At 68.5% G+C, this 115,343-nt stretch carries 82 protein-coding genes, 1 tRNA gene and 2 pseudogenes (2 of these 85 cut by a window edge); 40 read left to right on the top strand and 45 right to left on the bottom strand.

Annotation, left to right across the window (positions count from 1 at the left end; all coding sequences use genetic code 11):
* A protein-coding gene (locus tag D473_RS0109585; protein ID WP_026126790.1) for an acyl-CoA thioesterase crosses the window boundary here: on the top strand, nt 1-95 show its 3' end. The gene continues 343 nt to the left of window position 1, outside the view; only the last 95 of its 438 coding nucleotides appear in the window; its start codon lies off the left edge, out of view; the stop codon is at nt 93-95.
* A 25-nt stretch (nt 96-120) separates the two neighbouring features.
* Here the strand turns inward: D473_RS0109585 and D473_RS0109580 are convergent, their stop codons facing one another.
* Both D473_RS0109580 and ettA read right to left on the bottom strand, forming a co-directional pair.
* Nucleotides 121-645 (bottom strand): globin, encoded by a 525-nt coding sequence (locus D473_RS0109580; protein WP_017608859.1) that lies wholly within the window; start codon nt 643-645, stop codon nt 121-123.
* A gap of 146 nt (nt 646-791) precedes the next feature.
* A complete protein-coding gene (ettA, locus tag D473_RS0109575) occupies nt 792-2,456 on the bottom strand; it encodes an energy-dependent translational throttle protein EttA (RefSeq protein WP_017608858.1) in 1,665 nt (554 codons plus the stop codon).
* Nucleotides 2,457-3,116: 660 nt separating this feature from the next.
* Here ettA and D473_RS0109570 point away from each other — a divergent pair.
* Nucleotides 3,117-3,446 (top strand): hypothetical protein, encoded by a 330-nt coding sequence (locus D473_RS0109570; RefSeq protein WP_152436804.1) that lies wholly within the window; start codon nt 3,117-3,119, stop codon nt 3,444-3,446.
* Between the two features lie 75 nt (nt 3,447-3,521).
* Here D473_RS0109570 and D473_RS0109565 read toward each other — a convergent pair whose 3' ends face one another.
* The 6 genes from D473_RS0109565 to cobT form a co-directional block, all read right to left on the bottom strand.
* Nucleotides 3,522-4,694 carry a DUF4192 domain-containing protein gene (locus D473_RS0109565; protein WP_017608856.1) on the bottom strand — a complete coding sequence of 391 codons (1,173 nt, stop codon included), beginning with the start codon at nt 4,692-4,694 and terminating at the stop codon, nt 3,522-3,524.
* A 77-nt stretch (nt 4,695-4,771) separates the two neighbouring features.
* Entirely contained in the window at nt 4,772-6,160 is a 1,389-nt protein-coding gene (locus tag D473_RS0109560) for a GGDEF domain-containing protein (RefSeq protein WP_017608855.1), read from the bottom strand.
* 541 nt (nt 6,161-6,701) lie between these two features.
* The gene (locus D473_RS0109555; protein ID WP_017608854.1) at nt 6,702-9,284 is read right to left on the bottom strand and encodes a GTPase; all 2,583 of its coding nucleotides are present in this window, start codon (nt 9,282-9,284) and stop codon (nt 6,702-6,704) included.
* Nucleotides 9,281-11,173: a GTPase gene (locus D473_RS0109550; protein WP_017608853.1), complete on the bottom strand. Its 1,893-nt coding sequence runs from the start codon at nt 11,171-11,173 to the stop codon at nt 9,281-9,283. Before D473_RS0109550 ends, D473_RS0109555 begins: the two co-directional genes overlap by 4 nt.
* A gap of 72 nt (nt 11,174-11,245) precedes the next feature.
* Nucleotides 11,246-12,493, bottom strand: coding sequence for a uroporphyrinogen-III C-methyltransferase (gene cobA / locus D473_RS0109545; RefSeq protein ID WP_017608852.1), 1,248 nt, complete (start codon nt 12,491-12,493; stop codon nt 11,246-11,248).
* A 250-nt stretch (nt 12,494-12,743) separates the two neighbouring features.
* Nucleotides 12,744-16,037: a nicotinate-nucleotide--dimethylbenzimidazole phosphoribosyltransferase gene (cobT, locus tag D473_RS0109540; protein ID WP_017608851.1), complete on the bottom strand. Its 3,294-nt coding sequence runs from the start codon at nt 16,035-16,037 to the stop codon at nt 12,744-12,746.
* A gap of 265 nt (nt 16,038-16,302) precedes the next feature.
* On the opposite strand from cobT, the gene D473_RS0109535 reads away from it, so the two are divergent.
* Nucleotides 16,303-16,884 carry a GNAT family N-acetyltransferase gene (locus tag D473_RS0109535; RefSeq protein ID WP_026126788.1) on the top strand — a complete coding sequence of 194 codons (582 nt, stop codon included), beginning with the start codon at nt 16,303-16,305 and terminating at the stop codon, nt 16,882-16,884.
* Here D473_RS0109535 and D473_RS24535 read toward each other — a convergent pair.
* A complete protein-coding gene (locus D473_RS24535) occupies nt 16,851-17,174 on the bottom strand; it encodes a DUF6504 family protein (RefSeq protein ID WP_017608849.1) in 324 nt (107 codons plus the stop codon). The genes D473_RS0109535 and D473_RS24535 overlap by 34 nt on opposite strands.
* Before the next feature lie 265 nt (nt 17,175-17,439).
* Here D473_RS24535 and D473_RS0109525 point away from each other — a divergent pair, with 265 nt between their 5' ends.
* Nucleotides 17,440-18,420, top strand: a complete 981-nt coding sequence (locus tag D473_RS0109525; protein ID WP_017608848.1) for a hypothetical protein — start codon at nt 17,440-17,442, stop codon at nt 18,418-18,420.
* A gap of 107 nt (nt 18,421-18,527) precedes the next feature.
* Entirely contained in the window at nt 18,528-20,720 is a 2,193-nt protein-coding gene (locus D473_RS0109520; RefSeq protein ID WP_033353048.1) for a serine/threonine-protein kinase, read from the top strand.
* Between the two features lie 76 nt (nt 20,721-20,796).
* Here the strand turns inward: D473_RS0109520 and D473_RS0109515 are convergent, their stop codons facing one another.
* The 3 genes from D473_RS0109515 to D473_RS0109505 form a co-directional block, all read right to left on the bottom strand.
* Complete coding sequence (locus D473_RS0109515) at nt 20,797-21,888, bottom strand: SPFH domain-containing protein (RefSeq protein ID WP_017608846.1); 1,092 nt, start codon at nt 21,886-21,888, stop codon at nt 20,797-20,799.
* A gap of 42 nt (nt 21,889-21,930) precedes the next feature.
* Nucleotides 21,931-22,422, bottom strand: coding sequence for an NfeD family protein (locus tag D473_RS0109510; protein ID WP_017608845.1), 492 nt, complete (start codon nt 22,420-22,422; stop codon nt 21,931-21,933).
* Between the two features lie 182 nt (nt 22,423-22,604).
* Nucleotides 22,605-25,550: a penicillin acylase family protein gene (locus D473_RS0109505; RefSeq protein ID WP_017608844.1), complete on the bottom strand. Its 2,946-nt coding sequence runs from the start codon at nt 25,548-25,550 to the stop codon at nt 22,605-22,607.
* 313 nt (nt 25,551-25,863) lie between these two features.
* Here D473_RS0109505 and D473_RS0109500 point away from each other — a divergent pair, with 313 nt between their 5' ends.
* Both D473_RS0109500 and D473_RS0109495 read left to right on the top strand, forming a co-directional pair.
* On the top strand, nt 25,864-26,337 hold the full coding sequence (locus D473_RS0109500) for a hypothetical protein (protein ID WP_017608843.1): 474 nt from the start codon (nt 25,864-25,866) through the stop codon (nt 26,335-26,337).
* Between the two features lie 655 nt (nt 26,338-26,992).
* Nucleotides 26,993-27,065, top strand: a tRNA-Arg gene (locus D473_RS0109495).
* 1,076 nt (nt 27,066-28,141) lie between these two features.
* Here the strand turns inward: D473_RS0109495 and D473_RS0109480 are convergent.
* Nucleotides 28,142-30,049 (bottom strand): hypothetical protein, encoded by a 1,908-nt coding sequence (locus D473_RS0109480; RefSeq protein ID WP_017608842.1) that lies wholly within the window; start codon nt 30,047-30,049, stop codon nt 28,142-28,144.
* Between the two features lie 92 nt (nt 30,050-30,141).
* Entirely contained in the window at nt 30,142-30,564 is a 423-nt protein-coding gene (locus tag D473_RS0109475; protein WP_017608841.1) for a hypothetical protein, read from the bottom strand.
* A 509-nt stretch (nt 30,565-31,073) separates the two neighbouring features.
* On the opposite strand from D473_RS0109475, the gene D473_RS24530 reads away from it, so the two are divergent.
* The gene (locus D473_RS24530; protein WP_161626415.1) at nt 31,074-31,652 is read left to right on the top strand and encodes an IS3 family transposase; all 579 of its coding nucleotides are present in this window, start codon (nt 31,074-31,076) and stop codon (nt 31,650-31,652) included.
* A 378-nt stretch (nt 31,653-32,030) separates the two neighbouring features.
* Here D473_RS24530 and D473_RS24525 read toward each other — a convergent pair whose 3' ends face one another.
* Both D473_RS24525 and D473_RS28675 read right to left on the bottom strand, forming a co-directional pair.
* The gene (locus D473_RS24525) at nt 32,031-33,026 is read right to left on the bottom strand and encodes a hypothetical protein (RefSeq protein ID WP_017608839.1); all 996 of its coding nucleotides are present in this window, start codon (nt 33,024-33,026) and stop codon (nt 32,031-32,033) included.
* A 246-nt stretch (nt 33,027-33,272) separates the two neighbouring features.
* Nucleotides 33,273-33,476, bottom strand: a pseudogene (locus D473_RS28675) (helix-turn-helix domain-containing protein); the annotation flags it as partial.
* A 279-nt stretch (nt 33,477-33,755) separates the two neighbouring features.
* On the opposite strand from D473_RS28675, the gene D473_RS0109460 reads away from it, so the two are divergent.
* From D473_RS0109460 to D473_RS28070, 6 genes and pseudogenes are all read left to right on the top strand, one after another.
* Nucleotides 33,756-34,214, top strand: a complete 459-nt coding sequence (locus tag D473_RS0109460; RefSeq protein WP_017608838.1) for a roadblock/LC7 domain-containing protein — start codon at nt 33,756-33,758, stop codon at nt 34,212-34,214.
* Nucleotides 34,211-35,059: a hypothetical protein gene (locus D473_RS0109455; protein WP_017608837.1), complete on the top strand. Its 849-nt coding sequence runs from the start codon at nt 34,211-34,213 to the stop codon at nt 35,057-35,059. Before D473_RS0109460 ends, D473_RS0109455 begins: the two co-directional genes overlap by 4 nt.
* A gap of 339 nt (nt 35,060-35,398) precedes the next feature.
* Nucleotides 35,399-36,721: a styrene monooxygenase/indole monooxygenase family protein gene (locus D473_RS0109450; RefSeq protein WP_017608836.1), complete on the top strand. Its 1,323-nt coding sequence runs from the start codon at nt 35,399-35,401 to the stop codon at nt 36,719-36,721.
* A 46-nt stretch (nt 36,722-36,767) separates the two neighbouring features.
* Entirely contained in the window at nt 36,768-37,430 is a 663-nt protein-coding gene (locus tag D473_RS0109445; RefSeq protein ID WP_017608835.1) for a class I SAM-dependent methyltransferase, read from the top strand.
* Nucleotides 37,427-40,342, top strand: coding sequence for a type I polyketide synthase (locus D473_RS0109440; RefSeq protein WP_017608834.1), 2,916 nt, complete (start codon nt 37,427-37,429; stop codon nt 40,340-40,342). The genes D473_RS0109445 and D473_RS0109440 overlap by 4 nt, the downstream gene beginning before the upstream one ends.
* 230 nt (nt 40,343-40,572) lie before the next feature.
* Nucleotides 40,573-41,196 (top strand): annotated as a pseudogene (locus tag D473_RS28070) (AAA family ATPase); the annotation flags it as partial.
* 667 nt (nt 41,197-41,863) lie between these two features.
* On the opposite strand, the gene D473_RS0109430 reads toward D473_RS28070, so the two are convergent.
* Nucleotides 41,864-43,084, bottom strand: coding sequence for a M20 metallopeptidase family protein (locus D473_RS0109430; protein WP_338044140.1), 1,221 nt, complete (start codon nt 43,082-43,084; stop codon nt 41,864-41,866).
* Complete coding sequence (locus D473_RS24510) at nt 43,084-43,620, bottom strand: helix-turn-helix transcriptional regulator (protein WP_017608829.1); 537 nt, start codon at nt 43,618-43,620, stop codon at nt 43,084-43,086. Before D473_RS24510 ends, D473_RS0109430 begins: the two co-directional genes overlap by 1 nt.
* A gap of 319 nt (nt 43,621-43,939) precedes the next feature.
* Here D473_RS24510 and D473_RS0109420 point away from each other — a divergent pair, with 319 nt between their 5' ends.
* From D473_RS0109420 to D473_RS0109390, 7 genes are all read left to right on the top strand, one after another.
* Entirely contained in the window at nt 43,940-46,180 is a 2,241-nt protein-coding gene (locus D473_RS0109420) for an NB-ARC domain-containing protein (protein ID WP_026126785.1), read from the top strand.
* A gap of 908 nt (nt 46,181-47,088) precedes the next feature.
* Nucleotides 47,089-47,871, top strand: coding sequence for a Rossmann-fold NAD(P)-binding domain-containing protein (locus tag D473_RS0109415; RefSeq protein ID WP_017608826.1), 783 nt, complete (start codon nt 47,089-47,091; stop codon nt 47,869-47,871).
* Nucleotides 47,872-47,880: 9 nt separating this feature from the next.
* Nucleotides 47,881-48,864, top strand: coding sequence for a TOMM precursor leader peptide-binding protein (locus D473_RS0109410; protein ID WP_017608825.1), 984 nt, complete (start codon nt 47,881-47,883; stop codon nt 48,862-48,864).
* Entirely contained in the window at nt 48,861-50,228 is a 1,368-nt protein-coding gene (locus D473_RS0109405) for a YcaO-like family protein (protein ID WP_017608824.1), read from the top strand. Before D473_RS0109410 ends, D473_RS0109405 begins: the two co-directional genes overlap by 4 nt.
* A gap of 10 nt (nt 50,229-50,238) precedes the next feature.
* Nucleotides 50,239-51,060, top strand: coding sequence for a SagB/ThcOx family dehydrogenase (locus D473_RS0109400; protein ID WP_017608823.1), 822 nt, complete (start codon nt 50,239-50,241; stop codon nt 51,058-51,060).
* Nucleotides 51,057-51,692, top strand: a complete 636-nt coding sequence (locus D473_RS0109395) for a CPBP family glutamic-type intramembrane protease (protein ID WP_017608822.1) — start codon at nt 51,057-51,059, stop codon at nt 51,690-51,692. Before D473_RS0109400 ends, D473_RS0109395 begins: the two co-directional genes overlap by 4 nt.
* Before the next feature lie 74 nt (nt 51,693-51,766).
* Complete coding sequence (locus D473_RS0109390) at nt 51,767-52,900, top strand: acyl-CoA dehydrogenase family protein (protein WP_017608821.1); 1,134 nt, start codon at nt 51,767-51,769, stop codon at nt 52,898-52,900.
* A gap of 309 nt (nt 52,901-53,209) precedes the next feature.
* Here D473_RS0109390 and D473_RS0109380 read toward each other — a convergent pair whose 3' ends face one another.
* The 15 genes from D473_RS0109380 to D473_RS0109310 all read right to left on the bottom strand — a co-directional run bounded on the left by D473_RS0109380 (nt 53,210) and on the right by D473_RS0109310 (nt 68,245).
* Nucleotides 53,210-54,658 carry a SulP family inorganic anion transporter gene (locus D473_RS0109380; protein ID WP_017608819.1) on the bottom strand — a complete coding sequence of 483 codons (1,449 nt, stop codon included), beginning with the start codon at nt 54,656-54,658 and terminating at the stop codon, nt 53,210-53,212.
* A 327-nt stretch (nt 54,659-54,985) separates the two neighbouring features.
* Nucleotides 54,986-55,405 (bottom strand): MerR family transcriptional regulator, encoded by a 420-nt coding sequence (locus D473_RS0109375; RefSeq protein WP_017608818.1) that lies wholly within the window; start codon nt 55,403-55,405, stop codon nt 54,986-54,988.
* Between the two features lie 524 nt (nt 55,406-55,929).
* The gene (locus tag D473_RS0109370; protein ID WP_241474745.1) at nt 55,930-56,463 is read right to left on the bottom strand and encodes a flavin reductase family protein; all 534 of its coding nucleotides are present in this window, start codon (nt 56,461-56,463) and stop codon (nt 55,930-55,932) included.
* A 177-nt stretch (nt 56,464-56,640) separates the two neighbouring features.
* Nucleotides 56,641-57,372 carry a phytanoyl-CoA dioxygenase family protein gene (locus D473_RS0109365; RefSeq protein WP_017608816.1) on the bottom strand — a complete coding sequence of 244 codons (732 nt, stop codon included), beginning with the start codon at nt 57,370-57,372 and terminating at the stop codon, nt 56,641-56,643.
* Between the two features lie 18 nt (nt 57,373-57,390).
* The gene (locus tag D473_RS0109360) at nt 57,391-58,878 is read right to left on the bottom strand and encodes a class I adenylate-forming enzyme family protein (RefSeq protein ID WP_083917949.1); all 1,488 of its coding nucleotides are present in this window, start codon (nt 58,876-58,878) and stop codon (nt 57,391-57,393) included.
* Nucleotide 58,879: 1 nt separating this feature from the next.
* Nucleotides 58,880-59,791 (bottom strand): beta-ketoacyl-[acyl-carrier-protein] synthase family protein, encoded by a 912-nt coding sequence (locus D473_RS0109355; RefSeq protein WP_017608814.1) that lies wholly within the window; start codon nt 59,789-59,791, stop codon nt 58,880-58,882.
* A complete protein-coding gene (locus D473_RS0109350) occupies nt 59,788-60,858 on the bottom strand; it encodes a DUF2332 domain-containing protein (protein ID WP_017608813.1) in 1,071 nt (356 codons plus the stop codon). Before D473_RS0109350 ends, D473_RS0109355 begins: the two co-directional genes overlap by 4 nt.
* Nucleotides 60,855-61,100, bottom strand: coding sequence for an acyl carrier protein (locus D473_RS0109345; RefSeq protein WP_152436803.1), 246 nt, complete (start codon nt 61,098-61,100; stop codon nt 60,855-60,857). The genes D473_RS0109350 and D473_RS0109345 overlap by 4 nt, the downstream gene beginning before the upstream one ends.
* A gap of 10 nt (nt 61,101-61,110) precedes the next feature.
* A complete protein-coding gene (locus D473_RS0109340; protein ID WP_017608811.1) occupies nt 61,111-61,731 on the bottom strand; it encodes an alpha/beta hydrolase in 621 nt (206 codons plus the stop codon).
* Nucleotides 61,724-63,439 (bottom strand): asparagine synthetase B family protein, encoded by a 1,716-nt coding sequence (locus tag D473_RS0109335; RefSeq protein ID WP_152436802.1) that lies wholly within the window; start codon nt 63,437-63,439, stop codon nt 61,724-61,726. Before D473_RS0109335 ends, D473_RS0109340 begins: the two co-directional genes overlap by 8 nt.
* A gap of 38 nt (nt 63,440-63,477) precedes the next feature.
* Complete coding sequence (locus tag D473_RS0109330) at nt 63,478-64,881, bottom strand: homocitrate synthase/isopropylmalate synthase family protein (protein ID WP_017608809.1); 1,404 nt, start codon at nt 64,879-64,881, stop codon at nt 63,478-63,480.
* Nucleotides 64,874-65,755, bottom strand: coding sequence for a TauD/TfdA family dioxygenase (locus D473_RS24505; RefSeq protein ID WP_275040645.1), 882 nt, complete (start codon nt 65,753-65,755; stop codon nt 64,874-64,876). The genes D473_RS0109330 and D473_RS24505 overlap by 8 nt, the downstream gene beginning before the upstream one ends.
* Before the next feature lie 194 nt (nt 65,756-65,949).
* Nucleotides 65,950-66,771, bottom strand: coding sequence for a class-II aminoacyl-tRNA synthetase family protein (locus D473_RS24500; protein ID WP_017608807.1), 822 nt, complete (start codon nt 66,769-66,771; stop codon nt 65,950-65,952).
* Nucleotides 66,768-67,949: an acyl-CoA dehydrogenase family protein gene (locus D473_RS0109315; RefSeq protein ID WP_017608806.1), complete on the bottom strand. Its 1,182-nt coding sequence runs from the start codon at nt 67,947-67,949 to the stop codon at nt 66,768-66,770. The genes D473_RS24500 and D473_RS0109315 overlap by 4 nt, the downstream gene beginning before the upstream one ends.
* Nucleotides 67,946-68,245 carry an acyl carrier protein gene (locus D473_RS0109310; RefSeq protein WP_083917958.1) on the bottom strand — a complete coding sequence of 100 codons (300 nt, stop codon included), beginning with the start codon at nt 68,243-68,245 and terminating at the stop codon, nt 67,946-67,948. The genes D473_RS0109315 and D473_RS0109310 overlap by 4 nt, the downstream gene beginning before the upstream one ends.
* Before the next feature lie 449 nt (nt 68,246-68,694).
* On the opposite strand from D473_RS0109310, the gene D473_RS0109305 reads away from it, so the two are divergent.
* The 7 genes from D473_RS0109305 (at nt 68,695) to D473_RS0109275 (ending at nt 81,738) form a co-directional block, all read left to right on the top strand.
* Nucleotides 68,695-68,907 carry an MbtH family protein gene (locus D473_RS0109305; protein ID WP_017608804.1) on the top strand — a complete coding sequence of 71 codons (213 nt, stop codon included), beginning with the start codon at nt 68,695-68,697 and terminating at the stop codon, nt 68,905-68,907.
* Nucleotides 68,810-72,655: a non-ribosomal peptide synthetase gene (locus D473_RS28385; protein WP_083917946.1), complete on the top strand. Its 3,846-nt coding sequence runs from the start codon at nt 68,810-68,812 to the stop codon at nt 72,653-72,655. The genes D473_RS0109305 and D473_RS28385 overlap by 98 nt, the downstream gene beginning before the upstream one ends.
* A complete protein-coding gene (locus tag D473_RS28380; RefSeq protein ID WP_026126781.1) occupies nt 72,652-74,469 on the top strand; it encodes a non-ribosomal peptide synthetase in 1,818 nt (605 codons plus the stop codon). The genes D473_RS28385 and D473_RS28380 overlap by 4 nt, the downstream gene beginning before the upstream one ends.
* Nucleotides 74,420-79,123, top strand: a complete 4,704-nt coding sequence (locus tag D473_RS28375; protein WP_026126780.1) for an amino acid adenylation domain-containing protein — start codon at nt 74,420-74,422, stop codon at nt 79,121-79,123. Before D473_RS28380 ends, D473_RS28375 begins: the two co-directional genes overlap by 50 nt.
* A gap of 52 nt (nt 79,124-79,175) precedes the next feature.
* Nucleotides 79,176-80,126, top strand: a complete 951-nt coding sequence (locus tag D473_RS0109285) for an ABC transporter ATP-binding protein (RefSeq protein WP_017608801.1) — start codon at nt 79,176-79,178, stop codon at nt 80,124-80,126.
* Between the two features lie 74 nt (nt 80,127-80,200).
* Nucleotides 80,201-80,926, top strand: coding sequence for an ABC transporter permease (locus tag D473_RS0109280; RefSeq protein WP_017608800.1), 726 nt, complete (start codon nt 80,201-80,203; stop codon nt 80,924-80,926).
* A 14-nt stretch (nt 80,927-80,940) separates the two neighbouring features.
* The gene (locus D473_RS0109275; RefSeq protein ID WP_017608799.1) at nt 80,941-81,738 is read left to right on the top strand and encodes an ABC transporter permease; all 798 of its coding nucleotides are present in this window, start codon (nt 80,941-80,943) and stop codon (nt 81,736-81,738) included.
* A gap of 47 nt (nt 81,739-81,785) precedes the next feature.
* Here the strand turns inward: D473_RS0109275 and D473_RS0109270 are convergent, their stop codons facing one another.
* The gene (locus D473_RS0109270; protein WP_017608798.1) at nt 81,786-83,264 is read right to left on the bottom strand and encodes an FAD-binding oxidoreductase; all 1,479 of its coding nucleotides are present in this window, start codon (nt 83,262-83,264) and stop codon (nt 81,786-81,788) included.
* A gap of 575 nt (nt 83,265-83,839) precedes the next feature.
* The gene (locus D473_RS0109265; protein WP_083917943.1) at nt 83,840-85,045 is read right to left on the bottom strand and encodes an ATP-grasp domain-containing protein; all 1,206 of its coding nucleotides are present in this window, start codon (nt 85,043-85,045) and stop codon (nt 83,840-83,842) included.
* Nucleotides 85,046-85,412: 367 nt separating this feature from the next.
* On the opposite strand from D473_RS0109265, the gene D473_RS0109260 reads away from it, so the two are divergent.
* Nucleotides 85,413-88,787, top strand: a complete 3,375-nt coding sequence (locus D473_RS0109260) for a pyruvate carboxylase (protein WP_017608796.1) — start codon at nt 85,413-85,415, stop codon at nt 88,785-88,787.
* 1,072 nt (nt 88,788-89,859) lie between these two features.
* A complete protein-coding gene (locus D473_RS0109250; protein WP_017608794.1) occupies nt 89,860-91,779 on the top strand; it encodes a BCCT family transporter in 1,920 nt (639 codons plus the stop codon).
* Between the two features lie 25 nt (nt 91,780-91,804).
* On the opposite strand, the gene D473_RS0109245 is transcribed toward D473_RS0109250, so the two are convergent.
* Nucleotides 91,805-92,638: a formylglycine-generating enzyme family protein gene (locus tag D473_RS0109245; RefSeq protein ID WP_017608793.1), complete on the bottom strand. Its 834-nt coding sequence runs from the start codon at nt 92,636-92,638 to the stop codon at nt 91,805-91,807.
* Between the two features lie 110 nt (nt 92,639-92,748).
* Between D473_RS0109245 and betC the strand changes: the two genes are divergently transcribed.
* The 3 genes from betC (at nt 92,749) to D473_RS0109230 (ending at nt 95,956) form a co-directional block, all read left to right on the top strand.
* Nucleotides 92,749-94,287, top strand: a complete 1,539-nt coding sequence (betC, locus tag D473_RS0109240; RefSeq protein WP_017608792.1) for a choline-sulfatase — start codon at nt 92,749-92,751, stop codon at nt 94,285-94,287.
* Between the two features lie 261 nt (nt 94,288-94,548).
* A complete protein-coding gene (locus D473_RS0109235) occupies nt 94,549-95,142 on the top strand; it encodes a hypothetical protein (RefSeq protein WP_241474743.1) in 594 nt (197 codons plus the stop codon).
* A 244-nt stretch (nt 95,143-95,386) separates the two neighbouring features.
* Entirely contained in the window at nt 95,387-95,956 is a 570-nt protein-coding gene (locus tag D473_RS0109230) for a hypothetical protein (protein ID WP_017608790.1), read from the top strand.
* A gap of 200 nt (nt 95,957-96,156) precedes the next feature.
* On the opposite strand, the gene D473_RS0109225 is transcribed toward D473_RS0109230, so the two are convergent.
* Together D473_RS0109225 and D473_RS0109220 are read right to left on the bottom strand one after the other, a co-directional pair.
* Nucleotides 96,157-97,209: a pirin family protein gene (locus tag D473_RS0109225; RefSeq protein ID WP_017608789.1), complete on the bottom strand. Its 1,053-nt coding sequence runs from the start codon at nt 97,207-97,209 to the stop codon at nt 96,157-96,159.
* Between the two features lie 109 nt (nt 97,210-97,318).
* Nucleotides 97,319-97,993: a GntR family transcriptional regulator gene (locus D473_RS0109220; protein WP_017608788.1), complete on the bottom strand. Its 675-nt coding sequence runs from the start codon at nt 97,991-97,993 to the stop codon at nt 97,319-97,321.
* 108 nt (nt 97,994-98,101) lie between these two features.
* Here D473_RS0109220 and D473_RS0109215 point away from each other — a divergent pair, with 108 nt between their 5' ends.
* The 3 genes from D473_RS0109215 to D473_RS0109205 all read left to right on the top strand — a co-directional run bounded on the left by D473_RS0109215 (nt 98,102) and on the right by D473_RS0109205 (nt 103,659).
* The gene (locus D473_RS0109215) at nt 98,102-99,268 is read left to right on the top strand and encodes a mandelate racemase/muconate lactonizing enzyme family protein (RefSeq protein ID WP_017608787.1); all 1,167 of its coding nucleotides are present in this window, start codon (nt 98,102-98,104) and stop codon (nt 99,266-99,268) included.
* Nucleotides 99,269-99,539: 271 nt separating this feature from the next.
* The gene (locus D473_RS0109210) at nt 99,540-101,243 is read left to right on the top strand and encodes an SLC13 family permease (RefSeq protein ID WP_026126778.1); all 1,704 of its coding nucleotides are present in this window, start codon (nt 99,540-99,542) and stop codon (nt 101,241-101,243) included.
* Nucleotides 101,244-101,763: 520 nt separating this feature from the next.
* Nucleotides 101,764-103,659 (top strand): ABC transporter ATP-binding protein, encoded by a 1,896-nt coding sequence (locus D473_RS0109205; RefSeq protein WP_152436798.1) that lies wholly within the window; start codon nt 101,764-101,766, stop codon nt 103,657-103,659.
* A gap of 74 nt (nt 103,660-103,733) precedes the next feature.
* On the opposite strand, the gene D473_RS0109200 is transcribed toward D473_RS0109205, so the two are convergent.
* The 4 genes from D473_RS0109200 to D473_RS26475 form a co-directional block, all read right to left on the bottom strand.
* A complete protein-coding gene (locus D473_RS0109200; RefSeq protein ID WP_241474742.1) occupies nt 103,734-106,019 on the bottom strand; it encodes a phosphodiester glycosidase family protein in 2,286 nt (761 codons plus the stop codon).
* A gap of 196 nt (nt 106,020-106,215) precedes the next feature.
* Complete coding sequence (locus D473_RS0109195) at nt 106,216-106,413, bottom strand: hypothetical protein (protein ID WP_241474748.1); 198 nt, start codon at nt 106,411-106,413, stop codon at nt 106,216-106,218.
* 5 nt (nt 106,414-106,418) lie between these two features.
* Entirely contained in the window at nt 106,419-106,787 is a 369-nt protein-coding gene (locus D473_RS0109190; protein ID WP_017608782.1) for a hypothetical protein, read from the bottom strand.
* The gene (locus D473_RS26475; protein WP_083917942.1) at nt 106,784-107,002 is read right to left on the bottom strand and encodes a hypothetical protein; all 219 of its coding nucleotides are present in this window, start codon (nt 107,000-107,002) and stop codon (nt 106,784-106,786) included. Before D473_RS26475 ends, D473_RS0109190 begins: the two co-directional genes overlap by 4 nt.
* Before the next feature lie 232 nt (nt 107,003-107,234).
* On the opposite strand from D473_RS26475, the gene D473_RS0109185 reads away from it, so the two are divergent.
* A complete protein-coding gene (locus D473_RS0109185) occupies nt 107,235-108,083 on the top strand; it encodes a DUF5753 domain-containing protein (RefSeq protein ID WP_026126776.1) in 849 nt (282 codons plus the stop codon).
* Between the two features lie 9 nt (nt 108,084-108,092).
* On the top strand, nt 108,093-108,287 hold the full coding sequence (locus D473_RS0109180; RefSeq protein WP_017608780.1) for a DUF397 domain-containing protein: 195 nt from the start codon (nt 108,093-108,095) through the stop codon (nt 108,285-108,287).
* A 157-nt stretch (nt 108,288-108,444) separates the two neighbouring features.
* Here the strand turns inward: D473_RS0109180 and D473_RS0109175 are convergent, their stop codons facing one another.
* Together D473_RS0109175 and D473_RS0109170 are read right to left on the bottom strand one after the other, a co-directional pair.
* Nucleotides 108,445-109,389, bottom strand: coding sequence for an NAD-dependent epimerase/dehydratase family protein (locus D473_RS0109175; protein ID WP_017608779.1), 945 nt, complete (start codon nt 109,387-109,389; stop codon nt 108,445-108,447).
* Nucleotides 109,390-109,528: 139 nt separating this feature from the next.
* Nucleotides 109,529-110,122, bottom strand: coding sequence for a TetR/AcrR family transcriptional regulator (locus D473_RS0109170; RefSeq protein WP_026126775.1), 594 nt, complete (start codon nt 110,120-110,122; stop codon nt 109,529-109,531).
* Nucleotides 110,123-110,251: 129 nt separating this feature from the next.
* Here D473_RS0109170 and D473_RS0109165 point away from each other — a divergent pair, with 129 nt between their 5' ends.
* Nucleotides 110,252-111,124, top strand: a complete 873-nt coding sequence (locus D473_RS0109165) for an alpha/beta fold hydrolase (RefSeq protein ID WP_017608777.1) — start codon at nt 110,252-110,254, stop codon at nt 111,122-111,124.
* Between the two features lie 1,598 nt (nt 111,125-112,722).
* On the opposite strand, the gene D473_RS0109160 is transcribed toward D473_RS0109165, so the two are convergent.
* A complete protein-coding gene (locus D473_RS0109160; RefSeq protein WP_026126774.1) occupies nt 112,723-113,574 on the bottom strand; it encodes an FkbM family methyltransferase in 852 nt (283 codons plus the stop codon).
* Nucleotides 113,575-113,914: 340 nt separating this feature from the next.
* Here D473_RS0109160 and D473_RS0109155 point away from each other — a divergent pair, with 340 nt between their 5' ends.
* Nucleotides 113,915-115,343, top strand: the 5' portion of a protein-coding gene (locus tag D473_RS0109155) for a stealth conserved region 3 domain-containing protein (protein WP_017608775.1). It continues 317 nt past the right edge of the window; the window shows 1,429 of its 1,746 coding nt (coding positions 1-1,429); its start codon is at nt 113,915-113,917; its stop codon lies beyond the right edge, outside the window.

Raw genomic sequence — 115,343 nt, 5'->3', positions numbered from 1 at the left:
GTGCCCGCACCGTGCTCGTCGGTTTCGACGTGCAGGCGCAGCGCGCCCGGCGGCTCGACGCCACCGAGCGCGCTTTCCTCGCAGACTACGCCTGAACCCGGCGGGCCGGTCCGGGACCGCTCACTTCAGGGAGATCGTGACGGCCTCACCGTCGTCATCGTCGTCGCTGTTGTCGGAGGAGACCGACACCGAGGCCGGGTTCGACACCCGGGGCTCCACCGTCTCCTCGGGCACGTTCACCATGCTGTGCGCGGCCATGACCATGTACTCCCACAACTGGCGCTCCAGCGGCTCGGGCAGCTCCACCGAGTCCACGGCCGCGCGCATGTGCTCGAGCCACAGGTCGCGCTCATGCGTACCGATGCGGAAGGGGGCGTGGCGCATACGCAGGCGCGGGTGGCCGCGCTGCTCGTTGTAGGTGCGCGGCCCGCCCCAGTACTGGATGAGGAACAGGCGCAGCCGTTCCTCGGCCGGGCCCAGATCCTCTTCCGGATACATGGCCCGCAGCTCCTCGTCCTGGGCCACACCCTCGTAGAAACGGCCCACCAGGCGGGTGAAGAACTCCTCCCCGCCCACGGCCTCGTAGAACGTCATGCGTACCGGCTCGTCTCCCTGGCTCTGCTGGTCATCACGCGCGGAAGTCATCGCCCCAGGCTATGCGACACCCTCTCGGCACAAGTGGGACGGAGCCCGCTCGACGGCCCCGGACCCGCACACACGTCGGGGGCCCGACCCGATCGGCCGGACCCCCGTACGCTCAGCCGGAGACCCACTGGTCGCTCAGGCGGCCGTCAGCCGCGCGTGAGCTTGCGGTGCGTGACCGCGTGCGGACGCGCGGCCTCCGGCCCCAGGCGCTCGACCTTGTTCTTCTCATAGGACTCGAAGTTGCCCTCGAACCAGAACCAGTTCGCGTCGCCCTCCCAAGCCAGGATGTGGGTGGCCACACGGTCCAGGAACCAGCGGTCGTGGGAAGTGATCACGGCGCAGCCCGGGAAGTCCAGGAGCGCGTTCTCCAGCGAACCCAGGGTCTCCACGTCCAGGTCGTTGGTGGGCTCGTCCAGCAGCAGCAGGTTGCCGCCCTGCTTGAGGGTCAGCGCCAGGTTCACGCGGTTGCGCTCACCACCGGAGAGGACCCCGGCCGGCTTCTGCTGGTCCGACCCCTTGAACCCGAACGCGGCCACGTAGGCACGGCTGGGGATCTCGACGTTGCCGACCTGGATGAAGGTCTCACCGTCGGAGATCGTCTCCCACACGTTCTTGGAGTCGTCGATACGGCCCCGGTACTGGTCGACGTAGGAGATCTCCACGGAGTTACCGATATTGATCTTGCCCTCGTCGGGGGTCTCCTCGCCCATGATCATCCGGAACAGCGTCGTCTTACCGACACCGTTGGGGCCGATCACACCGACGATGCCGTTGGGCGGCAGGGAGAAGTTGAGGTCCTCGATGAGCACACGGTCGCCGAACCCCTTGGAGAGGTTGTCGACCTCGACGACGCTGTCTCCCAGGCGCGGGCCCGGCGGGATCTGGATCTCCTCGAAGTCCAGTTTCCGGGTCTTGTCGGCCTCGGCGGCCATCTCCTCGTACCGCTGGAGACGGGCCTTGGACTTGGTCTGGCGCGCCTTGGGGTTGGAGCGGACCCACTCCAGCTCCTCCTTGATGCGGCGCTGGCGCTTGACGTCCTTCTGGCCCTCGACCTTGAGACGGGACTCCTTGGTCTCCAGGTACGTGGTGTAGTTGCCCTCGTAGGGGTAGAACTGGCCGCGGTCCAGCTCCAGGATCCAGGTGGCCACGTGGTCCAGGAAGTACCTGTCGTGAGTGATGGCCACGATGGTGCCCGGGTAGCTGGCCAGGTGCGACTCCAGCCAGTTCACGCTCTCGGCGTCCAGGTGGTTGGTGGGCTCGTCCAGCAGCAGCAGGTCGGGCTGTTCGAGCAGCAGGCGGCACAGGGCCACACGGCGCTTCTCACCGCCGGAGAGGCTGTCCACCGACGCGTCCCCGGGCGGGCAGCGCAGGGCGTCCATGGCCTGCGCGAGCTGGCTGTCGAGGTCCCAGGCGCCCCGGTGGTCGAGCTGCTCCTGCAGCTTGCCCATTTCCTCCATGAGATCGTCGGAGTAGTCCGTCGCCATCTTCTCGGCGATCTCGTTGAAGCGGACCATCATGTCCTTGGTCTCGCGAACGCCGTCCTCGACGTTCTCCAGGACGGTCTTGTTCTCGTCGAGGCGGGGTTCCTGCGCGAGCAGCCCGACGGTGAACCCCGGCATCAGCCGCGCTTCTCCGTTGGACGGCTGTTCGATGCCGGCCATGATCTTCAGAAGCGTCGACTTACCCGCCCCGTTGGGGCCCACGACGCCGATCTTGGCTCCGGGCAGGAACGACCCCGAAACGTTGTCCAGGACGACTTTGTCGCCGTGCGCCTTGCGCACGTTCTGCATGGTGTAGATGTACTCCGGCATGTCTCCCAGCCTAGGGTGTCAGGGGGATTGTCAGGACCACGAGCGCAGACGGAGCGGGGACACTCTGTGACCGCTGTGGAGAGCTCGTGCGTGCGCGGGATCGGAGCAGCGTGGTGGACGGGGTCTTCGTGCGTCTCGTGCGCGACCGTCGGGCCGGTCCCGATCCCCTCCGACCAGGACACTTTTCGGGCCGGTTTTCTTCCTGGGCCAGGGGCGGGGGCACTCGGGTACGGCGGCACGAAAACCGACTCCTGCGGCCACGCGGGCCATCCCGTTCCGAGGGAATCGTCCCACAGCTTCTGGCAACGTTCGCCGGTTTCCGGCGCCGCGTCCATGGCGGCAGCGGTACCGGGGGCGGAGGCCGGTGTCCGCGCTCCGCATCACCGACCTGGAGCGTGCTCACGCCCGGCCGTGCGGACGACGCGGACCGCTCCACCGTCAGGCCCCGAGGACCCACGGCCGCATGAAGCCGTGCGGAATCGAACGGGCGAGGACGCGTCATACCCCCGCCGTGGTCGCGTCCGGTCATGGGGAGCACCTTTTGGCCCCAGACGGCACCGGAGACCGCCGCAACCCTGCGTCGGTTCCCCGGGGCACCGTCCGAGCGCTCCCCCACCCCGGCGATCCCCGGGGATGCCCATCGAGGAAGGACTGACCCCCGTGTGTGAACACTTCACGGAACCCGACGACAGGCCCGACCCCGTGTCCGCGCCCGAGCAGTACGCCGACCATCTCTTCGACGTCGTGTCCGGAAACCTGCGCGACCGTCCCGAGCGCGTCGGGTGGTCCTCCCCTCCGGACCGGGCGACCGAGGCCGAACTCTGGGACTTCGTGGAGCAGGCCGCACACGCCTACCGCTGCCTGCGGCTGGACCTCGTCGCAGCGGACGCGAAGTTCGATGAGCTCCACGAGTGGATCGTCTCCGGCCGGCCCCTTCCCGCCCCGTGGCGCAAGCGTTACGTCCCGCGTGGCACCGCCGGGGACGAATGACCCGACCCCGGGAGCACGAACCCCGAGCAGGATCGGTCCGGTGGTGTCGGCCCCGGACCGATCAAGGAGGCCTTCTCACCCGGGATACCCCTTGAGATGGTCCAGCCACCGTTCCACGGGCAACCCCACACTCACCGCCTGCTGCATCAGCAACGCCATGGAGTAGTGCGGATCGGCGGCCAGGGCGGCTTCCAGCGCGGCCTGGGCCAGGACCAGGTCCTGGAGCTGCCAGGCGGCGACGGCGGCCAAGGAGGCGGGCGCGGCACGGTCGGCCGCCCGGGCCGCGCGGGTGACACGGGACCACAGATCCAGATGGGTTCGGGCGGTCCCGGGGGTGATGGCGGCCCATACGGTGTCGCGCACCGGGCGCTCGCGCAGGAACACGGACAGGCGCACCAGTTCGTCGACCCCGTGGGGCCCGGTACCGGCGCGTTCGGCCTCCACCGCGGCACGCACCACCGACGCCCCGCAACGGCGCAGGACCCTGGTGCCGGACCTGCGGAGACCATCGGCCTCGGCCTCGGAGTCGGTGAGGGCCGCACGGACCGTCTCGGACCGCAGCGACCCGGGCGGCTCCAGGTTCCGACGGGCCCGGGCGACCTCGCCCAGCACGGTGCGCAGGGGTGGCCTCGGGACCAGCCCGCGCAGCACCGCGTCGGCCGGCCCGGTGGACCGGTCGGGGTCGAGACCGGTCCCCTCGGGCGGGCAGCACTCCGGGCGCGAGCACATCTGTGACCAGTATCGGCCGGCGTGGACCCGGAAGGCTTCCAGGACGGCCAGCCCCCGGCGTCCGGCCACCGTGACGAGACCGCCCACGTGGCCCGCGACCTGCTCGGCGGTACCGTAGCCGACCACGACGAGGGCGTCGGCCCCTTCGGCCATGGCGCTGTCGACCGGCGGCCCGGCACAGGTGAGTGGGTCACGGGGACCGGTGCGCCCGAGGTCGCGGCACAGGACCGAGTGCACTGCGGTGCCGCGCAGGGTGAGGACCACCAGACCGGGTTCGGGCGGCTCCCCGACCAGATAGGGCATGGTCGCCACGACGTCGTTGGGTGAGGACAGGCTGATGCGGTCGGCCCGTGCGGGGTCGGCGGGCCCGGACACCGGATGGCCGCTGCCCGGAGCACCCCCGGCGACGGCGCTGTCCGTGTCGGAGCTACCGCCGGTGCTGTCGCAGCCGCCGGGGTCGCCGTGGTTGTCATCGGGGTCGGAGGGATCGGACGGGGGATGAGCGTGGTATGAGGCCATGACCTCACGGTGAGTGACTCCGACCCGCTCCGCAACGGCCCTCTCACCGCCTGTGGACAACGCTGGTCAGGTGCCGGTCAGGTGATATCCCCGGAGGGCCGCTGGGCCGGTGCGGAACCGGGGAGGTGACCCTCGGTGGAACCCGGCAGGTGACCCTCTCTCGGCCCGGGGATATGCCCACCCAGGCCGGGACGCCCCGCGGGAAGGCACACCCGGTTGCGCCCGGTCTCCTTGGCCCGGTACAGCGCCAGATCGGCGGCGGTGAGCAGTTCGACGAGGTCGTTCCCGTGGTCACCGGCGACGGCCACACCGACCGAGACGGTGATCGCCACGGGCACGTCGTCCACGGCGATCTCCAAGTCGCCGACCCGGGCCCGCAGCCGCTCGGCGGCACGACCGGCCTCCTCGATGTCGGAACCGGGCAGAAGCACCACGAACTCCTCGCCACCGAACCGTCCGAGCAGGTCGGACTGGCGCAACTCCTGGCCGATGGTGGTGGCGACCCCGAGCAGCACCTGGTCGCCGAAGAGATGGCCGTAGCTGTCGTTGACGCGTTTGAAGTGGTCGATGTCGAGGATGAGCACAGCAGCACGCCCCTGCGTGCTGCGGGCCCGCGAGATCTCCTTCACAGCGGCCTGCTCCCACGTAGGGGCGTTGAGCAACCCGGTCTTGGGATCGGTACGCGCCGCGATCTGGAGCTGCTGGTAGAGCAGGCTGCGTTGCAGGAGCAGGGTCGGGGGGATCGCTATGGCCAGCAGCAGGAGCGAGACCTGGGCCAGGATGGCGACGGTGATCCCGACGCATAATTCAACGGCGTCCACCATGATCGCCTCACGGTCCAGGGCAGTGCTCCGGCCCCGCTCGGGGCGGTCGCTGACACGTGCGGCGAAAGCGATCATGGCGGCGTTGAGCCCGGTGAAGGCCATGCAGCACAGCACCGCAAGCACCACCCCGTCGACGGAGAGGAGCGAGGAGGAGGCATCGGAGGTACCACCCAACCCGGCGATCGGGTCACCCGCGTGTACCCCGTGCCAGAGCACCGACGCCAGGAATCCGCAGAGGGCTACCGAGCACGCGTTGAACACCCGCCGGTGCACCCACGCCCACCGCACCCGTGTCTGAAGCAGCACGAAGACCGGAAGGGGTGCCAGGAGCGCATAGATCGGCGGCAGGAGCAAAACCACGGGGAACCACCAGGCCCCCAGCAGGTCGTGCGAGATCCCGCGCGGCTGGCCCAGGCGGCGCACGCCCTCCACCGAGACGGCCGCGCACAGCATGAGCGCGACGAAGGTGACCATGTCCGTGGTGGCGGGCGTGGTCAGGGCGGCGGTGGCACCGACGAGGAACAGCACGGCGAAAACCAACGACCCCAGACAGGCCACGAACCCCCGGGGTTGTTGAAGGATCGGCCAGCCGGGACGTTCACCGGACGCCTGGTCGGCTGCTGGTTGCTCCGAGATGCTCACGTCTCCCGCCTCCCTCCCGGATTCACTCCGTGTCGACTGCCCCATACACGCCTGTGATGGGCCCATCCTCTCCAGAGGTTCTCCTTCAGACGGAACGTGATGTCTCCGAGTTCCCCTTCAGTACCGAACTGTCACCTCAGCGGCTTCGGCGGTGCACTAGAGCATCATCGGCACCCCTGTCGATCACACACGACTTACTTTACATTACGTTGAGTAATTTATTTATTGCTCATTGTACGGTCAGCGCAGGCAGAGACCAAGGTTGCCACTCGACCTCCTCCGGGAGGGGCTTGGGATCCCCCGGAAACTGGTACATCCTTCCTGGGGCGGCGGTACGGAGGATCAGGTGGTCCTCTCACCCCTCCCGACCGTCCGCCCGCACGTGGAAACCCCCGACAAGACAAGGAGCGTGCCCTCATGAGCAAGGGTGTGAGCTGGGCCTGAAGGCCCTGAGGAACGAACCGGGGGCGGGCGGCAGTACTGATGCCGCCCGCCCCCGGGCCGGTGCGGGCACCCGTCACCGGGACCGCTCGTGTCCGTCTCAGTCCGCGCCGGCCCCCCGAGCCACGCCGTAGGCGCGCCGGAAGACCCGGAAACGCTCCAATTCGGCTTCCAGTGGCCGCACCACCCGTTCACCGGCGATCTCGCGCACGCTCGCCTCGGCGGTGCGTTCGATCTCCTCCCGACGTTGGACGGCGGCGACCTCCACGAGATTTCCGCACCCCACTCCGGTGAGCCAGCCGACCAGCAACGAGGCGGCCACCACCACGCCCGCGTAGGCGATGAAGATCGGATCGTCGAAGAGCCGCACTCCGGTGATGCCACCGCCCATCCAGCTCAGCGCCGCCACCACTGCCCAGGCCACGCCCACACCGGCAACGCCCAGCAGCACGTACTGCAGGATCCGCGCGAAACCCCACCAGGACGGGGTCCGCTCCGAGCCGCGCACAGCACCGTCGACGGCCCCACCCAGCTCGGAGGTCAACTCCTCCGCCCTCGAACGGGCCGCCGCGCGCATGCGCCGGCGCCACATCGGCGGCATGTCCTCGGAGACACCGTCGGCCGCCTCGACCAGGGATTTCTCCAGCTCGGCCCCGTGTGCGTCCACACGCCCGGAGACACCGTTCTCGGTGTCGCGGCGCACGAAATCCAGATGCACGGCCGCCAGCGGGTCCTTGCGCAGCTTGGTCAGCCGGCGCACCACGGGCCACCCGACCCGGCGCCGCCCGCGCCGCACGTCGTTGGCCTCGGTGACGTCGGCGACCGCGCTCACCCCCGCCGCGTTCGAGAGCCCCTTCTGCAAGGAGGAACGCACCTCGGTGGACACGGTCGTGGGGATCTCACCCTCGCCCTGGAACGGTTCGAAGTCACGCACGATGACGTCGAGGTCGGCGTCCAGCCGGTCGACCAGCGCACGGCGTTCCCGCACCGTGTCCGAAAGGAAGTCGCGCAGGTCGTCCACGCCATGGTCGGTGATGGTCGAGGTGGTGATGATGCGCGGGTGGACCCCCGACTCCGTCTCCAACAGGCGCCGCAGATCGGTGAGCAGTTCCTCGAGCTCCTCCGACTCGACCTTGTCGACCTGGTTGAGCACGGCCACGGTCACCGCGCCGTGCCCGGCCATGTTGGCCAGGTAGCGGTGGTGGAGGGCGGCGTCGGCGTACTTCTGCGGGTCCACGACCCACACGAGCAGGTCCACGGAACCGATGAGCCGGTCGGCCTCACTCGTGTGCATGCTGCGCACCGAGTCGTGGTCGGGCAGGTCGAGCAGGACCAACCCGTGGAGTTCGGAGTTGCCCGAGTCCAGCACGCCCGTGCGCGAGTGGCGGTACCGAGGCGGCACGCCCAGCCAGCCGAGCAGGTCGTCGGCGCCCTCGTTCCCCCACACACACGCGTGCGCCTTGGAGGTGGTGGGCCGGGTGATGCCGGTCTGCGACAGTTCCAGCCCGCACAAGGCGTTGAACAGGGAGGACTTGCCGCTTCCGGTTCCTCCTGCCAGAGCGACGACGGTGTGCTCGCCCGACAGGCGCAGACGGGCCCCGGCGTGTTCCAGGAGCTGGGAGGAGCGTTCGGTCACCGAGGAGGGCAGCTCGCCCTCGCCGATCTCCAGCAGACTCTCGAGCGAGTCCAGGCGTTCGACGAGCTCGTCCCTGGTGGAGGTGCGGGCCGGGCGCCAGGTGTCCTGGTTGGTGGGACGGTATGCCTCTCCCTCGGAGCCCTCGGAGCCCTCCTCGTCGGTACCGCTCCCGTCGGTGTTCCCGTCGGTGGCCGCCGATGTGCCGGTCCCTGCCCCGTCGTCGGCGGTATCGTCCTCGGCGGTCTCGGGGCCCAGGGCACGGAAGGCCCCCGACACGGGCGAGGCCCCGGGCACGCGGCGCGGCAGCGGTGGCGGATCGTCCGGTCCGCGGGTGGTCTCGGTCTGCGCGTGCCCGGTGCTCTCGTCGGGCACGGTGGCCGCGGCGTCCTCGGAAGGACCGGAGGAAGGCTCGGTCTCGGCGGGCCCTTCGGGTTGCTCTCCCGGTGCCCCTGGGTCGTGGGCGCCGGCCTGCGCGGTCGCGGACCAGGTCGGCCCGGCAGGGCCGGCGGCTTCGGGAAGCTCGTCGCGGACGCCCTCGGCCTCGGACCCCTGCCGGGGCCGCTCGGGCGCGGGCACGGCCGGGAAGGCCCCGGTCACACGGCCCGCGATCCGGGTGTCGTCGGCCGCCTCCGTGAGGCTGTCGACCCACCCGGCCAGACCGTCCGGATCGTCCTCGCCGGGCTCGGGTCCACGGCCGCTGCCCGCCCCCGACGGGCGCGCGTGGCGTCCCGTGGAACGCTGCGGGGGCCGCTCCCCTGCCTCGGTCGCACCGGCCGGCCCCGAGGGCGCCGGGTAGCCCGTGATCCCGTCGTAACCGGCTTCCTCCGCCGAGGGGTTGCTCTCAGCCGCGTACTCGGGGCGCTCGGGCACCGGCATCGTGTAGACACGCCAGGGCCCGGGATCGGGCTCGGACCGTTCCGGTTCCTGGCGCTGCTCCTCGGGCTCCTGCGAAGCCTCGTGGCGTCTGCTCGTGTGCTCCTCCTCGGTCCCGTCGGTGTCGGAGCCGGAGCCCCCCTGGTTCTCCGCGGGGTTCCACTGAGTCGTCATCGTGAAATCTCAAGGTTGTATTTGGCCTGGTAGAGCTGGACGGCGGCGTCCTCCGACGGGACCCCTGCCGACGCGAGCGCGGCGTCGAAGGGCACACGCTCCCGCTGGAGCAGGCCCTCGACGCGCGCACGGAGGTTCTCCCGTGCGGTCGCGCCCATGCTGCGCAGGGACGGTGCGCCGAACAGCCCCTTGAGCAGGCGCTGCGGCGAGGGGCCGGAAGCCTCGGCCGCGTGGGCCCCGCCCCCGGACTGGCTGCGTTCGTAGCCGAGCAGGTCGATGATCAGGACCAAGGCCACGACGTCGTGGTCGAAGGTGACGAACCGGGCCACGGAACGCTTGGTGGCGCCTCGCTCCGCGGTCATCTCCGCGATCTCACGCTGCCACTCGGCGATCTCCTGCCGCACCTGCTGGGCGAGCATGCCGGTACCGGGCTTGTCGAGCGCCTCGGCAGCGAGGTCCCCGCCACCGGAGACGACGCGCCACCGGTCCTCGATGTCGTCGGAAGCACGTTCGCTCGCCGCGACCACCAGGGCCTCGAGGGAATCGCGCACCGCGCCTTCCAGGGAACCGACGCGCCTGCCGCGTTCGTCCTGCTGCGCTTTGGCCTTGCGGGAGCGCTTGCTGCGTATCTTCAGGCTCTTGGCGAGCTCACCGCTGGCCGCGACCTCGTGCCAGCGCGCCAGCAGCGTTCCACGCAGCAGGGAGCCGTCTCCCAGAGCGGAGTCGATGCGCTGGGCGGCACCGGTGTAGGCGTCGTCCACAGCCGTCTCCAACTCCCGGGAGAGCTCGATCTGGCCCTCCACACAGCGGATGAGCTCGGGCACCCGCTCGGCGAAGCTGTCGATGACCCCGATGAAGGTGCGGCGGGAGACACGGTCGCGCTGTTCGTCCTCGCCGGCCACGTCCGCCAGGTAGTCCCGGACGGGATCGGCGACGTTGGAGGTGAAGCGTTCTCCCACGATCTGGTCGGTCTCGGGGAGGGCGAAACGGGTGGCGTTGCCCAGGCCGTTGGCCTCCAGCATCGCGCCGAAGTGGTCGAGCAGCTGGTGGCGGCCCTTGCGCGGCACCCGGGAGAGCACCACGGCCAGGGAGGTGTCGCGGTCCCGGGCCACCTGCAGGAACTCCCACACACGGGCGTCGGCGTAGCGGGTACTGGTGGTGACGAAGACCCACAGGTCGGCGGCGTCCAGGAACTTCGACGCGAACTCGTGGTGAGCGGCCACGGCGGAGTCGACGTCCGGGGTGTCGAGCAGCGCGACACCGGGCGGCATGGCCTCACTCGCGGCGAGCACGAGCATGCCGTCCTTGCCGGGCATGGCCAGACCCTGCTGGCGCACGCGCGGCAGGGTCGGGATGAAGTGCGATTCGCTGAACCAGCCGACGTCGGCGGGGTTGCACGCCAGTACGGGGCTGTTGGTGGTGGGACGTCGCACTCCCGTGGTCGTGACCTGTTCGCCCACCAGGCTGTTGACCAGCGTGGACTTGCCCGCCCCGGTGGATCCCGCCACGGCGATCAGCAAGGGGATGTCGGGGCGGCGCACACGGGGCAGCACGTAGTCGGAGAGCTGTGCCAGCAGGTCGGTCTGCAGCACCTCGCCCTCGTCGGCGCCGGGCAGCCCCTGGGCGAAACGCAGATCCTGGATCTGGGCGCGTAGCGACTCCAGGACCTGTTCGAAACGGCCGTCGTCGGAGGCCGGAGCGCGGTGTTTGGCACGCCCGGCCGAGATGGGGACGGTCGGGCCCCGGCGCCCGTCGGCGTACGGGGTGCCCGCCTCGGGCACGCCCTGGTGCCCTTCGCTGGTCTGGTCGGAGGTGACGGCCGGTCCTGGGTCGAACCGGTCCGAAGCACCGGAGCCGGTGGCGTTCGGTGCAGCCGACGGCCGGGTCATGATCGGTATGCCCTCCTCATCGGTACTGATCTGTCCCCACCGGCTCGGACGGCGAACGCCGCCGGAGGGGGCTCACTGAAGATCGCGCCCGGTCGCCAGTCGACGGGTCTCGAGCTGGTTTCCCGTGTGCAGTATGTCAAGTTCCCGCGCGGTTTTGACCACTTCCCCGATGATCACCACCGCCGGGGGCCGCATGTCGGCCGATCGGGCCTCCTCGGCAATGGTCGTCAGGGTACCCGTCACGATGCGTTGTCCAGGCAGCGTCGCTTCTTGCACGACCGCCACGGAGGTTTCGGCGTCACGGCCGTGCACGACCATGGCCTCGGCGACCTGTTCCAGGCTCGCCACACCCATGAGTACGACGACAGTATCCCCCGAGGTGGCAAGCGCGGCCCAGTCGATGGTCGAACGCGGATCGTCGGGCGCCACATGGGCCGAGACCACGTGCGCGCCCTGGGAGACACCGCGGTGGGTCGCGGGGACACCGGCGGCGGCCGGTGCGGCGAGTGCGCTGCTCACACCGGGCACGGCCATGACCGGTACACCCGCTTCGGCGCAGGCGGCGGCCTCCTCACCACCGCGGCCGAACAGGAAGGGGTCCCCGCCCTTGAGCCGGACGACGAACCTGCCGGCCCGGGCACGATCGATGAGGACCTCGTTGATGGCCTCCTGCGCCATCGACCGGCCGTAGGGGATCTTGGCGGCGTCGACGATCTCCACGTCGGCCGGGAGGCGGTCGAGCAGGGAGGTGGGGGCGAGGCGGTCCACGACCACGACGTCGGCCTGGGAGAGCAACTGCTGTCCCCGGACCGTGATCAGGCCGGGATCGCCGGGGCCGCCCCCGACCAGGGCCACGCCCGAGAGCCGTTCCCGGCCGCGGCGGGCGTCGAGGGTTCCGTCGGCGAGTTGTCCGGTGACGGCGTCGCGGAGCCCGGCCGCACGGCGGGGGTCCCCGGAGGCGACCACACCCACAGTGACGTCGCCGACCGTGCCGCCGGCCGGGGTCCAGGCCGCGGAGGCGTGCCGGTCGTCGGCGCGCACGCACCACAGGCGGGCGTTCTCGGACTCCTNGGGGGCGGGGCCCAGCCAGTAGGCGGGCGCGTCCGGCCCCGCGGCGTCACCCGCTCGGTAACCGCGGGCCTCCCACGTCAGGTGTCCTGCGGAGGCGAGGTCCTCCAGGGCAGTGGACACGGACGGAGAGATCAGATGCACTCGCGCGCCCGCGTCGAGCAGGACGGGGATCCGACGCTGGGCGACCTCTCCCCCTCCGACAACGAGCACGTCACGTCCGGCCATGCGCAGACCCAGGAGGTAGGTCATGGGCGTTCCCCTTCGGTCGTCCGGCGGACCCCGGCGACGTCGGCGGGATGTGGTGAGGCATCGTCCTCACACCGCCGGCATTGGTACGGCGTTTCCTACACAGCAGCTTGCCAGAGTGCTGTTGAACGGGGGTGAATCGGGGTGGTCTCGGCAATGTGACCCACCCCGCCCTGCGCCGGACAATTGTATCCGGGGCGGGACGGGGCGGTCGTGGTGCGCAGCCCCGGCGCGTGGGACGGCGCGCGGACGGTCAACCCGCCGAAGTGATCCCGGCGTCCTCGAAGGTCGCCACCGACCCCAGGGCACGCGCCGAGGCCTGGAGCAGCGGTAGGGCGAGCAGGGCCCCCGAGCCCTCTCCCACCCGCAGCTCCAGGTCGACCAGCGGAGGCAGGCCCAGGTGTTCCAGGGCCGTCGCGTGGCCCGGTTCGGAGGAACGGTGCCCGGCGAAACAGGCGGCGGCCGACTCCGGGGAGATCGCGGCTGCGGCGAGGGCGGAGGAACCCGCGATGACCCCGTCGAGGAGGACGGGAACGCGCATCGCCGCGCCGCCGAGCACGAACCCGGCGAGAGCGGCATGCTCCAACCCGCCCAGGGCCGCGAGGGTGCCGACCGGGTCGGAGGGCTCCACCGGGTTGGCGGCCAGCATGCGCCGCACGACGTCGACCTTGTTCTCGTGGACCTTCTCGTCCGCACCGGCGCCCTTACCCGTGGCTTCCTCGGGCGCGGCCCCCGTGTAGGCGCAGATCAGGGCGGCGGACGGGGTCGTGTTGGCGATCCCCATGTCGCCGGTGACCAGGCACCGGTGGCCCGAGGCGACCAGATCGCGGGCGACCTCGATCCCCGTCTCCAGGGCCTGCAGGGCCTGCGGACGGGTCATCGCCGGCCCCTGGGTGGCGTCCGCAGTGCCGCGTGCGACCTTGCGGGGCAGCAGACCCGAGGCCGAAGGCAGGTCCGCGGCCACGCCCACGTCGACGACGGTGACGTCGGCACCGACCTGTTCGGCGAACGCGTTGACGACCGCGCCGCCGGCCAGGAAGGTGCCCACCATCTGTGCGGTGACCTCCTGAGGCCACGGCGTGACCCCCTGGGCGTGCACCCCGTGGTCGCCCGCGAAGATCGCGACGGCCGCAGGTTCGGGGATCGGGGGCGGGCACTCGCCGGAGAGGCCGGCCAGGCGCACGGAGACCTCTTCCAGGACACCGAGTGCACCCGGGGGTTTGCTCATCCTGCGCTGGCGGTCTCTGGCTTCCTCCACGGCACGGGCGCTGAGCCCTCCGATGGCGGCGATGGTCTCCTCCAGCAAACTCGTCGGCTCCTGTCCGGGCAGGCCGCGGCGGCCGTAGCGGTCGTGGTGGACCGCCCAGGACAGGGGCCGTTCCCTCACCCGGCCCGCGAGGCCGGGTTCGGGTTCGGTGGGAAATTCGTCGACGTGGCCCACACACAGGTAGGCGACGACGTCGAGGTGAGGGGGTAGGTCGAGGGCGCGGGCCACCTCACGTTCGTCGGGGAACGGGATCCAGCCGACGCCGAGGCCTTCCGCGCGTGCGGCGAGCCAGAGGTTCTCCACTGCCGGCGCGGCCGCGTGAGAGGCGCTCCTCGGGCTGGTGCGGCCCCCGGGTGTGGGTCGGGGTCCGCGCGTGGGGTCGACGGTGACGGCGATGTTGAGGGGGGCTTCGAGGATCGCCTCGGCACCGAGCCCGGAGAACGCCTGCGCGCGGGTTCCCGAGCGGGATCGCGCGTGCTCCTCGCGTTCGTCGCGGGCGAGGTCGTGGACACGGGTGCGCAGCGCGCGGTCGTCGACGACGAGGAAGTCCCACGGTTTGGTGTCGTCGACGCCGGGGGCCTGGTGTGCGGCTTCCAGGATGCGGACGAGGAGGTCGTCGGCGACGCGCTCGGGGCGGAAGCCGCTGTGGACGTCGCGGCGTTCGCGGATGGCTCGGTAGAGGGCCTCGCGCTCGGCGTCGGCGTAGGCCTGGCCCTGCGAAGCGGCGCCATGCTCGGGGGCATCGGCCGTCGGTGTCCGGACCGTGTGGTCCACGGGCGCGACGGGCGCCGGAGGCACGTTCTCCTGGGCAGCTTCGACCGGCGTCTCGGCTGGGGCGGGGGGCCTGGCCCCTTCCTGCGTGGGTTCACCGTTGTCCGGGACCTGCGTGTCCCCGGACACGTGTCCGCCGGCCTCCGGGACCTGCGTGTCCCCGGGAGGTTCCCCCACGTGGTCGGGACGCATCCCGGATCCTGCCGTCTCGTGCTCGCCGGACACGCGCGCCCGGCCGGGGTGGACGGGCACGGGGACGGCCTCGCCGAGAACACCGGCGACACCGACAACCTCGGACACACCACGCGCATCCTCCGGAGGCGTGGGGTCCCCCGCACCGTCAGGTGCGCCGTTCACGTCGGGGGCACCCTCGGAAGGGCCGTGGACCTCTGTGTGGCCGGGCCCCTCGACCGCGTCGACCGCGTGGGGACCGGGGGCCGAAGCCGCATCCGAAGGGACCTCGGAGCCCGTGTTCCCGTGGGCAGCCGGTATGCCGGACGCACGGACGCCGTAGGGTTCCGTGTTGCCGTCCGTGCCAGAGGCGTGTCCCCCGGCGACGGCGGGCACAGCATGCCCGCCGGTTCCACCCGCACCACCGGTCGCGGTGGTGGTGAACGCACTTGGGGCCTCGGAGACGTCCGGTACGTCGTACGCCGACCGGGGCTCGACCGCAGGGGGTGCGGCTGCATCGGCCCGGGGCGCGCCGGACGGATCCGGTGTGGTGTGCATGCCCGGGGCCTGATCGCCTGCGGGGACGGAAGGCGTTGCTGGTGCCTCCGGCGCAGCCTCTCCGGCCGAGAGCACGTCTCCACCCGCGGCCACCCCGGTATCGGGCTCGCTCTCGCTGCGGTCCGGTCCTCCGGTCACCTCGGGGTCGGTGACACCGCTCGGCGCGGTGTCACCGGCGGGTGGACCGGGGGCATGGTGCGTTCCCGCGCTCTCGCCGTCCTCCTGTCCGCCCTGCACCCCCCGGACCCCTTGCACGCCGAGAACTCCGGGAACTTCGTCACCCGCGACCGTGCTCGGGATGCTGTGACCACCGAGCGCCTCGTCGTCGGCGCGAACACCGGAAGTTCCAGGAGCAGGCCGGGCCTCGTCCACGCTCTCCGCCTCGCGGGCCTCGTACCCGCCGGAGATCGGGGGCACGGGCCCGTCCGGCACGCCCTCCGCCTCGGCGCCATCGGCGCCATCTGCGCGCCAGGTCTGCTGTGTGGGGGCCAGGAGCCCCGTGGGGGAAGCCAGGCCCAAGGGATCGGGGTCGGCGTCCGTACTCACCGGGGATCCCGTGGGCGGGGGCGCGTCGGTGGGGGACGAAGGCTCGGAGCCCTGCCCGGAGGACCCGACGGAGGCCGCCGGGCCCGCGTCCCGGAAGGGGTTGGCCGGCCTCTCTCCCCCTGCGCTGTGACCGCTCTCGGGCAGCCCGTCCAACAACCCGCCGAGGAGCGCCCCGACCTCGCCCTCGCCCTGTGCACCACCCTGATGGGTCTTCTGGCGGTCGTCGTCGGTCATGTTCGCTCCCCGGAGAGGTTTACCGCTGCCCGTCGGTCCCGGCCCGGCACAGGAGCGAGGGGGAAAGGAACCCGCGCCGAGGGCAGCGCCACCCGGCGGGTCCGGGTGCCGAAGTCACCCACAACTGTGCCAGAGACAGCCCGCACCCGTGTCGGGAGGCCGCTGAGTACCGGCCGACGAGAGCGCAGAAAACCGGATGCGCTGCCTTTTCGCCGCTCATAGGGTGAACCCGCCTCTGTCCCCACCAGCACGAAAGGGCCCCATCGTGAGTGAGCCCCAGGAGAAACGCATACTGCCATCGGTCGTGCTCGAGACCGAGCGGCTCCGGCTCCGGGCCTTCCTCGAGGACGACATCGACGACGTCCTGGCCACCTGCAGCGACCCCGATCTGCAGAGATGGCTCCCGCTCCCCGCCCCCGACACCCCGTACACCCGCAAGGACGCCGAGGAGTGGTGCCGCGAGGCGGCCCCGGGCTTTCGCACCCGCGGAGAGGGCCAGCAGTGGGCGGTGACCGAGGCCGGCTCCGGACGCATGGTCGCGTCGATCGGCCTGGTGCGGATCAACTGGGCCGCCATGAACGGCGAGATCGGCTACTGGACCTCCCCGTGGGCGCGCAACCGGGGCTACATGACCGAGGCGACGGTGGCGGTCTCGCGCTGGTCACTGGACCAGGGGTTCCGCCGCATCGAGATCAAGGCGGCGACGGAGAACCTACTCTCGCGCCGGATCCCCGAACGCACGGGCTACACGTTCGAGGGTGTGGAGCGCAGCGCCATGCCCAACCACGGCGGCCGACGGGACGACCTGGCGGTCTACAGCCTGCTGCCGTCCGATCCGCGTCCCTGACGCCGCGCTCCGGCCTGGTCTCGGTCCCACACCCTGGAGAGTGACCACTGCCCGGTGGTGGTGTCCTTGCGGAGTTCGTACACCCCCTGCGCCTGCACGGTCCCGGCCTCCACGCGCCAGTGCCACCGTTCGGGAACACCGCCGCCGGGCGCGGGCACCCGGTCCATGCGCGGGCTCACCCAGTGGTCGATGATGCGGCGCACCCCGTACAGACGGCCGTTCCAAGTGAACCTGGCCGGTCGGCCGTCGTCCTCCACGACCGTGATCCGCGCCCCGTAGTGACCGACCATGTCTCCCCTCGCCTCTCACTCGATGGGCCCTGTCCCGGGGCACGCTCGGTGCACCCGACGGGCCCGGCCGTGGGGAAGAGCGGCCGTTTTTCGAACAGGTGTTCCTACTCTAGCGAAAGCCGGAGTGCCCGGGGAACTGTTTCCGCGGATTCGGCATCCTCCTGTGTGATCCTGGGTGCCCGTGCAGTCTTCCCGCGCGCCCCGCCACCAGTACCGATCCCGCGCGAACCCCGTCGCGCCCGTCCTGCTCCGGGAGGTCGCAGCAGTGACGTCGAACAGCGCCGGTCCCCCGGCATCGGACGGCCACGCCCCCTGGGGCCGGCACCAGCCGCCCGCTCCTGCCGGAGCACCCCGTCCGCCGGTACCGGCCCCCGCTCAGCAGCATGATCCCCACGGACGGCGCCGCCTGTTCTGGTCCCTGGGCGCGGGCGCGACTGTCCTGGCCCTGGTCGGCACCACCGCCCTCGTCGTGTTCTCCCGGGGTGAAGACCCACCCGAGGACCTCACGAGCCTCTACGCCACCGACTTCGCCACCAACCCCGGTTGGAGCACGGGGCTACACGACCGGGACGAGGAGCCCTACGCTTCCGGCTACCTGCCCGGCGAGGGACAGATGATGGCCTACGACCCGTCCGGGAAGTCCGACCCGTGGTCCGGGGCGGTGTTGTCGACCCCGATGCCCGAGGACGGCGACCTGCCTCCGCACCTGATGGTCGAAGCCGACGTGCGGGTCGTGGAAGGCTACGAATACCTGTCCTTCGGCGTGGAATGCACCGACGAGTACTTCCCTCCCGGCAGCGATCCGCTCTCACCCTCGGAGGAGAAGGACCACTTCGTCACCTACCGCTTGTCGGTGCGCGCCGACGGCGAGCAGGCGGTCTTGACCCGGAACACCCCCGGCACCGACGGACGGGAGGAGCTCGCGAGCGGGCCGGTACCCGACTTCGATCCTTACCCGGCGGTGGACGGCGGGGGCCGGGAGGAGGGGACCGACCCGGTGTCGAACAACGTCAAGCTCTCCTGCGAGTCCGAGGCCCCCGACGGCGACAGGCCCGGCCGCACCACCGTGACGGCGTGGGTCAACGACCACCCCGTGGCACAAGCGGTCGACGACGAGGCAGCACCGGCAGGCCACGACGGCCACGAGCTCGTGCGCAAGCAGCGCATCGCCTACGACCGGGGCCAGGGCGAGGTCCCGCTGCGTGTGCTGTTCGAGGACTACCACCTGTACGAGGTCGGTGGCTGAGTGGCCGTGGCCGAGGCCGTCCCCGCCTCCTGCGCGCGGCGCCGCGGCATCCTCGGTACGCTGTGGAGCGCGAATCCGACGAACCATGCGAGGTACCCCCCACCGTGATGTCCAACGGTCAGAACCGCGGCAAGCCCCTGCGTGCGGGGGACCCGCACGAACTCAACGGCTACCGTGTGGCGAGCCGCCTGGGTCGCGGCGGCATGGGCACCGTCTACCTCGCCGAGGACGAATCCGGTCAGCGGGTCGCGCTCAAACTCATCCATCCCGACCTCGCCGACGACGAGGACTTCCGGCGCCGGTTCGCGCGTGAGGTCGAGTCGGCCCGACGGGTGGCACGGTTCTCCACGGCCGGGGTCATCGACGCCCGGTTGGAGGGGGAGCCGCTCTACATCGCCTCCGAGTACGTGCCGGGCCCGAACCTGGACGAAGCGGTGCGGGCCGACGGCTCCATGTCGGGAGGCACCTTGGAGAGCCTGGCCATGGGTGTGGCCGCGGCGTTGACGGCGATCCACGGTTCCGGGGTCGTCCACCGCGACCTCAAGCCCGCGAACGTACTGCTGTCGCCGGTCGGACCCAAGGTCATCGACTTCGGGATCGCCCGCGCGCTGGACGATGCCGACGGCGGGGTCACCCGGTCCAGCCAGCTCATGGGCACCCCCTCGTACATGGCGCCGGAGCTGATCCTGGGTGAGCAGCCCACGGCGGCCGCGGACATCTTCGCGTGGGGGTGCCTGGTGGCCTTCGCCGGGATCGGTTCGGCCCCCTTCGACGCCGCGACGGTACCGGCGGTGCTGCACAACATCTCCACCGCGCCGCCGCGTCTGCAAGGCCTGGACCAGGGTCTGTCGGAGCTGGTGGTCGCTGCCTTGGACAAGGACCCGCTCAACCGTCCGACCTCCCAGCAGCTCCTGGCCCGGCTGACGGGGCAGGAACAGCCGGAGGAGGCCGAGGTCAACCGGACCATCTCGACGTCCTGGGCCCCGCCGAGCAGTGCCCCGGTCCCGGGTGCACCGCCCCAGGAGACGGCGGCGCAGGCTGCCGAGGCGCCCGGCCCACAGAGCGGCCCCCAACAGCCGCCGAGCGGGCCCCAGCAGCCGCTCGCCCCGAGCACCCCGCCGTCCGGTCAGCCGACCACGCCCCGCACGACGCCGCCCACGCAGGCCCACACCGCGCAGCAGGGGTCCGGCCCCTCCGGCCCCCGTTCCCCGGCCGGAGCTCCGGACCGACCGCCGAGCGGACCCCAGCAGCCCCACCCGGGCCAGGTCCCGCCGGGGGCGCAGCCGCAGGGAGGTCCCCCGTACGGGGGACCGCATCCCCAGCAGCACCCGTACGCACGCGCCTCACCTGCACAAGGGCAACAGGCCTTCACCGCGGCCGGTGCACCCGGGGCCCCCAACGGTCCCGGTGATCCCAGCGGCCCGGGCGGCCCGGGCGGGCCGGGGCAGTCGCCGTCCGGTGCGGCCGGCCCCTCCGGCGGCAAGCGCCGCACACGGACGGCCATCGCGGCGGCCGGCGGCGCAGCGCTCCTGGTCGTCGCGCTCATCGCCGTGGTCGCCGTCATCCGGTCTCCGTCGGTGCCCTCCGACACCCTGTCGCTGTACAGCACCGATTTCTCGGCGAACCCGGACTGGACCAGGAACACGTTCGAGGGCGACCCCGACGACGGCGACGGATACTGGGCCGAGGAGCAGGCGATGCTGCTGCACGTGGACCCCTCCACCCAGCTGAGCCGCGGCGAGTACCTGGAACGCGAGGACGAGGCCCTGCCCGACCATGTGTTGGTCTCGGCCACCGCCCACGTGCTCGAAGGCCCCGACGAGGCCACGTTCGGCGTGCGCTGCTGGGGCAACGCCGGCGAGGACGAGTTCACCAAGTACGAGGCCGTCGTCCGCGCCGACGGACAACAGGCCCAGATCCGGCGTTCGGCGGAGGAGAGCGGGGACAACGCCCTCGCGACCGCCTCCGACGTGTCCGGTTTCGAGGGGTTCGAGAACCTCGACCCCGACAGCGACGTGCGCGCCGGGATCGACGGTTACTCCTCCTCCGAGGCGGTGACCAACACCCTCTCCCTGGCCTGCGAGTACGACGCGGAGAACGGCGCCATGGACCTGTCCCTGTGGGTCAACGACAGCTTCGTGGTCTCGGCCGTGGACGAGAACCCGCTGCCCGACGACGCCGAGGACGAGGAGGACCGCCGCCAGGCCGCTGTCATGGCACGTGCGGCGCCCGGCAACGAGTCGGTGGTCGACGTGCTCTTCCAGTCCTTCTCGGTGCACGAGATCACCGACGAACCCTGACCGCCCGGCAAACGCCCTCCCCGGCCCGGGGCACGGCCCCGAGCGCGGGGCTCACACCCCGTGCCCGGGAAGGTGCTCACCCCTCGTCCCCCTCACGGGGCGCCGGGGTGGGTCCGCCCCGCGCGTCACCGGCCCTGCGGACGTCGTCGCGGGCGTCGGCCACGGCCTTCTCCGCTGCCTCGGCGGCGTTCATCGCGGCCTGCGCCGACGTCGACCGGGTCGGGTCGGCCGCGGTGAGGCTCCGCTGACCCGTCTCGGTCTTCTCGGTATGCTCCTTCTCGGTGGAGGGGGTGGTCTGCGCGGCATCGCCCGCGAAGGCGTGGGTGACGTTCTTGACGGCCTCGGTGAACTCGCCGGGGATGACCCAGAACGTGTTGCCCTCGCCCTGCGCCAGCGCCGGCAGGGTCTCCAGGTACTTGTAGGCCAGCATCTTGGCGTCGGCGTCGTTCTCGTGCACGGCCTGGAAGACCCGCTCGACCGCCTGGGCCTCACCGTCGGCGCGCAGGATCGCCGCCTGCTGGTCACCCTGGGCCTCCAGGATCGCCTGCTGCCGTGCGCCCTCGGCCTTGAGGATGCGGGACTGGCGCTCACCCTCGGCGTGCAGGATCGCCGCCCGCTTGTCGCGGTCGGCCCGCATCTGCTTCTCCATCGCCTCCTTGATGGTGGGCGGCGGGTCGATCGCCTTGATCTCCACCCGGTTTATGCGGATGCCCCACTTACCGGTCGTCTCGTCCAGGACCCCGCGCAGGCGGGTGTTGATCTCCTCGCGGGAGGTCAAGGTGCGTTCGAGGTCCATGGAACCGATGACGTTGCGCAGCGTGGTGACGGTGAGCTGGTCGATGGCCTGGGAATAGTTGGCGACCTCGTAGGCGGCCGCCTTCGGCGCGGTGATCTGGTAGTAGAGCACCGTGTCGATGTTCACCACGAGGTTGTCCTCGGTGATGACGGGTTGGGGACGGGAACTGAAGACCTGTTCCCGCAGGTCGAACTTGGTGTTGACCCGGTCCACCCCCGGGACGATGAAGTTGAGCCCGGGGTTCAGCGTGCGGATGTAGCGCCCGAAACGTTCGATGTTGTAAGCCCGCGCCTGTGGCACGATGCGGATCGCCGAGAGCGCCAATGCGACGAAGAGGACCGCAATGATGATGAAGGGAACGGACGGATCCATCGTGTGATCACCTGGCTTCGATTGGCTCTGGTACCGCCGTTTCTAGTACCGGCCTGACTGGTTGTTGCCATCGGTCCCCTCGGGATCGGAACCTCCGGGGAGAGCTTCACGCGGGTAGACCACGGCGGTGGCCCCGTCGATCTCGACGACGTCCACGCGGGCGCCCGCCGGGATGAGCAGGTCCTCGTCGATACAGCGGGCCGACCACTCCTCGCCGGCGAGCTTGACGCGCCCCTGTTCTCCGTCGACGGGCTGCAGGACCACGGCCGAACGTCCCACGAGCGCATCCGCCCCCGAGCGTGTGTCCACGCCCCTGGCGAGCTGCCGGTTGATGAGGGGTCTGACGAAGACCAGACCGGCGACCGTCGCGGCGGCGAACCCGATGATCTGGACAGCGGCGGGCAGGCCGATCGCGCCCAGGAGCGCGGCGACCAGCGCCGCGGTGGCCATGAGCCCGAGAACGAAGGTCAGAGTGAACAACTCGGCCACGCCCAGGCCCGCGGCGAGGATGAGCCAGATCAACCAGGCCGGCATCGTCGTCTCGACCCTCCCGCCTTCTCGTCGGGTACTGGTGTGCCTACCCACGCGAGCGTGGCGAAGCACCCGATCACGGTCTCCGTTGCGTTCCCGAGACCCCTGGTGTGAAAACCCGGCCCGCGGCACGTTCCGATGCCGCGGGCCGGTCCGGAGCTCACCCCGGGATCGTCACCGAACTCCTAGCGTCCGCCGGAGAACTGGTACACGACCTGGTAGGTGGGCCGGTTCTGCCAGTGCACGGGCCACATGTCGATGCCGCCGACGGACTGGTGGATCACCGTGTCCGCGCAGAGCTGGTCGCCGGCGTCGCAGTGTTCGTCACCGGGATAGACGTCCTCGGCCGGGGTCGCGGCGGCCTCGGCCAGGCTCTCCAGCAGGACCGTCCGGCAGGTGTCGACATCACCCTCGCCGCAGTAGGTCTCGGACAAGGACCCGTCGACGTCCTGGCCCAGGACCGTGCGCAGGTCCTTGTCGACGTAGGACCACCAACCGTTCTGGAAGGCCGAACCGCTGTGGCTCCGGGCCTGGGTGGCGCCGTCCGGCTCACCGCCGCCGATCCGGCCCGAGGGGGACTCGTCGATCTGGGAGACCGCGGCGACCTGCGCGTAGAGGTCCTCGCCCAGGCCCGGCTCGAACTGGGCCCGCACCAGGAGCGGCCACCAGGCGTCCAGGACCCTGATCGCGTCGGCGTGCTCGTAGGAACCGGCGTCGCGTTCGGGTTCCTTGCGCAGGGCGCCGTCCTCGGCCCAGGCACGCAGCTCCTCCACGCTCCCGGCCAGTTCGGGGTCGGAGACCTCGGCGGTGTCGATGACCTCCAACAGCAGCGGCAGCACCTCCTGGGCCCGCAGATCGCCCACGCCGGCCTCGATGGTGAGGGCGGTGAGCGAAGCCGGGGTGAAGGCGTGCCCCTCCTCGATCGCCGAGGTCACACGGGCCTCCAACAGGTCGCTGCGGTGCACCGAGCCGTGCGACCAGTCCGAGGTGTAGCCGTCGGCGGGTTTGTTGTTCCAGTTGAGGAGGTGGTCGGGGTTGATCTGCTGCGGGTGGTCCTCCGGAGGGTGGTAGTCGGCGAGGTTGGTGTCGGGGTCCCAGCCCGACCAGCCCGCCTCGGAGGTCGCGTCGATGGGCATGTTCGGGTTGGTGCCCTCCGTGCGCACCGGGTTGGCCCCGGAGTTGACGAACGCGATGTCCTCACTGTCGACGTAGTGCCAGTTGAACGCGTACTCGATGTCGTAGGCCGCGTCGGTGAAGCTCTCCGCCGAGGTGATGTCGCCGGGGTCGTTGAAGCGCTGGAAACCGAGGATGGAGTCGACCTCGCGCATGTAGGTCGAGCGCAGGTTCGTGTACGCCACCGGAGCGCCGTCGACCGTCGCGAAGGATTCCACGAGCCCGTACTCCGAACGCAGGGAGGTCAGGGTGTAGCCGCCCTCGGGGGTCTGGTCCGCGACGGTGGGGGACCACTCGTTGGTGACGCTGAGCTCCTCGAACTCCACGCATGCGCCGGAACTGTCGACGTAGGCGCGTGAACCCGTGGTCGGATCGGAGCCGTCGGTCTCGCACAGGGGCACCGCGTAGGTGTCGGTGACGTCCTGGTTGGCCGAGGTCGCGCTCCAGGCGTAGTCGGCGCCGCGTCCCATCTGGACGTAGAAACTCACGCCGGCGAAGGAGGCCCCGCGGGCGCTGATGCCCGGTCCCTGCAGTTCCTGCAGCATGAGCAGTTGCGGCGCGAAGTAACCGGTCTGCGGCCCCATCACGGCGGCGGGTTCTCCGCTCTCGGTGTGCTCGCCCGAGACCAACAGAGCGTTGGACATACCGCCGGGATCGAGGAACTCCTCGGGCAGGACACCGTCGTCGAACAGGCCCTCGGCAGCGGAGAGGTCCTCCTCCTCGATCATGCGGTCGAGTTCCTCGCGCTGCTCCTCCGTCAGGTCCTCGACCGTGCCCGCGTCGGATCCGGCCGGTTCGTCGTCGGCCTCGGCGAGGGGATCGGGGGTCTCGCCGCTCTCCGCGGACCCGTGTTCGTCGTGGACGATGCCGTACTCCTCGACCGAACCGGCGTCGGGCACGGACTCGCCCACGGGATCGTCGGGGGTCTGGCTGTAGGGGAACTCGCCGTCGACGGTCGCGGGGGCCTCGGGGTCGTTCTCCATGCGCCAGGCGTCGTAGAGCTCCAGGCCCTCCTCGGCGCCGTAGCGGTCCTGGAAACCGGCGCGGGCCAGGGCCGACCGGACCTCGCCTCCTCCGCCGCCTCCGAAGATCCCGCCGACCATGGCGGCGATGCCGACCACGTCGCTGGGGGTGAAGGGCTCGATCTCGCCCTCGTTGGTGATGGCGTCCTTGTGCCCGGTGAGCACGTACTCGCCCGGGAAGTCGCGGTCGCCGTCGGCCTCGTCGATGTAGGCGTTGATGCCCTCGAGATAACCCTCGACGTCCTCCAGTGCCTGCTCGCCCCGCGCACCCTCGGCGGCGATGCGGTCGATCTGGGCCTGTTTGTCCTCCTCGGTGTAGGGAGCACTGCGCCAGAGGTCCTGTTCGAGGCCGCGGTTGCCCTCGGCCCCGCCGGCGAAGGAGGTGAGCTCGCCGCGGCCGACCCTGCGCAGCACGTCCATGAGGAAGAGGCGGTCCTCCGCGGCGGCGTACCCGGCGCCGTACATGGTGCCCTCGCGGGTGTCGCCGTGGATGCGGGGGATGCCGTGGGAGGCATCGCGCGTGATGGTGACGTCCTCACGCGGCTGGTACTCCTCGCCGATGTCGTCCGGGTCGGCCCCGAACCCCGAGTCGAGGAAGAACTCGTCCAGGCCCTCGTCGGTGAGCCCGTCGTAGTTGTGGACGAGGTCGTCGTACATGTCCAGTTGACTGGAGGAGTGCTCGGGCCGGGTCCCGAAGACCTGGTGGCCCAGGATCTCCACGAGGGTGGCGTTGCCGTTCTGTCCGGGCGGCAGGATGTCGTGGCAGCCGGAGGGGGCGCAGAAGTCCTCGGTCTGCTGCGCGGCCGGGAGGGCGGGCTCCTGTGCAGGAGGGGCTGTACCGGCCGATGCGGGAACGGCGCTGACGGTGGCTGCCGCCACGGCCAGAGCCAAGCCCGAGGCGGCCGCGCCCAGGGGTTGTCTGCGGGAGGGGAGCATGTGCTGTTGTCACCACCTGGAGGTGCGGGCGATGGTCAGCGGCATGTTACGCAGCGGCAACCGGGGCCCGAAAGAGTTTCACGTTTTTCCGGGCCGCGTGTCGCACGAGGTTCCCGGGCCGTGGCCTCGAGGGGGTTTAGGCATCGGTCGGGCCGCACGCAGCACACTCGCTCGGACGGTCGCCCCGAAAACCGCCCACGAACCTGACCACATTCGGCCAGATGGATGCTCCATACCAACCGGGACCAGGGCAAAAGCCGTTCCTCTGAGGCGACCCCCTGCAGAACCGCTCCCCCACTGCCACAATCGAGCCATGTACCAGCAACCGGACCCCCACTCTGGTGATCCTCATCAGCAGCCCGACCCGGGCGTCGGCGGCTGGGGCCTGCCCCCGAGCATCGACGGCGGCGGGCTCCAGCCCTACGACCCCGCCGGCGCCGGCCCTCAGCTGCTCACCATCGGCGACATCTCCGTCTCCCAACACACGGTGGTCACGCCGGGCGGCCGTTTCCCTCTCCAGGGCAGCGTCTGGACCGTCACGGACATGAGCCGCACCGATCGCTCCACCCCCGCGTGGGCGATCATCGTCGGCGTTCTGACCTTCTGGTGGACCTGCCTGCTCGGCCTCCTCTTCCTGCTCGTCAAGGAGAGCCGCACCAGCGGCCACATCCAGGTCACGGTGCAGCGGGAGGGCCACTTCCACGCCACCACGATCCCCGCGACCTCACCGGCGGACGCGCACCGTGTCCACCAGCAGGTGAACTACGTGCGTTCCCTCAGCACCTGAACGGCGGCGGTCCCGGCGACCGGCCGGGGCCGGGCCGACACCACGGCCCCGGCCACGGACAGGAAACGGACCGTACCTGTGCCCGGCCATGGGTTCACCACCGGCGCGGCAAGCACACGGTGCCGCACACCAACCCGCGTCCCCGCGTCGCCCAAGGCACGGCAAACCCGGGTTTGCCACTCGACCCAGGCGCCCATACACGTAAGGCATCCTGGCGCCGAGCGCGAAAAGGCCGAGAGCATGCTGTGCACCCTGGTCGCCCTGCTGATGACCGCAGGCCAGTGGTGGATCTTCTGATCCTCCCGGATCACCCGCGCAGGCGGCCACGCCGACTTCGCGAAACGCCGCAGGGGCAGCGCACCGGCACGTGTTAATCACCGGTAACGTGGTGCGCGAGGCCCATAGCGACCGATTTGGCGGAACACACGTGGTAACGAGACGCAACTGCGGATGATGGTTATTGAGAGGCTTTGCCCTCTTGTGGGCGACATCTACGGAATGCCGTAGAATGTCTGCTCGGAAGCCACTGGCATCACGGCACGAACCCCGCCCGTAGGATCGCCGAGCGGCCCCGTCACCCCGGCGCACGGCACCCACCCGAGCCGATGGCGAGGCCCGCTGCGTCCGCCGCCGAAATGGCGACAACTGAACACGAGCACCCGTAGCTCAGTGGATAGAGCACCGGACTTCTAATCCGATGGTCGCAGGTTCGAACCCTGCCGGGTGCGCAACAAAACACCAGGTCAGACGGGGTGCGCGAGGACCTCGGACGAGGTCCTCGCCTCGTTTTCGGGCCCTGTGTGCTCCTCGTGTGCTCCCCAGTGCTGGGCCGCGTACATCCGGGGCTCCACCTCCGGAGCACTTTGCCAGCTCCTGACCCTAGCGGCAGAGCCCAGGACACTCCCACATCCGGCCACCAGCGCCCCAACACCCCATAGCCCTATCCCAGGGGCTATCGGGGTGTGTCAGCCGCCCATACGCCCCAGCGCCGTCCCCGCCCCGCGCAGGAAGATCGAGTCAGCTTCTCACCCCTGAAGGGCCGAGCTTGCAGGTAGCGCCCGGCTGGCTGCCGGGTTGACTCCCGCGTCAATCCGGTGAGTACCATCTTGGCCCCCGTCGACGGTGGCTCCGCACGGCCAGATGCAATAAGCCTGCCCAAGAAGAATTATTCGACCTCTAGCTGTAGGAGATCTGCTCCCGACCACCCCTTGGCCCCGGCGTTTAGCTGAGCCTGCAGGCGCGTTAGCCTTCAGGTCTGCGCTGCCCTTTGAGAGACCAAGATCTTCCATCCGTCAGTGGTGCTCTGCGAAGATACCGATTCCCCGCCGGAACAGGGTCTCCCCCATGCTCGCGTTGCCCCCGGATGCCTCCACCCCGCAGGGGCAGTTCCTGACCGCCTACGGTTCATGGCAGCACGCCCGGTTAACGAGCGCACTGGCCACGTTCCCCGTTCCCCGTTCCCCGTTCCCCGTTCCCCAGCACAGAAGCTCGCCCTGGCTGCCCATATGATCCACTGACTCGTGGAGCTCGACCAGGCCTGGGAACCACACCGACACCCGCTGGGACCGTTGCGCGGCACAGGAGGAGATCGTCCACCTTCGCGGTGTACGAGGGCAGCTGCGGCGACTCCAGGCCGTCTTCGCTGACCCGGGAGAGGGCCTTTACGTGTTGGTCGGGCGGGCCGAATGGATTGATCTGCGACGACATGGTGCACGACCATGGGCGCCCGTTCGAACATGTGGGTCTCGGTAACCCCTATGTTCAAGGCGCCCATGATCGCCCTTCCGCGAAAGAACGCTCTACGCTACGATTCTGCCGAACCAGCGGGCAGCACACCGGAGATCCGCAAGAGCTGGCCCTGCCGGTTGCTGACGTAGATGCGGTCGTTGTCGCGGTCCAGCCCGAGACCGGCGACCGTGCCGAGACCGTCGGCCACCACGTGCTGTCGTCCCTTGGCCTCGCTGTCAGCCACGACGACCTCGTGCAGCTTGCTGCCGGCCCAGTTGCAGACGTATGCGTTGGTCGCGCCATCCAGTGCTACGCGGATGCTGCGTCCGAGGTTGGTGGCCACACTCTGCGGGGTGCTGTCTTCTGCTTCCAGGTCGATCTCGTACAGCCCGCCGCGGTCGTACTGGCCTACGTACGCCTTGCCCCCGTCCAGCGCGATGCCGGCGGCCCTTTCCACGCGCCAGGTCCGCTGCTGTTGCGCCGGTTCGCTGCTCAGATCGAACTCGATCAGCTGGTGGTCCGCGACGTCGCTGACGTAGGCCTTGTTGCCCGGCAGGTCCAGCGCGACGCCATACGCGCGTATGTCCTCGGCGACCGTGACCGGGGAGGGGGCGCTCTCGGACAGGTCCAGGGTGAACAGTCGCCTGCCGCTGTAGTCGGCCACATAGGCCTTGTTGCCCCGCAGGTCCAAGGCGACATCGTTGACTTCGCCCAGCTGCTCGGCGACCACGTCCGTGCTGCCGTCGTCGAGATCCACCCTGTACAGCTTGCCGCCGTGGTACCGGTCGGTGACGTAGGCCTTGTTGGCCGGAACATCGAGCGCGAGGCCATCGGCCCACCCCAACCCGGTGGCGAGTTCGACGGGGTCCTCCTTCGAGATCTCTCGCTCTTCGGGGCCAGCCTTGTGGAGAGGGTGGTGTTCCTCGTTGAAATGAAGCTCTTCGAGCTCGAAGACCTCGTGGTTACCGGCGAGGGTCGAGACGACTTCGGCCTCCCCTTTTTGCATGAAAGGCTTGCTTTCATCGGTCAGGTCGAAAGCTTCCCTCTCAGATCCGGTCTCTCCGAGTTTCCATGCGATCACCTGGGAGTATTCCGGCTCTTGGGGCTGCGGCCCGTCCGGGCGGGTCTCCTTGACTTCTACTGGCTCGGGGTAATACAGAGCAACCCACCCGCCGAATGAGACCGGGTATTCGTAGTCGAACCTCCTCACCTGGCGCCGCTGCGTGGCCAGCACATCGACCCGGCTACCGACCTCCCCGCTCAGCGTGGACGATGTCTTGTACGAAGTGGACAAAGAACCACTGATAGAACCGGCGATTCCGAGCATCAGCTGTGCCGACACTTCCCCGGTGCCCGTGGCGGTTCCCGTCGCTGTTGTCGTACTTGTCGACTGCGACTGGGACTCTGTGTCAACACCCTGGTTGTCCTTGCTGTTTTTCAGGGTGGTCTTCTGAGAGTTGTTCATCGCCATGCTCTTCTGCAGTTGCTGCTGCAGCGATGCGGTGGCTTTCGCCCCGAAGGTGAGCTGCACCTGGCCCTCGAGCGACCAACTGATGGTATTCGAAATAGAGAATTCGACAGTGTGGGACCATGTCGTCGGGGTGGGATCGGTCCGATTGGCGAACGTCTGTTTGGAGATCACGTCAGGGGGCGGCTGGGCGATGTCCCCTCGTTCTTCGACAAGCGGCACGCCCACGGTCATGTATGCGCGCCATCCCCGGTGGTGCGCTGGGGCCTCCGAATCGGGAAATGCACCGAACCGCCCCCTGTTCAAGGAGAACCCTGCAGGGGAGACGTACCGGTCTGTTCCGTCTGGGTTCTTCTTCTCGGCTTTCCTCTTCAGTTTCTCCTTGTCCCGCTCCAGTATGACAGGGGCCTTGTCGTCAATGTCGAGTTCCTCGAGGTTCCGGTTGGTCAGCGGGTGGCGTATGAATCGCTCTCCGAGGTAGGTCGTACTCACGTTGTTCTCGGTGGGACCGCCCATGCCTGCATCCTCCTTGCGCATCAGAACTCAACGGTGGCCCAGCGGAGGCCGGGTGAACTTCCTTCAGCCTGGCGCAGCCGAAGGATGGCTCTCTATTCTTTTCGGTCCTGTTGATTGAACTGTTTCAACTCTTCTCGCTCCTCGGCGCTGATCTCCGGCTGGTCTTCCTCGTCGATCTCCACCTCCACATTTTTGTATGCCTCATCCATGGACGAAGAGGCCATATCGGATGTTGTTTGTGGGTCTTCGCTGGCTTGCTGCTGTTCGGTGGCCGCCGTCTGGGTGTTCTTGAACATGGGGGCGATGAATGTGTTCATGACCGAGAGCGCTTCGGGTGAGGTCTCGCGTATGATCTTCGGGTCGCGCTCAGCATCAGGGATTCCGTCGTAGAGTTCCGGGTCAACCCCTTCCCATTCGGGCCGGGCACCAGGAATTTTCTCGTGCACATGTTGAGCTGACTCTTCGGCAGACTCGGCCTCACCTTTGCCGTTTTCGAAGATGTTCTTGAAAGACATGAACTCCCTTTCGAACGTACGTTGCTTCCCGGATTCCTTCTATCCTCCTAAGCCATGCTGACCCCTACCCGGTTCCAATGGCCAGGGCGACGGTGATGTCGCTGAGGATTTCGGGCCGCCGGTACTTTGCACAGAACCGGAACAAACTCGATTTACGGACAAGTCAGATATTTGGAACTTTTTAGGAGCAGGGGCTTTGTGTATCTTGTCTGCTGAATCCAGACAAGGGCCGTAATTGGTACTATCGACGGAACGAAACCCCGGGCCGTCCGCGATTCTGCTCGATACGCAAGAGGAGGGAGAGGAAACCGTTGCCGCTGTTTCCGGTGGTACCCGAAGATCCGGGACCTCGCAGTCCACCCGCCGTGGGACGGGGCATCAGCAGCACGTTCCACCGCGCGTCCGGGCGAAGGGGAATTTCCGATTTCGGTCTGCGCAGAAAGTCCGACTCAGGCTAGAATATCGCCGATTCTCCATCTGCCGCCCCGGCTCCTCTGTCGCCGCCCCTCGTGGTCGGCCGGCGCTCTGGCGATCTGCGTTGGGTTGAGTTCACGGCCAAAGCGCCGGCCACCGAGTGGACGGCCGGCATCACCTACGTGCCCACCGATCAGGGATGGCTGTATTTAGCGGTGGTGGTGGACGCCTTCTCCCGCCGCATCGTGGGCTGGGCGATGGCCGAGCACATGCGTGCTGAGCTGGTCTGTGACGCCCTGGCCATGGCGGTCTCGGTCCGCCGGCCCGGCCCCGGGCTGATCCATCACTCCGACAAGGGTTCGCAGTACACCAGCCTGGCTTTCGGCCGCCGCTGCGAGGAGGCGGGTATCGCGCCCTCGACCGGGCGGACGGGATCGTGTTACGACAACGCGGCCACCGAGAGCTTCTTCGCCTCCTTGGAGACCGAGCTGATCGACCGCACCCGTTTCCCGGCCAGAGGGCCTGCCCAGCGGGAGGTGTTCTCCTGTATCGAGGGGTTCCACAACCCCTGGCGCAGGCATTCGGCCAACGGCCGGCTCAGCCCTGCCGAGTATGAACGTCGCCACACCAAAGCCATGGACGAGGGGTCCACAGCGCTGCCTCAGGCTGGGTAAAACCCCAGCTCACAAGTGTCCACCGAACTGAAGCAACTTCAGACTGATATGTGTCTTGGGCGAAGTAGATCGCCACGGCCTCAATCCGGCGAATACCATCTCGGCCCCCGTCGACGGTGGCTCCGCACGGCCAGCCGCGAGGTCGACATCGAGGTCCTCACGCACATCTGCCCGACCCGCGACTCGGCGGGTGAACCACTACGGCTTCACAGCCTCCTTCACCCGGGCTTTCCTGGCCGAGGAGCGCTCGCAGACCAACGCGACCGTGCTCCCGAGCTCGGAAGTGGTGAGCGTTCCGCGCGGTCCGGGCCCGTCCAGGCTCGGAGACTCCACGTCCCACGCATGCCGGCGTCCCGCGCCCGTACACCGACCATGCGCTCATCGAGCCGCTGCTCTTCTCGGTATACCCCCCACCCGGTCGGGGCGGCTGCGCTCGTCCGGTCGGGAGTTGATCCGCCCCCGGATGTCGCGCGCCAGAGGTGTTTCCGCGAGGAAATTCTCGAGTTCTTCAACCGAACGGTTGGCTGCATAAGGTTGCAGGTCAGCCCGCAAGCGAGTGAGGCGAATGCGTACGCGTGCCGAGTACAGGTGCCCGGCCTGTTGAATGGTGGTGCGGACCAAGGCGCCGGCGGCCAGGGGGTCGGCCTCGGTGGTGCGCAATTGTGCACCGGCTTGGAGAAGACCCGCGATGGTCCGGTTGCGTCGACGAGAGCGCGGGGCCGTCGCGAGGAATCGACGGGCATGCTCGACAGCTCGCCGTCCCTGGCCCAAGTCATGGCAGCAGTGGGCGATCTGAAGGTCTGCCTCCGAGGCATCGAAGTAGGCCATCCATTCCGGATCTCCCCTGTGCCCCGTGTGTTGGAGAGCCTCTTCCATTTCGTGGAGCGCTCGAGCGCAGGCAGCCTCCTCGCCGAGTGAGGCCAGGGCCCTGGCCCGTGCGGCTGCAAGCCTCGTCCGTACGGCGGGGGTGGCTTCACCCCGGGTACCGACTGTGGCGATACACGCTAGTTCCAAGGCGTGACCGTACTGCCCGAGCAGGTTGGCGTGGTGGCTCAGCAGGATCAGGGCATGGGCTGCCAACAGGCGGTCCGACCCCAGGTGGGCGAAGGTGAGTGACTGCAGGAAATAGTGCCGCGCCAGGTGGTGGAGCGCGGCGTCTTCGGCCATCGCTCCGGCTTGGGCGGTGAAACGCGCAACCGCGCCGAACAGGCGCTGCCCCCTCTTGGCCGTGTAGTCGCTCTGCAGGAGGGGGCCGATCTCGCTGTGCAGGTATTGCACCGCGGAGGTGCGTGCGTGTGCGCCCCCGAATTCGTCGTCCAACTCGGCGAACAGTACGCACGTGCGGTCGATGGCGGCGATGTCGGTGTCGCTCACCTGGTTATTCGATCCATGGTTTCGAGAGGGGAGGGGCTCTGGCCGCGCCCCGAGCCAGGCCAGTGACATGCTTTTCAAGTGGTCCAGTGAGAGGTCGGGCCCGGGAGGTGTGTGTGCTTGCAGATCGCTTGCCCAGAGCGCGGCTGCCTGGCGTAGAAACTGCGGGAGCGTTGGTGGGAAGGAAGCGTCCGCGACCGGGGCGGGCCCAGGCGGATTCGGCCCTGTGGCGGGGACGGTGGGTGCGCCGAGGCCTTCCAGCGCCAAGGCGATGCGTCCGCTCCGGCGGAAGGTGACCTGCCCGTTCAGGAGTTTGCTGATGGTGGCTTGGGAGGCACCGGTCATTTGGGCCAGAGCGATCTGGGACAGGGTGGTTTGTTCGCGCAGTACGCGCAGAAGCGCACCCAGGTCCCGGTGAGCGAGCGCGGCGCGCGCCTCCGGGCGCTCCCACACGCGCGGGGGGATGCAGGCGCACCGCACGCGGGTACCCGAGCGGGGTAGGCCGCAGTGTCCGCACGGATGCCGGCTCACTGATCTCGTCCGCTCTGGACACGGAGCAGGTTCGGCTGTGTGGGCGAATGTCGGTGGGGGAACACGCCCGCCAGCCTAGTGTCCGGGGTGACTCGTCGGCACCTTATACACCATAGGGTGGGATAAGTCTATTCATCACTGCGTAAAAATTCTTGTGGTGGCGAATAGCCTTGCGGTTGGGGGCTTTGCCAGAGTGGGCCCATGAGTTCGCAAACCCCCGCTGTGCCGGGCAGCGGGCCTGGCCTCCTCCACGAGCGCGTACGCGCTTTCGCGTCCGAGTACGGGGTGGAAGCGGTGCTGCTGTCCTCTGACGGCCGGTTGATCTCACTGGGCGGGTCACTCTCTGTACCCAGTGCTGAGCAGGTCGCCGGCACTGCTTTCACGATGATCAGCTACGCCAAACGGGCGGCCGACTGGACCCAGCGCGAGGGCGCGGACCTGCTCTCGGTGCGCTATACGTCCGGGACGCTGACGTTGCTGGCCGCCTCCGACCGGGCCTGGATCGCGGTAGGCAACGCCACCTCGGGCAATGGCGCCTCGACCGAGACCAGGCACATTGCTTACCAGGCGGCGCGCTTTACCGAGCAGATCCGGGACCTCCTGCCCGCTACCGGGGCGATGGCCCTGCCCAGCCCCGTGAGCGCGGAGGTGGCCGAGTGAGCATCAAGCCTGAGCCCTACCGGCCCGCCCACGAGCCCGTACCCGCCCTGAGCGACCACACGCTGGTGCGCACCGTCGGCCCCGCACCCGAACCCGTATGTCCCTTCACCGGCGACGCCGCGCGTCTGTGGCACGTAGCGGCCGCCGCGGACCGGGGCGCGCTCAGTGTGCTGGAGTTGGCGGCGCACGCCCGGATGAGCCGGGGTGCGGTCGCAGTGGCCGTGGCCGAACTGGTGCGCCGGGGCCAGGCCCGGGTCAGCCGACCGATGGCAGCCCCGGTCCTGACCCATCTGAGCGACAACCTCGGTCCCACCTACTACGACCCCGCCCTGGCCTCGGCCAAGATCCTGGTTCTGGGCAGCCGGGAGCGGATGCGTAACCGGTTCATCGCCGCCAACGCCGCTGCGGTGCGGGTGTGGGAAAGTGCCCCGGCCCGCCCCGGCCGGCAGACCTGCCTGACCATGGCCCGCATGCGGTTGGCGATGGTGGAACTGTGCCTGCTCAGCGTGGCCGACCCGGCCGAGTGGCCCACCCTGTGGCCAGGGACGGTGCGCGATGCTTACGCAGCCGTCGTCGTGACCAGGGCCCAGACCTGGCAGCAGGAAAAGGAACTGGTGGAAACAGCCCGTGATCACGGGTTGCCGGTCCAACTCGTGGTCGACCACCCTCAGGGGCCGGGCCCTGATCTGCAGGCCCTGACCACCGTCCTGGGCCTGGCACCGGATCAGGTGACGTTGTGTGACGTGGACTCGGGTTCAGGCGCCTACGGGGCGGTGCGCGACGTGGTACACCGAAGCTGCCGGTTCTCGCCGGTTCCGCGCACCCCGGTTCCGGATCCGTGTTGAGTCCTCCCCTCTCCGAGAGGCAAGGGTCGACCGGGCTTTCGCCTCAGCGGAGACCGCCCCCTGCCAGGGAACTCCCGTGGAGGGCCGAGGTCAGCTCCGAGCACGAAGGCCCGCCCGGTCGCCTCTGGACGTCCGTGAGCGGTGACCACGATGCGGCAGTTCCTGCGGCAAGGGGCCCGCTGAGCGGGGTGGGGGGAAAGACCTCAGCTCTCGGTCAAACGGTTCCCACAGGCCCATCCGGCCCTGCTCACCCGGCCGAGTCTCATGTAAGCACAACGAATCCTGAAAGGAGAAGGGACATCTTCTCCCGCTCGACGGCGGGGTACACCTGACCCTCTCATGACGAAGATCCTGATCGTGGGGGCCAGCCCGGCCGGTCTCCACCTGGCCCACGGCCTACTCACCCACGGCTACGACGTGACCATGCTCAACGCCCGCACCAGCGGGGAGATCCGCACCTCCCAGCCCTCCACCACCCAGTTCAGCCTGCCCACGGCCCTGGCCCACGAACAGCGGGCCGAACTGGCCCGATGGGAGCACGTGGCCCCCCGAATCAGCGGAGCCCGCCTGCACCTGCACCCGCCCGACATGCCCACCAGCACAGTGGAGTCGGCCTTCAGCTCCTACGGGGTCTCGGTCGACCACCGCGTCAAAATCGCCGACTGGCTCGAATACCTGGAGGACCGAGGCGCCAAGGTCGTCATCCACGGGGTCACCGTCGGTGACCTGGACTACTTCTCCCGTATGTTCGACCTGGTCGTCCTGGCCATCGGTTACGGCGAACTCGGCGCCCTCTTCGACCGCCACACCAGCGGGCAAGCACCCCCGCCCCGAGCGGTGGCCCAAGCCATCATCGAGGGCGTTCAACCGAGCCCCCACGTACAGGTGCACCCGGTCGATCCTCCACGGCACGCACCCCCGGGGTACTTGCCCGAACCGGTCGCCAGCGACTACGCCGAAGTTGCCTCCACCCCCGAACTACGGGCGATCCTCTCCCCGGTGCTGACCGACGTGGGCCCCCAGCACGTCCTCCAGCTCGTGGGCGCCCCCGGCGGACCGATGGAGGGCTGGCCCGACCGCCCCCGCCCCGAAGAGATCTGGCGGTGGATGAGCGAGCTGACCGCCAAACACACCCCACACCTGCACCAGCGCCTCGAAGAGGCCTACCTGCCTGCCTCAGAACAAGATGCCGGCGTGCACGCCTACACCCCCCACGTACGCGCCCCGGTGGCGACCCTGCCCTCAGGCGGACACGTGTTGGGCATGGCCGAGGCGGTCGTCAGCACCGACGACCCCGTGGCCGCCCAGGCCGGGAACATGGCCGTCGCCAGCTCCCAGCATTACCTCGCACGCATCCTCCACCACACGCAGGGACCGTTCACCCCCGCCTGGATGCACGAAACCTTCGAGGGCCTGTGGCAGGGCGAGCCCACCGCTGAGTACCCCTTCGCCGGTATGGGCCAGGCCTGCCTGGGACTGAGCCAGGTCCTCGACCAGATCTGGGACCCACAGGCACCAGCCCACCTGACCGAGGTCCTGGGCGCGGCCGCCACCCACCAACAGGTCGCCGACCGGTTCCTGGGCGACCTCGACGACCCTCGCCGCTACACCTGGCTGTATGACCCCGAAAGCGCACGCGCTTACCTGAACACCCTCACCTGAGACCCCATCCCCTGATTTGCCCTGCCCCCGTCATCATTGGAGCCCCGTGTCTTACGACACCTCTGCACCCGCCACACGTTGGTGGGCCCCCCGCCTGGTCCAGCGCCTGTACGACCCCCTGGTGGTGCACGGCACCTACCGTTTCCTGTGGCGCTGCCACGTGCGCCATGTGCTGGGGCTGTACTACAGCACCGTCCGCGACGGCGACACGGTCCTGGAGATCGGCCCCGGCAACGGCGGACACCTGGACCGCACCGACCGCCAGGACCTGACCGTGCACCTGATGGACGCCTTCCCCGGCTCCATGACCGCCGCGGCCGAGCGCCTGGCGCGCTACACCCCCACCCAACACCCGGCCAACGCCCTGGAACCCTTCCCCATGGAGCACGACAGCGTCGACGCGGTCATGCTGTCCATGGTCGTGCACTGCCTGCCGGGGCAGTCCGTCACCGACAAAGAAGCGGTCTTCGATGGTGTGGCCGGCGTCCTGCGGCCCGGGGGCCGCTTCGCCGGTGCCACCGTCCTGTCCCGAGGAGTCCCGCATACCCGGCGCAGCCGGGCAGGTCTGAGCCTCCTCAACCGCCAGGAGGTCTTCTCCTGTCATGACGACTCCCTGGCCGATCTGGAAACGGCCCTGGAGAAGCGCTTCGACCAGGTGCAGATGAGCATCGTCGGGTCTGTGGCCCTGTGGCAGGTGATCGGGAGATGAGCAGACCCGAGCCCAGAGAGGCAGCCCTGACCGGGATCGGCGCGCGCCTGCCCGGCCCCGCCGGCGAACCGGTGCGCGGTCCCCGCCAACTCTGGAACACCTTGTTGGAGGGGGCCAGCACCTTGGGTCGCTACCCCCAGCACAGGTGGGAGCACATGGCCCGGCGCCTGCACCCCGACGACCGCCCCCGAAGCCCTTGGCCGGTGGCGCCTCTGCATCCCCCCGAACATGTCGAGAACGCAGCTTTCCGCCTGTCGGCGGCCGAAGCCCAGCATCTCTCGCCGACCCAACGCCTGATCCTGGAGGTGGCCGCCGAGGCCCTGGAAGACGCCGGCCTGGATCCGGCCACACTGGCCGGGCCCGACACCGGCCTCTACGTAGGCAGCGCCAGCCCCGATGAAGCCGTCGAAGCGTTCAACGAGAGCGCCCGCCCCGGGCTGGCGGACCTGTCCGCCGGCGGGGCCGGAATGCTGGCCACCCCGCTCTCCCGGTGGCTGGATACCCGGGGACCGCTCCTGACCATGGACACCTCCTGTTCCTCGTCGTTGTACGCCCTGGATGCGGCCCGGCGTGACGTCGCCGACGGCCGGGTGGACACGGCCCTGGTGATCGGGGTCAACACAGCCCGCACCCCCGCCGTGGGTCGGGCTTTCGCCGACGGGCCCGTCCTGGCCCCGGAACCTGCCAGCCACCCGTTCGACGCGGCAGCCGAGGGTTTCGTGCGCGGTGAGGGCGTCGTAGCCGTCGTCCTACGCAACCGCCACGAAGCCGACCAGGACCGTGATCGTCTCTACGCACTGCTGACCCACACGCGCACCGGCGCCGACGGGCACTCGGCAGCTACCGGCGCCCCTTCCGCCTCAGCACAGGCGGAACTGTTGGCACGTACCTACTCCGAAGCCGGCGTCGACCCGGACGAGATCGGTTACCTCATCGCTCACGGCACCGCCACCCGGGCCGGCGACCACGCTGAGGCACGTGCCCTGGGGCGGGTCTTCGGCCGCGGCGAGCACACCCCATTGTGGGTGGGTTCGGTCAAGGGCTCCTTCGGCCATTCCGAAGGAGCGGCCGGGCTGCTCGGAGTGGTGGCAGCAGCTTTGAGCCTGCACCACGGGCGCATCCCGCCCACCGCCGGTCACCGCACCCCGTCCCCGGCCTTGGGGCGCCACCATCTGCGCGTGCCGACCCAGCAGGTGGGCTGGCCACACGCAGGCTCTGCCCACCGCGCCGGGGTCACGAGCCTGGGTTTTTCCGGCGCGATCGCACATGCAGTGTTGGAACAGGCCCCGCCCACTCGACCGGGCCACGAGGACGCCGGCCAGCAGCCGGACCACGTGTGGGCGCTGTCCGCAGCCTCCAAGGCGGCCCTGGCCGAGCAGGCCGACCGGCTGCACGAACAACTCACCTGCCCCGACCCGCCCAGCGCGGCGCGTGTGGGCGCCCACCTGGCCCGGCGCACCGACCGACGGGGCCCCTGGCGGGCCGCTCTCGTCCACGCACCCGGCTCCGACGGGGTCGCAGGGTTGGAGGCGCTGGCACAGGGGCACCCCCATGAGGCTCTGCTCGGCCCCGCCCGGGCGAGAACAGGACGCCTGGCGTGGGTCTTCGGCGGGCACGGCGCCGCCCACCCACACATGGGCGCACAGCTCTACCGCGCGGACGGAGTCTTCGCCCGCCACATGGACCAGGCCCATCAGGCCTTGATCCGATACACCCCGGCCCCCTGGCACCCGGCCCGGGGGCCGGCTCGAGGCCTGGCCCAGACCCAACAAGCCACCTGGGCCATGCAGACCGCACTGGCCGCCACCCTGGTCGAACGGTGGAAGCTGACCCCCGAGGTGGTGGTGGGACACTCCTTGGGCGAGGTGGCCGCCGCCCAGGTGGCCGGAGCCCTGGACCTGGACCAGGCGGCCCGACTGGTGGTGGCCCGTTCCGAACTACTGGAGCGTGTGTCCCCCACCGGGGGCATGATCTCACTCGAAACCGACAACGCTACTGCTCGGACCCTGGCCGCGGCCCACGGTGTGGAGGTAGCCGCGATCAACGCCCCCTCACTGCAGGTGCTCTCTGGCCCCCGGGAGCGGCTTGAGGCCGTCCGTGGCCAGGCCGAACAGGACGGGTACACCGCCCGGGAACTGCCCGCGGCGCCCCCGGCCCACAGCCGCGCCGTCGAACCGGTACTGGACGAGCTCGCCGACCGACTGGGCCGGATGGACGCCCGGCCGCCGCGGGTAGAGATGGTCTCGACCGTCTCCGCCACCAGCGTGCAGGACCTGGGCGCCGACTACTGGGTACGGCAGCTGCGCTCCCCCGTCGACTACGAGGCGGCCCTGGCGTGTGTGGCCCGCCAGGGGCCGGTGTTGGCGGCAGAACTCTCTCCGCACCCGGTGCTGGCCGTGCCCACCATGCGTATCACCGCCCGCCACCACCTGGATGTGCAGGTGGCGACCCTCGTCGACGGGACCGATACCGAGAGCCGGGGCCCGGCGCGTTTGGCCGCATGGGCCCACACCCACGGACATGACCTCCGTCAGAGCGATGGCTCCCACCCGCCGTTGGGACTCCGACCGCGCACCTGGCGAACCCACGCACCCACCGACTGGCTTCAAGCACTGGCCGGCCTGGAGTCGGACGAAGCACGCACAGCGCTGGCTGCGTGGGTCCATCAGTGCGTGGAGGAACTGGCTCCTGTGTCCGTGCGCGAAGCAGACCGCGACACGGTACTCGAAGAACTCGGCCTCAACAGCATGCACCGCCTCCTCCTGCGCGCCGAGATCATGTCCCATCTGCCACCCGAGGCAGCCACCGCGGTGGAACAGAACCCCACCATCAACGGCATCAGCCACACCCTGGGCCAGACCCTGACCCGTGCGGGAGGCACGGCCCCGCAGGCCAAGGTCGGGGGCGGCTGACACTCGGTTCGGGGCCAGTCCGTGCCTGGCCCCGGTCCTCACACCCACTTTCGGGGCTGCCCACGCAGGTGTCCGGTTCTCCCCCGGCACTCGGGACCACGGCACGTCCGGTCGAGGTTGCTTCGGCATTTTTCGGAATGGTCGATGCCCGGTAGCGTCATGACATTGGTGACGCGGCCGCTGCAGAGCCGCACCCCGGCGCGAAGGTCGGCTTTGAGGAGCTACCGAAGATGTTCCAAGGGCCGGCGCAGTACGTGCCCACGGTGAACGACGCAACAGTGCACGGCATGGTCTACCCCCGGCGGTCCCTGGTCCTGGTGGCCGGGGTCCCCGGGGCCGGGAAGAGCACCCTGTTGCGGCGGCTGTTCGGGCTCCGCGGAAACGAGGAGCGACCCGTGCTCACCGTGGACGGTGTGCGGGTGATCGACTCGCTGCAGTCGCGGTACCGGTTGGGACCATTGCTCGGTCGGGTCCCCTACCCACTGTGGCGCTGGGTGGTGCACGTACTACACCTGGCCCGGATGGCCGCGGCGCTGCGCGGCGGCCCGGTGGTGGCGCACGAGTGCGGGACCCGGAGCCCGGTCCGCGTGCTGCTCGCCCTGCTCTGCCGACTCCGCCGGTACGAGATGCACGTGTTGATGATCGACGCCACCCCGCAGGAGGCCCGGAACGGGCAGCACGCCCGAGGGCGGCGGGTGACCGAGCGCAGCCACCAGGCGCATTCGCGGCGCTGGCGACGGCTGCGTGCGGCCACCCAACACGGACCGACGGCGTTCGCTCCGGGCGCGCGCAGTCTGCTCGCACTCGACCGGCGCCGGGCGCGGGAGCTGGCCTGGATCTGTTTCGTTCCGGGTGTGGTGGAGGCTCTCACCCCTGGGAAGGAGGAGGAGCATGCCGACCGAGGAAGCACCCCGATGAACTGGGTGAACGCGCCGCCCGCATGGCGATGGAAGTCCGCCGGAACCCGACCACGCATGAGGGGGCGGTCACCCGCCCCGCCGGCTGTGAGGATGTGTAGTTGCTTCTCCGGCAGGTCCGGCCCATCCACTGACCGACACCGACAGGTTGCCCTCTACTGGATTTGTCGGCCTCCCCGGGAAAACCGTCACACGCGACCGGACGGGCACCCGTGACCTCACACAGGTGGAGCGAGGCCCCCACGGAGCAGTTCGTCGGGGCCCGGAACCAAGAGCGGGCACACATCCGCCACCGCCCCCACCTGGTCAAACGTCATACGGCGGTGGCGACCGAACAGGGCCGCCGACTCGATCTGGACCGGGCTCGGGCAGAAGCCCAGGCAGTGCGGCAGTGAGCACTGACGCGGGCCCGGCCGGAGGCGCCCGTCCGTCGGCCTGCTCACCACGCTCGGGGCCGCGAGCTTTCGGCGAGGGCCCTGAACGGGCCCGGTCCACGGAGCAACCGGACCCGTGGGCGGGCGTCCGGGCGAACCCGTGCCCAGGCAGCCCTCACAGCTCAGGTTCAGGAGCCAGAACCTGTTCGGCACCGCCGCGGCCGATCGGCTCACGCACGTAGTCGCCGGAGTGCCAACTCCGCGTAATAGCGGGCGCCGTCGCCCAGCACGCCCTCGTCGAACGCCGCACGCGGCGAGTGGTTGGGGGCCGCCTCCTCAGGAGGGACCCCCGGCGGACAGGCTCCCAGGGACACGTAGGCACCGGGCACTTCGTCCAGGACGTAGGAGAAGTCTTCGGAGGCGGGCAGCGGCCGTGCGACCTGCACGTAACGGTCCGGGCCGAAGACCTGTTGGACCGTGGCCGCGGCGAACGCCGTCTCCTTCGGGTCGTTCCTGGTGACCGGATATCCCTCACAGGTCCGGATGTCGACCCCGACGTCATGGGCCGAAGCGATCCCCTCGGCGAGCCGGACGATCTCCTCCTTGGCCTTGCGGCGGGCTTCGGCCGAGAAGGAGCGGAGCGACAGGGTGATCTCGGCCCGGTCGGGGATGGCGTTGTCGGCCTCGCCGGCATGGAGGCCGGTGGTGCCGGCGACCACGGGATCGAACGGGTCGATGGAGGAGCTGAGAGCGTTCTGCACGGAGGAGACCACAGCACAGGCGGCCGGCAGCGGAGAGCGGGTCCTGTGCGGCATCGCGCTGTGCCCGCCGGTCCCGCGGACCGTCAGACGAATCGTGTCCGAGCCGCCGAGAACGACTCCGGGGCGCGACACGAAGATACCGCCGGGCAGCATCGACGCCACCACGTGCAGAGCGTAGGCGGCCACCGGCCGTTGTCCCGCGGCGGTGAGGACACCCTCCTGAACCATCAGTTCAGCGCCGCCGTGCCCCTCCTCTCCCGGCTGGAACATGTACACGATCGATCCGGGGAAGTCGGCCCCGTGGAGAAGCCGCGCTGCACCGACGAGCATGGCCATGTGCATGTCGTGCCCGCAGGCGTGCATCGCCCCAGCATGCCGTGAGACAAAGGGGTGCTGCCCCTCCTCACCGAGCGGCAGCCCGTCCATGTCCGCGCGCAGCAACACGGTCGGGCCCGGCTCCCGGCCGCGTTGGACCGCGGTGACCGAGGTGAGTCCCTCGCCGGTCGTGATCTCCAGATCCAGGCCTTCGAGCTCTTCCAGGATTTTTTCCTGGGTCCGTGGAAGATTCAGACCGGTCTCCGGCGTTCGGTGTAGTGAACGACGGAGACGAACAAGCTCCTGTTGAAATGATTCCGAGCTCGAAATAACACCCACCCCAGCGCCTGCTTCCTTCTTTTCAGGCATCGACATCAATGAACCCCCGAAAGGGGCGAAACAATCGCGCCCCGGGCGATGGCCGATGCGACGGCATTGGTCCTGTCATGCACATCGAGTTTCTTGAATATGCGACGCCAGTAGGTCTTGATCGTGGATTCACTGAGCGAAATCGCGCGGGCGATACTGGCGTTGGTGAGGCCCTTCGCGGCCAGTACCAGAACTTCGCGCTCGCGAACACTGAGCTGGGGCGCGCGGGCAAGGCAAGGGCTCTGTCCGCTCTCATTATCGTTCGCACGCCCCAAAGCTCCCACCACCGCCAGCGAAACGTCGCTCACGGTGTAATTCCAGGTGATACGGCCAACGGCCCCCGATGAGACCGAACGCTCCATCAAGGGCCCCAGCTCACCGGCGATGAGCACGCGCACCGATCCCCGCGACACTTCACGGATCCGTTGGATCAGGCTCACGACCCCGTCATCCCGCAGTGGCAGGATGACCGCGTCCGGAGCCAGGTCTCCGACGGAACCGAGGACGGCCCCCGCGTCGTATTCGACGCGGGTGGCGTCCATGCTCCCACTGACAGAAAGTGCGTTCAGTAATCCATGGCACCCGACCGACCCATCATCTGCCATCACGACCCGACATGCGCGAGCGCCGGCCTTCCCTTGAATTAACGTCATTATCGAATTCTTCTCCTCGAGCCGAATGCCCGTACATCATTCGGAAGAACAGTGGGCGGATGATCCACAAGAGTTTCAACTCGCACGGCATTCGTCTGCGAACGGCACGGCCCCATTCAAGCGTCCGCGCCGGTTCTCTGGGTAGAGCTGTCCTGGGGCAGCTTCGGCCATCACGGAAACTGCCGGTCCAGTCGTCGACGGGAGTGACATGGGTGGAGAACGGACGTCGGACTTCGGAGAACTGCTGTTGAAACATCGCATGTCATCGGGGATGTCCCAGGCACAACTGGCCAGGGCTTCGGGCATGAGTGTCCGTGCACTGCGCGATCTGGAACGCGGACGTGCCCGGTCGGCTCAACAACGATCAGCGGAAGTACTTGCGAAAGGGCTGGGTCTGGAAGGCGGTGAACGCGAGGAGTTCCTGCTCATCGCCCATATGCGCAGGCGCCGTACCGGAACGGACCCGGACACGGAGAGCACCTGTGCGCTGCCCTCCCCGAGACCGAACCTGGTGGGCCGCGAAGAGGAGCTGGCGACCCTGCGCGCAGAGGCCGGGACCGGGGCGACCGTGGCCGTGGTCGGCCCTCCCGGTGTGGGCAAGACCGCGCTCGCGGTGGCTGCGGCTCACGACCTGGCCGCTGAGTTCCCGGACGGGTGCATGGCCGTGGACCTGCGGGGGATGGACGAGGAGCCCCTCACCCCCCGGGCCACATTGCAGAGGCTGTTGCATCGGCTCGGCGTCCCCAGCTCGCGTACCCCGAAAAACGAATCCGAGTGTTCGAACCTGTTCCGGGCGCTCGTGCACGAACGCAGGATGCTCTTGCTCCTGGACAACGCGGCCGACGAATCACAGGTGCGGCCGTTGCTCGTCACCGGGAGGGGTTGTCTGACCCTGGTGACGAGCCGGCGCATGCTCGTGGGCCTGGACCGTGTCAGGTGGCTCCGGCTCGCCCCGTTGAAGAGTGAGAACGCCGTGTTCTTGCTGGCCGACATCGTCGGCGCCGACAGGGTCGATGCCGAACCGCAGTCCGCAGCAGAGTTGACCACGCTGTGCGCACATCTGCCGTTGGCGATCCGGATCCTCGGGAACCGCTTGGCGACGCGGCCCCACTGGTCCCTGCGATACCTCAGGGAGAAGCTGGAGGACGAGCGAACCAGGCTGCGGAGGCTCTCGGCGGGCGACCTCCGCGTCCGGTCGGCTTTCGAGCTCTCGTACCGGCGCCTCGACCGGGAGACCCGGTCCGTGTTCCGGCGGCTGGCCGCCGTACCCGGGGTGGACTTCGGAACCGAGATGGCAGCCGTGTGCACCGGGGTGGACCGGGCCGAGGTCGACATCTTCCTGGAGGAGCTCACCGACGCCGGCCTTCTGCAGCACGCCACCGTCCCCGGCCGGTTCCAGTTCCACGACCTGATCAGAGTGTTCGCAGATGATTGCCTCCGGTCGGAGGAACCCTCGGGCGAGCAGGAGCTCTCACGCACAAGGCTGCTCAGGCACATACTGGACACAGCGTGCGAAGCCGCTCGGTTGTGTGCGCCCGATGCGCAACCCACAGGCGCGTTCTCCTCACGTGAGGAGGCCGTTGCCTGGCTCGACCTGGAAGCCGCGAATTGGCTGCCCGCCCAACGGCGCGCGGCTCGGCTGGGCTGGCATCGCGAAGTACTCGATGTCGGCAGAGCGATGCACTGGTACTCCGACAGCCGCATCTACGCGATGCCCTGGGACCAGGTGTTCCGTTTGGGCGTGGAAGCCGCGCAAGAGCTCGGGGACCCGCAGGAGGAGGCCGTGCTCCTCAATTTCCTCGGCTGGGCACAGTACGTCTGCATGAACCAGCCCCGCGCCGGGTTCGAAACGAACACCGCAGCTTTGGCAATCGCGACCGAGACGGGTGATCGCCGTGAGCAGGCATGGGCCAACAGTTACCTGGCCATGGAGCTTTTGCGCCTGGGCGACCCCGGAGAGGCGCTGGAACACGCGGAGCAGGCCGCCGCCCTCTCGGACGATTTCGGGTTCTTCGAGATACGTGTATCCGCATACAACTCATATGGCCGGGTCCTGCATTCCCTCGGTCGTTTCGAAGAGGCCCTGGGTGTCCACCGGCGTCTGTACGCACAGCTGATTCGGCGCGCAGGAGAGACGAGTACAGCGGTCCAGCTGCTGTACCGGGGGTTCACACTGCGATGCATCGGTGATTGTCTGACCGGGTTGAAAGAGTGGCGCGCAGCCGCTGAGACCTATCAGCAGGCGCGTTCTCTCGTGTCCGAAGGCGGCATGTACAGCGCCGAGGAAGAGATCGCACTGCCCGAAGGCAGAGCATGGCGCATGGCTGGTGACCACGAACGTGCCAGGGAGTGCTTGGAAAAGGTCGCCGAATACTCGGCGGGGCCGTTGTTCAGCAAATACCGCGACCAAGCCGTGGCCGAACTGGCTCTGTTGCCCGAACACGGCTGAACGGGACGGGCGGCCGACAGCGGGATCGGGCGCGCCTCCGTTCAGCAGTCCTGTACGACATCAATGATCGGCGTCGGCCTCGCTCCGGACCGGCGAGGAGCGGGGACTCCACGCATGGATCCGGCACAGTCGGCCGACCGGTGCCCCGGTCGAGCGGCCGTTGGAACGCTCACGGCCACTGACCGGGGCCCCAGGAAATCGAGGGTGCCCGCGCCGACCGGTGCGTGTTCCGCGCGGGCACCACCCGTCGGGCAGTACCCGTTCTATCTGTGGATCAGCTGCAGCAGCAGCAGGAGATGAGGCTGCTGCTGGAGGCCGCTGCCACCGGCTCGAAATACACAGATTCCTCGCCGAACGTGGTCACCTCAACAACAGGAACCTCAGCCAACAGTTCGTTCATCGCACTCTCCGATTGTATCTATCCAAAACACGGACGCCCGCGACAAGCACGACCACCCAACACGGACACAAAAGAAGAGACAGCCCCACGTGAGACGCCCGAACAGGCGGACACGAGTTCCTTCTCAACTTTTGGGAGAAACAATATAATCAGGCGCAGCAACAGCAGCAGACGACGCTGCTGCTGGAGGCCGCTGCCACCGGCTCGAAATACACAGATTCCTCGCCGAACGGGGTCACCTCAACAACAGGAACCTCAGCCAACAGTTCGTTCATCGCCCTCTCCGATTGTATCTATCCAAAACACGGACGCCCGCGACAAGCACGACCACCCAACACGAACATAAGAGAAGAGACAGCCCCACGTAAGTCACCCGAACAGGCGACCCCCGTGTCACCCGAAAAGATGACACCGGGTGAAAGCCATCTTCTTGCCTTCGATGTTTCCGGCTTGAGAGAGTCGATCCGGTGTCGTCAATGCGACGAACGACAGAAAGGAGAGGACCCAGGTGACCGGATCGAAGACGAGAGTTTTCTTCACGGGTACGCGGGACTCGATCCGCGAAGCGATGCTCAACGCCGCCTCCTCGTCGGATCAGCTCGAACCCGCCTCGTCGCCGGCGGAAGCCGACCTCATCGTCCAGGACGTGTGTTCCTACGAAGACGCGGATCTGTCGGCGATCCGAGCTGAGAGGCCGGTGATCGTCCTGTCACTGTTGGGGGCCGATCGGGCCCGCCCGGGATCGTTCCCGGCGGAAGTGGCGGCTCGGGAGTCCGCCGTAGTGGCCGAGGCCGAACAATGGTGTGTGCTCAGATGCGCCGCGTTCGGCGAGGAACTGGCCTGGAACACCCGCTACGCCGCCGAGGGGCAACTGCTGACGGCATGGCAACCGGAAGGCGCTCCGTGGCTCGCCGCTGCTGACGTGGTCGCCCTGATCGGCAAGCTGGTACGGACCCAGGACCGGTGGCATGCGGCCTACGACGTGACGGGCCCGGCCACGGTTCCCATGGCCCAGGTCTGCGACCTGCTGCACGACCTGCAGGGCCGCACTCTCCACTACGTGCAACTGGAACCGGACGTGCTCTCCTCCAGCATGGAGAAGGCCGGGTTCGACCCGGTTTTCGCTGCGAGGCGCACCGAGTACATGTCGTGGGCGACTTCGGCCGCCTGCCGAGCTCCCTCTCCCCTGTTGGCAGAGGCTCTGGGCCATCCACCGACGGCCCTGTCCCAGTACCTGCTGCGATCCGCACGGTCCAGTCTCACCCCATCTCGCCAGGACTCAGGAAAGTGAAGCTTTCTCATGTATGAGACCGGAAGCAGAAGCTGGCTCGTGAACACGGAGGCCCGTGCTCTGGCCAGAGGCCAGGACATCCTGGTTCGGCACGGCGGGGTCGTGACCCGGTGCGCCGCGCCCGGTGTCCGCCCATTCGTCGCTGCACTCCTCGACAGGGCGGTCGACGGACGGATCGACATCGACCCCTCCGAGATCAGCGAAGGGCAGAGCTCCCAGTTCGAGACACTGATGTCGCAGCTCGTGGCTGCGGGACTCTTCATCGAAGGGTCCCCACCGGCGGGCTCGGAGGCTCAGGACCTCGATCCCGTCGTTCTCGGATTGTGGCAGCGGTCGGGCGGATCGGTGGAACGCGCTGAGATCCACGCGCGTCTGCGCGACCGGCCGATCCGCTTGGTGGGGTCGGGCAGGCTGCACGCGGAGCTGAACCAGTCGTTGACCGATGCGGGTGTGGTCATCGGCCGCGACGACGACATCACGGCACCGGCCGTCGTGGTGGGAAGCCATGAGCAGGACCCGGTACTGACCGAATGGAACGCGGAGCGGCTGTCGGAGGACCTGGAGGTCCCTTGGCTGGCGGTGGTCGCCTTCAACGGCGGGCAGGCCACGGTCGGTCCCTGGGTCGTTCCCGGGCAGTCGGCCTGCTACGAGTGTTACCTGCTGCGCAAGGCCTCGAATTTCGGTACCGCAGAGATCTCCTCCGCGCTGGCCGAAGCCGAACCGGTGGGGCCGGTCTTCGACAGTTCCACTCGCTACCCGGGGTTGCGCCTCATCCAGACCGGGCTCGTCGTCGACAAGGTCGTGGAACGGCTCGGTCTGCAGGAACGGGCGGGGCAGACGGTACCGGGCGAGCTGTCGACGATCTCGCTGCGCTTCGACTCGATCGACTTGGAGAACCACCGCGTACTGCGTGTGCCCCGGTGCGAACGTTGCTCGCCCTCCGCCGGCATCGGCTACCCGCAGGTCTGGTTCGCGAAGGAGGCGCACAAGTGAGCACCGCGTTCGACGAACCGGCACCGGCGGGCTCCGTCCCGTGGACGACGCCAGAGCAAGCGGAACGGGTGATGTCGGGCTTCGTCTCTCCGGTGACCGGCCTCGTCCGCCGCTTGTTCGAACGCACACGGGACACTTCGGACCTGTACGCGTTCTCGGTGGGCAGTGAGGCAGCCGATTCCCGGATGCTGCTCGGGACGCGGTGCAACAAGGTCAACGGCGGCGGCGGTTCCAGCCTCCGGGACGCGCGGCTGGCCGCGATCGGCGAAGCGGTGGAACGCTACAGCGGCGCATGGGTCCCGTTCGACCGCTTGGAGTACGGCACGTGGTCGGAGTTGACCGACCGCGGACTCGACTGCCTCCCACCCAAGCAGTACAAACCGTTCGCCGACTGGCAGTACGAGCAGACGGGCGCGTCTCGTGTTCCGTTCACCGAGTCCACCTGGCTGCCCTGGGTGCAGAGCCGCCGCCTGGCCGACGGCGCCCTCGTGTGGATCCCCGCGCAGCCGGTCTACCTGCGCGCGGACATGATGGACGTCAACCCGATCGCCGACGCGACCAGCAATGGGCTGGCCTACAGCAGCACCCCGGACGAAGCTCTGGTGGGTGCTCTGCTGGAACTGGTCGAGCGCGACGCCGTCATGATCACCTGGTACAAGCAGCTGTCGATGCCGCTGGTCGACGTCGACTCGGACCCGGCGCTGTCCGCCTACATGAGCAAACACGTCGCGCCGACCGGCCTCGATGTCTCCTTGGTGGACCTCAGCGCCTTCAGCGGGGTCTCCACCGTCCTGGCGGTGGTGCGCAACGAGTTCGCAGGAGCAGTACCGCTGGGCTTGGGCGCCGCTGCCGCAAGCTCCCCGGTAACGGCCGCCACCAAGGCCGTCGCAGAGGCGGTCAGCACCCGAACGTGGGGGGTCGCAAAACGCCGCGCGGGCGAGAGCGTGGCTCCCGGCTCGGATTACGACGAGACCGTGCAGGACTTCGACGACCACATCGCGCTGCATTCGAACAACGCCCTCACCGGGAAGACACGGTTCCTCGACAGCTCCCCTGCCCGCTCGCGGACGGCAGACATGCCGATACTGCCGTCGGAGAGCCCGGGAGAGCTGCGGGACGCCTTGATCTCCTCACTGCACGAGGACGGGGTCGACCTGTACGCGGTCGATCTGACGAGCCCGGACGTACGCGAGGCAGGCGGACACGTGGTCAAAGTGTTCTCCCCGCAGTTGCAACCCCTCGATGCCGGGTACCGCCGTCGCTGCCTCGGCGGTGAACGCCTCCACAGCCGCCCCGTCGAACTCGGTCTGCTGGAGCCCGGTACCGAGCCCTTCGTCAACCCCACACCCCACCCTTTCCCCTGAAGGAGCGGCCATGGCCGAGGTCGATACGTCCAATCTGGTCGACGTGGTCTACCAGTCGGGGATCCCCGGACCGGACGACCCCGCCGAGAATTTCTTCGAGGCATCGAAGATCTATCCCGCCAGCATCCCGTGGGACGTGCCGGGCGTCGCGCGCCTGGAGCGCTCGGCGGAGATGCGCCAGATGAGTACCCGGTCGACACGGCGTTACGAGGGCAGACCCGTACTCCCGCTTCCGGAGTCCGCTCCAGCACAGGCGTCGTTGGAGTCGGTGCTGGCGAGCCGTCGCAGCGCGGACGCGTTCGACGAGCGGGAGGTCTCTGCCGGAGTGCTCTCCAGTCTGCTCTCGCGCTCGTACGGTGTGACGGGGTCGCTCGGTGAACACTCGCTGCGGCCCACCCCTTCCGCCGGCGCGTTGTATCCCCTGGACATCTACGTGCTCCCCAGCCGCGTCGAATCCCTCCGCAGCGGCGGTCGTTACCACTTCGACCCCTTCGAACACGCGCTGACCGACCTCGGCGATGTCGACGGCGCGGCACTGAGGGAAGCGACGAACGCCCCCAACATCTCCGGGGTGCCGGCCGTCCAGCTCGTGATCTCGGCCTCGTTCTGGAGGTCGCGGTTCAAGTACGGTCAGCGCGCACTGCGGTTCGCGCTGACCGAGGCGGGACACCTGGTCCAGAATCTTCTCCTGCTCGCCACGGCCCACGGCCTGGCCTGCCGGCCGATCGGAGGCTTCTTCGACGCCCGGCTCACCGAGGTGATGGTGGACCACAACGGTGTCGACGACGCTCCTGTCTACGCGGTGCTGATCGGCTACGGCTCCGACCGGTGACGGCCCTGTTGGCCCTCATGCACCTGGCCGTGCCTTGGGTGCTGCGGTACCCGCCCCCACTGGGTACAGCGGTACGGTTCGCGGGCCAGCGGCCGGAGGGCCTGTACACGGTCGCCACGGTCGCCCTCGGGTCCGTGGCTCTCCTGGCCGCCGGCTCCGGCCCTCCGGGGCTGGTGACCGCCTGGACACACCTCGCCTGCGTGGTCGCGGTGGTGCTGGGATGTGCTTTCCCCTTGGTCATGGGCGGCTTGGTGAGCCGTCCGCGCAGGTTCGTGCGGCTCCCCAGGCGCCCTGTGTGGACGGGGCTCTGCACGGCCTCCGAGGAAGCGCTGTGGCGACTCGCCGCGCTGGGCGGCCTGGTGCACGCCGGAACACCCGTCCTCCTCGCCGCGATGTCGACGATGGCGGGGTTCGCACTGCTGCACGTTCCCCGCAACGGTTGGCGTGTCATCCCCTATCAGCTGCTCCTGGGGGCCGCCTTGACCGGGCTCGCGCTCCTGGGGGGCGTGCTCGCGGCCGCGCTCTTCCACTACGTGCACAATCTGGTCATGTCTGCCACAGCTCGCGTTTCGCGGCGGAGGGCACCTGCGGCTCCCCCAGATCTGCCGCCGAGCCGGTCCTGGGACGGATGACGGATGAACGCATGTGCGCCTGTCGGCCGATGAGACGACTGGGCAACGTCGCCCGGGCGCGATTCGATCGGGGTATGACCGAGAAGATCATAGAGTGCGCGCGCAGGGTCGCAGACGTCAGCCGCGTCCACGCGGACGCGGGCGAACGGGCCGGCTTGCTGACCGAAGAGGTCGTCACGGAGCTCATCGGCACCGAATTGCTGCGTATGGGTATGCCGACGCGACTCGGTGGTCCCGAGATCGATCCGGTCACGAGCGCGCGAGCTCTGATGGCCGTGGCTGAGGGAGACGCGAGCGCGGCGTGGTACCCGGCGACGTCCTCCACACACTCGATCTTCACCCACTACCTGGCCGAGGACAGCGCCCGAGAGATCTTCGACGGCACGGCTCCGGTCGCGTGCGCGTCGATGCCGGGAGGTTCGGGCCGGTTCACCGAGGGCGGCCTGTGTGTGGACTCCGGCCGGTGGCCGTGGGGGTCGGCCGCACCGCACGCGAAGTGGATGGGCCTGGGCATGGTCGTCGACGGGCGGTCCCTCGTCGCCTTCGTACCCACCTCGGACATCGTCATCGAGGGCGACTGGGACTCGCTCGGCCTCCGCGCGACCTCCTCCGGGCACTTCTCCGTCCGGCCGGGCGTGTTCGTTCCCGACCGGCGGCTGGTCGACATGGGGCGGCCCGGGCCCCGTCAGGACACCCCGCTCTCCCTGTTCCCCCTGACCGCGTATATTTCCTTCGCCTACGCCGCGGTCGCGCTCGGCAACGCGGTCGGAGCGGTCAACGACCTGCTCGACCGCGCGGAGGGCACCACGTCCCTGGGCCTGCCCAACACGCTCGCACGGTCCTCGCTCGCACACATCGAAACCGCGCGGGCCGAGGCGCGGTTGTACTCCGCACGGGCCTTCCTGCTGGAGGCCATGGGCGAGATGTGGGACACGGCGCAGGACGGGCACACCGCCGACACCGGTGTGCGGGCCCGGAGCCGACTCGCCATGAGCCACGCGACCGCGGAGGCCGCCGCGGTCGTGGGCGGCATCCACCAGCTCGGAGGCGGGGCAGCCGTCCACGCCGGCGATCCGTTGCAACGGCGTCTGCGTGATGCCCACACCATCACGCAGCACGTTCAGGTGACGGCCCGCGCCTACCCGCTGTACGGTGCGCTTCGCTTCGGTCAGGCCCTGGACACGGCCGCCCTGCGCCACGCCACGTGAGGCGCACACCACCCGCGCGGCATCATCCCTCCAGGCCGAAGGGGCCGGAGTCGGCCGCCCGCCGAGCCGGACTGCGCGGGGCGCCGAGGACCGGTTCGAGCACCGTTGTCGGCAAGAACGCCCCGACGAGCCGTGGGGGCAGAGGCGCCGGACCGCGGTCGGCGGTGGTGAGCATTGCTCGACCGCCTCGGAGATGGTCCGGCGTGTTGGAGGGCCTGGAGGCCTTGCGGTGGCGAATCCGGTTCACGGCATGCCGAGCGCCCCGGGAACGGTGGTTCCCGGGGCGCTCGATCCGTCTGTGGAGGCGGGTCAGTGACCTCCGGCCAATGTCCCCGACAGCTCGGCGTGCAGGCGTTCGCTGGGCCGGTTGAGCCCGATGATCTCCACCTCGACACCGTGGCGCCGGAAGTGTTCGGTGACCTGGTCCAGGGCCGCCACCGCCGAGGAGTCCCACACGTGGGCGCCGGACATGTCGATCACCACCTTGTCCAGGCCCTGTTCGGTGTAGTCGAAACGCCCGACGAGGCCGCCGGTGGAGGCGAAGAAGACCTCGCCGTTGACCGAGTAGACCCGGGTCCCGCCCTCGGGGTCCAGGACGCTGGTGACGTCGGCCTGCATCGCGGCCTTGCCGGCGAAGGAAACCATGGACACGAGCACACCCACGACGACGCCCAGGGCGAGGTTGTCGGTGGCCACCACCACGACGACGGTCACCACCATGACCAGGGTCTCGCTCCAGGGCATGCGCTTGAGCGTGGCCGGGGCGATGCTGTGCCATTCGAAGGTCACGATCGAGACGAAGACCATCACCGCCACGAGCGCCGCCATGGGGATCAGGCCCACGACGTCGCCCAGGACCACGCACAGCAGCATCAGGAAGACCCCGGCCAGGAACGTGGAGACACGGGTGCGGGCACCGGAGGAGACGTTGATCATGGTCTGGCCGATCATCGCGCAGGAGGGCATCCCGCCGAAGAGGCCGACCAGGACGTTGGCGATGCCTTGCCCACGGGCCTCACGGCCGTGGTCGGAGGCGGTCTCGGTGCGGTCGTCGACGACCTTGGCGGTCATCAGCGACTCCATCAGCCCCACCAGCGCCAGGGTCAGGGAGTAGGGGGCGATGAGGACCAGCGTGTCCCAGGTGAAGGGCACGTCCGGGATCAGCGGCACGGGGAAGGTGTCGGGCAGCTCGCCCTCGTCGCCCACGGTCCGGGTCGAGATCCCCATCGTGATCGTGGCGACGGTGAGTACGACGATGGCCACCAGGGGGGCGGGCACGACCTTGGTCAGGTAGGGCAGGCCGAAGATGATGCCCAGCCCGATGGCGACCATGGCGTAGACAGGCACGTCGAAGTCGCTCAAGTAAGGCATCTGCGACAGGAAGATGAGGATCGCCAGGGCGTTGATGAACCCGGTCATCACACTGGGCGGGACGAACCGCATCAGTTTGGCGACCCCGGCCAGGCCCAGGGCGATCTGGAACAGGCCGGCCAGCAGGGTCGCGGCGATCAGATGGTCGACGCCGTGCTCCATGGACAAAGGAGCGACCACCAGGGCCATGGCGCCGGTGGCGGCGGAGATCATCGCCGGGCGCCCGCCCAGGAAGGCGATGGAGACCGCCATGACGAAGGAGGCGTACAGACCCACCCGGGGATCCACCCCGGCGATGAGCGAGAACGCGATGGCCTCGGGGATCAGAGCCAGGGCCACCACGAGGCCGGCCAGCACGTCGGCGCGCAGCTGGGCGGTTGAGGGCATCTTCGAACGCCACGTGCGGGGCGTTTCGGCAGGCAGAGTCATGGAATCCAACAGGGTGCGGTGGCCCGGGACGCGGGCCGCGGAAAGTACGGGTGGTGCGTTCGGCCGCGGAGCCACGGCCCCGGCATGAGGCGACCGGGGCCAAGGGCGGCAGGAACGCAGGTCGACGTCGTCGGCGACCGACCCCCAAACTCTATCCTCACGTGAATGTTGACTTCCGGGGTTCGGGAGGAGACGCCCGTCACAAGCCGACCGAGCCACTGCGCAACAAGGCTTTCCGTCCTTGTCGCACACCGCACACCCTCGAACGCGGCATGCTCCGGCCGGCTACGGGTGCGCTTCGCTGGCGGGTCCGCTGCGGGCGCGTTCGTCGCGCAGGCGTTGGCCGAACTCCTCTGCCATCGCCAGTTCCTTGCGCAGAGTCCGGCAGCGCCGGTCGATGGAGTCTTCGAATTCGTCGAGGCCGGAGCTGAGAGCGGCCTGTTCCTCGGGTGTGGTCCGGGGATCGTTGAGGCGGTCCAAGGTCTCCAGCAGCTCCCGGGTCTGCTCCAGGCTGAAGCTCAGCGGCTTCATCCGCTTGATGAGCTGGAGCCGGTCGGCGTCCTCTTCCGTGTAGAGACGGAACCCCCCACGTGAGCGGGCCGAGGGCTCGACCAGGCCGACCTCGCCGTAGTAGCGGATGGTCCGCAGGGACAGGCCGGTCCGTTCAGCGACCTCACCGATCTGCATGTGCCCGCTGTTGGACATCGCCGTCCTCTCTTCGTCCTCGGATCCGTCCCTACGTGCGACCGTGCGCGTGCAAGGCCCTTCAGAGGCAACGCTAGCGCGTTGTCCCGGTCATCGAGGACGGCCTACTGGTTTCGTCCTGGACCGGCAACCGGCCGCGACAGAAGGGCGATCTCGCTCGGACCGCCGCAAGATCGACTGCGCTCGACAGGTGCGTCTGCACGTGGAGGCGTCGAGTGATCGCCGGCTTCGTTCGTGCGAACAGCGGCTCTTCAGCGGGGTCCAGCGAGGGACCCCGGGCGTGAACCCTCTGTGCCAGGCTCAAGTGGGACACATTCGCAGCGCTGTGGGCTCCACGGTGGAGGGGGCAGGGGCCGATGGCCCGTCGGGACGCCGCCACAGCGGTCGAGGCAGGAAGACGCCGACCGTTGCTCGGTCCCCCGCACCCGAACACCTCGCTCACAGCACATGCGCCCTCGTCGAGCCGGTGCGCTCACGCCACCGACACGTGGGCCGAGCGTGTTCCGGGGTCGACGCCGTGCCGGTCACCAGGTGGACGGGGCGGTTTTCGTGAATCCACGGTCGACGAAGACGAGGGCCTCCCCTGCCCCGACACGGGTCCGCAGCACCCGGCCGATGAAAACGTCGTGGTCACCCACATGATGCCGGCCCACGACACGACACTCCAGGAGGAGCCGAGCGTCCTCCATGGTGAGTAGTCCGGACTCGGTACGCCTGAACCGGCCCTCGGCGAACTTGTCGGTCCCCTTCGCTGCGAACCGCCGGGCGAGTTCCGCGTGCTCGTATCGAGCCACACTCACTGCAAAGAACGGCGACGAGGCGAAGGCTCCATGGCATTCGGCGGTTCTGGACAGACACACCAGGACCAGTGGGGGCTCGAGCGAAGCCGAGACCACCGAACCGGCCGTGAACCCGTGGTCGACCCCGCCCGCGTCACGGGTCGTCACGATGGAGACCGAGGTCGGCAATGCCGCCATCGCCCCTCGGAATTCCTCCGCGCCGGGTCCCGGGGCCTCAGAGACAGGTGCGGGTTCGTCCGGGTCCACTGCGATGTCCACGTGGCCTTGCCTTCCTCATCCCTCGGTTCTCGTTCCCCCGGTCCCACCACTCTTCGGGCCCGCGACCCGCACAGGAGAGAGCGGGGCCCGGGCCCATCGCATCGGCACACACCACACGACGGGTCCCGGGGCCGGGACCAGGAGGAACTCCTACGCTCTCCCGCGTCGAGCTCCGCCCTAGGTATCAGCCAGGGAGCGGAGCTCATCGAGGGTCATGACGTCCCGTGCTCGGAAACCCTCCGCAGCGCTGTCCGCGAAGACGACCACCATGCCGCGGCGATCGTCCTCGGACTCGTTGGGGCCACTACCGTGCACGAACATGCGGTCCCAGACAGCCGACTCACCGGGCTGCAGGACGAATTCATGGCGGTCACCGAACTGCTCGACGACGTGCGCCAAACTCTCGTGCCAGGGGTGCTCAGGGTCTTCGGCGTGCTGCACGACCCCTCCCGAGTGCGACCCGGGATAACCGTGGAGCCCGCCATTGGCCGGGGAAACCTCCGTCAGGGCTGTCCACATACTGAACGCACCCGGGTATTCCTGCTTCCACAACGCCTGATCCTGATGCGGCGCCACGTGTGTGCCCACGTGCGCAGGTTTGAGGAAGGCCGCGTGCAGGATCACCACCGCCGTCGGACCGATGAGCGCCTCGGCCACGTCGGGGGCACCGAGCCGGTTGATGATGGGACCGAAGAACTTGCGATCGTTCCAGAGCAGGCGGCGTAGCTTACGCAACCTGCGCTCGTCTCCTTCCCCGTCGTACTGCGCCTGGAAACCGGGGGAGATCCGGTCACGGGCGTCGAGGCCGTCGAAATACTGCAGGATTCTCGATCGGTCGTCATCGGAAAGGCGATATCCGAGTTCCTGGAACCCGGCTGACCTGAATTTCTCGGCGTCAACGATCGACATGGACTGTCCTCACTTCCTCTAGGGCTGATGCGCACCGGAGGACCGATCTGCCACCAACCGGTGCCAGAGGGCCAGCGCCTCCCGCCTGTTGATCTTTTCCTGACCGAGCCGGGGAAGGGCCTCGCTGGTGACGGCCACACGGCGCGGAGCTCTTTGGCGGCCCAGCTTCTCCGCCAGGGCACGCTGCAGATCCCCGGGTATGAGTTGCGCCGCCGGGTCGGAACGAACGATGAGGCCGATGTCCTCGCCCGTGGGCAGATCCAGCCGTACGGCCGCGCTCTCCAGGACACCTGGCATCAGACCCGCCACCTCTTCGACCTCGTGCAGGTACACGGTGAACCCGCCCTTGAGGACCACGTCCTTCCGCCGCCCACTGATCCAGTACCGTCCTTCGGAATCACGCCGCGCCAGGTCACCGGAACGGACCCAGCCGTCGTGGAGGAGCTCTTCCGTGGCGGAAGGGTTGTCGTAATAGCCGCAACTCATGGCCGGCCCGCGCAGCTCGAGCTCGCCTTCGCCCGCCCCGTGGACCAGCCCTTCGATCCCCCGCAGGCGTGCGTCGACCGTGGCGGGGCGACCGATGGAGAGAGTGCCCCGACCGTTCACGTCGAGATCACCGAAGAAAGCGGCGAAGGAAACTTCCGTCATCCCGTACACGTTGAGCAGCACCGCCCGGAACCGGTCCTGGAACAAACCGAGCGCCGTGGGCGACAGGGGAGCACCACCGCTGAGGCATGCCACCGTCCCGGTCTCGCGCCCCTCCTCCGTTGTCTCGTCGGGCGCGGCTCTGTTGAGCAGTTCGACCAGGGCCGGCACCAGATACGTGGCCTCGACGCCGTGGGCCCGAAGATCCGACCAATACCGGTTGGCGGACATGAGGGTGAGTTCTGGGAGAACAGCCACGGGTATCCCCATCACCGCCGGCCACAAGTAGTTCATGCCGAGGATCCCGAGACCCGACATCCGCATGGACACCCCGAACCGTGACGGTGAGTAGCCCAACAGCTCTCTCAACGCCCGGCCGCCGGCTTCATAGGCGTGGCGGAGCTGCCCGTGGGTCAGGACCACACCCTTGGGGTCCGAGGTCGACCCGGAGGTGTAGCTGATCATCGCGGTGTCGGGCGACAGCGCGGGCCCGTCCCCGCGCGCATCGGGGTTCTCGACGCATGTGCCCTGTTCCGCGTCGACCACGAAACCGGCATCACTGAGCGCAAGCACCGAACGCAGAGTGTCCGTTCCCCAGTGGCCGTCGATGGGAACGACGACTGCCTCCGCCCGCCACACGGCGAGAACCGTCGGAAGGAGGTCCGGGTGGTCGGCCATGACCACCGCGCACCGGCCACCGCGCGCGACCCCGGCCGCTGCGAGGTCCTCGGCGATCTCTGCGCTACGGTCCACCAGGTCCCGCCAAGTCATCACCGTTCCGTCATGGGGTGGCCGGTGAAAACTGAGGGCGGTCCGGTCCGGTGAACGCCGGGCAAGTTGTTCATAGACGTCGAACAACATGTCAACCCGTCCTTTCCAAGGCCGCCAGGACACAGTCGGCGGGACCGGTGGCCAGGGCGAGCGTCTCGCTCATGGTGCCGGGGAGGCTCTCCAGATTGATGAGGACGTCCGGCGTGCCCAGGTGGCTGAGCAGAGGGATGTTCTCGAGATGGACATCATCGAGGGGGATCCTCAGCGTGCTGCTGAGGAGACGCACCGTCGGCGTCCCGTAGTTGTTGCACACCAAGGACGGCCGTACGGGGAGCCCGAGTTCTTCGGCCTCCCCGCGCAGGTCCCGCAAAGCACGCCCCAGAAGGACCAGTGTGGGACCGAAGTCCACGGCCTGCTCGAACTCCGCGGTCTGCAGGAAGGCCCTCCGCAGCATCCAACGGATCCTCCAACCCCTTCCGTGCGCCTTGACGAGGCAACTGGCCACACCGTCTCCGATGGCGGAGACGGCGGGTGCGAGAACGCGGGAATCGTCACGGCGCATCCGCCCGATGGCCACCACGAGGACACAGCGGGCAGGGTCCTGTCCCACCAGCAGGTCCGCGTATTCGAGGGCCGTCATCACCGCACTGCACCCGCCGAAGGTCAGGGCGGTCACGGACGCGTGGCTCAGGCCGAGCCCGGCCAGCGTCCGGTAGAGCCGGCCCCGGACCCGCTCGTGCTCGGCCCGCGTCCCACTGGCCGTCATCGTCTCGGTCGCGACGAGCACGTGACTCACCTCGCGGGGGGCACGGTCCGCCCGAGCGAGCGATGAGCCGACCGAGCTCTCCACCAGCGGCATCTCGTCCTCTGCTACCGGGCACAGCTTCTGCCCCCGGCCCACCAGCTCATCGGCGACCCCGGGAGGTATCGCGGAGTGGGGCAGCTCCGTGACCGGGGTGGGGGAGCCGACCGCGTGGGCCAGCGCACCGACCACCCCGCTCATGTGAGGAGCTCCTGCGGATCCCAGTGGACCTGGGTCCCGTGCGGGGTCGTCCTCGCCAACAGAACCTTCCTGCCCATGGGCCAGATCTCGCAGATCAGGTTGACCACGCTGGAATCCTCCTCACTCGGCTCCAGAGAGATCCAGGCCAAGGGCCGGTCCTCGTCCGTCTGCTCTCCCCTGGAGCGGACGAGCTTGGAGAACCTGTCTCGTTCATCCGGGTCGAAGTAGGGCAGAACGATCGAGTGGAAGAGCACCGTGGTACGTCCGGGCTCGGGGTCGTCGACATGTTCGGCAACCCAAGAACAGGCATCCGCCGCGTCGAGTGTGAGCGGCGGAGCCGACCTGGCCACGGTCAGCGCGGCTTCGAGCCGTCGGGCGCGCTCCACGTGCTCGGGCCAGACGAACGAGCGCAGGAGATTGGGGGTCCCCGGAGCGTGGACGTCGATCGGGTTGAGATCGCACCCGCGGCGTTCGACGACCTCCGGAACGGCGGCCTGCGGCTCCCCCGAGGTGAAGTGCCCCTCCAGTCGCAGGGCGGAGTCGGCGGGCCCCCAAGGGCCGTGCGGTCCTTCCACCCGATAGTGGTCCAGGAGCAGGTTGAGTCCCGCGCTGGAGCCGACTTCCAAAAGCCGGAGGGGACGTCCGGTCGCGTGCGCGACGTAGTTCACCGCGGCCGAAAGCGGCGCTGCCCTTCCCACCTCATTGGTCTGCACCGCGACACGCATCTGTTCCCGCACGGAGTCGACGTTGGCGAGCAGGAAATCGAAGAACGCCGGAACCACACGATCCGGGTCGGCCTCACCGCCCATGGTGGGGTAGTAGCGCGTGATCCAGTCCTCGGACCCATCCATGGCAATGCGGTTGACGGCACCGAACAATCGGAGGCAAAGGGCCGATTGAACAGGGTTCTGGCCGTCGCTGGTCAAGAGATCCGTCACGGTGTCGTCCGCACCGAGCCGCTCGATCAGCTCGTTGATGAGGGCGACGTAGGTCGGCGCACCATTCTTACGGCACAGGTCACGCTGCCATTCGCAACCGGCGATGACTTGTTCGATGGTCGAAGTCATGCGGCCACCACCAACTGGTAGGCACCGCGGAGGGTCGCCAGGGATTCGACGGTCGCCGATCCCGGATCGACTGCGGTTCCGGTGATCCCTTCCAGGAAGAAGAAGAACTCCAGCACCATCAACGAATCCAAGATCCCGGATTCAACCAGCTCGGTGTTGGCATCGATTTCTTCCGCCTTACTCCCCAGTCGCTCCACAAGGAACTCTCGACTCAATTCAAGGAATTTCTCTTCGGAGATCATGCAGAATAACCTACTCTTCTTGCGTCGCGTGCTCAATAGCAATCTTGGCGACTTCGTTGCTGAAATCGTGGCCCAGGCCGGGAAGCTCCACGTGGGCGAAGCGCTGACGGTCCCGTCGCCGTGCGGTGTCGGACCGCACGTCCTCGCTCCGGACGAACCGGTCACGGCCCCCCGTCACCACCAAGACCTCGCGGGGCCGCAGATCCTCCCGCTCCCTCGCCCCCTCCCCGAGAGGGCGGCCGCACACGAACACGGCACGTCGCGCGATACTGGAGTGGTCGAGGACCGCCGCGCCCACGGAGACGCCCTGGGAGAAACCGACCAGCACGGTCCTCTCCGTCCGGGCGGCGTGTCTGCTCTGCTCGCCCTCGACGTAGCGGACGACCCACGGCACCAGTTCCCGTGACCACCGCGCGATCAGTGGCTCCTGCGAGGTGATCGGATACCAGGCGTTGCCGCCCGGAACGAGCCCAGGCCGGTCCGGACCGTCCGGACCAACTATGACCAGGTCATACCTTCCGGCCGCGGCCGAGGACAGGGTCCGGATCATCTCGTCCGCGGTGCCGCCGTAGCCGTGCAGCGCCACGAGGAGCCATGGGTCCCTGCTACTGGTGGTCCCGGTATCAGGCATAAGAGACGGCCCCTTCCTCCACATGGGACTGGTCGAGCCAGACCAGCCATTCCACGGCGGAGAGCAGAGCGAAAGCGAAGGTGAACGCCGTCTCGTCCCCATGCGCCAAGCGCTCACGCAACCTCCGGAGCCCCGTGGGAAGAACACCGAGCTCGTGATGCAACAGCTCCGTTGCCCCGGCCAAAGCGCTGTCGACCCGTGGCAGTTCGGCACCGCCGAGCCATTGGTGCACCGGCGCTCGGAACGGCTGCTTGCGTTTCTTCCTGTGCTGGGGCGGCAACAGGTCGGCGAATTCCTCGCGAAGGACCGCCTTGGTCAAATCGCCGCGGACGAGGGCCGGGGCCGGATACCGGATCGAGAGCTCAGGGACTCCGGCATGCAGGAAGGGGACCCTCCCTTCGATCCCTTCCGCCATCAGCAGATGGTCCGTCCTGCGGAGCAGGGGTTCGAGGCTGTGCTCGTATTCGAATTCCCTCACGACGTCGATGGTGCCGGGGGTGCGGCCCCAGCGCCGGCCGGCAGCCGTCTCGGCTCGTCCGACAGCGGACCGGAGGGCGTCTGCGGCTCCATGCGCCGCCTCGGAACCGAGCAGCTCACCCACCAGCTCCAGCCGTCCTCGCGAGAGGTAGAAACTCACCGGGTCGCTGATCTCGCCGGCGAAGAGGGGGACGTAACGGTTGTAACCGGCGAACAATTCGTCCGCGCCCTCACCGACCAGGAGCACGGTGGTCCCCTGCGCCCTGGCCGACCTCGCCAGCGCCGCGTACATCGGCACACTCGTCATTGCGGTGGGCTCACCAAAGGTCCGTACGGCAGCGGACAATCCGTCCAGCAGGTCGGCAGGGCCGAAGGGTGACCAGTCGTGCCGCCAGGTCGACACCACCTCGTCGTCCAGGCCGAGTTCGCTGAGGGAACGCACCCCGTCCCCGGTGTGCTCCGGGCAGACACTGACCGTGGGCAGGTGACGAAGCCCCCTTCCCGCGAGAACACGTGCCAGGATCGTGGAGTCGAGACCTCCGCTCAACGCCAGCCCGATCGGCCGATCGGCCAGGAGCACCCGGTCGACCGCTTCCTCCAGCCTGGCCCGCAGCTCTCCCGGAGCAGGAACGGCCGGTTCGGTTCGCCGGGGCTCCGTCTGGGCCGAAGCGACGACGCGGCCCGCTGCAACCCTCATCCGCGTACCTGGCGGGAGCGGTCTGACGCCCTCGAAGAACGTCCCTCCATCGACCACCCGACGGCCGGTGAGCAGGAACTGCGCGAACGCCTCGGAGCGCAACGGCGCACGCCCGAAGGCATTGATCAGGGGCACGATTTCGGAAGCCGCCGCCACCCCCTCCGGACCCTCCCGGACGTACAACGGCTTGATCCCCAAGGGATCCCGGCCCAGTTCCAGCACGTCCTCGGAAGGGCTGCTGGCCACCGCGTACATCCCGTCCACCAGTTCGGGGCGAGAGGCGCTGCGTGCCTCGGCCAGGCCTCCCTGCGGGGTCGCGGCACCATCGCGGTAGATCTCTCCGTTGAACGCGTGAACGATGCCGTCGGCGGGCTCGCTGAAAGGAACACGGTCACCGGGGGCACTGCGCACCCGCAGGCGTGCCATGCCCAGCGCGCTCCGGCTCCGAGCCGCCAGACCGCGACCGTCCGGGCCTCTGTGCTCGAGCTGTGCAAGCAGATCCGCTGTGAGGCTTTCCGCATCGGTACAGCTCATACGGTGATTCAGGCAGACGCCGGCCACGCCGCACACGGTCACCCACCGCCTTCGGCGACCACCGGTGCGAGCAGACTGGAGTTGTAATCCCCGGCGAGAACGTAGTTGAGGTAGGTTCCCGTCCCGTCGACCACACGGTAGCTGTGCTCGACCCCGGCGGGGATGAAGACCGAGGCGGGGCTCTCCACCGGGAAGCTCTCCTCACCGAGGTGGACTTCGACGGCCAGTCCCCGGTAATCGCTCTCGCCGCCGAGGAAAACGAAGAGACTGTCGCAGTGGTGCACGTGCCCGTCGACGTGCCCCGTCCCGTACGACTCCATCCTGGGGATCCGGCGGGCTATACAGTACTGGTTGGCGGCGGGAACGAACCTGTCGTCCACGAGCACGAATCGGTCCCCGGGACCGGCACGGTGGTGTTTGAGCTCCTCGGCCGAGATCACCGGCGGTTTCACGATCCAGTCGGCCGGGTCCTTCGGCAGGCGGTCGGGGCCGAGGGTGCGTTGCACACCGAACTGTTCGGCGGGGATCCATTCGTAAGTCCCCGGGTCGCGTTCCACCGCACGGACATGAAGCTTGGACACATGGCGGAAGACGTTGCGGCCGACCACGGGCCGACGGTCGTCCGGCGCGGACCGGGCATAGGCGCCGACACGTCGGCTCAGGTCGCGCAACTTCCGTCCGTCGCGGAGCGGACGGGACTTGCGGTAGTCCAAGTTGGCGAGCAACGCCCCGAGGTCCACGATGCCGGCCCGTTCCCCCAACCCGTTGACGGAGGTCGAGATCCAGTCGACCCCGGCGTCGATGGCCGCCAGGGCGTTGGCCAACGCCAGCCCTCGGTCGTCGTGCAGATGCGCCTCGATGGCCACCCCGGGCTCATGGCGCTTGAGGGTACCGATCAGTTCAGCGGTATCGGCAGGCTCGAGCAGCCCGACCGTGTCGGCGACACAGATCCGTTCCGCCCCTGCCCGGAGAGCGCGACCGTAGGCCTCGGCCAGCAGGTCACTCTCCGTACGGCTGCTGTCCTCCACCGTGAAACGGACGCGAAGCCCCAGGCTCCGGGCGTGGCTGATGGAGCTCTCGATCTTGCCGTAGAGCTCCTCCTGGCTGCGGCCGGGCATGCGGCTGTCGAGTGAGATCCCGTTGACGCCGAGGAAGATCCCCACCCAGGTGGCACCGGTCTTGGCCACGGCGTCGATGTCCTCCGCCACCGCCCTGGCGTGCGCCAGGACCGGTGTTCGCCCGCCGACGGCTTCGACCACAGCGGCTACACGCAGCTGCTCCGTGTGGTCGATGGCGGGGTGTCCGCATTCGATGGTGTCGACGCCGCACTCCACCAATCCGCGGGCGACCTCGACGCTCTGTTCCGTGGAGAACGTGCCCTCTGCGGCCTGCATCCCTTCACGCAAGGTCGCGTCCACGATCCGGATGGTTCTGCTACTCACCGCGCATACCCCGTTTCTCCTCGTGGTTCCGGGTGTTGGTCGGCCACACGCCTCCCCGGTAGGCACCGCGGGACGTAGCGCCGTAGAGCTCCCCGTAGCTGGGGGGAAGGTTCGGGCTGTCGGCGAAGGAGAGCCACAGGCGCAGGAGCAGCCTCCCCTCCCCCTCTCCAACCGTGTCCTTGAACGCGCTCCTGGAGTGGAGCAGGCGGAAGTTGTTGATCAGCTGGAGATCCCCCGGTCTCAGGTCCATCGGCAACGCGACGCCCGGACGGTGAAGGATCTCGTCCAGGAGATCCATCGCTCTGCGTTGCGATCGCGTGAGCCGCGGTGCGTCACTGTGCCGCTGGGAGTCCTCGATGAAACGTCGCACGTAACGGGCGGCGAAGTCGCCCTCGGTGCAGCTGAACACGGGGAGAGGACACCAGCCGGGTCGTCCGGGGCGTTCCTCGCCTCTCTGATCGTTCGGGAACTCTCCGTACAGAACGGGCAGGATTTCAGGGGCCTCGTCCAACACGATGTTGTGCAGAGCCTTGCTGGAGACGAGCTTGCTCTCCCCGCCCTCGGCCGCCGGACGGACACAGAGCAGCCCAATCACGTCCGTACGGTCCGCGTGATAGGCCAGCTCACTGGAGCTTCGGTGCCCGCGTTGGGTGGGACTGCCGATATCGGCGCCCCGGTCCTCGACCCTGGTCAGGAAGCCTCCGTCACGGGTCTGTGACACCGGTTGCCCGATCAGCGTGCCGAAGAGCCAATAGGCGGCCTCGACCACCTCCGGCTCCTCGTCGATCGGGAAACCCCTGAGCAGGATGAATTCGGGATCCGCCACGAGGGATTCACGCACCTGGGAGAGAAGGGACCGCCCTCGCTCCGACATCTCCGGAGGCCGTGCCAGGGGCTCCCGTCCTGGACCGGAGCTCGCGAGCGAGGCCCGGGCGAGCGCCAACAGCTCCTGTGAGACGGCCTCGGATATTGTGACCTGCCACCGGTGCGGTTCGTTCTGGAGTCGGTCCCCGAACCACGCTCCGTCGAGCGAAAACGGGGGGATGGTTTCGGCTTCCGGTACAGAAGTCATCGGTGTTCCTCTGCTCGTCTGAGTTGATGCATGACCTCGGATCCGTACAGATGTCTCAGGGCCAACAGCAGCCGATCCATGCCGAACCCCAGGCACGCGCTGTGCAGAGGGGCACCTTGTGGACCCGTCACCTCGAAAGCCTTACCGAACTGGTCCTTGTGGACGTTGGCCGAAGCGACCGCCTGAACGGTGTCCTGGGCGACTTCGGCAGTGATCTCCCACTTGAGGCGTTGGGTTCGCTGAACACTTGCCAGGAGTCGTCCAGTGCGCCCGAAGAACGGGTCGTTGGCCGGAACGGTCTCCGCTGACAGACCGAGTCCACTCAGCCAAGCGGCCGCGGCTCGGAGCACGTCGTCCCGCCACGTCTCCACTTCGGCTTCCGACCCCAGGTACACGACCTCGTACATCCGGAACGAACGCAACCGCCCCGGCTCTTCGGTGTCCTCGGCCCGGAAACACCTCGCCTCCAAGCTGAGCATCAGGGGCTCCGTGAGCGTCCTGCCGGCCACGAGGGGATAGATGTGGTGGCAGCCGGACGCGGGCAGCACCAGATCGGTCGGGGCCTGAACGCTTCCCCCGGGTGCGGTGTGTACGGTCCCGAGGAGATGCGGGAACGAATCCGCGTAACCCGCGCGCTCCACCGCCGATCTGGCGATGACGGGAGGGGCGACGTAGTGCTCGGCAGCGGAGTGCCCGAAACGGCGTGCAATGTTCGCACGGAGTAGCTCCAGGACACGCTCGTCCTCACTCGGGCTCAGCTCGACACCCCACGCCGCGGGTTCCGCTTCGAGCCCGGAACTCGTCCATGGCCGGTTCACCGGTCGCCCCTCAGTGTCAACAGAAGTTGCGAGTTGGTGGCCAGCAACCGGGTGTTCCCGATCATGAGCGGGGCCGAATGCACATCGCGGAGGATCCGCGCGACCGAGTGCGGACCGTCCTCCGAGAACCCGGCCATGCCGCAGACCTCCATGGACAACCGGACCACCTCACCGACACTCTTGGAGATTCCGACCTTCAAGGCGTTCAACTCGGCCCCGGAGGAGACCGTGGGTTCGGCTCCGCGTTCCAGTACCGGCTGGATGTCGCTCACCGCAGCGGTGAGTCGGCCTCGCGCTCCCATCAGCTCGGTGTGTGCGAGCGCGAGGGAGGGGTGGGCCGTCACGGCCCCGCCACGGCTGCGCTTGCGGGACAGGGCCACCGCACGTTGGAACGCTTCGGTCGCGAGTCCGACCCAGACGCCGGCCCACAGAACGTGGGAGAACGGGGTCATGGTGTGCGCCGCGATGTCGCCGAAGGGTGCGGGCAGTATCTGGTCGTACTCGAAGGACGTGTCGAGGTCGAACGACGGACTGCAGGTACCCCTCATCCCGAGGGTGTTCCATCCCCCGGTCCGGACGAGGTTCACCTGTTCACGCGAGACCAGCACCGCGACCTGGTTCCCCCGGTCCGCCTCCGCCTCCCGCCTCGCCGTGATCAGGTAGCCCTGAGCATGTTCCCCATAGGAGACGGTCGTTCCCTGTTTGAGGAGGGAGGCCTCTTCCCCAGGACTGCCGGCGGTGGACGCCACACCCGCTGCACTGCTGCGCAAGTCGCCTCCGGTCCCGACCTCGCTGGTCACGGAAGCGATGAGCCATTGCTCCTCGACCGCGCGCGGCAGGAGGGGGGATTCCGGGTGGTGCCGTACCAGACAGGCCATCTGGATCTGGTGCATCGCCCACACCATGGCCGCGGAGCCGCACCCCCGGGCCAGGAGTTCCGCGACTCGGACCAGCTCCGACAAGTCCATCCCCCTGCCGCCGGAACGGACGGGCACCGCCGCTGCCAAGAGCCGGTCCTGCCGGAGGGCGTCGACGGCTTCTTTCGGGAATCGCGCCCCACGGTCCACATCCGTCGCGTTCTCCGCCGCCACTCGCCTGGCGCGGTCGACCGCCTCCCACCAGCCGGCGTGCTCGATGTCCCTGGGCAACGGCTCCGTCTCATCCTCGGTCTTCTTCATGAAGCGCGGGACCCTTTCTGGTCGACCTGAGCGCTGAGCGCCTCGGTCAAGGAACCGATGCTCCGGAAGGTCTCCCGGGTCAGAACCGAGTCGGGGAGCTCCGTCTGGAAACGTTCTTCGAGCCTGAGCAGGAGCTGGACGCTCGTGATGGAATCCATTCCGGCCTCCCAGAGGTCGGCGTCCTCAGAAATGTCACCGGCCACCCCGGACAACTTCGAAAATTCCTTCATCACGGCTCTGATCTGCTCTTGCACGCAAGGCTCACTCTCTGATGTACCCACAAGGGGAATACGCATCATGGGTGATGGAATCAGCACATCACACGCATTGTTGTGCATAAATTCGGAGAACCAGTACACCGGCAACGCGGTGGCACCTGACGGGCACCACCGAATCAGCCACTGACTAGACCACAGCACTTGAATGGGAGTCAACCCCAGCAACTGAAAAAGAAAGGGGATAATTTTGGATCGCAGTACCAGAAGAAACCGGCCTCCCCGCATCTCACAATACCCCGCTTCCATCTACACGAAACAGGAGCAACCGCACGAAATCGGAAGAATCCAGATGGCCGGATCCGGCCACCAAGAGGCCTTGATCTCTCCAGAGAAGCGATCCTAATATGATCGCTCATAAATGGGATGACATTCCGTTGCCCCTTCAGCCGGCCTTGTCGATGGTCCGACCCTGGCCGGGTACATGTTCTGCGCCCGAACCCGAACCACGAATCAGGGGGGAACGACCCATGACCAATCCGTTCGAGGAAAAGAACAGGGAGTACCTGGCCCTGGTCAACGACGAAGGCCAGCACAGCCTCTGGCCAGGTAGTATCGATGTTCCTCCTGGCTGGGCAGTGGCCCATGGCCCCGCGGGAAGACAGGATTGCCTGTCGTTCATCGAGGAAGAGTGGAAGGACATGCGCCCCCTCACTCTCGCCAGGTCGATGGACAGCGAGTAGAACTTCCACCTCCCCCGTTCCGGGAAAGTCGCTCCGACACCGAAAGAGGCCGGGCCTCCGGCAATACAAACTTTCGCCCTGTTTTCATCCGATAAGGGTTCCCATGCCACGAACGCGCGCACCCGCATCTTCCGGACAGGAACGGCTTCTCTGGATCCATGAAGTCGACCCCGACAGCGCTGCCTACCACATCTTCCTGCCCGTCCTCTTTACAGGCGGAACAGAAAGATCGGCCCTGGACCGTTGCCTGGATCGACTCCTGGAACGCCATCCCCTACTCACGGTCAAATTCGATCGTGAACCGTCCGGCGAAAGCACTCAGGTGACGACACCGGACTTCCGCATACCCGTGGAGGAAGTCTCCGCTCCGTCCTACCGCGACTGGGAAAAGGCTGCCCGTCCCCTCGCGGCATCCCCTTTCGACCTCCTGAACCGCCCTTCCCCGCGCGCCGTGCTCGTTCGTTGCGCGGACGGAAACGACGTGCTGGTCCTGGCTCTGCACCACAGCATCGGGGACGGGCGTTCGATGCGCACGCTCTACCGCGACCTCAAAGCGCTCTACCTCCACGAGAGGGAAGGCGCGCAACCGGATCTACCCCCTCTGAAGTCCGACTACCTGACCTTCGCCGCTTCCGCACCACCCGGAACGGAATCGGGCCCCAACCGCGAGGACCGGGAGTCCTATTGGCAGGCCGAGATGCTCGGTGCCGAGCCGGTCGGGTTCGCGCTGGACGGGGCGGGCTCCGGAAGCCACAGGGATCGGGACTCCGTCGAACTCTGCCGGTTCGAGCTCCGCCCCGAAACCACCCGGGACCTGGAACGCCTGGCTCTCCGCCGCCGATCGACCCTGACCTGCGTGATCACCGTCCTCTTCCAGTCGTGGCTGGCACGGCACAGCAACCAGAAGGACATCACGACGGCCGTCGCCCTGGATTCCCGCCCCGGACCGGAATACCGCGACGTGGTCGGCTTCTTCGTCGACACCCTCCCGCTCAGGGGAACCTTCAACGGGGACCCGTCCCTCAACGACTCCATCAGAACACTGACCCCGAAGCTTCTGAACGGACTGCACCACCAACTCCCTTACGAGGAGATCGTCGCCCAGTCCGGTCCCGGCCCCGATCCGGTCAATGCCCTCTTCCTGCACCACGGGACGGCCACCACCGAACATACCGACGACAGCGGGATCAGCCGTCTCTACCCCGTCCAGGACTCGGCCCGCTTCGACACCGAACTCAGCACACGGATCCTCGACAACCGGTTGGTCGGCGCCCTCCGGCTGCGAACACACCTCATCGGTGAGGGACACGCCACGGAGGTCGGCGAACGCTTCGCACACTTCCTGGCAGAAGCGGTCTCGGCACCCGACACCCCACTGAGCCGTCATCCGCTGCTCACGGGGGCCGAGGCACGTCGAGTGCTTTCCGCGGGGAAGGGTCCGGCACGCAGGAGTGCCCCCGCGCTCGTGCCCGACCTCCTTGCGCAGCAGATCGCCATGAGACCTGACGACACCGCCTTGGTCACCAGCGATTCCCGACTCACCTTCGGGGAACTCGGCGAGCGGGTGTCGCGCACGGCCCATGCCCTCATCCAGCGCGGGATCGGCCCCGAGCATCCGGTGGCGACCCTCATGCCCCGTTCGGAAGCGCAGATCATCTCCTTGCTGGCCGTACTCTCGGCGGGTGCGGTGTTCGTCCCCGTGGACCCCGAGCACCCCGTGCCACGGAACGTCCATGTCCTGCGTTCCTGCGGTACAGAACTGCTTCTCGGTACCCGTGCCTCGTCCGATCAGGCTGCCCGTCTCGCTTCCGAGTCCGGTCTGGACTCGCTGATCGTGGACGACCGGGAAGCGACAGCCGAGTTCGCGGGCCATCCCCCACACCTGCCCGCCGATCCTCAGAGGCGCTCCCCGTTGCGGCCCGAGAACGCGGCCTACATCATCCACACATCGGGGTCGACCGGGCGTCCGAAGGGTGTCGTGGTCGAGCACCGCCAGATCGCCAACCTGGCCGACCACCTCTCGCGCGAGATGTTCTCTTCCACCGCTGAGCAGGTGGGAAGGGACCGGCTCCGTGCCACGATGACGGCGGCTCTGTCCTTCGACGTGTCCTGGCAGGGGCTGCTAGCCCTCGTGACGGGGCACGAGCTCCACGTCGTTTCCGAGGGGATCCGGCGCGACCCGGAAGCGTACGCGGACTATCTGCTCGACCACCGCCTCGACCTGGTCGACGCCACCCCGACACATGCGGCCCAACTCATCGGAGCGGGCCTGCTCAACGACCCCGATACCGCTCCGGCGAGATTGATCCTGGCCGGAGAAGCGGTCCGGCCTTCACTGTGGGAGCAGCTCAGTGCCCCCGCCCGGACCCGGACGTGGAACTACTACGGCCCGACAGAGAGCACGGTCTACGCCACGTCCGAGCCCGTCCATGAAGGTTCGCGCCCGCGTATCGGCGGTGCGCTGACCAATGTCGGCGTGTACGTGCTCGACGAGAACCTGGCCCCTGTGCCGTCGGGGGTCCCTGGCGAGATCTACTTGACGGGCGAGCAGACCGCCAGGGGTTACCTCGGCCTTCCCGGTGTCACGGCCGAACGCTTCGTGGCCGACCCCTACGGCCCGCCCGGCAGGAGGATGTACCGCACGGGCGACATCGGTTTCCTGGACACGGACGGCCGGCTGGTTTTCCGAGGACGGACGGACGACCAGATCAAACTGCGAGGCCATCGAATCGAGTTGGGCGAGGTCGAGTCGGCACTGGCCTCACATCCCGACGTGGACCAAGCAGCGGTACTGCCGTGGTGCCCGCCAGGAGCCCGCGACGGCGCTGAGACGCGGTTGGCTGCCTACGTGGTCTGCGCACGAGCGGTGGAGGCCCCCAGCCTGCGCCGACACCTCGCCGATCGCCTGCCGTCGTACATGCTTCCCGCAGCTTTCGTTCCCGTGGACGGTCTCCCTCTGAACACCAGCGGGAAGCTTGACAAACGCGCCCTGCCCGTTCCCGTTCCCGCGGAGAGCGAGAGGGCCCCCGAGTCCGATTTCCTGTCACCTCGTGAAGAGGTGGTCTGTCGTGTGTTCGCGCAGACGCTGAGCTTGGAGAGCGTCGGACGCAAGGACGACTTCTTCGATCTCGGCGGCCATTCCCTCCTGCTGGCCCGGGTGATCGCCAGAATCCGGTCCTCCCTGGAGACCGACCTGAGGATTCGTGATGTCCTCGACCACCCGACTCCGGCTGCTTTGGCTTCCTTGTTGGACTCCCGGGCCCAGACACGGCCCCCGTTGAGGACGACGGGGGCCACGGAGGGCCCCCTGTCCCCAGCACAACAACGCCTGTGGTTCCTCGCGCGCGCGGAAGGGCCGAGCTCCACCTACAACATCCCGATCGCCATCAGAACATCCGGGGAATTGGACACCGACGTCCTACGGCAGGCGCTCCGCGACGTGATGGCCCGGCACGGCTCCCTGCGGACCGAGTTCTTCGAGCACGACGGTGTTCCCCACCAGAGGGTGATCCCCGAGGAACGCTGCGATCCGCGTACGGCCTGTGTCCTGACCACGGAGGACCGCCTGCCCGAGCAGCTCGACGCGGCGGTTCACCACACCTTCGACCTCACGGTGGAACTGCCTTTCCGTTCCTGGGTGTACCGGCTCGGGCCCACGGAACACGTGGTGTTGCTCCTGCTCCACCACATCTCGGGCGACGGCTCGTCGATGGCTNTCACCCGCCGGTCTGGACACCGTTGTCCGTGACCTACCCGGATTACGCTGCCTGGCACCACGAGGTGCTGGGAGAAGAGGCGGATCCGGACAGCCTCCTGAACCGACAGAAGCGGTACTGGCGGAGCGCCCTGGCCGGGTTGCCGTCGGAACTGGACCTGCCGGCGGACCGGGCCAGACCGGCCACCCCCGCCCACCGGGCACACGTGCGGGACTTCTCGTTGGAGACCGCCACACAGCGGCGCTTGTCGGAGCAGGTCCGCGCGGAGAACGTCAGTACCGTCATGTTCCTGCGCACCGCAGTGGCCTCGCTGCTGTCCAGGCTCGGGGCCGGGACCGACATCCCTCTCGGAGGGGTGGTGACCACACGGGTCGACGAAGCACTGAGTGACATGGTCGGGTTCTTCGTGAACACCCAGGTGCTACGCATCGACACTTCCGGGGACCCGGCCTTCCGCGCTCTGCTCCACCGGGTCCGTGAGACCAGTTTGGCCGCCTACGACCACCACGATCTCCCCTTCGAGAAGATCGTCGAGTCCCTGAACCCGCCCCGGGCACTGGCGAGGCATCCCCTCTTCCAAACCATGGTCCTCTTCCAGGAGGGCCCGTCGGACCGGTTCGAGATGGGCGGCCTGTCCTGTCACCGAGAACCCACCACTCTGGGTGCGGCCAAGTTCGATCTTTGCTTCACCTTCTCCGAGCACCGGGACGAGGAGGGCCGGACGGAAGGCCTCGACCTGCGGGTGGAGGCCAACACCGACCTGTACGACGGGCCCACCGTCGAGCGGCTGGGAGCCCGGCTGACACGCCTCTTGGACGCAGTGTGCGAGCAGCCCGAGGTACCGATCGGGGAGCTGGACCTTCTTGCCGATGACGAGCGGCGGCAGCTGCTCGACTCGGGCCACGGGGCAAGGAGCGAGGTCCCGGACCGCACGGTGCCCGAGCTCTTCGGGAAGATCACTGACCGCATGCCCGAGGAAGTCGCGGTCTCCCAGGGCGAGGAGCTCATCAGCTACGCGGGGTTGCGGAGCTGGTCCGGGCGGTTGGCACGGGAACTCCTGGCCCGGGGCGTGACCGTCGAGGACCGTGTTGCCCTTCTCCTGGACCGGTCTCCGGCCATGGTCGCTGCCCCGCTCGCGGTCCTCATGGCCGGCGGGGCCTATGTACCCCTGCACGCCACCGACCCCGACAGCAGGCTCCAACAGATCCTCTCGGAGTCGGGTGCCCGGATCCTGGTCACCGTCCCCGCCCACGCCGAGAGAGCCGCTCGCCTGGGCATGCCCGTGTACGTCGTCGGGGAGCCGGGCGGGGACGAAGGTGGGGCCCCGCCGCCCGTCGGCGTGGCCCCGGACAATCTGGCCTACGCGATCCATACTTCCGGTTCCACCGGCCGTCCCAAAGGTGTTGCCGCCACTCACAGGAACATCGTCGAGCTCGCCGTCGACCAGAGGTGGGAAGGCGGCGCCCATGAACGCGTCCTGATGCATTCCCCTTTGGCGTTCGACGCTTCGACGTACGAACTCTGGGTCCCCCTGCTCACGGGAGGCAGGATCGAACTGGCTCCCCCCGGGGACTTGGATCTGGAGACCCTGACCCCTCTGTTGGATTCAGGTGTCACGGCCGCTTGGTTGACCTCCGGGCTCTTCCAGCTGGTGGCGGACCTGGCACCCCACGCGTTCGGACGGCTGAGTGAGGTCTGGGCCGGTGGTGACGTCGTGCCACCCTCCGCTGTGGCCCGGGTGCAGACGGCCTGTCNCCTCCCACCGGGCGGAGCCGCACCCGGTAACGACGCCCTCCATGCCCATCGGCACTCCTTTGGACAACACGACCGTCCACGTGCTGGATGAAAAGCTCCGTCCGGTCCCCCCGGGGGTCCCGGGCGAGCTCTACGTTTCGGGCGCCGGCCTCACCCGCGGGTACCTCGGTCGTCCCTCCCTCACGGGCGAGCGCTTCGTGGCCTGTCCCTTCGGTCCACCGGGCGGGCGTATGTACCGCACAGGTGATCTGGTCAAGTGGGTCGAGAACAGCCGCCTCATCTTCCTGGGAAGGAGCGATCACCAGGTCAAGTTGCGCGGGTACCGAATGGAACTCGCCGAGATCGAGAATGCGCTCACCCGTCACCCCCTGGTCGGTCGGGCCGTGGCGGTGGTCCGGAAGGGGGCCGCGGCAGACGGCACCTTGGTCGGATACGTGACCGCCGGTGGCAATGGCACCCCCGAGGGCGCCGGCGTGCTGGAATCCGTCCGGGCCTCTTTGCCCGCATACATGGTCCCCTCGACTGTCGTCGTCCTCGACAGGATGCCGTTGACGCCCAACGGGAAGGTCGACAGGCAGGCACTCCCGGCCCCGTCCACGAGCACCGGTGCAGAGCCGCGTGCTCCACACGGCGCCACGGAGCAGGCCGTGTGCGAACTGTTCGCGGAGATTCTCGGCACGGACGGCGTGCACGTGGAACAGGACTTCTTCGCGGCCGGCGGAAGCTCACTCCTGGTCATGCGGCTGGTCAGCCGCATCCGCCGGACTCTGCGGTGCGAGATCGGGATCCGGGACCTCTTCGAGGCACCCACACCGGCGGCTCTGGCGGCCCGGCTGTCAGAGGTCGGAGAGGGTTCGAACGCCCGGCCGCCGCTGCGTGCGGCGGGGGACGAAACACCCCTCATCGCTCCGTCCCAGCGGGGTCTGTGGTTCCTTCAGCAGCTCGAGGGCTTCCGGTCCGCCTACAACGTTCCCTACGCCGCGCGTTTGTCGGGAACAGTGGAGGAAGACGCGCTGCGTCAGGCCCTGCGTGACGTCGCTGTCCGACACGACTCCTTGCGGACGCTCTATCCGGCGGACGGGGGAGAGCCCTCTCCTGTCGTCGTCTCCCCCGATCTCCTGCCCGAGCTCTTGTCGGTGGTACCTGCCGATGTCTCGGGACTGCCCGCGTTGCTACAGGCGGAGAGCAACCTCGGGTTCGACCTGCGCGAGGAGCTCCCATGGCGGGCCGTGCTCTTGCGTTGTGATGGCGGTGAGGACGTCCTCGCCCTGGTCTTCCACCATCTCGCTTTCGACGGATGGTCTCTCATCCCCTTCTGGAGAGACCTCACGGACGCCTACGACCACCGCGTGGCCGGACGCGCACCGGTGTGGGAACCGCTCCCGTTCCGGTACGCCGATTACGCAGCCTGGCAGCACCGCCTTCTCGGGCCCGAGGACAGACCAACCGAATTGACACGTCGACAGCTGGACTTCTGGGAGAGGACCCTGGCCGGCCTCCCTGAAGAGCTGTCCCTGCCTTTGGACCACACCCGGCCGCACGGTGTACAGCTCACCGCAGAGAGCGTGAGGCTCCACTGGACGGAGGAGACCCTCGCCCGGCTGAACGCTCTCGCACGGCGGGAGAACACATCACTGCTGATCGTGGTCCAGGCCGCGGTGTCCTGTTTCCTCGGCCGGGTCAGCGGCGGGACCGACGTTCCGCTGGGTACCCCGGTGGCCGGGCGCACGGACGAGGCTCTCGACGACATGGTCGGCTACTTCGTGAACACGGTCGTGGTCCGGGCCGACCTCTCGGGCGCTCCGAGCTTCGGTGAACTGGTCCGCAGGATCCGCGGAACGGCCCTCGCGGCCTTCGAGCACCAGGACGTACCGTTCGACCGCGTGGTGGAGCTCGTCGGACCCCACCGTGATCTGGGCCGGAACCCGCTGTTCCAAACCATGGTGACGTGCGCCCGGGCCCCGGAACACCGGCACGGATTCGGTGGTATGACGGCGACCCCGGAGGAGGTCCGTCTGAAGTCGGCCAAGTTCGACCTGTCCTTCGACTTCCTCGAAGAAGCGGGCGGCGCGGGCCTGGGATGCCGCATGCTCTACTGCGCCGAGTTGTTCGCCCCGGAGACCGCCGAAGGGCTCGCGGACGAATTCCACCGACTGGTTCTCGAACTGTGCGCGTATCCGGAACTTCCTCTGGCTGAAATACGGTCCAGGAACACAACCGTCGACAAGGCCCGGCCCCAACGGGACGACCTGCCATCGCTACCGGAGGTTCTGCGTGAGCGCATCGCTGCCTCCCCGGACGACATCGCCCTCGTCCACGCAGGCGCCCGTCTCACCTACGCAGAGCTGGGCCGGAGGGTCGACCGCCTCGCCGGCCTGTTGACCGAGTACGGGGTCGGCCCCGAACGCAAGGTCGGTGTGCTGGTGCCCCGTTCCGACCTGCAAATCGTCGCACTGCTCGCCGTTCTGGCCGCAGGAGGGGTGTTCCTGCCTCTGGACCCTTCCCACCCCACCGCGCGCAACGAAGGCATCCTCCGGTCTGCGGAGGCTGTCGTGGTGATCGACACGGTCGACCACCCGCTCCCGGAAACGGCCCTACCGCAGATGCCGCGCCTGACTCTCGATGCTCCGAGAACCCTCACTGAACTGCAGCGGGCCCCGGACCGCACCCGGAGCCCCGTCGTCTACCCGGCGCCCGAGCAGGCTGCCTATGTGATCCACACATCCGGTTCGACCGGTCGGCCCAAGGGGGTGGTCGTCGAGCATCGACACCTTGCGAGCTTCTTCGCCGCGATGGTGGAGCAGGTCTTCGATCCCGGTACCCGACACCTGGCACGCCGGCGGCTCAGCGTGTCGCTGACCGCTGCCCTGACTTTCGACGCTTCCTGGCAAGGGCTGGCCGCCCTGGCGGCCGGGCACGAACTACACGTGGTGCCGGAGGAGGTCAGGAGGGATCCCGATGCCTACACGGGTCACCTTCTCGAACATGGCGTGGACCTCGTCGACACCACCCCCACGTTCGCCGAGTCCCTGATCGCTTCCGGCCTGCTGCAGGCCGAGAACGGACCCGGGATCCTCCTCATGGGCGGAGAGCCGGTGAACCGACGGCTCTGGGACACGCTCAGAAGCCGTGGCGGGGTACGGACGTACAACGTCTACGGCCCCACCGAGACGACCGTCAACGCCACCAGCTGCTCGGTGGAGGAGAGATCGGTCCCCCGTGTCGGCGCAGCTCTCGGCGATACCTCCGTGTACGTCCTCGACTCGGATCTGCGTCCGGTCGCCCCCTTCGTCCGCGGCGAGATCTACCTCGCCGGGAGTCAGGTGGCGCGCGGCTACGCGGGACAGCCCGCGCTCACGGCCGAGCGTTTCGTGGCCGATCCCCACGGTCCCCCGGGTTCACGGATGTACCGCACCGGCGATCTGGGCTGTTGGGACACCTCCGGCCACTTGGCGTTCAGCGGCCGCTCTGACGAACAGGTCAAACTTCGGGGTGTCCGGATCGAGCCGGGCGAGATCGCAACGGTCGTCTCGGAGCATCCGGATGTGGAGCACACCGTCGTCCTGCTCCAGGACAGTGCCACCGGCACTCCGCACCTGGTCGCCTACGTCTCCGCAGCCGAGAAGAACTTCTCTCCCGAGCGGTTGCGCGGGTATGCCTCGGAGCGGTTGCCCTCCTACCTGGTTCCCGCCGAATACGTACGCATCGACGGCGTACCGCTCACTTCCAGCGGGAAACTCGACCGAGGCGCCCTCCCCGTTCCGCGGCACAACCGTCCCCCCGAGGTCCGCGCGGCGCAGACTCCGCAGGAAGAGGCGCTCTGCCGCCTCTTCGCCGAGGTTCTGGAGACGGACAGGGTCGGGCCCGAGGACGATTTCTTCATGCTGGGCGGGCATTCCCTCCTCGCGGTGCGGCTCACCAACCGGATCCGCGAAGAGCAGGGGCTGGTTTTCGGGCTCGAAGACCTCATGCAAGCGCGCACCGTCGCCGGGCTTCTCGGCCTCTCCCGGGGAAAGTCCGGAGAGGACCCGTTCGCAGTGGTGGTGCCGTTGCGAGAGGGCTCAGGGGTTCCCCTGTTCTGTGTCCACCCGGTCACGGGCCTCGCGTGGAGTTACTCGGGGCTCGCACGCCGTCTTCCGACCGGAGTCCCCGTGCACGGACTCCAGGCCGCGGGGCTGCATCCGGACTCCGCAGAGCCGAGGAGCTTGGAGGAGATGGCGGAGACCTACTTGGAACATGTGCGCGGTGTGCAGCCACGGGGCCCTTATCAGCTCCTGGGCTGGTCCTTCGGAGGCAACGTGGCCCATGCTATGGCCACCCGGCTCCAGGAACTCGGTGAGAGCGTCTCTCTGCTCGCACTGGTGGATTCCTACCCCCTGAACAAGATCGCTCCCCTCACGCGCGACCCCGGAGAGGCCTCCGAACTGACCGAAATGCATCTCTCGACGGAGTTCTTGCGTCAAATGGAGCCGGACCGCGTCCGCCGAATCGAAAGCGTCGTCCGCAACAACCTCGAGTTGGGCGACCACTTCCACCCAGGGGTGTTTCGGGGAAACGTACTCGCGTTCACGGCGAACGAGGAGGGCCGCCCCTCCTGGATCGACCCGTCGATGTGGGAACCGCACGTGGACGGCGTCATCGACGTACGGGAACTCCCGTCCGCGCACTTCGACCTCATGGGCACGGACCCCCGAGCACGGATCGCACGGGCTCTCACCCCACTCCTGCGACAGGCCACCGAATGACCCGGAAGGAACCAATGACGGCGTCCACCACCACGACCGAGCACGTGCACCCATGACTGCGATCGAGACTCAGCGCCTCACGCGCTCCTACACGGTCAAGGGCAAGCCTGACCACGTCGCACTCGACAAGATCGACCTCTCCATCCCCCGGGGAGAGGTCCATAGCCTTCTCGGCCCGAACGGCGCCGGCAAGACCACACTTTGCCGAATCCTGTCCACAGTGCTCCTGCCCACGTCCGGAACGGCCAAGGTCTTGGGCCATGACGTGGCCACGGAGCCCCAGCAGGTGAAGAGGTCTCTGGGCGTCGTCTTCGGCGGCGACCGGGGACTCTACAATCGTCTGACCTCGAAGCAGAACCTCGATTTCTGGGCCTCGATGTACGGCCTGGGCCGAGCGGAGCGCCGTGACCGGGTGGGCCGATTGCTCGACAGGGTCGGTCTGGCCGAGCGCGCGGACGAACCGGTCCAAAGCTTTTCCAGGGGTATGAAACAACGCTTGCACCTGGCCCGTGGACTGGTCTCCTCCCCCGCCGTACTGCTGCTGGACGAGCCGACGGTGGGGATGGACCCCGTGTCGGCCAGGGACTTCCGCGACTTGGTGCGCGAACTCCGATCGGACGGACACACGGTGTTGATGACCACACACGACATGCCGGAGGCCGCCGACCTCAGCGACCGTGTCTCCTTCATCGACAACGGTGCGCTGGCACTGACGGAGAACCCGGACGTGATCGGAGAGATCGTTTCCTCGAAGGAGCGCATCGATGTGCGCGCGTTGCCACCGGAACTGCGACAAGAGGTGATCCGCGTTCCGGGTGTGTCCACGGTCACCGAAATCGAGCACGGCCTCTTCAGAGTCGAGGCCGAGCACAAGGAGGCCGTCCGCGGTGTGTTGATGTTGGCGATCGAGGCGGGAGTGACGGACATCGCACGGAGCCGTCCCTCCCTGGAAGAGGTGTACCTGCACCTCATCGGCCGGAGAGGCATGAACGTCGCCCCATGATGCGAAGAAATTTCGAATACAGCACGGTCGACCTGAGTGGGTTCGGAACTGGGTTCCGATTTCAGACCGTGGCGATGCGCAGCCAATCGGACACGTATTTCTCCCTCATTACCTCTCCGTTCTTCGCCCTGCTCTACATGGCGATCATGGAGTATTCGGGGCGGACCGACCTGAACACCCACGCCGTCATCGCTCCCATGCTGATGACTCTGTGGACAGCAGCACTCTCGTTCTCCGGTGAGATGATCAGTGAGAACCGGGAGAATGGCAGGCTGGAACTCCTGCTCGCCGCCCCCGCTTCGTTCCCCATGCTGGTCTTCGGCCGCCTGTGCGCCTGCATGCTGCTGTCCCTGCCTTCCTTCGGCATGTCCTACATGACGGCAGGGCTCGTCTTCGATTACTGGATGCCGATCCACCATCCGGGAGTCTTCGTCGGAGCGCTGGTCCTCACCGCCTTGGCCACCGCCGCTGCAGCGACCGCCCTGGCATCGGCCTTCGTGCTCACCCTCGGCGCTCGGATCGTCCAGAACACCTTGTCTTTTCCCGTCTACCTGCTCGGTGGGATCATCGTCCCGGTCTCCATGTTTCCCGGCTGGTTGGAGGCGATCAGCAGATTGGTCTACCTGTCGTGGAGCGCCGACCTGCTCAGAGCTTCCACAACACCGGAACCCGTGGCGAACGCGGTCATGGGCTTCTCGATGCTGAGCCTCCTCGGACTCTCGGCTCTGGCCTTCGGCCTGTTGTCCATCGTCTGGTTCCTCCGCCGAGCGAAGGAACTCGGCACCTTGTCCAAGGAGTGAGAGGTCGACCCAGCATGCTTCACCCCGTACAGGCCGCGAGGACAGTCACCCAAGGTGTCGTCGTCTCGGTGGCCGACTTCAGGTCCTTCTACACATGGCGTACGTGGTCAGGTGCATGGCTCGTGCGCATCGTGTGCCAAGTGGCCTTCTACAGCTTGATCGGGAACATGGTCGGCGATTCCGATTATGTGATATACGTGATCATCGGTGCGGCGATGATGGCCTGTGTGGCAGAAACCCTGATGACTTCGGCGTCATCCACGTGGGACCGCACGCTGGGGACTCTGCCACTCCTTGTCGGAGCTCCCGTGGAACCGGGGTTCTTCTATTTCGGTAGAAGTCTGATGTGGCCCCTGTCCGCGACGGTGACCACATCCGTGGCGATTCTGACGCTCTCCCTGTTTTTCGATCTGACGTGGTCGCCGGCACAGATCGCGCTTCTGGTGCTGCTCGTACTGATCACGTCGCTGTCCACCTATTGCCTTGCACTGGTGGTGGGCGCACTCGCGATGATTTTCCCAGGAGCGCGCAACGTCATCAGTTCTCTCGTGACAATCCTCGCAACCTGCTTCTGCGGAGCGATGGTCCCGGTCGAATTCTGGCCTCCGGCCATCCAGTGGGCTGCTCAAGCCGTACCCGTTACCCACGGATTGGAAGCCATACGCGGAATCGAAGGGGGCACTCGTGCGGCCGACATCCTCATGAGCACGTCCTGGACTGTCATAACCGGCGCCCTCTGGTTCGCGCTTTCCCTGTTCCTCTTCCGAAGGAATTTTTCCGCGGCACGGAAGGGAACCTCTCTCCTGACATGACCGCGGCCGGCGATCGCACGGCATCGCTGCTCACGCTGATGCACCCCTCAGCCCGGCGGGATGTTGTGCGTGAGCCGGAACATGTTCCGGCTGTCGACATCCGACTTCACCGACACCAGGCGTTCGTACACCTCGGGCTCATAAGCACGCCGGACGTCAGCCGGATCCGCCTCGTCGCTGGACAGGAAGTTGACGTAGGCACCGCCGGTACTCCACGGTTCCATCACCTCGACGAGCCGGGCTCCGTAGGCGCGCACATCCTCGGCCTGCTCCGGGGGCGCCATTCCGATGGTGAAGAACGTGAAGGCGGCGTCGCGATGCCCCACAGCACTCGGCGTCTCGGGTTCCCGCGCCAGAGCGCCACCGAGCTGCCGCACCTCCACCAGTGCCATCGGCGAGCCCGCCCCGGACCCGGCCAGGTCGATCATCGTCTCGATGGCCCCGTCCGGCAACTCACCCAGGAGGCTTGTCCGCTCATAGGCCGGGATCGGCCCCTCCGGGTCGCTGTGGATCAGGTCCCAGTCGGTGAACGGCATCTCCTCGACGGTGTCCAGCAGGACGGGGGCGAGGTCCCGGAGCGGCGCCACGAGCCCGGTACCTTCCGCCGTTCCTCCCACGAACGACACCCGCACGCTCACCACGAGCCGGCCACGTACCTCGTCCGGTAGCGGCGCGTCCGGCGGGATCCGCAGGAACGCCGCCGAGGTCGTCACGCTCTCGGGCGCCGCGGCGGCCCAGTCACGCCAGGACGGCAGCACGTCGGCCGCTGTCTCGGCCGGGTACAGGAGCGCGCCGGCGTAGAGCGTCCGGACGCCGAAGAGCCCGAAGTCGAGCGACGTGACGATCCCGAAGTTGCCCTTTCCGCCCCGGGCAGCCCAGAACAGGTCCTGCTCGCGCTCCGGCGTGGCCACCCGCAACTCGCCGTCAGCGGTCACGATCTCGAGTCGCGACACGTGATCCGCAGCGTATCCGTGCAGCCGGCCGAACGTGGGGCTCAGCCCGCCACCGAGGGTGTAGCCGACGGCCCCCACGCTCACCGATGATCCGGCGAGCCCGGCCAGACCGTGGGGAGCAGCGGCCTCCGCGATGGGGCCCCACCGGGCTCCGGGCCCGACCTGCACCGATGAGGACCGCTCGTCCACCCGGATCCGGTCCATCGCCGCGGTCGAGACGAGGATGCCCCCGTCGAAGGACACCGATGCCTGATGCCCGGTCGCCATCACGCACACCGGTAGGTCCTGACGTCCTGCGTACCGCACGGCCTTCTGCACATCCTGCGCATCGCGGGCGAGGACCACCGCTTCCGGTCGGCGTGTCACCGTGGTGTTGAACCCGGCCACCGCCCCGTCGTAACCCTCCTCCCCCGGGTACAGCCAGTTGTCGGGCCGGCCGGCTCCGTACGCGGGGGCGCCGACAGCGCCCAGAGCGCCGGCGGCGCCCAGTACCCCGCCGGCCCGCAACAGGGTGCGTCGGTCGATGTCCTTGCTCCTCGGGAGCTGATCTCCCCGATCGGCCTGTTCCGTCATACATGCACCTCTGGACTGTCACGGGGCGTGCCTGCGGCCCCAGCCTTCCAACTCATCGCCGAACCCGGCCGCGGGCAACGAGCGAGGGTTCCTTCCCGGGCGCCACGTTCGGGTGGCACAGTGCATCGGACCGGTGCACGACGCACGGCTCCTGGAGGACCGACCGCCGATTCGACCTTGGGCACCACTGGAGTATCACTACGGGCGGAGCGCCGTTCGACCGACGCTCCGACGACACCTCGAGTGGGTGACCGTGTGCCGGCTGCGCCACCGGGAGTGCCGGGGACGGTAGTTGCCTCCGCGGGGGCGAGCCACCGTGCACACGCCGCAAGCGTTGGTCGCCATGCCGTCGCCACAGGGGGTTGGGGAAGTGTGCGCCCCCCATTTCTTCGGCAGCCGGGCGCCGGGGGTGGAGGGGTTCGTCGAGGTGGGTCGGGTGAGCCCGGTGTCAAGGGTCGCAGCGCACACCTCGAGGCGCCCCACAGCCCAGGAACCGCAGACGGTGGGCCTGTCCCGCCAGGCCGCTCCGGTGCGTAGGCGCTATGAGTCCCGTCCACCCGTCGGCATGCCGACGGTCACAGCACCGACCGGCGAAGCTCCGCGATGACCGCGGAGAGATCGGCCGGATCCTCGGTGACGACGACCGCCACGACCGTCTCTGTCCCCGGCCACCCCTCGGCAAGAACCACCCGAGGATGAGCGAGCGCGGCCTCGGCCACTTCCTCCGCCTGACGCCCGGCCGGCGGCAGCAGCACCATGGCCGCACCACGCTCCGGTTCGGACACCTGACTGGGCAGGTCCCCGTCGGTGAGCAGGGCGAGGACTGCCTCGTAGGGGCGAACTGCCCCGCGGTGCGCGTACGGGATGAGGTGGGAGTTGATCAGGTCGCCGCCGAGCCGTCCGCCCGCTTCCAGGACAACCGGGCCCTCGGAGGTGAGGCGGAGATCGATATGGAATCCGCCGGTATGCAGGCCGACGGCGAGCACAGCCTGCGCGGCGGCCTGGCTCAGGTCCTTGACCCCTGTGTCCGCGAGGGCGGAGGGCACGGACGCGGCCCACGACGGCGCCAGGGGTCCGTCGATTCTCTTGTCGGTGACACCGAGAATCCTCACCGTGCCTTCGGAGACGACACCGGAGACGGAGTGCTCGGAGCCGTCGACGTACTCCTCGACGAGGAAATCCGTCGTCCCCGAGTAGTTGGCGGCCGTCAGCGCGAACACCTCGTCCAGATCGGTGTCCCCATCGATGAGCGCCATACCGCGCCCTCCGGAACAGTGGGCGGGTTTGAACACCAAGGGCCTGCCTTCGGTGCCGAGTTCCGCGACAGCGGTCCGCAGATCGTCAGCCGTCCGGCCGGCCCGCCAGGCCGGGTTGAGCCCATAGGGCTCCATGACCCGGCGCTGTTCGGTCTTGTCCGTGGCCGTGGCGGCGGCAGCGGTGCCGATACCGCGCACCCCGAACCGCTCGGCGACCAACGCGGTCAGGCCGACGTGCTTGTCGCCCCAGCAAGCCACAGCGGCCGGGGCCGGACCGGGCCACACCTGCGCAGCCTGTTCCAGGAGCGGGGCTCCCTCGTCGAAAGACCCGCGCCTGTGGTCCGGCAACCCCGTGTGGGAGATATCGGCGTCGGAAGCGACATGCACGCCCAGCCCCAGTGCGGCGGCCGCGTCGAGTTCGGCGCGCCATTCCAGTGGGGAGCGTCGGAGCCCGAGATAGAGCACTGTACGGTCGTCCGATCCATCGCCTTGGCCCACGGCCGCCGGCTTCAGTCCTGTCGTCATCTGGTCGAGCCCTGGTCCCGTTCACTGTCGTGGTCTTCGCTTCTGCTCCTGAGGTCTCGACACCATACGTTCCTGGTACTACACGTTGCCGAAGTCGTTGATCACCGCCCACCGAGAATGAAACAGCCCTGACGTCGCAGAGACCCGCCCCGCCCTCGGGCGGAGGGGAGACGGCCCCGGCCACGAGCCGGTGGCCTGTCCTCAGCAGACAGCCGGTGCACAGGGGAAAAACGGTTCCGGGCGGCCCCGGCCCGTTCACCCGTACATCCTTACGGTTATCGTGCCCATGATCCATTCGCGCACGGGCCCGGCAGCGTCGCCGGACCTCCCCTCAGCAGTACATCTGACCGATCAGGAGGAAGCCGGCATGTTCCGCAAAGTACTCGTGGCGAACCGGGGCGAGATCGCCATCCGGTCGCTGCGTGCCGGATACGAACTGGGTGCCCGCACCGTCGCTGTCTTCCCGTACGAGGACCGCAACTCCCTGCACCGGCTCAAGGCCGACGAGGCCTACCAGATCGGCGAACCCGGCCACCCGGTCCGCGCCTACCTGTCCGTGGACGAGATCGTCCGCGCCGCGACCGAGGCCGGAGCCGACGCCGTCTATCCCGGTTACGGCTTCCTGTCGGAGAACCCCGACCTCGCACACGCCTGCGAGGCGGCGGGTATCACCTTCGTCGGTCCCCCCGCCGAGGTACTGGAGCTGACCGGCGACAAGTCACGCGCGGTGGCGGCCGCACGCGAGGCCGGCGTCCCCGTTCTGGAGTCCAGTGCTCCTTCCGACGACGCCGACGCCCTGATGGCCGAAGCGGAGGGCATCGGCTTCCCTCTGTTCGTCAAGGCCGTGGCCGGCGGCGGTGGCCGCGGCATGCGCCGGGTACAGGAGCCCGGGGAGCTGCGCGCCGCGCTCGAAGCCGCCATGCGTGAGGCCGCATCGGCCTTCGGGGACCCCACCGTGTTCCTGGAGCGTGCCGTGACCTCCCCGCGCCACATCGAGGTGCAGATCCTCGCCGACGGCGCGGGCGACGTCGTGCACCTCTACGAACGCGACTGCTCGCTCCAGCGCCGGCACCAGAAGGTCATCGAGCTGGCCCCCGCCCCCAACCTCGATCCTGCCCTGCGCGAACGCATCTGCGCGGACGCGGTGCGTTTCGCCCGGCAGATCGGTTACCGCAACGCGGGCACGGTCGAGTTCCTGGTCGGCGCGGACGGCAGCCACGTCTTCATCGAGATGAACCCGCGCATCCAGGTCGAGCACACGGTCACCGAGGAGATCACCGACGTCGACCTGGTGCAGTCCCAGCTGCGGATCGCCTCGGGCCAGACCCTGGGCGACCTCGGCATCGAGCAGGAAGGCGTCTACGTACGCGGTTCGGCTCTGCAATGCCGCATCACGACGGAGGACCCGGCCAACGACTTCCGTCCCGACACCGGGATCATCAGCGCCTACCGCTCCCCCGGCGGCTCGGGTATCCGGCTGGACGGCGGCACCTCGGCCGCGGGCACCGAGATCATCCCGCACTTCGACTCCCTGCTGGTGAAGTTGACCTGCCGGGGCCACGACCTGGCCACGGCGCTCAATCGGGCCCGCCGGGCCGTGGCTGAGTTCCGCATCCGCAGTATCGCCACGAACATCCCCTTCCTGCAGGCGGTGCTGGATGACCCGGACTTCCAGGCGGGGCGGATCACGACGTCCTTCATCGAGGAACGCCCGCACCTGTTGACCGCACGCCCCTCTGCGGACCGGGGCACCCGGCTGTTGACCTACCTGGCCGACGTGACGGTGAACAAGCCGCACGGTGAACGGCCCCAGCTGGTGGATCCGGTCACGAAGCTGCCTCCGCTGCCCGCGGGGGAGCCGCCCGCGGGGTCGCGTCAGCGCCTGTCCGAGCTCGGTCCGGACGGGTTCGCACGGTGGCTGCGCGAGTCACCGAACCTGGCGGTGACCGACACCACGTTCCGGGACGCTCACCAGTCCCTGCTGGCCACCCGGGTGCGTACCAAGGACCTGTTGTCGGTGGCGCCGGCGGTGACGCACACTCTGCCCGAGCTGCTCTCGTTGGAGGCCTGGGGCGGCGCCACCTACGACGTGGCGCTGCGTTTCCTGGCCGAGGACCCTTGGGAGCGGTTGGCCGCTCTACGCGAAGCCGTGCCCAACATCTGCCTGCAGATGCTGCTGCGCGGCCGCAACACGGTGGGCTACACGCCTTATCCCACGGAAGTGACCAACGCCTTCGTCCACGAGGCCGCGGCAACGGGTGTGGACATCTTCCGGATCTTCGACGCCCTCAACGATGTCGAGCAGATGCGTCCGGCGATCGAGGCGGTGCGCGAGACCGGTACCTCGGTGGCGGAGGTCGCTCTGTGCTACACCTCCGATCTGTCCGATCCGTCGGAGAAGCTGTACACCCTGGACTACTACCTGAGGCTGGCCGAGCGGATCGTGGCGGCGGGTGCCCACGTGATCGCGGTCAAGGACATGGCCGGTCTGCTGCGCGCCCCGGCCGCCGAACAGCTGGTCTCGGCGCTGCGCCGCGAGTTCGATCTGCCGGTGCATGTCCACACCCACGACACCACGGGTGGCCAGTTGGCCACCTACCTGGCGGCGGCCAACGCCGGGGCGGACGCGGTGGACGGCGCCGTGGCCTCGATGGCGGGAACCACGTCCCAACCGTCGCTGTCGGCGATCGTGGCCGCTTTCGACCACTCCGACCGCTCCACCGGCCTGGATCTGGGCGCGGTCAACGAGCTGGAGCCGTACTGGGAGTCGGTACGCCGTGTCTACGCGCCCTTCGAGGCCGGGCTGTCCTCACCCACCGGGCGGGTGTACCGCCACGAGATCCCGGGCGGGCAGCTGTCCAACCTCCGCACTCAGGCGATCGCCCTGGGGCTGGGCGAGCGTTTCGAGGACGTGGAGGCCATGTACGCCGCCGCCGACCGGATGCTGGGCCATCTGGTCAAGGTCACGCCGTCCTCCAAGGTGGTGGGTGACCTGGCATTGCACCTGGTCGGTGCGGGGGTCTCCCCGGAGGAGTTCGAGTCCGACCCCGGCAGCTTCGACATCCCCGACTCGGTGGTGGGCTTCCTCCGCGGCGAGCTGGGCCTTCCCCCGGGCGGGTGGCCGGAGCCGTTCCGCACCCGCGCGCTCGAGGGGCGGCCGGGGGAACCGGCGATGGCGGAACTGACCGAGGAGGACCGCGCCGGGTTGGCCGAGGAGCCGCGGGCCACACTCAACCGGCTGCTCTTCCCCGGCCCGGCCCAGGAGTTCGAGGAGCACCGGGCTGCTTACGGCGACACCAGTGTGCTCTCCAGCGCCGACTTCTTCTACGGCCTGAGTTCGGGTGAGGAGTACTCGGTGGACCTGTCCCCGGGTGTGCGTTTGCTCATCGAGTTGGAGGCGGTGAGCGAGGCCGATGAGCGCGGTGTGCGCACGGTGGTGGCCATGCTCAACAACCAGCTGCGCCCGCTCCAGATCAGGGACCGCGCGCTGGCCTCGCACGTGCGCGCCGCCGAGAAGGCGGACAAGTCGGCCCCGGGGCACGTTGCCGCGCCCTTCGCCGGAGCGATCAGCATGGCGGTCTCCGAAGGTGAGGAGATCGAGGCAGGAGCGACGGTGGCCACCATCGAGGCGATGAAGATGGAGGCCTCGATCACGGCGCCCGTGTCGGGGCGGGTCACGCGCCTGGCGGTCGATCCGGTGCAGAAGGTGGAGGGGGGCGACCTGCTCCTCTGCCTGGACTGAGGTGGCCGGCCGCGGTGACCGCGTTGCTGCGGCCGGGCCGGGCTCCCGGGCCCGTCCGGTATACGCGGTCATCCGGTGGGACCGGCGCGAGTGCCGGCTGCCCGACGTTCTCGGCGGCCCCGTCGGTCGGCGGTGCCGCGGTCGCCCCTCTCCGGCAGGGGCGGCCGCGGCGCCGTCCGCTCGGCGCGTGCCGAACCGGGGCCTCCACCGATCCGGTGGCCGTCCGCCGGAACAGGTCCGCACACGTGCTGATATCCGCTGCCCGCATCAGCCGAATTACCCGGTTCCCGGCGGGCCACGATCTTTTTCGACGGCAAATTTCATTCCCATCACGGCAGCGTGGCAGGCGAACGAAGAGACGACGCCCGAGCCGCACGGGAACCGAAAAAGGGATCCTTGCTCCAGCACAACAAGCGTAATTATGGCGCCGACCCCAAGGCGAGCACCCAGGGTAACTGGAACATCGAATTGTGACCCTTCAGGTTGACAGCGACCTGCACCGCAGTTAATATTGTGAATTATGTCGGAATTCGCATCTCTGGAGCGGCGCCGCCCCCGGCGCGGGCGCACGAGGCGCCCCATGCTCCGAGCCGCGCTCCGCGACCAGGCCGGCTCGACCAACACGGTCGGCCACGAGAACGACTCGTGGGCAGGCGTCGCCATCGGTGGGGGGGGGGGGGAGCCGTAACCGAGCGCACTCCGGCAGCATCGAGGCAGCACCGTCAGGGACGGTGGCCCGCGCTTCCCGGAATCAATATTTCCGCAGATATACGTGCACATCTTCCTGTAGCACGTACGGCGGCAACGACTGCTGCCTCTGCCGGGCTCTCCGGTGACACGATCGCCGAACCTCAATCCCTTTTATTAACTTTCTCAACGTGTGTTCGCGCCTACTCAGGCCCGATCTTCACCTCTGCCTGGAAGCTCATGGAGGGCTGTATTCGTCATGTCCAAAAACTCGCATGAAGGTGGAGAACAACCAGACCACCGCAAGAAAGGAGACAAGGAAAACAAAGAAAACGAGGCGGCCTCGAGACCGAAGAATCGGCCGGGTTATACCGCGTTCGGAAGCTTGGACTACCGGCATCCCAAGTATCCCCACGACACGCACCCGGTCCTTGTTCCGGGCATTGCGATCGACGAGCAGCGCCGCCGCTACCGGGTCGACTGGCTCGTGTTCGCGATCGCCGGTTCGCTGACGGTCGCCTTCGTCCTCTGGGGCGTCTCGTCACCGGCAAGCGTCGCCGCGGTCGCCGAGACGGCCTTCTACTGGTCCACCGACAACCTCGGCTGGATGTTCAACGTCGTGGCCATCGTCGTGCTCGTCGCCACCGTGGGCATAGCCCTCTCCTCCTACGGGAAGATCCCGTTGGGCAAGGACGGCGAACGGCCGGAGTTCAGCACGTTCTCCTGGACAGCCATGCTGTTCGCCGCCGGCCTGGGTGTGGCGGTCCTGTTCTGGGGCCCCTCGGAGCCGCTCGGCTACTTCACCTCACCGCCTCCGCTGACCAACGAGCCGGAGTCGGTCGAGGCCATGCACACGGCTCTGGCCCAGATGTACTACCACTGGGGCTTTCACGCGTGGGCCATCTACGCACTGGTCGGCGGGGCCGTTGCCTACGCCGCATACCGCCGTGGCCGTTCCCTGCTCATGTCCTCGATCTTCCGTGCACTGTTCGGCCGGCGGTTCACCGAGGGCTTTGCCGGAAAGCTCGTCGACATCTTCGCGATCATCGCGACGCTCTTCGGCACTGCCGCCGCTCTCGGTATCGCGGCGATGCAGATCGGCTCCGGTGTCAGCATCGTGTCGGGTGCCGGTGACCTCACGAACAACACTCTCGTCGTCATCATCGCTGTTCTGACCGTCGGCTTCGTCATCTCGGCCATCTCGGGCATCGCGCGGGGCATCCGCTACCTGTCGAACATCAACATCGTGCTCACGATCGGCATGATCGCGATCGTTCTCTTCCTCGGCCCCACACTGTTCCTCCTGAACCTGCTCCCCTCGGCGATCATGGAGTACTTCGGCTCCATGTTCGACATGATGGGCCGGTCGCTCTCGTGGGGTTCGCAGACGCAGGAATTCCAATCGCTGTGGACCGTCTACTACTGGGCGTGGTGGATCTCCTGGTCGCCTTTCGTGGGCATCTTCCTCGCACGTATCTCCCGCGGCCGCACCATCCGCCAGTTCATTCTCGGCACGATCCTCATCCCGTCGTCGCTGCTCTTCATCGCGTACGGAGTGATGGGTGGAACCTCCATCTGGATGTACCGGGAAGGCCGGCCCGGAATCACTGAGGGCATGCCCGCGCCCGAGGTGCTCTTCGCCCTCATCGGCAACCTCCCGTATGTCGAGTGGCTGCCCTTCGTCGTGATCCTGGTGCTCGCGATCTTCTTCGTCACCGCCGCCGACTCCGCGTCGGTCGTGATGGGCATGCTCACCACACAGGGGGATCAGAAGCCCCGCCGTTGGGTGGTCATCTTCTGGGGCCTGGTCATGTCGGGGATCGCGATCGTGATGCTGCTTCTCGGCGATGCGATGGCCTTGGAAGGCCTGCAGCAACTCGTGATCGTCACAGCAGTACCGTTCGCACTCGTGCTGCTTCTCGCCATCGTCGCGTGGTTCAAGGAACTGCGCACCGACCCCCTCACCCTGCGTATGCGCTATATCGATACTGCGGTGAGCAACGCCGTGACCGAAGGAGTGCTCCGATACGGGGACGACTTCTCGCTGAAGGTGGTGGAATCCCGGCCCGGGGACGGAGCCGGGGCAGAGATCGACTCCACCGACGGAAGCTACACCGAGTGGTACCAGCGCACCAACGAAGAAGGCGAACCGGTCGGCTACGACTTCGAGACCGGGGAGTGGGCCGACGGCTATGACGCGGCCACCGGTGAGCTCTCCGAGGCCGCCCCCGAAGAGCTCGCGGTGGAACAGGAAAAACTTCGCGTGGAAGCGTTGGAGACCGAGACCGACCGTGAGAAGGGCTGACTCCATCGCCCTCGGCGCCGGCCGCTCAGCCGGCGTCGAGGGCCAGGCGAAAGCCCGTGTGGCCCAGGGTCGTGTCCGCGGTGACCGCGGTGCGCGCGGAGGTGCGGTACCGGCGGCAGTACGACGCGTGGCACATGTAGGAACCGCCCCGCAGCACAGGTCGTCGATCGGTCGCACCGAAGACGCCGCTGGTCCGTTCCCAGACGTTGCCCGTGGTGTTGTACAGGCCGTATGCGTTGGGTTCGAACGAGACGGCGGGCACGGTCCCGACCGGGCCGGTCGGGCCGTCCGGGAAAGCACCGGGGAACGTGTTCATGCGGGGCTCCCCGTCGGGTTCCCGCACGGCACCCCAGGGAAAAGGCTGCTGCTCGAGTCCGCCGCGCGAGGCGAACTCCCACTCGGCCTCCGACGGGAGCCGGGCGCCGACCCACTCGGCATAGGCCGTTGCGTCCCGCTGCGACACATGGGTGACCGGGTGTGCGCTGCGGGGCTCCGCCGAGGATCCGGGGCCTTCGGGACGGTGCCAGCAGGCACCCTCGACCTGGCGCCACCACGGCGTCTGCGCGACCGCTGGAGCGCTGCTGCGCAGTTCGTCGGGCAGCAGACCCTGGAACACGAGGGAGTCCCCCAGCTTCTCGGCATCGGTGCGGTGTCCGGTATCGAGCACGAAGGCGGCGAACTCGGCCACGGTCACCGCCGTCGGCGCGATGGCGAACGGCTCCACCCGCTCCTGGCGAACGGGCCCCTCTCCGTCCTCCGGATAGGCGAACCGGTCCGTGCTGCCCATGAGGAACGTGCCTCCGGCGAGGCCGATCATCCGCAGCTCGTCGTCGGCAGCGGCGGCAAGGCGTTCCAGCATTTTCCTGCCGGCGCCTTCCGGGCCCCCCGGCCGCCGGCCGGCCGCCTCGCGTGCAGGACCGCAGCAGCTCATTCGAACCCCTTTGTTCCGTCTTGTCGAAAGGAACACTCATGACTCGGAAACGACCGAACATCATCGTCGTCCAGGCCGACCAGATGGCGGCCCAGGCTCTCGGTGCGTACGGGGACCAAGCAGCGAAGACCCCGAACATCGATGCTCTCGCCGACGAGGGGGCGGTGTTCGATCGCGCGTACTGTAACACTCCGTTGTGCGCGCCTTCGCGTGCGTCGATGATGACCGGCCGCCTGCCCTCGGCGATCGGTTGCTATGACAACGGGGACGATTTCGCGGCCTCCGAACCGACCTTCGCCCACCGGCTGCGGGCGAGCGGATACCACACGGCGCTGATCGGGCGGATGCACTTCATCGGTCCGGATCAGCAGCACGGCTTCGAGGAGAGGCTGACCACGGATGTCTATCCGGCCGATCTGGACATGGTGCCCGATTGGAACCGCCCGCTGGAGGAGCGGCTCCAGTGGTACCACGATGCCGATGCCGTGTTCACCGCCGGTGTCTCGAAGGCCACGGTGCAGCAGGACTTCGACGACGAGGTCGGGTTCCGGACCCTGCGCCACCTCAACGACAGGGTCCGCGCCAATCAGGCTGCCGGGGAGGACCTGCCCTTCCTGATGGTCACCTCGTTCATCCATCCGCACGATCCGTACGAGCCGCCGCGCGAGCACTGGGACCGGTTCGCCGACGACGGGATCGCTGATCCGGCCCACCCCGAGGTCCCTGACCCCGAGCAGGATCCGCACAGCCACCGCCTGCGGGCGATGAGCGGGTTCGACGTACGGGAGCCCGGTATCGACGAGGTGCGCAGGGCCCGCCGTGCGTACTACGCAGCGGTGAGCTACATCGATGACCACGTCGGCCGCATTCGCGAGCGCGTCGAGGAGCTCGGGCTGGCCGACGACACCGTCATCGTCGTCACGAGCGACCACGGTGACATGCTGGGCGAGAAGGGCCTCTGGTACAAGATGTCACCGTACGAGCAGTCCTCGCGGGTGCCGATGATCGTGCATGGACCCGAACACCTGGTGCCGAAGGGCCGCTTCGCCAACACGGTCTGCCTGCTCGACCTGATGCCCACCCTGCTGGAGCTCTCCGGGGCCCCTGGGGCGAGTGAGCAGGACGGGCAGTCGTTGCTGGAGACCGCACGCCGGGAGAGCGCGGGTGAGGCAGCCCCCGAGGACCGCGACATCGTGATCGAGTACCTCGCGGAGGGCACGTTGCGCCCCCAGCTGACGATGGTGCGGGGACACCTGAAGTACATTCTGTGCCCCGGCGATCCGGAGCAGCTCTTCGATCTCTCGGTGGACCCGGCCGAGCTGCAGAACCGCGCCGCGGAGCCCGAGTACGCGGAGACCGTCCGAAAGATGCGGGCGGCGCTCGGGGCGCGCTACGACCTCCCCGAGCTGGAGGCCGAGGTGCTCGAGAGCCAGGCGAGCCGCCGTCTCGTCGCCGAGGCGCTGCAGAAGGGGCGGGTGAACCCCTGGGACTTCCAGCCTGAGCCCGAGCAGCGCTACGTGCGCGGCGACTTCTGGGGTGCGCTCGGCTACGGGAAGATCTCCGACCCTTCGAGGTGAGTCCTGCGCGGGGCCGGGCTCGCCATCCCGTTGCGAGCCCGGCCCCGCGCCGCATGTGTGCAGGGTCGTGTACAGAAGCGGCCGCATGTGGTCAGGACCCGTAACGAAACGTGTTCGGACGGACACTAAACTACGGCCTGTTCCGCTTCGGCGGCCGTCCCCGTGGGATTCCGACCTGCGGAGCGCGGCACGAGCCGACGACGGCGCTCCTCCCCGGGGCCGTTCTCCGGCCCGCCCTTCCCCCTCGTCGAAAAGGCCCCCATGCAACCCCGACCTCCGCAGCCCGGACCGACCGCTCGCCCGGAGCAGTTCCCTGCCCCCGGAACGGTGCAGGGCCTGGCCGTGGTGCTCTGGCTCTCCACCGCCATCTCGTTCACCGTGCTGCTCATCAACATGGCCACCGCACCCATGTACGGCGTGGAACCCGGGTACGCGTTCGGTTACTCGCTGCCCCATACCGTCCTCGGCGTGCTCTTGGCCGTGCCCGCCTTCCCGGTCACTCGTGGCCGCTCCTGGGCGCGGACCATGGCCAAGGTCGTTCTCATCATCCAGATCGTCCTGCAGTCGATGATGTTGCTCAGCGGAACCGCTGCTCTCTGGGCGCTGTTCCTGCTCCCGCTGGCCATCACCGGGCTGGTTCTGCTGCACCGCCCGCCGTCCCGGTGGTTCTTCACGATCCACAGCCAGGCCGCCGACCAGGAGTACATGCAGCAGTACGCGGCCCCCTACCCGCACCCGGAGGCTGGGCCGGGGCATGCCCCGCCCCAGCAGTACCCGCAGCAATACCCCCAGCAGGGCCACGGGCAGCAGCCGCCGCAGAACGGCTCCTGGAACCAGTACCCCTACCAGCAGTAGTCCGTGGTGTCTCGGTGAACGAGCCGACCACGGCACAGGGCCGGCCGCCCGCGCGGGGCGGCCGGCCCGCTGTTTTCCGGGCGAGGCTTTCCGGGCCGCGACGGCGCGCCTGGGGTCGCTGACCGACGCGGTGCGCGCCATGAGGGGCCGAGCGCGCAGACGCATGGAGGCCGGCGCTTACGTGCCCGGGACCGACGTGAAGCGTCCGTTGCGCCCGCTCCCCCCGTGCCCGGAGACTTGTCCCATGAATGCCCGACGCCTGATCATCATCACAGGGCAAGAAGGAGCAGGGAAATCCACCCTGGTCCGCGCGCTCCTGCCCCACACACCCGACGGCGCGCGGATCGATGCCGAGGACCTCGGCCAGGTCAACCCCTGCACCATGGACGAGGCATTCAACGAAATGCTCCGACGCAACGTGGCTGCCCTGGCCACCAACTTCTGGGCCTTCGGTCACCACAACGTCCTGGCGGCCAGCTTCATCGACACCCACGACGACTACCTGAGGTTCCGGCCGCTCATCCCGGAGAACACCGAGATCACCCTCATCCAACTGTGCGCGTCCAGACCCGTACGCGACCAGCGGCGCATCCACCGCCCCAAACCCACCAGCCCCGAGTGGCGTGACCGGGTCGACCGCGCCTGCCCCGAGGACACCTCTCTCGCGCAGATGTCGGGCACCGCCGACTACCGGTACTTGCGCACGGACAACGGCCACGAAGACATCACCACGACCGTGAACCGGCTCCGGAGCGCGCTTCCGGACATCTACGGCACCGCTGAAGTGCCCGGCGCCTCCCCGACGAACCCCTGATCCGATCGCCCAGGCGGCTGGAGCGGAGCAGTCGGACGCACGCAGGGACGCTTTCGTCGAGCACGATGTGCACGGGAGCACCGGTTCCGTCGGTCTTTGGACCGCTCATCTCTACGAGCTCCCTGTGGGGACGGTGATCGGATCGCTCGGTGGCGGACGCCGGTGTCCGGGTCCGGGGACGTGAAGCGCCTGTGGGCCGATCAGTCCTGGAAACGTGCGTGGGGCGGCGGGTTCTTCCTCGGCCGCATCCGGACCGGGGGCAGTTCCGGGGCCGGGATCCGGTCCATCCCCTCGCGGTTCTTTCCCGGGCCGCCGTGGCCCACGTAGCCCTCGACGCGGCCGAACCGTTCGCCGTGGTTCTGCCATTCTTCGCGGTACTGCTCGATCTCCTCCGTCGAGCGACCCAGGAAGTTCCACCACATGAGGACCTCCTCGGTGAAGGGGGCGCCTCCCACCAGCACGGTCCTGGCCGGCCCGTCGCCGTCGTTGGCGATCCGCAGGGTCCGGTTCTCCACTCCGGTGTAGCCCACGGCGTCCTTGGGCACGTGCACGCCTTCGAGGGTGAGGGCCTCACCCGTGTCCACCAGAAGGCCGTGCTCGAACCCGGGGTCGACCTGCAGATCGAGGACTGCGCCGGGATCGAGCCTGATCTCGGCCCCCACCAGCGGCGTGTGCATGCTCACCGGCGCCTCCGCCCCCAGCAGTGATCCGAGGAACACGAGCGCGGATCCCCCGTCGAACCCGACGGGTTCGGGAACGAAGTGCTCGAACTCGCGGCCCGGTCTGTCACGCACCTCCTCCGGGAGGGCGATCCAGAGCTGCAGCCCGTGGAGCCGGCTGGTGTCCGGCGTGGAGGTCTCGGAGTGGCAGATGCCCGCCCCCGCCGTCATCAGGTTCATCTCTCCGGGAAGGACGTGGGCGCTGTTGCCACCGGAGTCGATGTGGGAGACGGTCCCCTCGAACAGCCAGCTGAGCGTCTGCAGCCCCGTGTGCGGGTGCGGAGCCACGTCCATGCCGCCGGTGGCCGAGACCTCGTCCGGCCCGTAGTGGTCGATGAAGCACCACGCTCCGATCAGGGAACGCTGCCGTTGCGGCAGCGTACGGCGCACGTTCATGGCGCGTGGCCCGCCCAGGGGCACGGCGCGGGCGGTGATGATCTCGACCGGGGCCCGGCCCGCGTGCTCCGACCATGGCCCGGGAAGGCCGCCGTCGACGCACACGTGGGTGTCCGGGTTCTCCTCCGGATTGGTCATTGCGGTGTCCTTTCTGCCGCTCTGGGGTGGGCCCTTCCGGGGAACGCCGGGGACGACGCACGGGTTCCCCTCGTCCCTCGGAACGGGGACCGCACGAACAGAAGGGTCCCTAAGCACGCTCGCGGTTCTCGAGGGTGCCCGTGACCGTGGCTCCGAGACTGTTGCGGACGTGGGAGCGCACCAGTTCGGCTGCGGCAGCACCGTCGCCGTCGATGACCAGTTCCAGGATCTGGTGGTGCTGGTTCAGATCGATGGTGCGCGGTTCGGCCCCCGCGGGCAGCTCGAGGCCGATCCGCCGGTACCGGTCGGCCTTGTCCCACAGGTCGTCCAGGAGTCGGATCATCACTTTGTTGTGGGACGCGGCGTAGATCGCCCGGTGGAAGGCCCGGTGCGCGGTGATGGCTTCCTCGCCCCAGGTCCGGGTGACGGGCAGGAGTTCCTCGGCGGCCGCCTGCATCGTGGCGATCTCCCGTTCCGTGCGGCGTTGCGCGGCGAGCTCGGTGGCGGAGGGTTCCAGCGAGAGACGGACCTCCAGCAGCTCACGCGCCTCGGACGCGCTCATGGGGGCCACGCGGACGTCTCGGTGGGCGTCCATCACGACCCACTCCTCACTCGCCAGCCGCCTGATCGCCTCGCGCAGAGGGGTGATGCTCATCCCCATCTCTTCCGCCAGTTCGTACTGGGACAGGCGTGATCCTGGGGCGAGCCCACCGGAGGTGATCCTCTGGCGCAGCTCGGTGTAGGCCAGCCCGCCCTTGCTGGAGAAGACGTTCGCGCTGGTCATCTCGGCCTCTCGTCATTTTCACTCGCGGGCTTGTGGCCCCGGTCTCAGTCAGCATATGCTCCGGATAACTTATAAGCCTCTTATAAGAGTACTGGCAGGAAGAGGACCATGAAAATCGTTTCCGCTCACGTCGGCACCATCCCGATCAGCTCGTCGATGCGCAACGCCTACATCGACTTCAGCAAGATGGACTGCACGATCCTGGCTCTGGTCAGCGACGTGGTGGTCGACGGCAAGCCGCTGGTGGGTTACGGCTTCAACTCCAACGGCCGGTACAACGCCACCGCCATCCTGAGCGAGCGGATGCTGCCGCGGCTGCAGAACGCCGCTCCGGAAGAGCTGCTGGACGAGAACGGCGAGCTCTCGCCCGCCCAGGCGTGGGACGTCATGATGCGCAACGAGAAGCCCGGCGGACACGGTGAACGCTCCGTCGCCGTCGGCGTGGTGGACATGGCGCTGCACGACCTCGCCGCCAAGGCCGCAGGTGTGCCGCTGTACCGGTGGATCTCCGACCACTACGGTGACGGCGACCCGGACGAGGACGTCTTCGTCTACGCCGCCGGCGGCTACTACGCACCCGGCAAGAGCCTGGAAGACCTGCAGAACGAGATGCGGGGCTTCCTCGACTCCGGGTACGAGATCGTCAAGATGAAGATCGGCGGGGCCGACCTGGCCGAGGACCTCCGGCGCATCGAGGCGGTCATCGACGTCCTGGACGGCGACGGCTCCCGGCTGATGGTGGACGCCAACGGCAAGTTCGATCTGCAGACCGCACTGGAGTACGGCAAGGCCATCGACCCGTACGGCCTCTTCTGGTACGAGGAGGTCGGCGACCCGCTGGACTACGGTCTCAACGCGACGCTGTCGGAGAACTACCGCAACCCCATCGCGACCGGCGAGAACCTGTTCTCGCTGCAGGACGCCCGGAACCTGATCCGTTACGGCGGCATGCGCCCGGACCGCGACTTCGTCCAGGTCGACCCGGCGCTGAGCTACGGGCTGACGGAGTACCGCCGATTCCTGGACATGCTCGCCCAGCACGGGTGGTCCTCCCGGCGGTGCATCCCGCACGGTGGGCACCAGTTCTCGCTGCACATCGCCGCATCCCTCAAGCTGGGCGGCAACGAGTCCTACCCCGGAGAGTTCCAGCCCACGGGCGGCTTCACCGACGACGCGGTGATCACCGACGGCCGTGTGGCACCGGGCGACCTTCCGGGTATCGGGCTCGAGGGCAAGGCGGAGTTCTACAAGGTTCTCCGCGACCTGCACGAGTGACCGTCCACGGCTGGTGCCCCGGAAGAGTCGTCGACAGGGGCACCGCCGTCCCAGGTACCACGGACGGCCGCTTCTGGGCAGCGTGGACAACCGCCCGAACCACGAGCGCTGCCCATGAATCCGTCTGCGCAACGGCTACGGGCTCTCCTCCCCCTCCCTGCGGAGCACCCACGGCCTCATTTTCCTGCAAGGCCGGTATCACCCCGCGCACCGACCGATCCGATCCCCTGCAGCAAGACGAGCCGAGCAAAAGACCGAAGAAGGTACAGCAATGGCAACCCCCTACCCGCATTCCCTGTGGGGAAAATTGTGGGTCTCACACCGAGAGATCAAAGAACTCCTGACATTCTCGAGGCGCAGGAAAGCGCCACGAGCGGAACTGGTGAAAACCAACAGCGGCACCGACAGCACTCCCGCTGCCGGCCATACCGATGCGGAGACCTCGGAAGCGGCCGAGAGCTCGGAAACTCCCCAGGAGCCCGCTGAACCCGGCCCCGGGTACACGCCCGCACGCATCATCGGGCTGGTCCTCGGTCCGCTGCTGTTCCTGGTGACGCTCGTATTCTTCGACCCCGAGGGGCTCTCACCGGAGGGGAAGGGGGTCCTCGCCTCCACTCTCTGGATCGCGACCTGGTGGATCACCGAGGCGATCCCCATCCCGGTCACGTCCTTGCTTCCGGTCGCGCTCCTGCCGCTGACCGGTGCGGTGGAGGGCGATGCCGTGGTCGCCGCGTACGGCGACGACATCATCTTCCTGTTCCTCGGCGGGTTCTCACTCGCGATCGCGATGGAGAAATGGAACCTCCATCAACGGATCGCCCTCACGATCGTCGCCGCGATCGGTACGAGCCCGCGCCGTATCATCCTCGGCTTCATGGTCGCGACGAGCTTCCTGTCGATGTGGGTCTCCAACACGGCCGCCACGATGATGATGATCCCCGTCGGGTTGGCGGTCGTTTACCAGGCTTCCCGCTCCATGCGCGGCGGAGAGCACGAATCCGACCTGTCGAAGTTCGAGAAGTCCATCGTCTTCGGTATCGGCTACGCGGCCACCATCGGCGGCCTCGGTACGCTCATCGGCACACCGCCGCTCGCCATCCTCTCGGCGACCGTCGGGAGGATCTACGGTGAGAGCATCGGGTTCGGCACGTGGATGATGTTCGGTGTTCCGATCGTCGTCGTCCTCCTTTCCTTCGCGTGGTTCTACCTGACGAACATCAAGTTCAAGGTCGGGTTCAAACACCTTCCTGGTGGTGAAGAGAGCATCCGGGGAGAGAAGAGGGCCCTCGGCCGGATGTCCACCGAGGAAAAGACCGTACTCGGTGTGTTCCTCGCAGTGGCGTTCATGTGGGTCACCCGTTCCTTCATCTGGGAAGGCCTTGTTCCGGGCATCAGCGACGGTGTGATCGCGGTCGTCGCGACGGTGTTCCTGTTCACCTTGCCGACCCGCCACGGTACGGAGAAAAGAATTCTCCAGTGGGAGGACTCCAAGAAGATTCCCTGGGGGATCCTGCTGCTGTTCGGTGGCGGCTTGGCCATCGCTGCCGGGTTCGTCGAGACCGGCCTCTCCGCATGGATCGGCGATCAGCTGCGCGCTCTCGACGGCATCAACGTGGTCCTGATCATCATTGTTTCCGCCGCGCTCGTCATGTTCTTGACGGAGATCACCTCGAACGCCGCCACGGGAACGATGATCCTCCCGGTCATGGCGGCCTTCGCGGTCTCCCTGGACATCCACCCGTACGCGCTGATGGTGCCCTGCGCGATGGCCGCGAACTGCGCGTTCATGCTTCCGGTGGGCACCCCTCCGAACGCGATCATGTTCGGTACCGGAAGGGTGTCGATCATGGACATGGTCAGGACCGGGTTCTGGCTGAACCTGATCGCCCTCGCTCTCATCATCTTGGGCGTGCTCTTCATGCTGCCGACGATGTGGGGGATCGACCTCATGACCCTCCCTGCCGGGTTCCAGTGACCTGATCCGTTCCCATGACCTGATCCGCACCGCCATCGGTCGCGTGAGCCGACACCTCTCCTCGGCCCCGACCACCCCGGCCACCGTCCTTGGCCGGGGCGGTCGTTGGTCCCCGCGGCCGATGCGGACCGGGCATGGCGGACACGTCCATCGAGGCGGCCCGACGCACGGAGGCTCCCCCCGAGATGCCGTGCCCCGAGAACGGGGCGCGGCACCTTCGCGGTGTTCGGGGCCGTTCCGACGCAGTACGACCCACGGGTGATCCGGGCGGGCACTGACCAGGCACTGCGGGCCCACCGATACCGCACCGGATCCGGCCCGCCCCCATGGCGCCCCACTTCGGCCGGCCATCGGTGCCGCCCATCCCCGAGCGAGCGCTCCTCCGCCCTCACCACCTCTGCGCCGAAGCGGTATACGGACCCACCACAACCCCTGTGACCTGCTCCGACCTCTTCTCCCGCGTGCATTCACGGGCCAGGATCGACCCTGAACCGAACATGCTTTCGACACAAGGAGCGGCATGGGACGATCCCGACCGAGGCCCTCGAAACCCCCTGCGGCACAGCTGAAGGACAGCCGCTATTTCCCGTGGCTGGACGACTTGTCCAGGACCACCGCGTGGAAGGTACTGCTGCGGCTGCCCCGCATGGTCACCGGCATCCTGGCCGTGGCCTGGCGGGCGAACCGCCGCGACACGGCCCTCACCCTGGGGTTGAACACCGCCGCGGGGGTCGCCACCGCCGTCGGCCTCGTCGTGATCGTCGAGGTCCTCGACCGGCTCTTCACCGGCAACATCGACCTCGACCGGTTGGGGGACGCGGTGCCGTCCCTGCTGCTCCTCACCGCCGTGGTCACCGTGCGCGGTGCCCTGTCCACCGGGGCCGGATGGGCCCAGGAGCGGTTGGGTCCCCAGGTCGAACGGGTGTTGGAGATCGACCTGTTCGCCCTCACCTCCAGGGCCAAGCTGGAGGCCTTCGACCACAGCGACTACTACGACGCGCTCTCCCGGGCCCGCGACCGCGGAATCAGCGAGTCCAACAAGCTCATCGCGCACGCCGTCGACATCCTCACCGGACTCATCAACCTGCTGGCCATCGGCTCGGTGCTGGCCGTCCTCCATCCCCTCCTGGCCCTGCTCCTGTTGCTGGTCGTGCTGCCGACCGGGTGGGCGGCGATGCGCGCGTCGAGGCTGCGTTACAACCGTGTTCGCGCCCTCACCACGATCAAGCGTCTGCAGTACCTGATCGGCGACCTGCTCGCCGACCGCTTCTCCGCGGCTGACCTGCGCTCCTACAACATGCGTGCCGGTCTGCTGCGCGAGTACACGGAGATCGCCGACCACGTGGTCGACCAGATGCTNGGCACCCTGATCGCCATGCTCCTGGTGGGGACGGTGCCGTTGGCCGTGGCGGGCGCCGCCTACTACGCCATCGGCCGCGGCACGTCCTCCCTGGAACAGCTCACCTACGCGCTCACCCGCGCATACGAGGCGGGCCTGTACGTGCAGGACGCCCACGAGGTCACCGAGCGCACCCGCACCCTGCTGCCGGCGCCCGGACGCGGAGAAGCTCCGGGCTCCCTTCAGCACCTGCGTGTCCGCGGGCTCAGGTTCTCCTATCCCGGGCAGGAGGACCTGGCCCTCGACGGCGCCGACCTGGATCTGCGCAGGGGCGAGGTGGTCGCGGTCGTCGGGGAGAACGGGTCCGGCAAGTCCACCCTGGCCAAACTCATCGGGGGCCTGTACACACCCCACGAGGGTCACTTGTCATGGAACGGGACCGACTACGCCGACCTGGACACCGAACGGGTGCGCGCCCGCATCGGCCTGATCTCCCAGGAGTACATCCAGTGGCCCTTCACCGCCCAGCGCAACATCACCATGCAGGGCCCCGGCGAGGAGCCCGAGGCCGAGCGGTGGCACCACGCCCTGCACCTCAGCGGGGCCGACCAGGTCCTGGCCGATCTCCCCGACGGTGAGCACTCCATGCTCGACAAGAGGTTCGTGGACGGGCGCGACCTGTCCGGCGGGCAGAAACAGCGCATCGCCACCGCGCGGGGCCTGTACCGCGACGGTGAACTGGTCATCGCCGACGAACCCACCGCCGCGCTCGATCCCCGCGCCGAGAAACGGGTCTTCGAGGCGGTCCACTCCCTGAAGGGACACGCCGCTGTCCTGCTCATCACACACAGGCTGGACTCGGTGACCCTGGCCGACCGGATCGTCGTGCTCGACCACGGCCGGGTCGTCGAGAGCGGAACACACCAGGAGCTGATGGACGCACGCGGGCGCTACGCGGAGCTGTTCACCCTCCAGGCCCTCCGGTACCAGGAGAACCCGGCCTCGACCGGGATCGTCGCTGCCGGGGGCACGAAGCCGCGTCCCGGGCCGCCCTCCCACACCGACGGACCCCGTTGAGCTGGCGGGCCCGGTCCGGTGCCTTCCGCCGGTCCGGGCCCGGCCCGTCTCTTCCGGTGACCGCCGCCCTCCCGCTACCCGCCGGGCAGCGCTTCGGGTGTGGTCTCGGCGTGGATACCGTCGAGCACCACCTCGCCGGTGTAGGTGCGGCTCGGGTCCTGCTCCAGGAGGTAGGCACGCGAGAGCGTGAGGGGGTGCCCGGCGGCGTCGGGTACCTCGAACCGCACGTCGCGCCATCCCTTCCAGTCGAGGGCCGGGCCCTCGAGGGCGTGGCCCACACCGTGCTCGTCGGTCAGGCTGAGCATCAGGCGGGCGCCGTTGCCGTCCCCGCGCACACCCACGGTGAAGGCGAACGCCTGGCGGTCGAGGGCGAGCGGTTCGGGCGGGAAGGCAGAGGCGTCACGGGTGCGGATGTCGCGGGTGAAGTCGTAGGCCAGGGCCAGGCCGGGCCCGGCACGGCCGGTCTCGGGGCGCGCCTCGGCCCGTCCGCGGGTGGACCCGGCGGTCCAGTCCTGGGCGTCGTCGAAGGTCGCCACGGGGCTCGTGCGTGTTCCGACGGAGACGGGAACCTCGGTGCTCACGCCGCCGGCGGTCACGGTGACGGTGCCCGTGCCCTCCTCGGTCCGGGCCCGCACCTCGAAGCGGCCGTCCCCGTGGGCGGTGACCTCGGCCAGGTCGGGATCTGTCTCGACCTCGGCGTCGACCGGTTCGATCGGCGCGGTCTCCCCCGTCGCGGTGACACCCGTGAGCACGAAGGAGGCGGTGTCGTCGGCGGAGGCCATACCCAGGTGTTCCGGTTCGGTCCGGAGTGTGTCCGGCGAAGGGAGCACCTCCAGGTCGACGGTGTCCTGGAGGGTGTCGGCGGTTCCGGTGACGGTCACCGGGCCGGGACGGCCGGCCACGTAGCGGGAGCCGTCACCATGGCCGTCCGGGGCGGACAGCTCCAGCTCGCCGGTGCGGTCGTCCGGGGTCTCGGGGGCGCCGGGTCCTGAGGGGCCGAAGGCCTCGTCGTGTCCGGTGGCTGCGAGAGAGCGGTGCATCCCGGTGAACACACGCCGCGGGTCCTCCTGGTACGGCGCGGGGGCACCGTGCTGGGGGCGGGGTTCCAGCGCGGTGCGCATCCACAGGCCGGAGGTCTGCGCCGACCCCTCGGGAGCGGTGACCACCAGGCCGTCGGGGACCTCCCGGGGCTCGTCACCAGGGCGGTTGCGCAGTTCCGGGCGGACACCGCCGGGTTCGCGGACCGGAAGGGTCGAGGAGCCGCCGCCGTCCAGCTCCAGTGCCTGGTCGGCCCCGGCGCCGGCGAGCAGTTCGGCGACCTCTGTGAGGGTGGACCCGGCAGCGGCGGGGTTGCGTCCGTCCGTGGTGACCACGTACAGGTCGGTGCCGTCCTCGGAGAACCCGACGGCGGTGCGCGGCGCACGGGAGTCGTCGTCGACGGGAACGGGGTCGCCGTCGCGGACCAGGACGTGGCGTCCGCTCAGGACGGTCCGGGGCTCGGTGCCGTCGGCGGTGAGGGCGTGCTCGATACCGACCCGGTCGCCTTCGGACAGTGCGGCTACCGGCTCGGCCGAGGATCCCCGGGCCACGATGACCTGTTCGTCCGCGCCGATCGGTCCGCTGCCCGGAGTGTCGGTGACCCGGTCGACAGTGCCGTCGGAGACCACGGCCTCGGCGACGGGTTCGGAGGCGGGCGCCTGCTCCCCGGAGCCCTCCACGGCCTCCTCCGGGGCGACCTCGGGTTCGTGCACGACGTGTTCCCTGGGATGCTCGCCCCAGTCCGACGTGTAGAGACCGAGACCGTCGGCGGGCACGGTCGAGGTGTTCAGTGCGTCGAGGCCGAGGTCCCCGGAAGGCAACGAGACGGTGCCTTCGAACGCCACGTCCCGCACACTTCCGGTTCCGTCGTCGTCGATGACCAGAGCGTTGGTGAACCCCTCGTCGGGCGAGGCCAACGTGTGTCCGTCGCGCATCCCGGCGCCGATGGGAGCCTGGGTCGCGCCGATGTCGAAGAAACCCCCGTTGACCGCGGCGACGACGGTGGAACCCTCCGGGGCTTCTGCGGCGGCCGCCATCTCCGGCACGGTCGCGGGGGACGTGAGGCTGCCGCCGTCCACGTGTTGGACGGCGGTGTCCTCGGTGAGATCGACGGTGAGGAGGTTGGCGTACTGGTCACCGCCGTTCCCTGGGCCACCGGCCGGGACAGGGCCGGAGACGAGGTCGACCCCGGTGGCGATGTGTTCTTCGTCGGCACCGGCGACCCCGGGCGTGAAGGCCTCCGCGCCCGCAGGGGACGGTGGCGCGAGCAGGGACACGGGTAGGAGGAGCGCGGTCACTGCGGAGGCCGCGGGAAGGCCCACCGGTCGACCGGGGGGCCTCGGGGGGAAACGGTTCACGGGGGCACCCTTCCAGGTCAGGGCTGGTCGGCGGCGAGCGACACACCCGCACGGGGCCGTGTGCTCCGTCCACGGCGTGATCTTTCCAGGGGCGGTGGACCCCCGCGAGGGGGGCAGATGAACGGAGAACGAAAAGTCCCGGAGCCCCGGTGGCGCGGGCTCATACCGTGCGCATGTCCAGCGGCCATCGGGCCCCGAGTTCCTGAGCGCGTTCACCGCAGGCCCGGCGGCGCTCCGCGAAGCGCCGGTCCTGTTCACGTAGCGCGCGGCGTTCTTCGCGGTCGAGCGGACGGTTGTCGGGGTCGGTCCCGTCGTGGTTCTTCGCCGTGCGCGGGTTCTCCTTCTGCGGGTGTTGCATCGCGCTCACCTGACCTCGTTCCTCGGTGCGGGCACGAGGGGAGCCCTCGGGGTGGTCCTCGGTGCCGATGTCCTCGGGGCGGGTGCTCGGGCGAGTTGTTCCTCCAGTTGCTCGGGTGTGGGGGCGCTCTCGACCTGGGTGCGGTGGCCGGGTCGGCGGTAGGTGGTGGCGATCCAGGTGCGGCCGGTGCAGACGATGTGCCACCGGTGGCCCCATCGGGCGCGCAGGCGGTCCAGGGTCTCGTGCTCGGTCTCCCAGGCCTGGCCGCTGATGTCCTGGTGCAGGCCGTCGTGGCGGGTGATGCGCACACACAGGCGGGTGTCGCCGTCCAGGGTGGTGCGGGCGCCGCATTCGGACAGGTCGCGCCACTTCATGCGGCCCCCTGCGCGAGATAGCGGCGCACGGCCAGGGCGAGTAGGGCGAGGTCTCCGGCGGGGGCGGACACGTAGGCGCGCACCCGGTTCGCGCGGCGCGGGCGGCGCGTACGGCGAGAGCGGCGGGCCCGGTTCGCGTGCCGCCCACGGAACGTTTCCTCTGCGCATGGGCGTGCGTGCTCGAGCTCGGACAGGGACAGGTAGCGAGGCGCCATGGGCGCACACCTCCTGGGTCAGGTGCCGGACGGGACGTCCGGCGGCGGACTTGCTCAGGTGCTCTCTATGCTGACCCAAGAAACTCAAATCTGCAATATCCACGTAGCATGAATCATCAATACAGCATGGAATACTCGCACCATATGGATGATGCGGAGAATGTCGGTTTTTCAAGCACGGTGCGTAGGATCGGGAGGCGAAATTCCCTCCGTCCGAAGGAGACCGAGCACCTTGGCTGCCAGTCCCACGCTGCGCAGGAAGCGCCTGTCACGGCAGCTCGACGCACTCCGGACTGGCAGCGGCCTCACCGTCGACGCCGCTGCCAAGAAGGCAAAGGCCCTACGGCCCGACCGACCGTGGTCCGCGGCGAAGATCACCCGCATGGAGACCCAGCAGTGGAAGCGTCTGCACACCGATGACGTGCTCACGCTCCTCGACGTCTACGGCGTTACTTCGAAGGCCGAGAGAGCGTCATACGTGCGTACGGCCACCGAGGCATCACAAACCGGGTGGTGGGTGAACTATGCCGACGTGCTCGGCTCCGGTGCCTACGTCGACCTGGAGACCGAAGCCGATCGCATCCGCACCTACGAGGCCTTCTACATCCCCGGGCTCCTTCAGACAGAGGAGTACGCCCGGGCCGTGACCAGCGCCGCTGTTTCCGACAGCCGGGAAATCGAGCGCCGGGTCGAGGCACGCATGATGCGCCAGACCCTTCTCGGGCCCCAAGGGCCCCGGCTGTCGGTCATCCTCGACGAGGCCGCATTCGAAAGAATCCCGGACGACGTGCTTCCCGACCAGGTCCAGCACCTTCTGGACTCACAGGAGTCCGACGCCCAGGTGCAGGTACAGGTACTGCCGTACTCCACAGGGCTGCATCCCGCAATGACCGGGCAGTTCGTGATCCTGGACTTTCCCTCGGACCCGTCCACGGTCTATCTGGAGCAGTCCCTCAGCGGCCTGTTCCCTGAGGGCCCCGAGGCCTTGGAGCATTACGAGATGCTGTACGACCGAGTGCACGCCCAAGCACTCAGCGTTGAAGATTCGCGCGAGTTCATGAGGCAGCTGACGAGCGAGTAGAGACCAGCGATGACCACTGACCACACATCCCACCTCGACTTCCACAAGTCCAGCTACAGCAGCGCCACCGGACAGAACTGCGTCGAGGTCGCCGAGTTCTCCGAAGGGGCGGCTGTCCGGGACACCCAGCACCGGGGTCTGGGACACCTGGCCTTCCCCACCGCCGAGTGGCACGCGTTGCTCGGCGCGGCCGTCCCCGAGTAACCCGCAACGGTGAGGGCCCCGGTCCGGAACCGGAGGCCCCCACCGTGCTGGCCCCGGGTGTCCCACGGGGAGCCGCCCGCCTGCACGGAGCTCCCCCGTGCAAGCGCAGCAACGTTGCGGTACGTGGTCCGGCGCGCTCCCCGGTGCAGGCCGACCGCTACCCGGCACGCACCTGGTCGGCGTACCAGTCGATCGTGTGCGCGAGTGCTCGGCGCAGTGGCGTGGGTGCGGCCTCGAAGCGGGCCTCGAAGGCCGCCGAGACCATGTTCTGCGGGATGCGGTGCTGGTAGAACATCTCGGCGTACTCGGCCATGAACTCGGCGTCGAAGGGCCCGTAGGGGCGCGCCTCGGGGAGCACCGTGGTCTCGATCGAGCGGCCGACGAGCTCTGCGACCAGCTCGTGGACGGCCTCGGTACTCACCGCAGGAACCGTGGGCAGGTGCCAGACCCGGCCCCAGGCGTCGTCGGCCGCCTCTCCGAGGACCGCCAGACCTGCGGCCACGTCCGGCATGAATGTGTAGCTGTGCGGCAGCGCGATGTCGCCGAACGCAAGAACCGGCTCGCCGGTGAGGGCTCCGGGGAAGAACGCCCCACCGAGCGTGGAGTTGAGGACCTCGGGGCCGAAGAAGTCGGCTGAGCGGCCGAGTACGACCCGGACGTCGCCGGACGCGTGCCGGTCGAGGTAGTACCGGTCCAGTTCGGTGCGCATCCTGCCCTTCCGGCTGGTGGCAGCCCACGGGGTGGACTCGGTGATCGCCTCGCCGTCGCTCTCCCCGTACGGGTAGAGGGTGTCGAGCACGACCAGCCGTGCGCCGTGTCGCGCGGCCGCGGCGACGATCGAGTGCGCCAGGCGGGGCATCGACTCGACCTGGTACTGGTAGGGCACGTTGACGCAGTGGTGGAGCACCGACGCGCCCTCGGTGGCGGCCAGGGCCTGGTCCGGGTCCATGAGATCAGCGGCCACGGACTCCACGTCCGGACCGAGGTCGACCGTGCGCCGGCTGACGATGCGGACCACGGCTCCGCCGTCGGCGAGGTGCCGGGCGAGCGTGCGTCCTGCCGGGCCTGCGCCGAGGACGACGTGGCGTTGTTGCAGGGACATGGGAGTGCACCTTCCTCTGATGGTTCCTGGTATCTGCTCTTGGAGTGAGTGACTGACCAATCACTCTTGTGTTGAAAAAGAATCCCGGCCGTGAGCCGGGAAGAGCGCCGGTCGACGGAGAAGGCGACCACGGGACCGCTCAGTCCATGCCTTCCCCCGTCTCACCGGAGAGGGCGGGGGCGGCGTGGCGGATGCCCAGATCGAGGGTCCGCGCCCAGGACTGGTCGACCTGGTCCAGATCCAACATGGTGACCAGGTGGCACAACTGGCCGGTGGCGAGGAACCGCTGTACCTGCCGCGCGCTACCTCCGGATCGGGCCGTGGCGAAGCGGGTGATGCCGGCCGTTCCCCGCCTCATCGCTTCCCGGATCTCCGGCACGTCCGCGGCCGAGAGCGCATGCACCTGCAGCATCAGCAGATCGCGGTCCCCGATCAGGTCCGCGTAGGCGCCCCCCATGGCGTCCAGCACGTCCTCGGCCCCGGCCGAGGAGGCAGCCTCCGCACCATCGGCGAGCGCTTCCCGGATCAGCTCGAAGCACCGGTCGAGCGCGGCGACGAACAACTGCTTCTTGCCCGGGAAGAGTTTGAACACGTACGCCGGTGAGATGCCCGCGTGCTCGGCCACGGCCGTGATCGGCGTACCCAAGTAGCCGGAAGCGGCGAAGACGTGGATCGCACTGGCGACCACGGTCGCCCTTCTGGCCTCGGCGGTGGACGTCATCTCTCGTGCCATATGAGTGACTGTACACTCACTCCTTCGCAATGCAAAACCCTCGCCCTCACGCCTGAAGGCCGGGTCCCGCCCGCGCGCGACACGGGAATTCGATTGCGCGGCAGGTCCGGACAGCACCACGATGGCCCAATGGCAGCCCAGGAGATCGACCTTCACACCGACGACGGGACCATCGCCGCGTTGGACTTCGGCGGCTCCGGCCGACCCGTTCTGCTCGTGCACGGCTCGGGGCACAACGCCGCCGCTTGGACGGACGTGGCACCGCATCTGACCGAACACTGCCGGGTGGTGGCCGTCGACCTGCGGGGACACGGTCGCACCGCCTTCGATTCCCACCACGCCGAACAGTACTGGCGGGACCTCGCCGCCGCCTCACACGCGCTCGGCTGGGAACATCCCGTGCTGGTCGGGCACTCCATGGGCGGTTACGCGGTCACCGCCGTGACCGCCGCCGGCCTGGTCGACCCGGCCGCGGTCTGCGTCGTGGACGGGCTGGTCCTGGACGAGCGGGAGAAGGCCGTGGCGCAGCAGGCCTACTGGACCACGTCCGAGGCGCTGGAACAGATCCGTGTGGAGTTCCGGTACGGCTGGTCCGCGAGCGCCGAGCAGGTACGCGCCTATATCGACCAGTGCGCACACGAGGCACCCGATGACTGGCTCAACCGGGGTTCACGACCGGAACTGGTGCGCAGTGTGCTCGAACGGTCCTTCTCGTCCCGGGGAGACGGTCTGCTGCGGCGGCCCACCGCCGAACAGATCGCCGTGATCAGCGCTCCTCCCCCGGATTCGGCCGTCTACCCCAGCGTGGACGTCTACGAGCAGCTGACCTGCCCGCTCACGATCGTCCTGCCCGACGAGGGGTTCTACGCCGCACGCCGGGACGAGGTAGGGGCCCTCGTGGAGGGCCGTCCCGAACGGGCGCTGGTGGAGATGCACACCCACCACAACGTGCCCATGGCACAACCCCGGGAGCTCGCGCGGATCATCCTCGACTCTGTCTGAGCGGTGTTCCCGTCCCCGTCGGCCTCCGGGTCTTCCCGGGACGGAATGTCGGGCCCCCGGTGTAGCTTCTGCGCACGATCTTGGATCAGTCCCCATGGAACCCCTGCGCCCCGACGACCCGACCGGCACGGACCACCTCGATCATTGATGGGGGGATTCTCTGGTGTGCTTGGTGTTCCGGGCATGCCGGGGCGGTGTGGGTGGAGGCCCGGTGGATCGGTTGAGGTGGGGCCGGTTGGGTCGGTGCAGGTGGGTGGTGGGTTGGGGGCCTGTGGCTGGTGTGGGTGGTGTTCGTCGGAGCGTCGAGCTTAGCCCGGCCGGGGCTTCCCGCAACCCTCTCGGCGCCACCCCCACATACTCGGGACCTGCCCAAAGGTGCGGCGTTGTGCGTGGTCGGTGTGGGACGCCTCGGGGTGTGCGGTCCGCCCCTTGACGCCGGGCTATTGCGCTCTCGCCGCCGAACACCCACCGGCCGGCCCCTCTCATCCGGCCGAAGAAATGGGGTCCCAAAAGCCAAACCCCCTGGGGCGCGGCATTGCGACCAACGGTCGAGGCGTGTGCGCAGCCGCTCGCCCCTGCGACAGGCACAAGCCTGGCCCCGCCTGCTCCCGGTGGCGCATCGAGGCCGGGGCAGAGTGGCGTGTGCGACCTCCGGAAAAGCTTCGGGCCCCGCCCGAGCATTGACAGTGCTCCTGATAGCACTACAGGCCGGTGTTGATGCTCGTAAGAGCACTGCCAACGGGCTTCAGTGGATCGCTCCCCCCAACCAGGGCCATTTTCGGCGCCGAGAATGGCCCCGGTTGGGGGGAGCGTCCGCCTACACCGCCGAAATACGCCCACCCGGGCACCCCCGACCGAGACAACGCCCCCGGCCGAGACCACCAAGCAAGACCCCACCGGGCAAGACCCCGGCGGAGCCGGCTCCGCACGGAACCGGCCGGGGCCGGTGACCGCCCGCACGCCCGACAGAGCGGGCTCACTGCCGCCACCCCCACGGACCCGAACGCCCGAACTGCGCACACGCCGGCCTGCCCCGGCCTCAATGCGCCACCGGGAGTGCCGGGGCCCGTCGTTGCCTTACGCAGGAGGGCTTCCGCAGGAGCGAGCGGCCGCGCACACGCCGTAAGCGTTGGTCGCAATGTGGCCACCACAGGGGGTTGGGAAGTGTGCGCCCACCATTTCTTCGGCAGCCGGGCGCCTGGGGCGAGGGGGTTCGTCGATACGGGTCGGGTGAGCCCGGCGTCAAGGGTCGCAGCGCACACCCCGAGGCGCCCCACACCAACCCCGCGCAACGCCGCCACACTCCCCGCGAAGAAGCAGGAGTGGGGGTGGCGCCGAAGCGGGTTGCGCAAAGACCCGGCCGGGCTAAAATCCCGACCCCGACGAACCACCGAACCCCGGCACCACAAGAAACCCTGATTGCCGAGCCCCAGGGCCCCTCCAGGCACCCAGGCAGACTTCACCACCCCATCAACGATCTCGGTCTCCGGCTCCTGGACGAGAACCTGGAGACCGAGCGGGTGTACGAGCTCCCGGGACCGGGCCCCGACGAGGAATCGCCGGACTGACCGGGCCGGGAGCCCTTCCGACACTGCCTCCTACAACATGTCCGCGCGGGCCATCACACAGTCGAACTCCAGCACCCGCCCGGTCTTCTCCTCCCGTGTCACCGGATACATCCCGGTGATCTCGAACCCGTCGGCCTCGTACACGGACACGGACTCATTCATCCGGGGCATGCCCTCGTAGATCTGCATGAGCGCGACCTCCGACTGCATCCCCACGAACTCGCGCACCCGGTCCCCGCCGCCGGCATAGGCCTCGAGATCGAAGCCCTGGGTGTCCATCTTGAGGTAGGGGCGGGGATCGTCGAGGCCGTCGAGGACCTTGTCGAGCAGGCCGTCGAGGCGGCGCACCTCGATCTTCTCCTCGCGGCTGCGCTGGAACCGTTTGTAGCGGGTGGTCCCGAAATCGCTCGGCCCGAGCATGGAGCTCATGGAGCCGTACACGACGTTGATGGTGTCGGTCCGGTCCTCGCGGCCGAGCGCGTACGGGTACACGTGCCAGTCGGGATCCTCGGCCGCGGCCGCGCGGAGCTTCTCCGTGATCTCGGGGACGGGCTCGAAGGAGACGATCCGTCCCCGGTAGCCGTACCGGCGCAGCTGCTTGGCGTACTGGCCGGTGTTGGCACCCACGTCCAGGACACAGCCGACCCGGTAGTGGTCCAGGAGAGAGGCCACGTGTTCGGCGGCCAGGTGATCCATGACGGCCTTGTGGTCGCGGTGCACGTCGTCGGGTCTTCCACGTCGCACGACCCAGCTCCCGCGTCCCAGAGGGATGACCTCGTACCCGTGGCGGCGGCTGACCACCACGCTCCCTGATTCGAGGTCCTGCACACGGACGTTGAGCGTTCGGAGCAGGTTCAGACCACGTCTGAGCAATGTCGGCATAGTGAACCCCACGCTAGACATCCGCACCCTGCTGTGTCACCGGACACGCTTCAATTCGTCGACAGATACCTGCAACAGCCGGGTTCACCGCCCGTCCGCGCCCGTGAACGCACTCGCGTATCCCCCGTACACGCGGACGACCTGTCACGAATCCTTCAACGGAGGGCCGTTGCGAGGTTTCCGGAACACAACGAACTGTTCTCTTTTCCTCTGGCCCGTTAACCCAGAGAAGAAGGCATTCGTCCCGTTACGGGACGCCGTGTCCGCGGCGACCGAACTGTCACCGACCTTCGCCCTGCCTGTTCCCCCACCCATCCCCCGACACACGGAAGACCGACACATGGCCCTGAGTTCCCGTATCAGACGGACCGGTGCGCTGCTCGTCCCCCGACAGATCCGAGCACGCCGCGAGAACGAGCGCCGAGCCGCGAAAGAGGCCGTCGCCGAGGAACGGCGCCTGGCGAAGACCGCCCAGCGGCGCCACGATCTCCTGGAGTCCGCCCCCGACACCCGCGCCTTCGAGTACCACGGGCAGGAGCGGATCGGACGTGTGGTCGGTGGGTTCACCGCCGCCGACGCCGCCGCGCACAACCTGGAGCTGGTCACCCGCGCCCTCGAGCAGGCCGAGGTCTCTCACTTCCTGGTCAGAGGGCGCTCACCCCTGCGCCACGTCGTCGGTGTCCACCGGAAACAGCGCAAACAGTTCCTCGATGCCATGCGCGATCTGTACGACTCGAGCGCGGTCCATGCCGCCGCACCGTTGCGGGGCGGCGGGGTCGAGGGTGAGAGCGCCTACGTCGATGGGGCCCTGGACGCCGACGTCAAATCCGGCCTGACGATCCGTTTCGCCGAATACCTCCTCTCCCCCGCCGGCCGCGTCATGGGCGGGTTCGAGTACGGCTGCGACGTGGAGTTCTGGCGCGATGGAGAAACCATCGCCGCCCGGGACAACGCGGACGAGATCTTGTCGAAGCTGCGCGCCGTGCTCCCCCGACAGGCGATGTCCGGGGCCCTGGTGGCCCCGCGCCGCAACCGGGTCTGCGACCTGCTGCCCCTCGAAGCGCGCACACCCGCGACCGTGCGTGTGCGCGGGCGCGAACACCCCACCTATGAACCCTTCACCTGGCGGATGGTCGACGATGTCGACTTCCCCGTGGACGTGGTCTACACCTGGGTGGACGGTGCCGACCCCGAGCACGCCGCCGAACGCGCCCGGCACGACGACGCCGCGGTCCCGGCCCTGGCGGGCAACCGGTCCCGGTTCGTGGACCGGCAGGAGTTGCGGTACTCACTGCGGTCGCTGCACATGTACGCGCCGTTCGTGCGCCACGTGTACCTGGTCACCGACTCCCAGGTGCCCGACTGGTTGGACCCGGCGGCGGAGGGGATCACCGTGGTGGACCACCGCGACATCTTCGACGCCCCCGAGGCGCTGCCGACGTTCAACTCCCACGCCATCGAGGCGCGGCTGCACCACATCGAGGGCCTCGCCGAGCGGTACCTGTACTTCAACGACGACGTGTTCCTCGCCGGTCCGGCGCACTCGGAGGACTTCTTCCACGCCAGTGGGATCGCACGGTTGCCCTTCTCCCCGTTCCAGCTCGGGGTCGGGCCCCCGCTGCGTGACGAGGTCGCGCCCAACTCGGCCGGCAAGAACGTGCGGCACCTGCTGCACGAGAGTTTCGGCCGCCACATCACACACAAGTTCAAGCATGTGCCGCACCCGCAGATCCGCGAGGTCATGCTGGAGCTGGAGAAGCGCTACGCCG

This window comes from Nocardiopsis xinjiangensis YIM 90004, assembly GCF_000341145.1.
In the GTDB taxonomy this organism is placed as follows: domain Bacteria; phylum Actinomycetota; class Actinomycetes; order Streptosporangiales; family Streptosporangiaceae; genus Nocardiopsis; species Nocardiopsis xinjiangensis.
This window is presented reverse-complemented; position numbering and strand designations above follow the sequence as displayed.

Coding starts and splice junctions, on each gene's coding strand:
- D473_RS0109170 (WP_026126775.1), bottom strand. CDS start 110,122: ATGGCACGAGAGATGACGTCCACCGCCGAGGCCAGAAGGGCGACCGTG.
- D473_RS0109480 (WP_017608842.1), bottom strand. CDS start 30,049: ATGGGCGGTCCCACCGAGAACAACGTGAGTACGACCTACCTCGGAGAG.
- D473_RS0109230 (WP_017608790.1), top strand. CDS start 95,387: ATGAATGCCCGACGCCTGATCATCATCACAGGGCAAGAAGGAGCAGGG.
- D473_RS0109345 (WP_152436803.1), bottom strand. CDS start 61,100: ATGATCTCCGAAGAGAAATTCCTTGAATTGAGTCGAGAGTTCCTTGTG.
- D473_RS0109375 (WP_017608818.1), bottom strand. CDS start 55,405: ATGTCCAACAGCGGGCACATGCAGATCGGTGAGGTCGCTGAACGGACC.
- D473_RS0109270 (WP_017608798.1), bottom strand. CDS start 83,264: ATGACGGAACAGGCCGATCGGGGAGATCAGCTCCCGAGGAGCAAGGAC.
- D473_RS0109215 (WP_017608787.1), top strand. CDS start 98,102: ATGAAAATCGTTTCCGCTCACGTCGGCACCATCCCGATCAGCTCGTCG.
- D473_RS0109260 (WP_017608796.1), top strand. CDS start 85,413: ATGTTCCGCAAAGTACTCGTGGCGAACCGGGGCGAGATCGCCATCCGG.
- D473_RS28375 (WP_026126780.1), top strand. CDS start 74,420: ATGCCCATCGGCACTCCTTTGGACAACACGACCGTCCACGTGCTGGAT.
- D473_RS0109285 (WP_017608801.1), top strand. CDS start 79,176: ATGACTGCGATCGAGACTCAGCGCCTCACGCGCTCCTACACGGTCAAG.
- D473_RS0109265 (WP_083917943.1), bottom strand. CDS start 85,045: ATGACGACAGGACTGAAGCCGGCGGCCGTGGGCCAAGGCGATGGATCG.
- ettA (WP_017608858.1), bottom strand. CDS start 2,456: ATGCCGGAGTACATCTACACCATGCAGAACGTGCGCAAGGCGCACGGC.
- D473_RS0109365 (WP_017608816.1), bottom strand. CDS start 57,372: ATGTCGATCGTTGACGCCGAGAAATTCAGGTCAGCCGGGTTCCAGGAA.
- D473_RS0109315 (WP_017608806.1), bottom strand. CDS start 67,949: ATGAAGAAGACCGAGGATGAGACGGAGCCGTTGCCCAGGGACATCGAG.
- D473_RS0109220 (WP_017608788.1), bottom strand. CDS start 97,993: ATGACCAGCGCGAACGTCTTCTCCAGCAAGGGCGGGCTGGCCTACACC.
- D473_RS0109355 (WP_017608814.1), bottom strand. CDS start 59,791: ATGAGCGGGGTGGTCGGTGCGCTGGCCCACGCGGTCGGCTCCCCCACC.
- betC (WP_017608792.1), top strand. CDS start 92,749: ATGACTCGGAAACGACCGAACATCATCGTCGTCCAGGCCGACCAGATG.
- D473_RS0109190 (WP_017608782.1), bottom strand. CDS start 106,787: ATGAAGTGGCGCGACCTGTCCGAATGCGGCGCCCGCACCACCCTGGAC.
- D473_RS0109310 (WP_083917958.1), bottom strand. CDS start 68,245: ATGCGTATTCCCCTTGTGGGTACATCAGAGAGTGAGCCTTGCGTGCAA.
- D473_RS0109335 (WP_152436802.1), bottom strand. CDS start 63,439: ATGAGCTGTACCGATGCGGAAAGCCTCACAGCGGATCTGCTTGCACAG.
- D473_RS0109440 (WP_017608834.1), top strand. CDS start 37,427: ATGAGCAGACCCGAGCCCAGAGAGGCAGCCCTGACCGGGATCGGCGCG.
- D473_RS0109510 (WP_017608845.1), bottom strand. CDS start 22,422: ATGCCGGCCTGGTTGATCTGGCTCATCCTCGCCGCGGGCCTGGGCGTG.
- D473_RS0109460 (WP_017608838.1), top strand. CDS start 33,756: ATGAGTTCGCAAACCCCCGCTGTGCCGGGCAGCGGGCCTGGCCTCCTC.
- D473_RS0109450 (WP_017608836.1), top strand. CDS start 35,399: ATGACGAAGATCCTGATCGTGGGGGCCAGCCCGGCCGGTCTCCACCTG.
- D473_RS0109555 (WP_017608854.1), bottom strand. CDS start 9,284: ATGACGACTCAGTGGAACCCCGCGGAGAACCAGGGGGGCTCCGGCTCC.
- D473_RS0109350 (WP_017608813.1), bottom strand. CDS start 60,858: ATGACTTCGACCATCGAACAAGTCATCGCCGGTTGCGAATGGCAGCGT.
- cobT (WP_017608851.1), bottom strand. CDS start 16,037: ATGACCGACGACGACCGCCAGAAGACCCATCAGGGTGGTGCACAGGGC.
- D473_RS0109360 (WP_083917949.1), bottom strand. CDS start 58,878: ATGTTGTTCGACGTCTATGAACAACTTGCCCGGCGTTCACCGGACCGG.
- D473_RS0109580 (WP_017608859.1), bottom strand. CDS start 645: ATGACTTCCGCGCGTGATGACCAGCAGAGCCAGGGAGACGAGCCGGTA.
- D473_RS24535 (WP_017608849.1), bottom strand. CDS start 17,174: ATGGTCGGTCACTACGGGGCGCGGATCACGGTCGTGGAGGACGACGGC.
- D473_RS0109505 (WP_017608844.1), bottom strand. CDS start 25,550: ATGCTCCCCTCCCGCAGACAACCCCTGGGCGCGGCCGCCTCGGGCTTG.
- D473_RS0109565 (WP_017608856.1), bottom strand. CDS start 4,694: ATGGCCTCATACCACGCTCATCCCCCGTCCGATCCCTCCGACCCCGAT.
- D473_RS0109305 (WP_017608804.1), top strand. CDS start 68,695: ATGACCAATCCGTTCGAGGAAAAGAACAGGGAGTACCTGGCCCTGGTC.
- D473_RS0109500 (WP_017608843.1), top strand. CDS start 25,864: ATGTACCAGCAACCGGACCCCCACTCTGGTGATCCTCATCAGCAGCCC.
- D473_RS0109175 (WP_017608779.1), bottom strand. CDS start 109,389: ATGTCCCTGCAACAACGCCACGTCGTCCTCGGCGCAGGCCCGGCAGGA.
- D473_RS0109195 (WP_241474748.1), bottom strand. CDS start 106,413: ATGCAACACCCGCAGAAGGAGAACCCGCGCACGGCGAAGAACCACGAC.
- D473_RS0109275 (WP_017608799.1), top strand. CDS start 80,941: ATGCTTCACCCCGTACAGGCCGCGAGGACAGTCACCCAAGGTGTCGTC.
- D473_RS0109280 (WP_017608800.1), top strand. CDS start 80,201: ATGCGCAGCCAATCGGACACGTATTTCTCCCTCATTACCTCTCCGTTC.
- D473_RS0109550 (WP_017608853.1), bottom strand. CDS start 11,173: ATGACCCGGCCGTCGGCTGCACCGAACGCCACCGGCTCCGGTGCTTCG.
- D473_RS0109400 (WP_017608823.1), top strand. CDS start 50,239: ATGGCCGAGGTCGATACGTCCAATCTGGTCGACGTGGTCTACCAGTCG.
- D473_RS0109390 (WP_017608821.1), top strand. CDS start 51,767: ATGACCGAGAAGATCATAGAGTGCGCGCGCAGGGTCGCAGACGTCAGC.
- D473_RS0109245 (WP_017608793.1), bottom strand. CDS start 92,638: ATGCTGGAACGCCTTGCCGCCGCTGCCGACGACGAGCTGCGGATGATC.
- D473_RS0109380 (WP_017608819.1), bottom strand. CDS start 54,658: ATGCCCTCAACCGCCCAGCTGCGCGCCGACGTGCTGGCCGGCCTCGTG.
- D473_RS0109165 (WP_017608777.1), top strand. CDS start 110,252: ATGGCAGCCCAGGAGATCGACCTTCACACCGACGACGGGACCATCGCC.
- D473_RS0109225 (WP_017608789.1), bottom strand. CDS start 97,209: ATGACCAATCCGGAGGAGAACCCGGACACCCACGTGTGCGTCGACGGC.
- D473_RS0109430 (WP_338044140.1), bottom strand. CDS start 43,084: ATGTCGATGCCTGAAAAGAAGGAAGCAGGCGCTGGGGTGGGTGTTATT.
- D473_RS0109160 (WP_026126774.1), bottom strand. CDS start 113,574: ATGCCGACATTGCTCAGACGTGGTCTGAACCTGCTCCGAACGCTCAAC.
- D473_RS0109420 (WP_026126785.1), top strand. CDS start 43,940: ATGGGTGGAGAACGGACGTCGGACTTCGGAGAACTGCTGTTGAAACAT.
- D473_RS0109210 (WP_026126778.1), top strand. CDS start 99,540: ATGGCAACCCCCTACCCGCATTCCCTGTGGGGAAAATTGTGGGTCTCA.
- D473_RS0109515 (WP_017608846.1), bottom strand. CDS start 21,888: ATGGATCCGTCCGTTCCCTTCATCATCATTGCGGTCCTCTTCGTCGCA.
- D473_RS24505 (WP_275040645.1), bottom strand. CDS start 65,755: ATGTCGGAGCGAGGGCGGTCCCTTCTCTCCCAGGTGCGTGAATCCCTC.
- D473_RS26475 (WP_083917942.1), bottom strand. CDS start 107,002: ATGGCGCCTCGCTACCTGTCCCTGTCCGAGCTCGAGCACGCACGCCCA.
- D473_RS0109180 (WP_017608780.1), top strand. CDS start 108,093: ATGACCACTGACCACACATCCCACCTCGACTTCCACAAGTCCAGCTAC.
- D473_RS0109235 (WP_241474743.1), top strand. CDS start 94,549: ATGCAACCCCGACCTCCGCAGCCCGGACCGACCGCTCGCCCGGAGCAG.
- D473_RS24510 (WP_017608829.1), bottom strand. CDS start 43,620: ATGGACGCCACCCGCGTCGAATACGACGCGGGGGCCGTCCTCGGTTCC.
- D473_RS0109340 (WP_017608811.1), bottom strand. CDS start 61,731: ATGCCTGATACCGGGACCACCAGTAGCAGGGACCCATGGCTCCTCGTG.
- D473_RS0109520 (WP_033353048.1), top strand. CDS start 18,528: ATGTCCAACGGTCAGAACCGCGGCAAGCCCCTGCGTGCGGGGGACCCG.
- D473_RS0109410 (WP_017608825.1), top strand. CDS start 47,881: ATGTATGAGACCGGAAGCAGAAGCTGGCTCGTGAACACGGAGGCCCGT.
- D473_RS0109475 (WP_017608841.1), bottom strand. CDS start 30,564: ATGTCTTTCAAGAACATCTTCGAAAACGGCAAAGGTGAGGCCGAGTCT.